The sequence below is a fragment of the Devosia sp. genome (assembly GCF_024707125.1).
Taxonomy (GTDB): domain Bacteria; phylum Pseudomonadota; class Alphaproteobacteria; order Rhizobiales; family Devosiaceae; genus Devosia.
The window spans coordinates 801,507-915,299 of record NZ_JANQAH010000011.1 but is presented as its reverse complement, the minus strand read 5'-3'; the positions used below and the strand labels follow the sequence as shown (position 1 = coordinate 915,299).

Annotated in this window: 101 protein-coding genes, 2 tRNA genes and 4 pseudogenes (2 of these 107 running past the window's edge); 50 read left to right on the top strand and 57 right to left on the bottom strand. The window is 62.5% G+C overall.

What is annotated here, in order from left to right; all coding sequences use genetic code 11:
* Nucleotides 1-1,041 carry the 5' portion of a putative zinc-binding peptidase gene (locus NVV77_RS19185; protein WP_295415608.1) on the bottom strand. It extends 51 nt beyond the left edge of the window, so the window shows 1,041 of its 1,092 coding nt (coding positions 1-1,041); its start codon is at nucleotides 1,039-1,041; the stop codon falls past the left edge of the window.
* Nucleotides 1,042-1,137: 96 nt separating this feature from the next.
* Between NVV77_RS19185 and NVV77_RS19180 the strand changes: the two genes are divergently transcribed.
* Together NVV77_RS19180 and NVV77_RS19175 are read left to right on the top strand one after the other, a co-directional pair.
* Complete coding sequence (locus NVV77_RS19180) at nucleotides 1,138-1,749, top strand: LysE family translocator (RefSeq protein WP_295415606.1); 612 nt, start codon at nucleotides 1,138-1,140, stop codon at nucleotides 1,747-1,749.
* An 80-nt stretch (nucleotides 1,750-1,829) separates the two neighbouring features.
* The gene (locus NVV77_RS19175) at nucleotides 1,830-2,027 is read left to right on the top strand and encodes a DUF2934 domain-containing protein (protein ID WP_295415604.1); all 198 of its coding nucleotides are present in this window, start codon (nucleotides 1,830-1,832) and stop codon (nucleotides 2,025-2,027) included.
* 61 nt (nucleotides 2,028-2,088) lie between these two features.
* On the opposite strand, the gene flhA is transcribed toward NVV77_RS19175, so the two are convergent.
* From flhA to fliF, 6 genes are all read right to left on the bottom strand, one after another.
* Entirely contained in the window at nucleotides 2,089-4,242 is a 2,154-nt protein-coding gene (gene flhA / locus NVV77_RS19170; RefSeq protein ID WP_295415601.1) for a flagellar biosynthesis protein FlhA, read from the bottom strand.
* Between the two features lie 92 nt (nucleotides 4,243-4,334).
* Nucleotides 4,335-5,702, bottom strand: coding sequence for a sigma-54-dependent Fis family transcriptional regulator (locus NVV77_RS19165; protein ID WP_295415599.1), 1,368 nt, complete (start codon nucleotides 5,700-5,702; stop codon nucleotides 4,335-4,337).
* A gap of 20 nt (nucleotides 5,703-5,722) precedes the next feature.
* On the bottom strand, nucleotides 5,723-6,013 hold the full coding sequence (gene fliN, locus NVV77_RS19160; RefSeq protein WP_295416240.1) for a flagellar motor switch protein FliN: 291 nt from the start codon (nucleotides 6,011-6,013) through the stop codon (nucleotides 5,723-5,725).
* A gap of 56 nt (nucleotides 6,014-6,069) precedes the next feature.
* Nucleotides 6,070-6,753 carry a hypothetical protein gene (locus NVV77_RS19155; protein WP_295415597.1) on the bottom strand — a complete coding sequence of 228 codons (684 nt, stop codon included), beginning with the start codon at nucleotides 6,751-6,753 and terminating at the stop codon, nucleotides 6,070-6,072.
* A 4-nt stretch (nucleotides 6,754-6,757) separates the two neighbouring features.
* Complete coding sequence (fliG, locus tag NVV77_RS19150; RefSeq protein WP_295415596.1) at nucleotides 6,758-7,837, bottom strand: flagellar motor switch protein FliG; 1,080 nt, start codon at nucleotides 7,835-7,837, stop codon at nucleotides 6,758-6,760.
* Nucleotides 7,838-7,843: 6 nt separating this feature from the next.
* Nucleotides 7,844-9,496 (bottom strand): flagellar basal-body MS-ring/collar protein FliF, encoded by a 1,653-nt coding sequence (fliF, locus tag NVV77_RS19145; RefSeq protein WP_295415594.1) that lies wholly within the window; start codon nucleotides 9,494-9,496, stop codon nucleotides 7,844-7,846.
* A gap of 151 nt (nucleotides 9,497-9,647) precedes the next feature.
* Here fliF and NVV77_RS19140 point away from each other — a divergent pair, with 151 nt between their 5' ends.
* Nucleotides 9,648-10,268 (top strand): glutathione S-transferase family protein, encoded by a 621-nt coding sequence (locus NVV77_RS19140; RefSeq protein WP_295415592.1) that lies wholly within the window; start codon nucleotides 9,648-9,650, stop codon nucleotides 10,266-10,268.
* Nucleotides 10,269-10,352: 84 nt separating this feature from the next.
* On the opposite strand, the gene NVV77_RS19135 is transcribed toward NVV77_RS19140, so the two are convergent.
* From NVV77_RS19135 to NVV77_RS19125, 3 genes are all read right to left on the bottom strand, one after another.
* Nucleotides 10,353-10,631 (bottom strand): DUF1153 domain-containing protein, encoded by a 279-nt coding sequence (locus NVV77_RS19135; protein WP_035085775.1) that lies wholly within the window; start codon nucleotides 10,629-10,631, stop codon nucleotides 10,353-10,355.
* A 187-nt stretch (nucleotides 10,632-10,818) separates the two neighbouring features.
* Complete coding sequence (locus NVV77_RS19130; protein ID WP_295415586.1) at nucleotides 10,819-11,514, bottom strand: flagellar hook assembly protein FlgD; 696 nt, start codon at nucleotides 11,512-11,514, stop codon at nucleotides 10,819-10,821.
* A 12-nt stretch (nucleotides 11,515-11,526) separates the two neighbouring features.
* Entirely contained in the window at nucleotides 11,527-12,945 is a 1,419-nt protein-coding gene (locus NVV77_RS19125) for a flagellar hook-length control protein FliK (protein ID WP_295415584.1), read from the bottom strand.
* Between the two features lie 282 nt (nucleotides 12,946-13,227).
* Here NVV77_RS19125 and mnmA point away from each other — a divergent pair, with 282 nt between their 5' ends.
* Entirely contained in the window at nucleotides 13,228-14,379 is a 1,152-nt protein-coding gene (gene mnmA, locus NVV77_RS19120; RefSeq protein WP_295415582.1) for a tRNA 2-thiouridine(34) synthase MnmA, read from the top strand.
* 94 nt (nucleotides 14,380-14,473) lie between these two features.
* On the opposite strand, the gene NVV77_RS19115 is transcribed toward mnmA, so the two are convergent.
* Complete coding sequence (locus NVV77_RS19115; protein ID WP_295415580.1) at nucleotides 14,474-14,647, bottom strand: hypothetical protein; 174 nt, start codon at nucleotides 14,645-14,647, stop codon at nucleotides 14,474-14,476.
* Between the two features lie 140 nt (nucleotides 14,648-14,787).
* Between NVV77_RS19115 and NVV77_RS19110 the strand changes: the two genes are divergently transcribed.
* Entirely contained in the window at nucleotides 14,788-15,309 is a 522-nt protein-coding gene (locus tag NVV77_RS19110) for an RNA polymerase sigma factor (protein ID WP_295416238.1), read from the top strand.
* Nucleotides 15,306-17,357 (top strand): VWA domain-containing protein, encoded by a 2,052-nt coding sequence (locus NVV77_RS19105; protein ID WP_295415578.1) that lies wholly within the window; start codon nucleotides 15,306-15,308, stop codon nucleotides 17,355-17,357. The genes NVV77_RS19110 and NVV77_RS19105 overlap by 4 nt, the downstream gene beginning before the upstream one ends.
* A 48-nt stretch (nucleotides 17,358-17,405) precedes the next feature.
* Here the strand turns inward: NVV77_RS19105 and NVV77_RS19100 are convergent, their stop codons facing one another.
* A complete protein-coding gene (locus tag NVV77_RS19100) occupies nucleotides 17,406-18,356 on the bottom strand; it encodes a ring-cleaving dioxygenase (RefSeq protein ID WP_295415576.1) in 951 nt (316 codons plus the stop codon).
* Between the two features lie 203 nt (nucleotides 18,357-18,559).
* Here NVV77_RS19100 and NVV77_RS19095 point away from each other — a divergent pair, with 203 nt between their 5' ends.
* Nucleotides 18,560-18,685, top strand: coding sequence for a hypothetical protein (locus tag NVV77_RS19095; protein ID WP_295415574.1), 126 nt, complete (start codon nucleotides 18,560-18,562; stop codon nucleotides 18,683-18,685).
* A gap of 188 nt (nucleotides 18,686-18,873) precedes the next feature.
* Here NVV77_RS19095 and NVV77_RS19090 read toward each other — a convergent pair whose 3' ends face one another.
* Nucleotides 18,874-19,194, bottom strand: a complete 321-nt coding sequence (locus NVV77_RS19090; protein WP_295415572.1) for a putative quinol monooxygenase — start codon at nucleotides 19,192-19,194, stop codon at nucleotides 18,874-18,876.
* Nucleotides 19,195-19,422: 228 nt separating this feature from the next.
* On the opposite strand from NVV77_RS19090, the gene NVV77_RS19085 reads away from it, so the two are divergent.
* Nucleotides 19,423-19,499: transfer RNA gene (locus NVV77_RS19085), tRNA-Met, on the top strand.
* A gap of 185 nt (nucleotides 19,500-19,684) precedes the next feature.
* A tRNA-Gln gene (locus NVV77_RS19080) sits at nucleotides 19,685-19,759 on the top strand.
* Nucleotides 19,760-19,872: 113 nt separating this feature from the next.
* On the opposite strand, the gene NVV77_RS19075 is transcribed toward NVV77_RS19080, so the two are convergent.
* The 7 genes from NVV77_RS19075 to NVV77_RS19045 all read right to left on the bottom strand — a co-directional run bounded on the left by NVV77_RS19075 (nucleotide 19,873) and on the right by NVV77_RS19045 (nucleotide 26,195).
* Nucleotides 19,873-20,667, bottom strand: a complete 795-nt coding sequence (locus tag NVV77_RS19075; protein ID WP_035086038.1) for a sugar isomerase domain-containing protein — start codon at nucleotides 20,665-20,667, stop codon at nucleotides 19,873-19,875.
* A gap of 19 nt (nucleotides 20,668-20,686) precedes the next feature.
* Nucleotides 20,687-21,436, bottom strand: a complete 750-nt coding sequence (locus tag NVV77_RS19070) for a GntR family transcriptional regulator (RefSeq protein ID WP_295415569.1) — start codon at nucleotides 21,434-21,436, stop codon at nucleotides 20,687-20,689.
* On the bottom strand, nucleotides 21,436-22,308 hold the full coding sequence (locus NVV77_RS19065) for an ROK family protein (RefSeq protein WP_295415568.1): 873 nt from the start codon (nucleotides 22,306-22,308) through the stop codon (nucleotides 21,436-21,438). The genes NVV77_RS19070 and NVV77_RS19065 overlap by 1 nt, the downstream gene beginning before the upstream one ends.
* Nucleotides 22,305-23,153: a carbohydrate ABC transporter permease gene (locus NVV77_RS19060; RefSeq protein ID WP_295416235.1), complete on the bottom strand. Its 849-nt coding sequence runs from the start codon at nucleotides 23,151-23,153 to the stop codon at nucleotides 22,305-22,307. The genes NVV77_RS19065 and NVV77_RS19060 overlap by 4 nt, the downstream gene beginning before the upstream one ends.
* 5 nt (nucleotides 23,154-23,158) lie before the next feature.
* Nucleotides 23,159-24,052 carry a carbohydrate ABC transporter permease gene (locus tag NVV77_RS19055; RefSeq protein WP_295415566.1) on the bottom strand — a complete coding sequence of 298 codons (894 nt, stop codon included), beginning with the start codon at nucleotides 24,050-24,052 and terminating at the stop codon, nucleotides 23,159-23,161.
* A gap of 67 nt (nucleotides 24,053-24,119) precedes the next feature.
* Entirely contained in the window at nucleotides 24,120-25,127 is a 1,008-nt protein-coding gene (locus NVV77_RS19050) for an extracellular solute-binding protein (protein WP_295415564.1), read from the bottom strand.
* A gap of 441 nt (nucleotides 25,128-25,568) precedes the next feature.
* On the bottom strand, nucleotides 25,569-26,195 hold the full coding sequence (locus NVV77_RS19045) for a TetR/AcrR family transcriptional regulator (protein ID WP_295415562.1): 627 nt from the start codon (nucleotides 26,193-26,195) through the stop codon (nucleotides 25,569-25,571).
* Nucleotides 26,196-26,310: 115 nt separating this feature from the next.
* Here NVV77_RS19045 and NVV77_RS19040 point away from each other — a divergent pair, with 115 nt between their 5' ends.
* Entirely contained in the window at nucleotides 26,311-27,537 is a 1,227-nt protein-coding gene (locus tag NVV77_RS19040; RefSeq protein WP_295415560.1) for an MFS transporter, read from the top strand.
* 97 nt (nucleotides 27,538-27,634) lie between these two features.
* Here the strand turns inward: NVV77_RS19040 and NVV77_RS19035 are convergent, their stop codons facing one another.
* The 3 genes from NVV77_RS19035 to NVV77_RS19025 form a co-directional block, all read right to left on the bottom strand.
* On the bottom strand, nucleotides 27,635-27,997 hold the full coding sequence (locus NVV77_RS19035; RefSeq protein WP_295415558.1) for a cytochrome c: 363 nt from the start codon (nucleotides 27,995-27,997) through the stop codon (nucleotides 27,635-27,637).
* A 65-nt stretch (nucleotides 27,998-28,062) separates the two neighbouring features.
* On the bottom strand, nucleotides 28,063-29,505 hold the full coding sequence (locus NVV77_RS19030; protein WP_295415556.1) for a hypothetical protein: 1,443 nt from the start codon (nucleotides 29,503-29,505) through the stop codon (nucleotides 28,063-28,065).
* A 97-nt stretch (nucleotides 29,506-29,602) separates the two neighbouring features.
* Nucleotides 29,603-30,889, bottom strand: coding sequence for an imelysin family protein (locus tag NVV77_RS19025; RefSeq protein ID WP_295415554.1), 1,287 nt, complete (start codon nucleotides 30,887-30,889; stop codon nucleotides 29,603-29,605).
* A 129-nt stretch (nucleotides 30,890-31,018) separates the two neighbouring features.
* Between NVV77_RS19025 and NVV77_RS19020 the strand changes: the two genes are divergently transcribed.
* The 4 genes from NVV77_RS19020 to NVV77_RS19005 all read left to right on the top strand — a co-directional run bounded on the left by NVV77_RS19020 (nucleotide 31,019) and on the right by NVV77_RS19005 (nucleotide 35,316).
* Nucleotides 31,019-31,684 carry a Fe2+-dependent dioxygenase gene (locus NVV77_RS19020; RefSeq protein WP_295415552.1) on the top strand — a complete coding sequence of 222 codons (666 nt, stop codon included), beginning with the start codon at nucleotides 31,019-31,021 and terminating at the stop codon, nucleotides 31,682-31,684.
* 12 nt (nucleotides 31,685-31,696) lie between these two features.
* The gene (locus NVV77_RS19015; RefSeq protein ID WP_295415550.1) at nucleotides 31,697-32,692 is read left to right on the top strand and encodes an iron ABC transporter substrate-binding protein; all 996 of its coding nucleotides are present in this window, start codon (nucleotides 31,697-31,699) and stop codon (nucleotides 32,690-32,692) included.
* A gap of 90 nt (nucleotides 32,693-32,782) precedes the next feature.
* Complete coding sequence (locus NVV77_RS19010; RefSeq protein WP_295415548.1) at nucleotides 32,783-34,282, top strand: iron ABC transporter permease; 1,500 nt, start codon at nucleotides 32,783-32,785, stop codon at nucleotides 34,280-34,282.
* Nucleotides 34,279-35,316 (top strand): ABC transporter ATP-binding protein, encoded by a 1,038-nt coding sequence (locus tag NVV77_RS19005; protein ID WP_295415546.1) that lies wholly within the window; start codon nucleotides 34,279-34,281, stop codon nucleotides 35,314-35,316. The genes NVV77_RS19010 and NVV77_RS19005 overlap by 4 nt, the downstream gene beginning before the upstream one ends.
* Here the strand turns inward: NVV77_RS19005 and NVV77_RS19000 are convergent.
* The 5 genes from NVV77_RS19000 to NVV77_RS18980 form a co-directional block, all read right to left on the bottom strand.
* Nucleotides 35,305-35,952, bottom strand: coding sequence for a hypothetical protein (locus tag NVV77_RS19000; protein WP_295415544.1), 648 nt, complete (start codon nucleotides 35,950-35,952; stop codon nucleotides 35,305-35,307). The genes NVV77_RS19005 and NVV77_RS19000 overlap by 12 nt on opposite strands.
* Before the next feature lie 91 nt (nucleotides 35,953-36,043).
* Nucleotides 36,044-36,829, bottom strand: coding sequence for an SDR family NAD(P)-dependent oxidoreductase (locus tag NVV77_RS18995; RefSeq protein ID WP_295415542.1), 786 nt, complete (start codon nucleotides 36,827-36,829; stop codon nucleotides 36,044-36,046).
* Nucleotides 36,830-36,838: 9 nt separating this feature from the next.
* Nucleotides 36,839-37,606 carry an ATP-binding cassette domain-containing protein gene (locus tag NVV77_RS18990; RefSeq protein ID WP_295415540.1) on the bottom strand — a complete coding sequence of 256 codons (768 nt, stop codon included), beginning with the start codon at nucleotides 37,604-37,606 and terminating at the stop codon, nucleotides 36,839-36,841.
* A complete protein-coding gene (locus NVV77_RS18985) occupies nucleotides 37,603-38,679 on the bottom strand; it encodes an ABC transporter permease (RefSeq protein WP_295415538.1) in 1,077 nt (358 codons plus the stop codon). Before NVV77_RS18985 ends, NVV77_RS18990 begins: the two co-directional genes overlap by 4 nt.
* Before the next feature lie 72 nt (nucleotides 38,680-38,751).
* A complete protein-coding gene (locus tag NVV77_RS18980) occupies nucleotides 38,752-39,771 on the bottom strand; it encodes a sugar ABC transporter substrate-binding protein (RefSeq protein WP_295415536.1) in 1,020 nt (339 codons plus the stop codon).
* A gap of 247 nt (nucleotides 39,772-40,018) precedes the next feature.
* Between NVV77_RS18980 and NVV77_RS18975 the strand changes: the two genes are divergently transcribed.
* Nucleotides 40,019-41,260 (top strand): ROK family transcriptional regulator, encoded by a 1,242-nt coding sequence (locus NVV77_RS18975; RefSeq protein WP_295415534.1) that lies wholly within the window; start codon nucleotides 40,019-40,021, stop codon nucleotides 41,258-41,260.
* 47 nt (nucleotides 41,261-41,307) lie between these two features.
* On the opposite strand, the gene NVV77_RS18970 is transcribed toward NVV77_RS18975, so the two are convergent.
* Genes NVV77_RS18970 through NVV77_RS18960 form a run of 3 tightly spaced genes read right to left on the bottom strand, consistent with a single transcriptional unit; the run spans nucleotide 41,308 to nucleotide 41,976 of the window.
* Complete coding sequence (locus tag NVV77_RS18970) at nucleotides 41,308-41,574, bottom strand: hypothetical protein (RefSeq protein WP_295415532.1); 267 nt, start codon at nucleotides 41,572-41,574, stop codon at nucleotides 41,308-41,310.
* Nucleotides 41,555-41,725, bottom strand: a complete 171-nt coding sequence (locus tag NVV77_RS18965) for a hypothetical protein (RefSeq protein ID WP_295415530.1) — start codon at nucleotides 41,723-41,725, stop codon at nucleotides 41,555-41,557. The genes NVV77_RS18970 and NVV77_RS18965 overlap by 20 nt, the downstream gene beginning before the upstream one ends.
* Nucleotides 41,722-41,976, bottom strand: a complete 255-nt coding sequence (locus tag NVV77_RS18960) for a hypothetical protein (protein ID WP_295415528.1) — start codon at nucleotides 41,974-41,976, stop codon at nucleotides 41,722-41,724. Before NVV77_RS18960 ends, NVV77_RS18965 begins: the two co-directional genes overlap by 4 nt.
* Before the next feature lie 301 nt (nucleotides 41,977-42,277).
* Between NVV77_RS18960 and NVV77_RS18955 the strand changes: the two genes are divergently transcribed.
* The 3 genes from NVV77_RS18955 (at nucleotide 42,278) to NVV77_RS18945 (ending at nucleotide 44,757) form a co-directional block, all read left to right on the top strand.
* Nucleotides 42,278-42,520, top strand: a complete 243-nt coding sequence (locus NVV77_RS18955; protein ID WP_295415526.1) for a hypothetical protein — start codon at nucleotides 42,278-42,280, stop codon at nucleotides 42,518-42,520.
* Nucleotides 42,521-42,752: 232 nt separating this feature from the next.
* The gene (locus tag NVV77_RS18950; RefSeq protein WP_295415525.1) at nucleotides 42,753-43,673 is read left to right on the top strand and encodes a LysR family transcriptional regulator; all 921 of its coding nucleotides are present in this window, start codon (nucleotides 42,753-42,755) and stop codon (nucleotides 43,671-43,673) included.
* Nucleotides 43,674-43,875: 202 nt separating this feature from the next.
* A complete protein-coding gene (locus NVV77_RS18945; RefSeq protein ID WP_295415523.1) occupies nucleotides 43,876-44,757 on the top strand; it encodes an aldo/keto reductase in 882 nt (293 codons plus the stop codon).
* A gap of 74 nt (nucleotides 44,758-44,831) precedes the next feature.
* On the opposite strand, the gene panC is transcribed toward NVV77_RS18945, so the two are convergent.
* From panC to NVV77_RS18905, 8 genes and pseudogenes are all read right to left on the bottom strand, one after another.
* The gene (gene panC, locus NVV77_RS18940; protein WP_295415521.1) at nucleotides 44,832-45,680 is read right to left on the bottom strand and encodes a pantoate--beta-alanine ligase; all 849 of its coding nucleotides are present in this window, start codon (nucleotides 45,678-45,680) and stop codon (nucleotides 44,832-44,834) included.
* 35 nt (nucleotides 45,681-45,715) lie between these two features.
* Entirely contained in the window at nucleotides 45,716-46,528 is an 813-nt protein-coding gene (gene panB / locus NVV77_RS18935) for a 3-methyl-2-oxobutanoate hydroxymethyltransferase (RefSeq protein ID WP_295415519.1), read from the bottom strand.
* 99 nt (nucleotides 46,529-46,627) lie between these two features.
* On the bottom strand, nucleotides 46,628-47,497 hold the full coding sequence (gene nadC, locus NVV77_RS18930; protein WP_295415517.1) for a carboxylating nicotinate-nucleotide diphosphorylase: 870 nt from the start codon (nucleotides 47,495-47,497) through the stop codon (nucleotides 46,628-46,630).
* On the bottom strand, nucleotides 47,494-49,062 hold the full coding sequence (locus tag NVV77_RS18925) for an L-aspartate oxidase (RefSeq protein WP_295415515.1): 1,569 nt from the start codon (nucleotides 49,060-49,062) through the stop codon (nucleotides 47,494-47,496). Before NVV77_RS18925 ends, nadC begins: the two co-directional genes overlap by 4 nt.
* 10 nt (nucleotides 49,063-49,072) lie before the next feature.
* Nucleotides 49,073-50,038: a quinolinate synthase NadA gene (gene nadA / locus NVV77_RS18920; protein ID WP_295416234.1), complete on the bottom strand. Its 966-nt coding sequence runs from the start codon at nucleotides 50,036-50,038 to the stop codon at nucleotides 49,073-49,075.
* A 138-nt stretch (nucleotides 50,039-50,176) separates the two neighbouring features.
* A pseudogene (locus NVV77_RS18915) lies at nucleotides 50,177-51,048 on the bottom strand (hypothetical protein).
* Between the two features lie 166 nt (nucleotides 51,049-51,214).
* Entirely contained in the window at nucleotides 51,215-51,670 is a 456-nt protein-coding gene (locus tag NVV77_RS18910) for an AraC family transcriptional regulator (RefSeq protein WP_295415513.1), read from the bottom strand.
* An 83-nt stretch (nucleotides 51,671-51,753) separates the two neighbouring features.
* A pseudogene (locus NVV77_RS18905) lies at nucleotides 51,754-52,212 on the bottom strand (cupin domain-containing protein); the annotation flags it as partial.
* A gap of 181 nt (nucleotides 52,213-52,393) precedes the next feature.
* Between NVV77_RS18905 and NVV77_RS18900 the strand changes: the two are divergent.
* Nucleotides 52,394-53,770 (top strand): FAD-binding oxidoreductase, encoded by a 1,377-nt coding sequence (locus tag NVV77_RS18900; RefSeq protein WP_295415511.1) that lies wholly within the window; start codon nucleotides 52,394-52,396, stop codon nucleotides 53,768-53,770.
* A gap of 40 nt (nucleotides 53,771-53,810) precedes the next feature.
* Here NVV77_RS18900 and arsK read toward each other — a convergent pair whose 3' ends face one another.
* From arsK to NVV77_RS18880, 4 genes are read right to left on the bottom strand one after another with little or no spacing between them, the layout of a single operon-like run.
* A complete protein-coding gene (gene arsK / locus NVV77_RS18895; RefSeq protein WP_295415508.1) occupies nucleotides 53,811-55,028 on the bottom strand; it encodes an arsenite efflux MFS transporter ArsK in 1,218 nt (405 codons plus the stop codon).
* Nucleotides 55,029-55,034: 6 nt separating this feature from the next.
* Nucleotides 55,035-55,463 carry an arsenate reductase (glutaredoxin) gene (arsC, locus tag NVV77_RS18890; RefSeq protein ID WP_295415506.1) on the bottom strand — a complete coding sequence of 143 codons (429 nt, stop codon included), beginning with the start codon at nucleotides 55,461-55,463 and terminating at the stop codon, nucleotides 55,035-55,037.
* Entirely contained in the window at nucleotides 55,460-56,155 is a 696-nt protein-coding gene (locus NVV77_RS18885; protein WP_295415504.1) for an MIP/aquaporin family protein, read from the bottom strand. The genes arsC and NVV77_RS18885 overlap by 4 nt, the downstream gene beginning before the upstream one ends.
* 21 nt (nucleotides 56,156-56,176) lie before the next feature.
* Entirely contained in the window at nucleotides 56,177-56,548 is a 372-nt protein-coding gene (locus NVV77_RS18880; RefSeq protein WP_295415502.1) for a helix-turn-helix transcriptional regulator, read from the bottom strand.
* 41 nt (nucleotides 56,549-56,589) lie between these two features.
* Between NVV77_RS18880 and NVV77_RS18875 the strand changes: the two genes are divergently transcribed.
* Nucleotides 56,590-57,108, top strand: a complete 519-nt coding sequence (locus NVV77_RS18875; protein ID WP_295415499.1) for a DUF6428 family protein — start codon at nucleotides 56,590-56,592, stop codon at nucleotides 57,106-57,108.
* Here NVV77_RS18875 and NVV77_RS18870 read toward each other — a convergent pair.
* Complete coding sequence (locus NVV77_RS18870) at nucleotides 57,105-57,797, bottom strand: response regulator transcription factor (protein WP_295415497.1); 693 nt, start codon at nucleotides 57,795-57,797, stop codon at nucleotides 57,105-57,107. The two genes, NVV77_RS18875 and NVV77_RS18870, sit on opposite strands and share 4 nt — an antisense overlap.
* 367 nt (nucleotides 57,798-58,164) lie before the next feature.
* Between NVV77_RS18870 and NVV77_RS18865 the strand changes: the two genes are divergently transcribed.
* The 4 genes from NVV77_RS18865 (at nucleotide 58,165) to NVV77_RS18850 (ending at nucleotide 70,949) form a co-directional block, all read left to right on the top strand.
* Entirely contained in the window at nucleotides 58,165-63,420 is a 5,256-nt protein-coding gene (locus NVV77_RS18865; RefSeq protein WP_295415495.1) for a peroxidase family protein, read from the top strand.
* Nucleotides 63,421-63,502: 82 nt separating this feature from the next.
* Nucleotides 63,503-67,828, top strand: coding sequence for a peroxidase family protein (locus NVV77_RS18860; RefSeq protein ID WP_295415493.1), 4,326 nt, complete (start codon nucleotides 63,503-63,505; stop codon nucleotides 67,826-67,828).
* A 65-nt stretch (nucleotides 67,829-67,893) separates the two neighbouring features.
* Nucleotides 67,894-69,651, top strand: a complete 1,758-nt coding sequence (locus tag NVV77_RS18855; protein WP_295415491.1) for a type I secretion system permease/ATPase — start codon at nucleotides 67,894-67,896, stop codon at nucleotides 69,649-69,651.
* On the top strand, nucleotides 69,648-70,949 hold the full coding sequence (locus tag NVV77_RS18850; protein WP_295415489.1) for an HlyD family type I secretion periplasmic adaptor subunit: 1,302 nt from the start codon (nucleotides 69,648-69,650) through the stop codon (nucleotides 70,947-70,949). The genes NVV77_RS18855 and NVV77_RS18850 overlap by 4 nt, the downstream gene beginning before the upstream one ends.
* 56 nt (nucleotides 70,950-71,005) lie before the next feature.
* On the opposite strand, the gene NVV77_RS18845 is transcribed toward NVV77_RS18850, so the two are convergent.
* Nucleotides 71,006-71,656 (bottom strand): hypothetical protein, encoded by a 651-nt coding sequence (locus NVV77_RS18845; RefSeq protein ID WP_295415487.1) that lies wholly within the window; start codon nucleotides 71,654-71,656, stop codon nucleotides 71,006-71,008.
* A 391-nt stretch (nucleotides 71,657-72,047) separates the two neighbouring features.
* On the bottom strand, nucleotides 72,048-72,794 hold the full coding sequence (locus NVV77_RS18840) for an SDR family NAD(P)-dependent oxidoreductase (protein WP_295415484.1): 747 nt from the start codon (nucleotides 72,792-72,794) through the stop codon (nucleotides 72,048-72,050).
* A gap of 478 nt (nucleotides 72,795-73,272) precedes the next feature.
* On the opposite strand from NVV77_RS18840, the gene NVV77_RS18835 reads away from it, so the two are divergent.
* The 8 genes from NVV77_RS18835 (at nucleotide 73,273) to NVV77_RS18800 (ending at nucleotide 81,338) form a co-directional block, all read left to right on the top strand.
* The gene (locus NVV77_RS18835) at nucleotides 73,273-74,850 is read left to right on the top strand and encodes an ABC transporter substrate-binding protein (protein ID WP_295415482.1); all 1,578 of its coding nucleotides are present in this window, start codon (nucleotides 73,273-73,275) and stop codon (nucleotides 74,848-74,850) included.
* Nucleotides 74,851-74,920: 70 nt separating this feature from the next.
* Nucleotides 74,921-75,901: an ABC transporter permease gene (locus tag NVV77_RS18830; RefSeq protein WP_295415480.1), complete on the top strand. Its 981-nt coding sequence runs from the start codon at nucleotides 74,921-74,923 to the stop codon at nucleotides 75,899-75,901.
* 85 nt (nucleotides 75,902-75,986) lie between these two features.
* Nucleotides 75,987-76,865, top strand: a complete 879-nt coding sequence (locus tag NVV77_RS18825) for an ABC transporter permease (protein WP_295416232.1) — start codon at nucleotides 75,987-75,989, stop codon at nucleotides 76,863-76,865.
* A complete protein-coding gene (locus NVV77_RS18820) occupies nucleotides 76,865-78,505 on the top strand; it encodes an ABC transporter ATP-binding protein (RefSeq protein WP_295415478.1) in 1,641 nt (546 codons plus the stop codon). The genes NVV77_RS18825 and NVV77_RS18820 overlap by 1 nt, the downstream gene beginning before the upstream one ends.
* A 17-nt stretch (nucleotides 78,506-78,522) precedes the next feature.
* Nucleotides 78,523-79,134, top strand: a complete 612-nt coding sequence (locus tag NVV77_RS18815) for a TetR/AcrR family transcriptional regulator (protein WP_295415476.1) — start codon at nucleotides 78,523-78,525, stop codon at nucleotides 79,132-79,134.
* 189 nt (nucleotides 79,135-79,323) lie between these two features.
* On the top strand, nucleotides 79,324-79,842 hold the full coding sequence (locus tag NVV77_RS18810) for a sigma-70 family RNA polymerase sigma factor (protein ID WP_295415474.1): 519 nt from the start codon (nucleotides 79,324-79,326) through the stop codon (nucleotides 79,840-79,842).
* Nucleotides 79,842-80,603 (top strand): anti-sigma factor, encoded by a 762-nt coding sequence (locus NVV77_RS18805; protein WP_295415472.1) that lies wholly within the window; start codon nucleotides 79,842-79,844, stop codon nucleotides 80,601-80,603. The genes NVV77_RS18810 and NVV77_RS18805 overlap by 1 nt, the downstream gene beginning before the upstream one ends.
* A gap of 12 nt (nucleotides 80,604-80,615) precedes the next feature.
* A complete protein-coding gene (locus NVV77_RS18800) occupies nucleotides 80,616-81,338 on the top strand; it encodes a Bax inhibitor-1/YccA family protein (RefSeq protein WP_295415470.1) in 723 nt (240 codons plus the stop codon).
* Nucleotides 81,339-81,407: 69 nt separating this feature from the next.
* On the opposite strand, the gene NVV77_RS18795 is transcribed toward NVV77_RS18800, so the two are convergent.
* Nucleotides 81,408-82,574: a hypothetical protein gene (locus NVV77_RS18795; protein WP_295415468.1), complete on the bottom strand. Its 1,167-nt coding sequence runs from the start codon at nucleotides 82,572-82,574 to the stop codon at nucleotides 81,408-81,410.
* A gap of 11 nt (nucleotides 82,575-82,585) precedes the next feature.
* Entirely contained in the window at nucleotides 82,586-83,557 is a 972-nt protein-coding gene (locus NVV77_RS18790) for an aldo/keto reductase (RefSeq protein ID WP_295415467.1), read from the bottom strand.
* Nucleotides 83,558-83,750: 193 nt separating this feature from the next.
* Between NVV77_RS18790 and NVV77_RS18785 the strand changes: the two genes are divergently transcribed.
* The 9 genes from NVV77_RS18785 to NVV77_RS18745 all read left to right on the top strand — a co-directional run bounded on the left by NVV77_RS18785 (nucleotide 83,751) and on the right by NVV77_RS18745 (nucleotide 93,658).
* Complete coding sequence (locus tag NVV77_RS18785; protein WP_295415466.1) at nucleotides 83,751-84,755, top strand: GntR family transcriptional regulator; 1,005 nt, start codon at nucleotides 83,751-83,753, stop codon at nucleotides 84,753-84,755.
* Between the two features lie 24 nt (nucleotides 84,756-84,779).
* Nucleotides 84,780-86,321 (top strand): ABC transporter substrate-binding protein, encoded by a 1,542-nt coding sequence (locus tag NVV77_RS18780; RefSeq protein WP_295415465.1) that lies wholly within the window; start codon nucleotides 84,780-84,782, stop codon nucleotides 86,319-86,321.
* 66 nt (nucleotides 86,322-86,387) lie between these two features.
* Nucleotides 86,388-87,560 (top strand): Xaa-Pro peptidase family protein, encoded by a 1,173-nt coding sequence (locus NVV77_RS18775; protein ID WP_295415464.1) that lies wholly within the window; start codon nucleotides 86,388-86,390, stop codon nucleotides 87,558-87,560.
* Between the two features lie 30 nt (nucleotides 87,561-87,590).
* Nucleotides 87,591-88,571, top strand: coding sequence for an ABC transporter permease (locus NVV77_RS18770; RefSeq protein WP_295415463.1), 981 nt, complete (start codon nucleotides 87,591-87,593; stop codon nucleotides 88,569-88,571).
* 5 nt (nucleotides 88,572-88,576) lie between these two features.
* Nucleotides 88,577-89,431 (top strand): ABC transporter permease, encoded by an 855-nt coding sequence (locus NVV77_RS18765; RefSeq protein ID WP_295415462.1) that lies wholly within the window; start codon nucleotides 88,577-88,579, stop codon nucleotides 89,429-89,431.
* Between the two features lie 16 nt (nucleotides 89,432-89,447).
* Entirely contained in the window at nucleotides 89,448-90,392 is a 945-nt protein-coding gene (locus tag NVV77_RS18760) for a succinylglutamate desuccinylase/aspartoacylase family protein (protein ID WP_295415461.1), read from the top strand.
* A 62-nt stretch (nucleotides 90,393-90,454) separates the two neighbouring features.
* Nucleotides 90,455-91,450: an ABC transporter ATP-binding protein gene (locus NVV77_RS18755; RefSeq protein WP_295416229.1), complete on the top strand. Its 996-nt coding sequence runs from the start codon at nucleotides 90,455-90,457 to the stop codon at nucleotides 91,448-91,450.
* Nucleotides 91,440-92,426 (top strand): ABC transporter ATP-binding protein, encoded by a 987-nt coding sequence (locus tag NVV77_RS18750; RefSeq protein WP_295415460.1) that lies wholly within the window; start codon nucleotides 91,440-91,442, stop codon nucleotides 92,424-92,426. Before NVV77_RS18755 ends, NVV77_RS18750 begins: the two co-directional genes overlap by 11 nt.
* Nucleotides 92,423-93,658, top strand: coding sequence for an amidohydrolase family protein (locus tag NVV77_RS18745; RefSeq protein WP_295415459.1), 1,236 nt, complete (start codon nucleotides 92,423-92,425; stop codon nucleotides 93,656-93,658). The genes NVV77_RS18750 and NVV77_RS18745 overlap by 4 nt, the downstream gene beginning before the upstream one ends.
* Here NVV77_RS18745 and NVV77_RS18740 read toward each other — a convergent pair.
* Complete coding sequence (locus NVV77_RS18740) at nucleotides 93,655-94,638, bottom strand: LacI family DNA-binding transcriptional regulator (protein WP_367178652.1); 984 nt, start codon at nucleotides 94,636-94,638, stop codon at nucleotides 93,655-93,657. The two genes, NVV77_RS18745 and NVV77_RS18740, sit on opposite strands and share 4 nt — an antisense overlap.
* Before the next feature lie 214 nt (nucleotides 94,639-94,852).
* Between NVV77_RS18740 and NVV77_RS18735 the strand changes: the two genes are divergently transcribed.
* The 9 genes and pseudogenes from NVV77_RS18735 (at nucleotide 94,853) to NVV77_RS18695 (ending at nucleotide 106,734) form a co-directional block, all read left to right on the top strand.
* On the top strand, nucleotides 94,853-96,781 hold the full coding sequence (locus NVV77_RS18735) for an ABC transporter substrate-binding protein (RefSeq protein WP_295415457.1): 1,929 nt from the start codon (nucleotides 94,853-94,855) through the stop codon (nucleotides 96,779-96,781).
* Between the two features lie 76 nt (nucleotides 96,782-96,857).
* Entirely contained in the window at nucleotides 96,858-98,969 is a 2,112-nt protein-coding gene (locus NVV77_RS18730) for a family 10 glycosylhydrolase (protein ID WP_295415456.1), read from the top strand.
* Nucleotides 98,970-99,235: 266 nt separating this feature from the next.
* Nucleotides 99,236-100,222 (top strand): ABC transporter permease, encoded by a 987-nt coding sequence (locus NVV77_RS18725; RefSeq protein ID WP_295415455.1) that lies wholly within the window; start codon nucleotides 99,236-99,238, stop codon nucleotides 100,220-100,222.
* Nucleotides 100,223-100,231: 9 nt separating this feature from the next.
* On the top strand, nucleotides 100,232-101,398 hold the full coding sequence (locus NVV77_RS18720; RefSeq protein WP_295415454.1) for an ABC transporter permease: 1,167 nt from the start codon (nucleotides 100,232-100,234) through the stop codon (nucleotides 101,396-101,398).
* A gap of 10 nt (nucleotides 101,399-101,408) precedes the next feature.
* A pseudogene (locus NVV77_RS18715) lies at nucleotides 101,409-103,105 on the top strand (ABC transporter ATP-binding protein).
* Nucleotides 103,106-103,121: 16 nt separating this feature from the next.
* Nucleotides 103,122-104,153 carry a Gfo/Idh/MocA family oxidoreductase gene (locus tag NVV77_RS18710; protein WP_295415453.1) on the top strand — a complete coding sequence of 344 codons (1,032 nt, stop codon included), beginning with the start codon at nucleotides 103,122-103,124 and terminating at the stop codon, nucleotides 104,151-104,153.
* 11 nt (nucleotides 104,154-104,164) lie between these two features.
* A complete protein-coding gene (locus tag NVV77_RS18705) occupies nucleotides 104,165-105,079 on the top strand; it encodes a sugar phosphate isomerase/epimerase (RefSeq protein WP_295415452.1) in 915 nt (304 codons plus the stop codon).
* A gap of 3 nt (nucleotides 105,080-105,082) precedes the next feature.
* Complete coding sequence (gene otnI, locus NVV77_RS18700; RefSeq protein WP_295415451.1) at nucleotides 105,083-105,868, top strand: 2-oxo-tetronate isomerase; 786 nt, start codon at nucleotides 105,083-105,085, stop codon at nucleotides 105,866-105,868.
* Nucleotides 105,865-106,734 carry a 2-hydroxy-3-oxopropionate reductase gene (locus tag NVV77_RS18695; protein WP_295415450.1) on the top strand — a complete coding sequence of 290 codons (870 nt, stop codon included), beginning with the start codon at nucleotides 105,865-105,867 and terminating at the stop codon, nucleotides 106,732-106,734. Before otnI ends, NVV77_RS18695 begins: the two co-directional genes overlap by 4 nt.
* Before the next feature lie 87 nt (nucleotides 106,735-106,821).
* On the opposite strand, the gene gmd is transcribed toward NVV77_RS18695, so the two are convergent.
* From gmd to ccoS, 8 genes and pseudogenes are all read right to left on the bottom strand, one after another.
* Entirely contained in the window at nucleotides 106,822-107,916 is a 1,095-nt protein-coding gene (gmd, locus tag NVV77_RS18690; RefSeq protein WP_295415449.1) for a GDP-mannose 4,6-dehydratase, read from the bottom strand.
* Nucleotides 107,917-107,954: 38 nt separating this feature from the next.
* Nucleotides 107,955-109,295 carry a UDP-glucose/GDP-mannose dehydrogenase family protein gene (locus NVV77_RS18685; protein ID WP_295415448.1) on the bottom strand — a complete coding sequence of 447 codons (1,341 nt, stop codon included), beginning with the start codon at nucleotides 109,293-109,295 and terminating at the stop codon, nucleotides 107,955-107,957.
* A 141-nt stretch (nucleotides 109,296-109,436) separates the two neighbouring features.
* The gene (locus tag NVV77_RS18680; RefSeq protein ID WP_295415447.1) at nucleotides 109,437-111,632 is read right to left on the bottom strand and encodes a bifunctional diguanylate cyclase/phosphodiesterase; all 2,196 of its coding nucleotides are present in this window, start codon (nucleotides 111,630-111,632) and stop codon (nucleotides 109,437-109,439) included.
* A gap of 260 nt (nucleotides 111,633-111,892) precedes the next feature.
* The gene (locus NVV77_RS18675) at nucleotides 111,893-112,324 is read right to left on the bottom strand and encodes a pseudoazurin (protein WP_295416227.1); all 432 of its coding nucleotides are present in this window, start codon (nucleotides 112,322-112,324) and stop codon (nucleotides 111,893-111,895) included.
* A gap of 134 nt (nucleotides 112,325-112,458) precedes the next feature.
* Nucleotides 112,459-113,128 (bottom strand): annotated as a pseudogene (locus NVV77_RS18670) (NnrU family protein).
* Nucleotides 113,125-113,349, bottom strand: a complete 225-nt coding sequence (locus NVV77_RS18665) for a hypothetical protein (protein ID WP_295416225.1) — start codon at nucleotides 113,347-113,349, stop codon at nucleotides 113,125-113,127. Before NVV77_RS18665 ends, NVV77_RS18670 begins: the two are co-directional and overlap by 4 nt.
* The gene (locus NVV77_RS18660; protein WP_295415446.1) at nucleotides 113,301-113,570 is read right to left on the bottom strand and encodes a hypothetical protein; all 270 of its coding nucleotides are present in this window, start codon (nucleotides 113,568-113,570) and stop codon (nucleotides 113,301-113,303) included. Before NVV77_RS18660 ends, NVV77_RS18665 begins: the two co-directional genes overlap by 49 nt.
* 68 nt (nucleotides 113,571-113,638) lie before the next feature.
* A protein-coding gene (ccoS, locus tag NVV77_RS18655; RefSeq protein ID WP_295415445.1) for a cbb3-type cytochrome oxidase assembly protein CcoS crosses the window boundary here: on the bottom strand, nucleotides 113,639-113,793 show its 3' portion. 10 nt of this gene lie beyond the right edge of the window; the window shows 155 of its 165 coding nt (coding positions 11-165); the start codon falls outside the window, past its right edge; it ends in the stop codon at nucleotides 113,639-113,641.

Genomic DNA, 113,793 nt, shown 5'->3' with positions numbered 1-113,793 from the left:
CACGAGATCATTCACAAAACCCAGCTTTTCGATCACCGCCGGCGTCAGCACGAAGGGATAGGCGTCGGCCTGTCCCATGGCGCGATTGAGATTGTTGAGTAGCGAAGCGAGCGGAATCCAGTTGTCGATGATCCCTGCCATGTCCGGCGCCATATAGGGATCGAAGTGCACTGGCGGCATGGTCAGGCTCCCGTCGCCAGTCCGGGGCCTTGCCCTGATGCCGAAGGCGGCTGCCATCTCCACCGTGTCGATGATGTGGAGGTAGTGCGCAAACGTTTCGGCAAAATCCTCCCAGGGGTGGGCGGTGGCATAGGCCGATATATGGGTTTGCGGCCAGCCCGCGGGCGTGCCACTAGCGTAATAGGCCTCTAGCGCCGCGCCATAATCGGCCCGTTCGTCGCCGAAAAGCGCGCGAAACTGCTGTTCCGGCGGCTGCCCAGCCACCAGCAGATCCCAATAGTGGTGCCCGACCTCGTGCCGGAAATGACCGAGCAGGGTGCGATAGGGTTCGCCCATGCCGGCGCGGCGGCGCTCCCGCTCGGCGTCATCGGCCTCCGCCAGCGCGATGGTGATGACGCCACTTTCATGCCCTGTCATCACATGCGGTGCGCTGCCGGCATCGGCGAGAAAGCGGAAGGCGAGGCCGTGCTCGGGGTCCTCGTCCCGTGTTTTCAGCGGCAAGCCCAGGCGCAATAGCGAATAGACCAGGCGCTTCTTGGCCCGTTCGACCACCTGCCAGCGCAGCAGATTGTCGGGATTGTCGAGCGCAGGAATGGTCTCGTTGTGAATGCAGGCCGCGCAGAGCACTGGTCCGCCTTGCTCGGCCGGTATCAGCCAGTTGCAGGCTCCATGCCGGGCATTGTCGCAATAGATATAGGCCTTTCCCGGAAAGGCCGGCGCCAGCCAGCCCCCCGCCGCCTCATCGAGCGAAATCAGCGCATTGTCCTCGGGCAGATAGCCCAGCGCGTGGCCGCAATGCTCGCAGCGGCTGTTCTCGAAATAGACGGTATTGCCGCAATGATCGCAGACGAAGAGGCGCATGCCGGTCCCCTGTTGGTGACGGGGATAATGTCACGCAGGACTTGCCGTTCCGCACGAAAAGAGAAACTGTCCGTCAAAACCGCCCGGAGGACCGCCATGAGCGTCGAATTTCTCATCACGACCCTGATCGTCGTCGTCTCCCCGGGCGCCGGGGCGCTCTACACCATCGCCGCCGGCCTCGGCCGCGGCGGCAAGGCCAGCATATGGGCGGCCTTCTTCTGCACCATCGGCATCGTGCCGCACATGATCGCCGCCATCACCGGTCTTGCCGCCATTCTCCATGCCAGCGCGCTTGCCTTCGAAATCATCAAATATCTCGGCGTCGCCTATCTCCTCTACATGGCCTGGGCGACACTGCGCGAAACCGGCTCGCTCTCGGTTTCGGCCAATGCCGAACCCAAGAGTCTCAAAGACATGGCCGTCGAGGTCGTTCTCATCAACCTCCTCAATCCAAAGCTCTCGATCTTCTTCTTCGCCTTCCTGCCGCAATTCGTGCCGGCGGACGCGCCGGGTGCGGTACCGCAGATGCTGCAGCTGAGCCTTGTTTTCATGCTCATGACCTTCGTGGTCTTCGCGCTTTACGGGCTCTTTGCCGCCGCCATTCGCGGCCATGTCATCTCAAAGCCGACGATCATGACCTGGATGCGCCGCTCCTTTGCGGCCGCTTTCGTGGCCCTAGGCGCCAAGTTGGCCCTGACCAGTCGGTAAAATCTCTCGTCACGGCCGCGTCGTCGGCAACTGCTAGGTCAGGCTCGCGTTCTGCATTCATGCGTAACGAGGAGAGCACCATGCCGCATGTCGAGGAATACAAGGTTCGGGATCGCGCCTACCAGCTTTGGGACGAGGCCGGCCAGCCTGAGGATCGCGAACAGGAATTCTGGTACCAGGCCGAGCGAGAGCTGGCCGAAGAGGAAGAGGTCGATACCTCCCGCGAAGCCTCGGTGATCAACCTGCCGCCGCTGACCGCTGGCAATCTCGCGAACTAACCAAATAGAAAGGGCGAACCGCTGGTTCGCCCTTTCGCTGTTCTGATCCTGCGGCAGGAGCCTAGATGGCACCCACCGTCTTGAGGCGGACGCGTGGGTGAACCTCGTTCTGGCTCATCACCACCGTCTGCGGGCGGAAACGCTCGATGATGGCGCGAACATGCGGGCGGATCGAGGGCGAGGTGATCATCACCGGCAGTTCGCCCTGCTGAGCGGCCTTTTCGAAGGCTTGGCCCACCGAGACGATGAACTGCTGCAAACGGCTCGGCGCCATTGCCAGGTGCCGGTGTTCGCCTTCGCCCACCATGGCTTCGGCGAAGTCGCGTTCCCATTGCGGGGAGAGCGTAAGCAGCGGCAGGTTGCCGTCCTGGCCGAGATTGGCGGCGCAGATCTGGCGGGCAAGACGGCTGCGCACATGCTCGGTGATCGCCTGGATCGAGCGGCCGGGCGCTGCCACTTCGGCGATGCCTTCGAGGATCGTCGAGAGGTCGCGAATCGAGATGCGCTCGGTGAGCAGAGCCTGCAGCACGCGCTGGACGCCCGAGACCGAAATCTGGCTCGGGATGATGTCTTCCACCAGCTTCTGCTGATCCTTGGGCAGGCCCGAAAGCAGGGTCTGCACATTGGCGTAGCTCAGAAGCTCGGCGACGTTGGCCTTGAGCACTTCGGTCAGGTGGGTCGAGATCACGGTCGACGGATCGATGATCGAAAGGCCGCGCAGTTCGGCTTCGTCGCGCAGCGCCGGGTCGATCCAGGTTGCCGGCAGGCCAAAGGTCGGCTCGGTTGTCTGGTGGCCCGGCAGGTCGATCGGATTGCCGTAGGGGTCCATGACCATCAGCAGGTTAGCGTGGATCTGGCCGTGGGCGGCCTCCACTTCCTTGATGCGAACCTTGTAGTCATTGGGTTCGAGCTGCATGTTGTCGAGAATGCGGACCGGCGGCATGACAAAGCCCAGTTCCAGCGCCAGCTGGCGGCGCAGGGCCTTGATCTGCTCGGTGAGGCGATCGGTGCCCGTTTCGTCTTCCTTGACGAGGCCGAGCAGGCCATAGCCGAGTTCGAGCTTGAGATCGTCGATCTTGAGGCTGTCGCTGATCGGCGGTTCGCCGGCAGGCGCGGCACCGGGCTGGCCGGGTGCACCCGGAGCCTTGGCTGCGGCTTCCGCCACGGTCTTGGCACGCTCGACCACTTCACGGGCGGCCTTGCCGCGCGAGGCGCGGAAGGCGGCGTAGCCGACGCCACCGGACAGCGCAAGGAAGGGAAGCAGCGGCATGCCGGGCAGCAGGGCAAGAGCGGCCATCACGGCCGATGCCATGCCCAGGGCCTTGGGGTAACCACCAAACTGGGCGGTCAGGGCCTTGTCGGCGGCGCCGGCAACGCCCGACTTGGAAACGAGGATACCGGCTGCGGTCGACACGATCAGCGCCGGGATCTGGCTGACAAGGCCGTCGCCGATGGTCAGGAGCGTATAGACGTTGCCTGCTTCCTGGATCGTCAGGCCTTCCTGCATCACGCCGATGGCGATGCCGGCCGAGACGTTGATGAAGGTGATGATCAGGCCGGCAATGGCGTCGCCGCGCACGAATTTGGAGGCACCGTCCATGTTACCGAAGAAGGCGCTTTCGCCTTCCAGTTCCGCACGGCGCTTCTTGGCGGTGTCTTCGTCGATCAGGCCCGCCGAAAGGTCGGCGTCGATGGCCATCTGCTTGCCGGGCATTGCGTCCAAGCTGAAGCGTGCCGCGACTTCGGCGATACGGCCGGAACCCTTGGTGATGACGATGAAGTTCACGATCACGAGGATGATGAAGATCACGATACCGATGATGAAGTTGCCGCGCGTCACGAAATTGCCAAAGGCCTCGATGACGTGGCCGGCAGCGTGCGTGCCGTTATGGCCTTCCGAGAGGATGAGACGGGTGGTCGCCAAGTTGAGGCCAAGCCGCAGCATTGTGGCGATCAGCAACACGGTGGGGAAGGACGAGAATTCCAGCGGCTTCTGAATGAACAGCGCCGTCATCAGGATCATCACCGAAAAGACGATCGAGATGGCGAGGAGGCCGTCGACCAGCAGTGCCGGCAGTGGCACGATCAGGATGACGATCAGCCCCATCACACCGGTGGCGAGTGCGATGTCGCCCGAGCGCAGCAGGTCCATCACCGATTTGGGCGTGGGCAGCTTGAACGCGAAGCGGGAAGGCGAAGAAGAAATATCGGTCATCGTGCCGGTCCTATGGCCTCAGGCCAAAGTCGAAAACCCCTCTCCCAGGATGGGAGAAGGGGAAGAGAGGTCGCGGGGATCGAGGTGGGCGCTCAAGCCACGTTCCGCCGTTCGCCGGGCTCGGGAATGGCGAGCCCTTCGTCGGAATATTGATTGAGCTTGTTGCGCAGCGTGCGGATCGAAATGCCCAGGATATTGGCCGCATGGGTGCGGTTGCCCCAGGTGTGGTCGAGCGTATCGAGGATCAGCTCGCGCTCGACATCGGCCACGGTCCGGCCGACAAGGGCACGGGACATGGCTTCGGCGGTTTCGGCCAGCAGATGAGCCGGCGAATTTGCGCGGGCGGCTTCGTTGAGGCCCATGCCATCGGGCAGCACGATGGCTTCCGAACCGATCATGGTGCCGGTGGCGAGAAGCACCGCGCGATGCAGCGTGTTTTCAAGCTCGCGGACGTTGCCCGGCCAGGGCGCGTGGAGCAGCGCCGTGCGGGCATCCTCGGAAAGCTCGCGCTTGGGCAGGCCATTGGCCTTGGCATATTTGGCAACGAAGTGATCGGCCAAAGCCACGATGTCGCCGGGGCGCTCGCGCAGGGCCGGGAGCTTGAGGTTGACGACATTGAGGCGGAACAGCAGGTCTTCGCGGAACGAGCCTTCGCGCACCGCTTCCGTCAGGTTGCGGTTCGAGGTGGCGAGAATGCGGATATCGACCGGCACGGGCTTGGTGCCGCCAACACGGTCGATGACGCGCTCCTGGATGGCGCGCAGCAGCTTTGCCTGCAGGCGCACATCCATTTCCGAAATTTCGTCGAGCAGCAGGGTGCCGCCGGTGGCTTCCTCGAATTTTCCCACCCGGCGGGCGATGGCGCCGGTGAAGGCACCCTTTTCGTGGCCGAAGAGTTCCGATTCCAGCAGCGCTTCGGGAATGGCGGCGCAGTTGACCGAGATGAAGGGCTTGTTGGCGCGCTTGGAGCGCGAGTGGACGAAACGGGCGACGACTTCCTTGCCGGTGCCGCTTTCGCCGGTGATCAGGATGGAGGCTTCGGAGGCCGCAACCTGCTCGGCCATCTTGACGACGCGCTGCATGGCCGGATCGCGGAACAGAAAGTCTTCGCTGTCGCGCGAGACCGCCTGGATGACGGCGGCGATCAGCGTCGCGTCGGGGGGCAGCGGGATATATTCCTTGGCGCCGGCGCGGATGGCGTTGACGGCGGCGGCAGCATTGGTCTCGACGCCGCAGGCGACGACGGGAATGGCGATGCGTTCGGCTTCGAGCGCGGCGATGAGGCCGGCAATGTCCATCATCACGTCGACCAGCAGCAGGTCGGCGCCGCGGCCCGTACGAAGTGCGGCCATGGCGATATCGATACCGGGGGCATGAGCGACCTTGGCGCCGCCATCCATGGCCATTTTGGTGGCCTGGCTCAGTTGACCTTCGAGGGCTCCGACGATGAGGAGACGCATAGCAGTCACTCCCGTTCTTATTATTGGGGCTTGATGATCTCGGTCATGGTGACGCCGAGGCGGTTTTCCACCAGCACGATTTCGCCACGCGCTACGAGGCGGTCATTGACGTAGATTTCGACGGCTTCACCGACCTGGCGGTCGAGTTCGACCACGGTGCCGGTATTGAGCTTCAAGAGGCTCGCGACCGGCATCTTGGTGCGGCCGAGCACGACCGATACCCGCACGGGCACGTCGAACACGGCCTCGAGGTCGTCAGCGGTACGCTCGACATAGGCCTCGGCGCGGTTATCGGACCCGGGGCTGGGCATGTCGCCCGCGCCAAAGTCTTCCATTTCAGCGGCGTCGGTCTGAGGATCGGTCGGGTTCATTCACCGCTCTCCTTGGCTAAGTGTGATCCGGCCTTGTTCGCCTTGGCGGCGAGGTAGGCGGCAATTGTCTCATCGATCTCGGCGTCGAGCCCGTCGGCGTCTCTGATAAGGCCGCCATCGACCCATTCGAGCCGACCGTCGCCAAGGCGGATGTCGGGTTCGCCCATGACCACCAGGCGGCCGGCATAGCCGGAGGTGGCGATCTGGGCAGTCGCGATGTCGCGGATCTGGTCAGCCAGGTCTTCGTGGCAGCGGATCACCAGATGCGGCACGCCGGAAAGGCTGGGCATGCATTCGGCGATCAACGCTTCGAGTTCCGCAGTCGGCTCGCGGCCGACGAGATGGAAAGCGAGTTTCCGGCCGACGCTGACGGCAAGACCCACAGCTTCCTTGTGGCTTTCGGCGCGTGCCTCATCGAGCGCTGCGGTCATGCTTGCGGCATGGGCTGCCAGGGTTCCTGCCGCGGCAGCGATGGTCTGGCTCGACATCGAGGTGGCGTTGCTTTCGCCTGCCACAAGACCCTCGGCATAGCCTTCTTCGCGCGCTTCGCGCACCAGACGCTCGACGACCTCCTCGGCGATGCCGACAGGCTCGGGCGGCAGTTCGGGCATGATGCTCTGGGGCAGGACCGGGTGGTCGGCCAGATCGAGATCGAAGGTGAAACGGGCAAGGGCGGCCATGGCGTCAACCGATCATCTGGTCGTCGCCCTTGGACTTGACGATGAGGATTTCCCCCTTCGCCGCCAAGTCCTTGGCAACCGACACCATGCGGGCCTGCGCTTCGTCCACGTCCTTGAGACGGACGGGGCCCATGGCCATCATGTCGTCCTGCATCAGCTTGGCTGCGCGGCTCGACATGTTCTTGAGGAAGAAGTCCTTGATCTCGTCGTTGGCGCCCTTGAGGCAGAGCGCCAGTTCGCGCTTGTCCACGCGGCTGAGCAGGGTCTGGATTGCCGACATGTCGAGCTTGGCCAGATCCTCGAAGGTGAACATGAGCGACTTGATGCGCTCGGCATCTTCGCGGCTCTTTTCTTCAAGGCTCGTGATGAAGCGCGCTTCGGTCTGGCGATCGAAGGTGTTGAAGATTTCGGCCATCAGTTCATGGCTGTCGCGGCGCTTGGAAGTGTTGAGCGTCGAGATGAATTCGGTGCGCAGGGTCTGCTCGACCTTTTCGAGAATATCCTTCTGCACCACGTCGAGGCCCAGCATGCGCTGCACCACTTCCATGGCCAGCTCCTCGGGCAGCGAGGCGAGCACGTCGGAGGCATGTTCCGGCGCGATCTTGGAGAGGATCACGGCGACGGTCTGCGGATATTCGTTCTTGAGGTAAGCCGCGAGAACGTCGGCCTGCACGTTGGAGAGCTTCTCCCACATGTTGCGGCCGGCCGGGCCGCGGATTTCTTCCATGATCGCATCGACGCGGTCCTGGGGCAGGAAGCTCAAGAGCAGACGTTCGGTCGAGTCCGAATTGCCCGCCACATTACCGTTCGAGGCAATGTTGGTGACAAATTCTGCCATCAGTTCGTCGAGCATGGCCGGGGTGATCGGGCCGAGCTTGACCATGGCGCGTGACAGCGTCTTGATCTCATGCTCGTCGAGCTCTTCAAAGATCGGCTTGCCGTGATCGGGGCCGAGCGCCAGCATCAGGGCAGCGGCCTTCTCGTCGCCCTTGAGGGCGCGGTAGTTCGAAGCACCACCGATTTTGAGCTGGGGGCCGCCGGAGCGGACTTCCGGGGTCTCGATGGCTTGAGCAACTAGGGCCATGTCAGATCACGCTGCGTTGGAGAGCCAGCCGCGCACGATCAGCGCTGCCTGCTTGGGGTTTTCTTCGACGAGCGAACCGACCGACTTGAGCTGCTGAAGCTGCTGCTCGCCGAGGGCCTTGGCGTCTTCGATCCAGTCGTGGTTGGCAAGCGCCGCCCGGGCCGCGTCGCTCATCGGTTCGCCAGTGATCGAGGTGATGACATTGCCTTCGGCGTCGAGCGTCGTGCCCTGGCCCAGTTCCACGGCGGCCGGCAGGGCTAGCGGCTCGGGTTCGGGGCTGATGACCTTCTTGAGCAGCGGGCGCAGCACGAAGAACAGGAGAGCCAGCGCGATCAGCAGGGTCACGGCCATTTCCGCGCCATTCATCAGGTCGTCGCGGGTAAAGTCGAGAAGGCCACCCTGCTGGTCGGTACCGGGCGGAGCCAGTTCCGGACGTTCGGCGAACTGCATATTGACGACTTCAACATTGTCGCCGCGTTCGGCCGAGTAACCGACGGCCGAGCGGACCAGGGTCAGGATCTGGGCGATCTCGTCGGCCGAGCGCGGGGCATAGGTCATGTTGCCGGCGCCGTCATCGGTATAGGTGCCGTCGACGACCACGGCCACGGACAGGCGCTTGAGGGCACCCGCTTCGGTGACGGCCGTCTGGGTCTTCTTGGAAATCTCGTAGTTGACGACTTCCTCGGTCGAATTGCCCTGTTCGGTGTTGCCGTTGGTCGCGCCGTCGCCGCTGGCTCCAGGCAGTTCGTTGGCCACGGTCACCTGACCGGCAGCCGCGCCGGACTGGTTCTGGGCTTCACGGGTCTGGGTCGAGCGGACAACCTGGCCTTCAGGGTCGAAGGTTTCTTCGGTCACGGTCGAGCGGTTGAAATCCATCTCGGCCGAGATTTCGACGCGGGCCCGGCCGGCGCCGACCACATTGGCCAGCATGTCTTCGACGCGGGTACGGATGCGATTTTCGAAGGCCAGCGAGCGCTCTTCGGCCTGGCCCGACATGGCGCCGAGGCCGTCATCCTCGGTACCCGAAGCCAGCAGGTTGCCTGCATCATCGACGATCGACACGCGCTGGGGGCTCAGGCCTTCGATGGCGGAGGCCACGAGGTGCTGGATGGCGCGGATTTCGCCGTTGGAGAGGGCGCCGCGCACGGACAGCACGATCGAGGCCGACGGGTCCTTGCGTTCGCGGCGGAAGAGTTCGCGTTCGGGCAGGACAAGGTGAACGCGGGCGCCCTTGATGCGCGAGAGCGAAGAAATGGTGCGGGCCAGTTCGCCTTCGAGGGCGCGGACGTTGTTGATGTTCTGGACAAAGCTCGTCGCGCCGAGCGTCGACTGCTGGTCGAAAATTTCGTAGCCGACCTGCCCCTTGCTCGGCAGGCCTTCACCCGCAAGGTTCATGCGGAGCGTCGTGATCTGGTCGCGTGGCACGAGAATGGTGTCGCCGTCGCCGCGCAGTTCGAAGGGCACGTTGGCCGTTTCGAGTTCGGTGATGATCGCCGAGGAGTCTTCGAGGCTCAGGCCACTATAGAGCGGGGACATGTTCGGCGTCTGGGCCCGCATCATCAGGAAGACGAAGAAGCCCATGATCAGAACCGCCACGGTCGCCATGGCGGCGATGCGCGGCATGCCGATGCGGTTGATGAGAGTAGTTAGACTTTCCACGCTGCCACTCGAGTTTGGTCAAGTGCAATCGTCGGAGCCCCCGTCGACCGCTGGGCAAAAATTACCCATCAGATGGTAAACAATCTCTTAACCACTCGATGCAAATCGAAAAATCAGGCAAAAAGTGCCTAGTTCGAATATGAGGTAGAAGATGGTTCGGGTACTCGGTCGCGTGACCTCGATCAATGTGCGTAAGGTCCTGTGGACGCTCGACGAATTGGGGATTTCCTATGAGCGGGAGGACTGGGGCCTGCCGCTGCGCGACCCCAAAGTGCCGGAATATCTGGCGCTCAACCCCAATGGCAGCGTGCCGGTCTTTGTCGAAGACGATGGGTTCGTCCTCTGGGAGAGCAATGCGGTCGCGGCATACCTCGCGCATACGCGCGGCGCGCTGCTGCCGAGCGAGAACCACGCGCTCGCCCGGGCGCTGCAGTGGCTGAGCTGGCAGGCAACCGAACTCAATCCGCCCTGGATGTATGCGCTTCATGCACTGGTGCGCAAAACGCCCGGTTACGACGACCCGGCAAAAATTGCCGAATCAATCGCGCGCTGGACGGGAAAGATGGACATTCTCGAAGCCGAACTGGCGCGGGGCAGGCCCTTCATCGCCGGCGAGGATTTTTCCATTGCCGACATCGTTCTCGGGCTGTCCATCCACCGCTGGTTTGTCGTTCCCTTCGACCACAAGCCCATGCCGCATGCGCAGGCCTATTACGAGCGCCTGAAGCAGCGCCCCGCCGGCGCACGCTGGATGCCGGACGATATGGTCTAGTCTTCGCAAAGCCGACCCCAAAACGCGCAAAACCCCCAGGGCCTTGGGCCGTGGGGGCTACGCTATAGTCTTGAACCGAAGATTTCAGCCCTCTCGGTAGTGCTGAATCCAGGTGGTCCGCAAACCGGCAAGGCCATGCTTGTCGATGGCAGCCTGCCAGTTAAGAAATTCATCGACGCTAAGCGTATAGCGCTCGCAAGCCTCTTCGAGGCTCAGGAGACCACCACGCACGGCGGCAACGACTTCCGCCTTGCGGCGAATTACCCAACGACGGGTATTGGCGGGAGGCAGATCCGCAATGGTGAGCGGGCTACCGTCCGGACCGATAACGTACTTTACGCGAGGACGCATCTGTACGGTCATTTTACTCTCTACTCAACCTGACCATATGACCAAGAGAGTAGGACGGTGACCTTAAGATACCGCTAAAAGGAAACTTACAACCGGTTAAGAATACGACGGAAAATCAATCAATTGATCCGTCATGGGGACTTCATGTGGTGACGGGCGGAGGCAGTTGCCGCGCCGTCACCCGCCGCGCATTTCCCTACTATGCGTCGGTATCGCCGTCGCCGGTCGATGGCGCTTCGGGAATGCGGACTTCCGAAACATCGCTCAGCGGTACCTTTGCGGCGCCGACGGTGACCATGGGCTGGCCGCTCGAGAAGTCGACGGCGCTGACAATGCCGATGGCGGAAGTCGTGACCTTGACCGCCTTGCCCGACAGGTTCGTGCCTTCGATAGTCATTGTATAGAGGCCATCAGGCTGCGGCTGGCCGTCGGTAGAGATGCCATCCCAGGTGAAGACGCCGTCGCCCATGTTGAGCGAGCCGTTTTGCGTATAGACCACGTCGCCCGAAGCGTTCTTGATCGTGATATTGGCATTGGCGACGTTCGCCTCGGCCTTATAACCCCACATGGCATGGGTGCCGCTCAGCTGCGTGGTCTTGCCGGTGATCGTCACCTGCTTGCCGATATAGCCCACCGCGTCCATGCGGCCGGCCGTCTGGGTCGAAGCGAGCAGGCTTTCAAGGAAAGTATTGGTCTTGAGCTGCTGCTCGACGCCGGTGAACTGCACGAGTTGCTGGGTGAACTGATTGGTATCCAGCGGGTCGAGCGGGTTCTGGTTCTTGAGCTGCGTGGTCAGGATCGACAGGAAAGTGTCGAAATTCTGCGCGATCGTCTGGCGGGAGCCGGCGAGCGAGCTGTTATTTGCTGAGGACGAACCGGAAACGCCGTCGACCATGGTGAAACGTCCTTATGCCAGGATATTGAGGCCGCTCGCCTGGAGCGCGCCGCGATAAAGGGTGATGGCGGGGGCGGAGACTTCTGTCTCCTCTTGGCTATCCTGGCCCTGGCCCGACCCGCTTCGCTCATCGCCCGAACGCTGGTTCTGATCACCGGCAAACGGGTTTTGCTTGAGCGAGAATTCGAGATTGGTTTTGCTCTGATCGAGACCGGCCTGCTGCAGCGCTTTTTCCAGCGCGCGCTGGTCGCGCTGCATCAGGTCGAGCGTTTCGGCCTTTTCGACTGTCAGCCGCGCATGCACCTGGCCATTGCTGTCGATGTCGAGCTTGACGTCGATACGCCCCAGTTCTGCCGGATCGAGCCGGATCTGGAAGCGGGTATTGCCATCCGTCACCTGGCGCGACAGCTCGAAGGCGATCTGCGGCAGGTTCAATTGCTGCTGGCTCGTCTGGTAGCCGGTCTGCACCACGCGCGGCGTCGTTGCAGCATCGAGCTGCTGGGGGGCATCGGCCTGCGCCGCGGCGGGCGCGGTCGGGGTCAGATTGAGATTATTGTCCTGGCCGCCATTGGGGCGGGCCGCCTGGGCCTGGTTGTTCGGGCCCTTGTTCTGGTTGGTTTCCGCCGGCTCGGCCGATTTGGTCTCGGCCTTGCGCTCGAGGCTTTCCGGCTCGACCTTGAGCTCGGGTTCGCTCACTTCCAGCTTCGGCTCGGTGGCTGCGGTCTTTGCCGCCAGTACCGGCTCGGGCATCTTGAGCTGGGCCGAAGCCAGCTCCGGTTCCGCCGGAATGGCCTTGGCGAAGTCGCCGAGCCCGTCCATCAGCTTGGCAAGGCTTGCCTCGGCATTGGCGTCAAGCGTCAGCCCGGCCGCGCGGAGGCGCTCGCCCAGCCAGCCATTGAGCTTGGCCGTCAGTTCGGCCTCCCCGCCGCCCTCGGCAGCAACATTCTTGGCGAGCGCGGCCAACTGCTGCATGAGCGTTGCGACGTCCATGCCCAACAATTGCGAAAGTTCGCCGATCGCGTCCTTGATATCTTCAAGTGCAGCCGGGTCGACAAGATCGCCTTCGCCCGCTTCGCCATCCGTCGCGCCTTCGGTCGTCAGGCCGAGCGCGGCAAGCGCCGCCAGCAGCGAGTCGGCCAGCGATGTGGTGCTGGTTTCGTCGCCGGCTTCCTTGTCGGTGTTTTCGTCGGCCGGCGCAGCCGCTGCAGCGGCTTCCGTGGTCTCGGGCTTATCGGCGGGCGCAGCCTCGGCCGGTGCCGGCTGGGCATCACTGCTTGGCGCTGCCGGCGCATCATTGCGCTTGGGCGGGGTCGCCGGAGCGTCGAGAAGGCGCGCGAACTGGTCGTCATTGTTGGATTTGACGGGCGGCTGCATCGGCTTTGCGGCGGAGCCGATAGCCGAGACCAAAAGATTTGCCAGTTGTGAAGCCACGATTGCGCCTCTTCGAACACGAAAGAACTCCTGACGGACAAAGCAAGAGCCTTGCCAACTCGCCTCCACTCTTTGAAATGCCTTTGTTTTCAGTCTTCTAAGGAGCCACTCGCCCTGCCTGCCTCCACGCCGTCCGTCTGATCGCCAATGCTCTTTGGGTCAGTTTCGCCCTCAACCCGGCAATTCCTGCCGGGCGGGGCAATTGCCAGAATTGCGCAATGGCGGTATGACGCGGCCTCACACTTATCCGTTGGCCCTTGAACCCATCCGGATTGGAAAGACATGTTGAATTCGCTTGATATCGCCAAGCGTCCCGAGGACACGCGCGTTGTTGTCGCCATGTCCGGGGGCGTCGACTCCTCCGTCGTTGCCGGTGTACTCGCCCGAGAGGGCTATGAAGTCATTGGCGTCACCCTGCAGCTTTACGATCACGGTGAAGCCACGCATCGGAAGGGCGCATGCTGCGCCGGCCAGGACATTCACGACGCCCGCCGCGTCGCTGCCAAGCTCGGTATTCCCCATTATGTGCTCGACTATGAAGAGCGCTTCAAAGCCTCGGTGATCGAGCCTTTCGCCAATGCCTATCAGCAGGGCGAAACCCCGGTGCCCTGCATTGCCTGCAACCAGTCGGTAAAATTCGTCGACCTGATGACCGTCGCCCGCGACCTCGGCGCCGACGTCCTTGCCACTGGCCATTATGTGCAGACGCGCCTCCTCGAAGACGGTCGCCGCCAGCTTTTCCGCCCCGTCGACAGCGACAGGGACCAGACCTATTTTCTCTTCGCGACCACCCAGCAGCAGCTCGATTTTCTGCGCTTCCCGCTTGGCGGTCTGAGCAAACCCGCCGTTCGTGAGCTTGCCCGCGAATTCGGCCTGGAAATCGCCGAAAAGCACGACAGCCAGGACATCTGCTTCGTGCCGCAGGGCAAGTATGCCGACATCATCCGCAAGATGCATCCCGAGGCGCTGGCCCAGGGCGAGATCGTGCATCTCGACGGGCGCGTGCTCGGCACGCATGAAGGCATCGTCAATTACACCATCGGCCAGCGCAAGGGCCTCGGCGTCGCCGCCGGCGAACCGCTCTATGTGGTCAAGCTCGACCATCGCGCCGGTCGCGTCATCGTCGGCCCGCGCGAAGCGCTCAAGACGCACACGGTCAGGCTCCGCGACGTCAATTGGCTTGGTGCAATCCCGCTCGCCGAAGCCAGCGCCGGCAATGGCGCTCCGGTTGAAGTAAAAGTCCGCTCCACCCGCGGCCCGCAGCCCGCCGTCATCCAGATGCAGGGTGGCGAGGTCTTTGTGACTCTTGTCACCGGCGAATACGGCATCTCGCCCGGCCAGGCGTGTGTGTTCTACGCCGACGACAGCCAGACGGCCGAAGTGCTGGGCGGTGGCTTTATCGCCGAAGCCGTGCCTCAGGCTTTGGTGGCTTAGTCTGTCTTATTCCTCTCCCCTTGGGGAGAGGTGGCTCGGCGCAGCCGAGTCGGTGAGGGGGTGCTCTCAGCTCGCGCCGCCCTCATCCGGCGTGTTACTGCCCCACCTGCTCCGTAGTCGGCTCCTTCGCCGCATTGGCCGCTTCCCGCAGCGCCTGATACTGCCCCAGCCCGCCCATCATCATCGATATGGCAATCAGCACCACGACCGCGCCCATGGCGAGGATGAAGATGCGCGTGCGGTTCAGCTTGAAGGGGCTTTCGGACATGCTCGTCTCCATACAGAAAAATTTCGGCGACGACCAAAGGAATGCAGCGACACTGGCGTCCTATAGCTAAACTAGCTGCAAAGAGGCTTTCTGTGCAGGCACGATTGGTGGGACTGACTGCCGCATCCATACCCGATCCAATGGCCGCCTTCACCGAGGCGCTGGTTCGGCGCGCCCAGAATGGCGATGCCGAGGCCTTTGCCGAATTGATCGAGGATCAATACGACCGCATCTACCGCACTGCCTGGCGCTGGTGCGGCAATGGTCATGACGCCGAAGATATAGCCCAGGATGTCTGCGTACGCCTCGGGGCGGCGCTGCAATCTTTCGATGGGCGCAGCGCTTTTTCGAGCTGGGTCTATCGCATCACACTCAATATGGTGCGCGACTGGCAGCGCGCCGGCCGCCGCCGCGGCGCCCATGTGGACGCCTATGCCGAGATCGCCCCGACCGAAGAGGCGCCAAACCAGGAAGACGCAACCACCAGCAGCCAGCTTTGGGCGGCTGTCCGCAACCTTCCCGAAAAGCAGCGCGATGCCGTGCTGCTCGTTTATGCCGAAGAGATGAGCCACGCCCAGGCCGCCGAGATCATGGGGATCAAGGAGGCCACCGTTTCTTTCCACGTTCACGAAGCCCGCAAGACATTGAGGGGGCTCCTATGACCGATCACCGCCCCGATCCGTTCGAAAATTTGGGCCAGTCGCCCGTGCCGCCGCCGCGTGCCTCTGCCAAGGCCGCAGCGCTTGCCGCCGCACGCGCCGCTTACGCCGAAGCCGAAACCAAAAAAAACGCGCGCCTGACCCAAGGATCGGATCGCCGCCGCCGTCACATGTCCATCAAAGAAATCCTGAAGGGACTTTCGATCATGGACATCCGCATTCCGCTCGGCACGACCGCCGTGGCCCTGCTGCTCCTGCCGCTCGGTTACCAGCTCTATTCCACGACCGCGATGACCTCGGTCGAGGCGCCACCGCGCCCGCAGATCACGGCGCCCGCCGCCGAGCCGGTGCCCCCGCCCGCCCGCGAAGAGGTGGCCGACATTGCCGTGCAGCAAGGCCCCGCCGACGCCGCAGCCGATAGCGATGCCCTGGCGGCGCCCGAACCCATGTTGCTCGAAAGCGAAGCCGCTCCGGACATGCGCATGGTTGCTCCGCAGAGTATGCCCGCGCCCGCTCCGGCGATCACGCCCTCGCTGTCGGCCGTCCAGACCGAAGCTTATGGCGGCGCGCCTGTCGGTGGCCTCGCCAAGCAGAGCGTCTTTGCCGACGAAGCCGGCCGCATGGCGCCGCTCCCGAGCGGCGATGAATTCACCAGCTTTGACGAACAGCCCCTGAAGGTGGCCGCACAAGAACCGGTCTCGACCTTTTCCATCGATGTCGATACGGCCAGCTATTCCTATGCCCGCCGCATGCTCGAAGACGGCTATGTCCCCGAGCCCGATGCCGTGCGCATCGAGGAGCTGATCAACTATTTCACCTATGACTACCCCGCCGCCCCCAGCGCCGAGGTGCCGTTCCAGCCGACGCTAAAGGTCTTCCCGACGCCGTGGAACGACAAGACCCAGATCCTTTCCATCGGCATCCGTGGCTATGAATCGCCCGCCGAAGCCATTGCGCCGAGCAATCTGGTCTTCCTCATCGACACCTCCGGTTCGATGGACGAGCCCGACAAGCTGCCCTTGCTAAAACGCTCCTTCGCGCTGCTGCTCGACCAGCTTTCGGAAAAGGACACGGTCTCCATCGTCGCCTATGCCGGTTCCGCCGGCGTAGTGCTCGAACCGACCGCCGCCAGCGAAAAGGCAAAGATCCTTTCGGCTCTGGACGAACTCGGGGCAGGGGGCTCGACGGCCGGCGCCGACGGCATCGAACTAGCCTATCGCCTCGCCGAAGAGGGCAAGACGAACGGTACCAATCGCGTCATCCTCGCCACCGATGGTGACTTCAATGTCGGTATCGATGATCCCGATGCGCTCAAGCAGTTCATCGCCAAGAAGCGCCAGTCCGGCATCAGCCTCTCGGTGCTCGGCTTTGGCCGCGGCAATCTCGACGATGCGACCATGCAGGCGCTGGCCCAGAACGGCAATGGCAATGCCAGCTACATTTCCAACTTCGCCGAAGCCAAGAAGGTGCTGGTCGAGGAAGTGGGCGGCACGCTCCACACCATTGCCCAGGACGTCAAAATCCAGGTTGAATTCAACCCGGCCATGGTCTCGGAATATCGCCTCATTGGCTACGAAACCCGCCACCTCGAACGCGAGGATTTCAACAATGACGCGGTGGATGCCGGCGATGTCGGCGCAGGCCACACGGTCACCGCGCTTTATGAAATCACCCCGGTCGGCGCCGGTCAGGTCGATCCCCTGCGCTATGGCACCGACGCGGCGAGCACTGGCGGCAACAATGAAATCGCCTTCCTCAAGATGCGCTACAAGCTGCCTGGCGAAAGCGTCAGCCAGTTGATCGAACAGCCCGTCACCCCCGAGATTGTCTACGATGACATCACTCTCGCCGGCACTGACGCCCAGTTCGCCACCGCCGTCGCCGCCTTCGGCCAGAAGCTGAAAGACAGCGTCTATGGCACAGACATGACCTGGGCCGAGATCGAAGCCCTCGCCAAAGCCGGCCGCGGCGAAGACGAAGGCGGCTACCGTGCCGAGTTCATCCGCCTCGTTCAGGACGCTGCCCTGCTCGAACCCGACGCTACCCGCTGAATCAAAGAAGGCCGCCCGGCGATACCGGGCGGCCTTCTGAGTTCGACTTTAGACCAGAGGCTTCAAACCTGCCTCGATCTGCGCGCGCTGGCTTTCGAGGAACGGCGGCAGCGACAGGCTTTCGCCCAGCGTTTCCATCGGCTCGTCGGCGGCAAAGCCGGGAACGTCGGTAGCGATTTCGAACAGAACCCCATTCGGCTCCCTGAAGTAGAGCGAGGTGAAGTAGAACCGTTCCACCTCTCCCGAGGAGCGAATGCCAAAACTGTTCACCCGTTCGATCCATTCGCGCAGGCTATTCTCGTCCGACGTGCGGAAGGCGACGTGGTGGACGCCACCGGCACCGGGGCGAGCCCGCGGCAGGCTCGGATCGACCGAGACATGCAGTTCCGCGGCCGGGCCGCCCGGACCCATTTCATAGACGAAGGTTTCGGCGCCGCGTTCACGGGCCGGATAGTGCCGCACCTGCCGCATGTTCATCACGCGGGTCAGCATGGCGTCGGTCGGCTCGAGCTTGGGCACAGACAGGGTGATCGGGCCAAGACCGACAATCTGCTTGTCTGCCGGCACCGGCGACTTGGCCCAGGGGATCACCTTGTTGCGGCCGTCGACGACAAACCGGAAGCGCTGGCCTTCAAAATCCTCAAAGTCCATCGAGACATGCCCGAAGCGTTCCTTAATGCCGCTGGTTGAAACCTTGTTGGCCTCGAGATGCTCCTTCCACCACTGCAGCGTTTCCTCGCTATCGACGCGCAGACCCGTGCGGCCAACCGTGTGATTGCCGCGCTGTTCGCGCATGGTGGGGAAATCGAAGAAGGTCAGATCGGCACCGGGCGAAGCGACGCCGTCGCCGTAAAAGAGGTGATAGGCCGACGTGTCGTCCTGGTTCACCGTCTTCTTGATGAGGCGCATGCCCAAGGTTTCGGTGTAGAATTTGAGATTGCGCGGTGCATCTGCAGTCACGGCCGTCAGATGGTGGATGCCGCCAAGTTCCAGGGTCATTTCCAAAACTCCCAATATCGCGGCGTCTTCCGCCGTGTTCGAGTAGGAATGTAAGCGACGCTGCCAGTCGTTCATAGCGATACAATTGCAACGTACTGGTGTCGATTATTGAACGGTCTCTCCGAAATGTCCTGGTACTTCTACGGGGCCCGCAACTCGTTCTCGGCCGTCGCGTTCTATGAGTAAAGAGGAGGAGTGTTTTCATGTACGAGCATGACAAAACCGGTCTTGAATTCATCGAAGGCTTTTCGCTGCTCGCCCTGGCATTGTGGATAGGTGGCGCTGCCATACTTTTCGCCGTGGTGATGCTGGGCGTCGCACGGGTGTGACCTCGATGAAATCCGACCCGAAAAGCCACCAGAACCAACCCATGACCAGGCGGGGACCAGATGGTCGCCCGCACGAAACGGTTGAAATGGAAGAGCGGGCTCGCGACGCCGAAAAGGCCAAGAGCGAAAGGCCGCGCCCGAATCTCTTCCGTCAGCGGCCCGCGCCTGACTAGAAGCCGTTTGATGTCTCAGCTTGCGCCGAGCGGTGTAAGGAAGGTCAGAATGGAGTTGGGTTCGACGATCAGCTCTCCCAGCTTGGCGTTGAACTCGGCTCCATAGCTGGCTGCGATATGAACTTCGAACGCTGCCTTGTCTCGGTAGATTTCGTAGACCACGAATTTCGCGGGGTTTTCCAATCGTCGATAGCAGTCGAAGACGACATTGCCCGCCTCGGCGCGCACCTTTACCGCAAGGCCAGCCAAGAGCTCGGCAACTGCGTCTTCGCGGTTTGGCAGGGCGGTAAATTCGGCAATCAGGGAAACCGGCGTTCCTGGGAGCAAATCGCTCAATATTTTCATCGCGTATGACTCCCAATCCGGCCTTTGGCGGGAAGGTACATCATTGCAGATGGATCGTCCTCGGACCCGGCGCGACGACCCCAAGTTTAATGCAGAACATGTTCCGATCTGCGGTTACACGGAGTAGTTGGAAAAATCATAAGTGAAAGGTCTCGGTGCTTGACAGACCGGGCCCCTCGATCTTAGTAAGGCGCCATCGACGCAGGTCGAGCCCCTTGGGGCGGAGTAGCTCAGTTGGTTAGAGCAACGGAATCATAATCCGTGTGTCCCCAGTTCGAATCTGGGCTTCGCTACCAAACTTTCTCAGCAAAATTAGCAACCTGAACGGCGCCTTGCGCAGCCAAAGCTCTTGCTGTCCGTGTGCTGGTCGGCTGCGCAGAGACGCATTTGGCTTGCCTCCGGCGACTTTCCCAAGCCTATTTTAGTGCCTCGACAAGCCGTGTTGCACGGCCTTGGCAAACGGTGTAGGAACCGCGCCAGTTGGGGTGTCGCCAAGTGGTAAGGCACCGGTTTTTGGTACCGGCATTCCTAGGTTCGAATCCTAGCACCCCAGCCACAGCTCCCCGAAATTTTGATTTTTCTGTATCTGCCTTTTCTGGCCTGCTTTGACGCACGATCGGCACGAGCAGTGGGCTCGTGCCGATCTTTTCTATGCGACTAAGGCGTCGGTCAGCCCTCGTTGGCCATGGTCTTCTTGAACTGTGCCAGATGCTTGGACTGCGCGTCGATCATCTTTTCGCGGTACTGGCCATAGATGATGTCGGTATCGTGCAGGGTCACGCCCGGAATGGTGGGCGAGGCGAAGACCGGCAGTTCAATGCCCTTGTCGGCCAGCTTTTGTGCCGTGCGCGACACCAGTTCGTGCATCATGATCATGGCGAGGACAGTCGAAGAACCCGAAACCGGGCGGCTCCAGCCCTTGATGTCGACGATGGCGTCTTCCACCGGCGCGCCGGTGTCGATGACGATGTCGGATGCATGCGGCAAGCGCTTGCCCGAGCTATGGGTGGCCGGCTTGCTGGCATTGGATTTTGCCGTGATGGCGATGACGGTGAGGCCACGCTCCTTGGCGTAAAGGGCGGTGTCGATGCCTGAGGCATTGCTGCCCGAATGGCCGAAGATGACGATCGTGTCGCCGGGATTGAGCGGCTGATGATCGAGGAATTTTTCGGCATACTTTTCGGTGCGTTCGAGCCAGAGCAGTTCGCGCACGCCGCCGGCGCCCAGAATATTGTGCCACATGACGCGCGGGTCGGTCAGCGGGTTGAAGCCGAGATAGGAGCCGTAGCGCGGATAGGTTTCCTGCACGGGCAGCACGGAGTGGCCCGAGCCATAGAGATGCACGAGGCCGCCATTGGCGAGGGTGTCGCTCATGGCCTTGGAGGCAGCTTCGAATGCGGCTTCGTTCTCGCCGGCAGTCTTTTCGGCGATGGCCGCAAGCTTGGAAATGAAGAGAGTGGACATGGGGTCTGGCCTTTCAAAACTAGACATAAAGGGTTGAGCGGATTTCGTAGCGGTCGGCCCGCATGGTGGAGACCGCAAATTCAAAGGGACTGCGCTGGTCGAAAGTGATGCGCTCGACCTCGAAGGCCGGAGTGCCGACCGGCAGTTCGAGATCATCGGCATCGCCGGCAGCGACGGCGCCGACGCGATAGACTTCCTTGGCCTTGACCGGGACAATGCCGGCATTGTCCTTGAGCCAGCGATAGAGCGAGGTCACGTCCGAAGCGGCTTCAAAGAGGCCGGGTACGCGGGCGGACGGCAGGTGCGTTGTCTGGATGCCGATGGGCTGGCCATTGCCGAGGCGGAGGCGGCGGAGTTGCACGACACTGTCGCCCTCGGCAATTTCGAGGGCTTCGGCAATTTCGCGGGTCGCGGAAATGACCTGCGCCAGGAGGAGGCGCGTACCCGGCGAAACGGCAAGGGTCTGCATTTCATCGGTAAAGCTGGTGAGGCCGCGGACGCCGGCCACCATGGTGGCCGAGCGCACGAACGTGCCGCGGCCATGCTCACGACGGAGCATGCCGGCCTCTTCGAGATTGCGCAGGGCGTGGCGCAGAGTGATGCGGGAAATGCCGAGCATTTCGCAGAGGCGATCCTCATTGGGGATTTGCAGCCCCGGTGCCCATTCGCCCTGGTCGATGAGGTCGCGTAGCGCCATTTCCGCCTGGTGCCACAGCGGTTCCGGACGGCGCCGGTCGGGGCGCACCAGGCCCGCAGGTTCGTCGCTCATTATGTCCTCCTCCAGTTCGGGCCGAGTGCCCCGGCACAGGCAGCGCCGACCAGCCCGGCTTTGGCGCCGTGCTGTGCCGGCAGCAGGGCAACACCCCGCAGATGCGGCGGCAAACGCCGGTCGACGGCCTTGCGCAGCATTGGTTCGATGACGTCAAAGGCCTCGGCGACGCCGCCCGCGATGATGATTGCCGAGGGATCGAGCAGGGCAACGGCTGAGCCAATTGCAGTGCCCAGCGCGTCCATGGGGCGGGCCAGCAGCGCCAGCGCCGCTGGATCGCCGGAGCGGGCGGCGCCGATGAGGTCGTGGCCTTTGCCCAGGCCGATTGTTTGTGCCAGCTGATCGAGCGCCCGGCCGGCCGATTGGCGTTCGAGCCAGCCGCTGACGTCTTCGCCTGGGTCAGCGAGATCGGCGGTGGCCCAGCCGAAGGAACAGGCGCCGCCGGCGTGGCCGGCAATGATCGTGCCCGAGGCGAGCACGGCCGAGCCTATGCCTGTGCCGATGGCGAGGAGCACGGCATCGGAAAGCCCTTTCGCAGCGCCGGCACGGACTTCGGCGAGGAGGCTTAGCTGCGCGTCATTGCCGAGACCGATGGAGATGCCGGGCAGAGCTTGAGCGAGATCGAGCCCGTCGAGATAAGGCAGGTTCGGCACCCACCGGCAGACCGTGCTCTGGGCAAGGCCGGGAATGCCGAGGCCAAGGGCGTAGGCATTGTGCTTCGTCAGAAGGGCGCGAACGAGATCGAGGAAATCGGCGCGCGATTGCGGGGCGGCGACGTCTTCGACCAGCCTCACTCCGGCCGGGTCGGTACTATCGGCAAGACCGATGCGGCAACGCGTGCCGCCGAGATCGATGGCAAGAACCGCGCTCATCCCTTCACCCCCGTAGCGACGATGGAATCGACGAAAAAGCGCTGGAGGAAGACGAAGAGGATGACCGGCGGCAGCACGGCGAGCGTCGCCCCGGCCATGACAAGGCCGGTATTCATGGCGCCGCGATTGTAGCTCAGGAGCCGGCTGAGCGAGATGACGATGGGATATTGATCGGTATTGCCCTGCAACACGGTCAGCGGCCAGAGATAGCTGTTCCAGTGATAGACGAAGGCAAAAAGGGTTAGTGCCGCGATGGCCGGCAGGACCGAGGGGGCAACGATCTTGAAGAGGATCAGGAACTCCGATGCCCCATCCACCCGCGCCGCATCAATGAGATCATCGGGCACGCCCTTGATATATTGGCGCATGAGGAAAATGCCAAAGGCATTGGCGAGATTGGGCACGACCACACCAAGCAGATTGGCATTGAGCCCGAGATAGCCGGTGAGCCGATAGAGCGGGATTAGCGTCACGATGGGCGGGAGGAACATGGTGGCGATCAGGATTGCGAACAGCCAGTCGCGCCCCTTGAAGCGATACTTGGCAAATGCATAGCCGGCCATCAGGCTGGTGACCACGATGGCGACGGTGGTCACGAGGGCAATGAAAGCCGAATTGATGAAGGAGCGGCCAAGGTTGACTACGCCGGCAACCTCGGTAAAGGCGTTGAGATTGGGCGAGCCAGGCCACCAGACGGGCGGCACCTGCATGCTTTCTTCGGGAGTCTTGAGGCTCGACAGCACCATCCAGACAAGCGGGAAGGCGGCCGCCACGGCAATGGCGAGGATGACGAGGGTCAAGGCGCCGCGCCGCCAGGTCCGGGGATGGCGTCGATAGGGTCGCATGGTGCTCATCGTTGTTCTCCCCGGTCACGGAGCAGGGTAAACAGCAGGACGATGACCACGATCAGCGACAGCATGAGCGTGACAGCCATGGCCGAGCCCAACCCGCCCTGCGCGCGCTCGATGCCGACGCGGCGGATATGATAGGTCATGACATTGGTGGAATTGACTGGCCCGCCCTGGGTGATCAGCGCCACGGGCTCAAACACCTGCACGGCATTGATGACGGCGATGACGGCCGAGAACAGCAAGGTATTGCGCAGCAGCGGCAGCGTTATCCTCCAGAACTGCATCCAGGCCGAGGCGCCATCGACAAGCGCGGCTTCATAAAGCGAGCGCGGAATTTGCGTCAGGCCGGCGACGGCGAGCACGGTGAAATAGCCCACCTGCTGCCAGACATTGAGAATGACGATGGAGACCAGTGCGGTTCTTGGCGAGGAGAGCCAGGTCTGCGGCGGAATGCCGACCCAGCCGAGCATCTGGTTGATCGGCCCTTCGGTCGGGGAATAGAGCTTGGACCAGACGAGCGCCACGGCGATCATCGGCACCATATAGGTGGAAAAGAGTACGGTGCGCAGCAGGATGCCGCCGGGAGCAAAGGTCTGGTGCACGAGAAGGCCGAGCATTACGGACAGCGGCAGGATCAGCGCCACCGACAGCGCGGTATAGATCGCGGTATTCCCGAAGGCGGCGCGGAAGTCGCGGCCGATGGATGTCGGTCCCAGGAGGTCGGCAAAGTTGGCCAGACCCACAAAGCTGGCAGTTTCAAAACCCGTCTGCGTCGACCACTGCGTGAATGAGAGGCCAATGGTCAGCACCATGGGCACAAGGACGAAAATGGCAATGAGCCCCGTGGCGGGCGCGAGCATGCCGATGGTCGAGCGGGTCTGGCGGCCTGTCATCCGGAAAATCTGCCTGGGGTAGGAAATGCGGGCGGGGGTAAGCAGCCCCGCCCGCTCAAATGGATGACTACTTGGCGTTGCGTTCGAGGATTTCCGTAGCGTCAGCCTGGGCATTGGCCTGGGCATCGGCGGCGGTCACCTGGCCGAACTGCAGTGCTTCAAGCGTCTGCTGCAGGGATTCGGAGAATTCCTGACCACCCAAAACCACCGGGAAGGGTTTTGCGTCGGACAGGGTTTCCGTATAGCCGAGCAGGAACGGATCGCTCGAAAGACGGTCGCCAAAGGTAGCAACGTCGGACGTGCGCGAGGGCAGGATGCCCATGGACATCAGGATATCGCCCATGGCCGAAGCGCCGTTTTCACCGGAATCCGGCCCATTGAGCCAGGAGAGGAATTTCCAGGCTGCTTCCTGTTCTTCGGGCGCTGCCTGGGCGTTGACCACGGTCATCCAGGAATAGGAAATCGAGCGCGCCGTGTCGCCCGAGGGGCCGACTGGAATGGGCGCGGTAGCAATATCGGCAAAGGCATCGCCCATGCCGGCCTTGAGGGCGGATTCCCACCAATTGGCCATGATGATCATGCCGGTCTTGCCCGAGACGAAATTGTCGAGGAAAGGCCCGGTTGTATTGGCGTCGGCGGTTGCCATGGCGGGGTCGGAAAAGCCCGAGGTGATGAGCTTTTCATAAAGCTCAAAAGTTTCCTTGGCCGCCTGGCTATCGAGCACCGGCTTGCCATCGACGATCAGGTCGCCGCCATTGGACACGAGCAGCGAGGCAAAGGGATGCAGCACGCCGGCAGCCCAGGAATTGATGAGCCCAAAACCCTGCTGGCCCTTCGACGCATCGGTCAGCTTTTCGGCCGCGGCCAAAAATTCGTCCCAGGTTTTCGGTGGCTCGGCAATGCCGGCTTCCTCGAAGAGGCGCTTGTTATAGTTGAGCGCATAGACGTCGATTTCATTGGGAATGCCATAGAGCGAACCGCCGACGGAGGCGGCGCTGACAACGCCAGCGGGCCAATTGGCCATGGTATCGCCGGCAACGGCTTCCGGCGCGGCACTGACGAGGCTGTCGCGCACCAGATCCGGCAGCCAGGCATCATAAATGCCGGCAATGGTCGCACCCCCGCGCCGCCACCCGAGGTGCGGAGCGTCGTCAGCAGGTCGCCAAAGGGCACGGCGCGAACGGTGACGGTGTCGCCTGCATTGGCGGCTTCATATTTGTCGATGGCGGCGTCGAGCAGCGCCACCGTATCCGGACCCCAATGCGTCAGAAACGAAATCTCGGCTGCCTGCGTCCCCACGCTCGTCGCCATCATCAGCGCGCCGATTGTGGCCAGGTGCCATCCCTTGCATGCTTTCATTGTCGTTCTCCCATCCTCATGTCAGCGGCTTCTCCAAACCGCTGCACAGAATAGTGTTATGACGTTATAACGACTATGGCAAGATGCTGTCTATCGAGGGCGGTGCAGACCTCTCCGACGCGGTAGAACGCCGATCCTGCTGCCGAAGGGCCGGCGGCTATCGCCTGGCTTTCGCTGCCCCTTCCAGGTCGGTCGCTGATACCCGCAGGCTTTCGAGCAGCGCCCGGAACCCGGCTACTGCGCGCCTCGAGGTTTCCTCGGGATCGTCGGCACCGGCAATCCAGGTCGCTGCGTGGGTGCTCGCGCCATTGATCAGGCGGGCGGCGACCTCAGTGTCGAGGTCAATCAATTGCCCTTCGGCCTTGACGGCATCCAGATTGCTCTTGAGTGCCATGATGCAGGCATTGGCATTGGGCCATTGTGAGAGGTCGCCGAGCACGGCGGGGCCGTCTCGGAACATGATGCGTTGAATCTCGGGCTCGAGCGCCATCTCGATATAGGCGATCCATTCGTCGACCAGCCCCTGCCATCGGGTCGGTGCCTTGACCGAGATGGCGAGGAGGCGCTCCGACATTTCGCTGTCGATCTCCTCGATCACAGCGCGGAGCAATCCCTCCTTGTCACCAAAATGGTGATAGAGCGCGCCGCGGGTGAGCCCGGCCTCCGCTGTGAAGTCGTCCATGGAGGAGGCTGCATAGCCAATAGTGCCAAAAGCCTTTCGTCCCGCAGCCAGGAGCTTTTGGCGGGTCTCGGCCATGGTTTCCTTCCGCGATTTTCCGGCCATGTCACTCCATTCGCATACGCAACGCATTTGGATTGACATACGAGATGTATGCCAATATCCATTTCACATACGTAACGTATATAAGCGTTGCGAGAGTTCATCAAGGATGGGTGAAATGTCCAACCCCTATGCTCAGATCTTCCGGGCGCCCGGCGCCAAGGGCTTTGCCGCCGCCGCCTTTGTCGCGCGCATGCCCATGGCCATGGCGCCGATCGGGATCGTCGCCATGCTGTCCCAGACCCACGGGGAATATTGGCTCGCCGGCGCCGTTTCGGCGACCTTCGCGATCGCCAATGCCTTTGCCTCGCCGCAGATATCGCGTCTGGTCGACCGCTACGGACAATCCGCCGTGGTGGCCCCGGCCATGCTGGTTTCGGTCCTCGCCTTCGTCGCGCTGATCTTGGCGGCAAACCAGAACTGGCCGATCTGGACGCTCTTTGTATCGGCACTTCTCGCGGCCAGCATGCCCAGCATTTCCGCCATGGTCCGCGCCCGCTGGAGCGAACTCTTCCGTGACCGTCCCGAACTCAACACCGCCTTTGCCTTCGAATCTTCCGCCGATGAACTCGTCTACATCGCCGGTGCTTCTGTTTCCGTGGCCTTGTCCGTGTCGGTCTTTCCGGAAGCGGGTATGATTGCCGGCACGGCGTTTCTTGCCTTGGGCACAGTGGCCTTCCTGCTGCAGCGCGGCAGCGAACCAAAGGTGCGGGCGCATGATGGCGGAAGAGCGCGGGGCTCGGCCATCAGTCTGCGCCCGGTCCAGATCATCACTCTGGCCTTGATCTTTGTCGGTGCCATGTTCGCCACTGCCGAGGTCAGCGCAGTGGCGATCACCGAGGACCTGGGACAGGCCGGCGCTGCTAGCCTCGTCATCGGCGTCTATGCAGTGGGGTCATTCGTGGTTGGCCTTGTGCTGGGTGCGATCAACCCAAAGATGGCTCTGCATCGCCAGTTGATGATCGCCGTCGGGGTGCTGGCGGTGACCTCGATCCCGCTGTTGTTTTCCACGAGCTCGGTGGCAGCGCTTGCGGTTGCCGTGTTCATCAGCGGCGTCGCGATTTCGCCAACCTTCATCACCGCGTTCGGCCTGATCGAGCGGCGCGTTCCGGAGTCCATGCTCACCGAAGGCGTCACCTGGGTGATGACCGGCATCGGTATCGGCATGGCATTGGGATCATTCACCGCCGGCTGGCTCGTCGACGCCTATGGCCCGCAGCATGGCTTCTGGGTCTCGGTAGTGGCGGGCGCAGCTAGTGCCATCATCGTAGCGCTGGGGCAGGGCGCGCTCGGGGAGGGCAAGCCCAGAAACGCCGATCACCTTCGGACTCAGCCGGCGGAATAACAAGCGAGTATCAGGTAGGGGGCGCCCCCGAAGCGCCCCTCGCCACGGGCGAAGAGGGATTGACGTAACCGCAATGGTGAGCGGGCCCAATCCACCTTCACTCCGCAAAAGCACCGTAGCTATTGTCCCAGGAATTGCGGACATAGGTGCCAACGGCCAGCAGTTCCTCGGGAGTCAGACGCTTGCCAAAGGCGGGCATGTCGGCGCTGCCATTGGTGATCTGGCGAATGACGAATTCAGCATTGGCGAGGCGCTGATTGCCGGAGAGTTTTGGGCCGACAAAGCCGCCACCCTTCGCGCCGTGGCATTCCTGGCAGCGACGCATATAGATCGGCTCGCCAAGGGCGATGGTGTCGGCCAGCAATGCCGGAGCGGGCGAGGCTGCGTCCTGCGCATGGCTCGGCAATGCGGAGGCCAAGAAGGCTGCGACGATCAGGGCCGTGCGCTGAACTATCTTCATTTCTCTCGTCCAAATACGAAATGGGCGGCCGTTACGGCCGCCCATTCCATCAGATTTGTATCGGTCTATTCCTGCAGGTCGAGGATCACGAGGCGCGCGCCACCGGCATTGTTGTTGGTGGTGAGAGCCACTTGCTTGCCATCGGGCGACACGGCCGCGCCGAAGAACTGGGCGGACACAGTGTCGTTCGGCAAAGCAAGAATGCCGTCTTCGCTCACAGTGGTATCGAGCTTGCCGGTGCTGTCGAGCGCGACGGCAGACGGGATGCCACCAAAGTAGCCGACATGGAGGGTACGGTCATTGGGCAGACCCACGAGGAGGCGGCCGCGTTCTTCGGCCGACTTAAGGCCCGTCAGGCCCTCGGACTGCACTACGGCCGAGCCATTGCTGCCCCAGGTGGTGTCGAGTTCCTTGCCCTTGACGCGGAACGCGACGAGATCAGGCGCTTCGGTGGTCTTGAAGCCCAGGGTCGAGGGCGTTGCTTCGGCAGTTGCGCCGCCATAGCCGGTCGTCACCCAGCTGCCATCGGAAAGCTGCACCGCGGCATAGCCTTCGGCAAAGCCGCCATCGGCCACCAACGGGTTGAAGATCGCAATGCCGGGGGTCGCGGCAAGGCCCACGGCTTCAGCCGAGGACTGCGGGGAGACGAAGCCGCCAAAATTCTCGTCGAGCGAGCCATCGGGATTGAGATGGATCAGGATGACGTGGTTGCGCAGTGCTTCGCCGAGGTTGGTGTAGCCGGCGCTCATGATCGAACCGTCCGCACCCAGGGTCACGCGGCGGCCGCCTTCGTTAAAAGTCTGGGCCGACTGGTAGGTGAAGGGCTTGCCGCCATTGAAGGAGGCGTCAACCGAGCCGTCGGCTGCCAGGAGCCGAACTACATAGCGGTCGGCATCCGTGCGGCCCGAGCCTTCGGCGGCCGAACCGTGGCCGGCGACGATGAGCTTTTCTTCGCCGCTCGAATTGTCGACCTTGAGATCCCAGGCGGTATCCTGCGGCGGGTTTTCGACGCCGGGGAAGGCGTCATTGTTCGCGTTGGCCCAGCCGAAGACGACTTCGAGGGCGCCAGTCTCGCCGCCCCATGCGTCGCCGGTCACCTGCTTGCCCGTGGCGTCGAAGCGCACGAGATAGACGGAAATGCCGCCATCTTCCTCGGTGGCATTGATCGCAGCAACCACATCGCCATTGGCGAGCGGAGCCACGGCAAGCGATTGCTCGATCGTGCCGCCCGGCAGGTCGACTTCGGCAAAACCATCTTCGCTGAAACCGGTATCCGGGGTGCCATCGGCATTGAAGCGGCCGACGATCACGTGCGAGGCCGGATTGGTTTCGGCGCTGGGATTGCCGATGTGGCCCGAGACGTAAATCTTGCCGTCGGCGCCATAGGCGAGACCGCGGAAGTCATTGGCCTTGTCGGTGGTGAAATCGACCGAAGAGGTGATGTCCTGCGCCATGGCGGTGCTGGCCATCAGCGCGGTGCCGAGGATGATGAGGCTACGGGTAAGCATAAAAGTCCTCCAGTTGGGCCGGGACGGCGGATCGGTGGCATCCGGGCCTGCGTTTTCTCCGGCGGACCACTGCCCGACGGTCGAAATCTGTTGCCGGCTACATGCCGGGTACGACGACGAGCACGCCAAGCTGGTTGGCAGCCTGGCGCAGGTCGCGTGCCAGATCGGTCAGAGCGCGGGCAGCGTCCTCGCCTGCAGCGCGTTCGGGACTGCCGGAAGCGGGGGCGAGGAACCGGGCATAGGGTGCGTTCATCGCGCCGAGGGTTTTGATCGCGCGGTCAAAGCCTGCTTCGATCTTGCCCGCCAGTTCGGCATTGCTCGCCTTGACCAGCGCATCGAGCCCACTATCGAAATAGACCGCCCGCGCTCCGGCGAAGGAGGCGGCGTTGTCCACCTCGGAAGTCCCGCTGAATGGCGAGGGCTGAAAGTTCTTGTTGGCCGGAAAGAGTGCGGCGCCGATGCGGCGCAACGGGATTTCGTAGCCGATCAGCACTGTCATGCCGTTGAAGGCGCGGCCCAGCGCATTGCGCTGATCCATGCTTTCGACCGAAGCGCGATAATTGTTGCTGACATCGGGTGCCCAGGCGGCAACAAGTGCGCCTGTGTCATTGACGAAAAGCCGGGCTACTGAGGCAAGGTATTCACCACGACGCGCGCCTTGGTCTCCTTCGAAGACCGAGGCCGGCAGCGCGCCGTCAACACCCCAGAGCAGATACTCGGCGACATGCAGGCCTGTGGTGATGTTCACCGTCGGCTCGACGGTATTGAGCCGGGCAATGGCGCGGAAATTGAGCGATTGGGCCGCGTCCACCAGGATGGCGTCGATAGTAGCGGGGTTAACCGGCCAGCCATTGAGGCGCGGCAGCGGGCCGCCGGGTGCATCGGCCGATATGGCGGGAATGTCTACCGGCCCGGCATAGAACTGATAGGCCTCGGTTTTGAGATAGGCTTCGCGCGCCTTAAGCCAGGCGGTGCGGGCGGCGGCCAGGGTCTCGTCGGTTGGGGAAGCCTGCAGGGCCGCTACGGCATCATTGAGCGCCTGGGCCGCTGCATTGGTGGCGGCGTAGGTGTCGTAGACCAGCGCGGCATAGGCCGAAACCTGGCTCTTGGCATCGTAAGCAAAGGCGCTGGGATCATTGGTCGAAAGGCGGAACTCGGTGATCGTGCCCAGCACGGCCCCGCCACCTTCGCCAGGGCCGCCTTCACCGGCCGCCTCAGCCTGGGCGACCAGCACGCGCGGACGCGTCGGCTGCAAGGGGGAGGGCTGCTGGACTTCGGATTCAAGACCGGGATTTTGCCGGGCAATAGCAGGCGAATTTGCACCCACGCCGCCCACCAGCAAGGCCGTGCCCAGACCCATCCAAATCCGCGTGCGACGCTCCACGAGAAACCCTCCAGGCCTGTTCTTCGCGGCTTGCGGACCGCCGAGCCAAGGGGTAGATAAACTGACAGTTAGTGTCAACTATGTAACTGACACTGAGTGTCAACTTTTGCCTGCGAGGGGAACAGCCACATGATCCTGTGTATCGGCGACGTGCTTGATCGCGACGCTCTGGCGGATCTGCGCGGCACCATTGGGTCGGGCGTTTTCGTCGATGGTGTGCTCAGCTCGGGCTGGGCATCGCGGCTGGTTAAAAACAACGAGCAGCTTGGGGCCGGGCCAGCGCTCGCCGCTGCGCAGGACAAGGTCATTGCCGCCTTGAAGGCCAATCCGGTCTTTGCGGGGGCTGTGTTGCCGCGCCGCTTCGCGCCGCCGCTTTTTGCGCGCTACGAGCCGGGCATGGAATTCGGCACCCATATGGACAATCCCCTGATGGGGCCGGACCACATGCGGGCCGATATCTCGGTGACGATTTTTCTTGTTGAACCCGACACCTATGACGGGGGCGAACTGGTTATGGAAACGACTGGCGGGGAGGCTGCCTATAAGCTCGCGGCCGGTTCGGCGATTGTCTATCCGACCACGGTCCTCCATCGCGTCGAACCGGTCACGCGCGGTCGCCGCGAAGTGGCGGTGACCTGGGCGCAGAGCCTCGTGCGGCGTGCCGATGAACGGGAAATCCTCTTCGATCTCGATCGCGTCGCCCGCTCCATTTTCGAGCGCGAGGGCAAGTCCGAAGAATTCGAACTGATCAATAAAAGCAGCGCCAATCTCAAGCGCCTGTGGGTGGAATCGTAAGGGAACAATCGCATGACCAGGACTTTTCTCACCACGCTCGCATTGACGCTGACCCTCGCCACTTCAGTGCTGGCGCAGGACAATGGGCTGACCGTCTATACCTCGCAGCACCAGGCCCTGACGCAGGAATGGGCCGATGCCTTTACCGCCAAGACCGGCATTCCGGTGGCGATCCGCAAGGGCACCGACGTGTTGATGGCCAATCAGATCGTGCAGGAAGGGCTCAATTCGCCGGCCGATATTTTCCTCACCGAGAATTCGCCGGCGATGACGATGGTGGAAGAGGTAGGCTTGTTCTTGCCGGTTGCCCCGGAAACCCTCGCCAATACGCCCGAACAGTTCCGGCCGCAGAGCGGCATGTGGACCGGCATTGCCGCCCGCACGACCATGCTGGTCTACAACACCGAGATGATCAGCGAAGATGAGCTGCCCGTCTCCATGCTCGACCTCGCCAATCCCGAATGGCAGGGCCGTTGGGGCGCAGCGCCGGCCGGTGCCGATTTCCAGGCGATCGTCTCCGCCCTCTTGGAACTTCGCGGGACCGAGGAAACCGCCAACTGGCTCGTCGGGCTCAAGCAGAATGCGCTGCCCTATCGCGGCAATTTCGAAGCCATGCGCGGCGCCAATGTCGGGGAAGTGGCAGCGGCCCTGATTTACAACTACTATTATTTCGGCGATCAGGCCGGCACGGGCGAAAGCTCGAACAAGCTAAAAGTGCACTACTTCGCCAACAAGGACCCCGGCGCATTCATCTCGGTTTCGGGTGGCGGCGTGTTGAAGGCTTCGGACAATCCGGAAGCCGCGCAGCAGTTTCTTGCTTTCGTCACCGGGCCCGAGGGCCAGGCGATCCTGCGCGATGGGCATAGCTACGAATATGCCATTGCCAGCGGTATTGAGCCCAACCCGGCGCTGCCCCCGCTTTCGACCATCGACAGCCCCGAAATCGATCCGTCGCTGCTCAATGCGCAGGAAGTGGTGCAGTTGATGACCGCTGCAGGGGTGATCTGACCGCCCATGCACCAGGCATTGCCGAATAAGGGCCGCGTTGGCGTGCCAATGCGCCTTTATCGGCATCGCCGCCGTGGAGCGTCGCCCCTTGTGCTTGCTGCCGCGATAGCCGTCGCGGCGCTGTCCCTGCTTCCCGTTGGCTTCGTTCTGGTCGTCCTGGTCCAATCCGGCTGGGACACGGCGAGCGCGCTGCTGTTTCGCCCCCGCATCGGCGAATTGCTCATCAATACCATGCTGCTCGAAGTCCTCGCCGTGCCGCTCAGCATTGCGCTGGCGCTGGCCCTGGCCTGGCTGACCGAGCGCAGCGATCTCAAATGGCGCGCGCTCTGGCGCTGGCTTGCAGTGGCGCCCTTGGCCATTCCCGCCTTTGTTCAGGCCTATGCCTGGGACAGTGCCATTCCGGTGCTCCGCGGCCTGTGGCCGGCCGTGCTCGTCTCTGTCCTCGCCTATTTCCCCCTGGTCTACCTGCCTGTTATCGCCCAATTGCGCCGGCTTGATCCCGCCATGGAAGACGTGGCAGCAACGCTCGGCACCAGGCCGCTCGCCGTTTTCCTGCGCGTCGTGCTGCCGCAATTGCGGCTCGCCATTTCGGGCGGTGCGCTGTTGATCGCGCTGCATCTTCTTTCCGAATACGGGCTCTATGTGCTGATTCGCTATGACACGCTGACCGTCGCCATCGTCAGCCAGTTTCAGGCTGTCTATGACGGTCCGGCGGCCAATCTGATGGGGATCGTGCTCGTCCTTCTCGCCGTACTGTTCCTTGCTGCCGAAGCCTGGCTGCGTGGCGAAAGGCGCTATGCCCGTGTCGGTGGCGGCGCGGCACGCCAGGTCGCTCTCGTCAAGCTGGGTACCTGGTGGCCTCTCTTCATGGCGCTTCCCCTTCTGGTCACCGTGTTGGCTATCGGGCTGCCCGTCGTGACGCTGCTCCGCTGGCTTCTTGTCGGTGGCATCGAGTCCTGGCATCTGCCCCAGCTTGCCACCGCGACCTGGCAAACGGCCGGCTATGCCTTGGCCGGTGCCGTCACCGTTTGCATCATGGCCTTGCCCATTGCCTGGCTTGCCGCCCGCGCGCCCGGACCCGTGCAGAAGGCGCTCGAAAACATTCACTTTCAGGTGGGCGCGCTTCCGGGTGTCATCGTCGCCCTGGCGCTGGTCGCCGTCACGGTGCGGGTGGCGCTGCCGCTCTACCAGACCGTCGCGACGCTGCTGCTCGCCTATGTTCTGCTCTATTTGCCGCGCGCCATCGTTTCCGTGCGCGCCAGCCTCGCGCAGGTGCCGGTAGAGCTCGAACGCGCTGCCACGGCGCTCGGCCGTCCGCCACTCGCGGCCGTCGTCGGCGTCACCCTGCGCCTCGCCTTTCCCGGCATTGCCGCCGGCATGGCGCTGGTCGCCATGGGCATCACCACCGAACTCACCGCGACGTTGATGCTGAGCCCTATCGGGACTGAAACGCTGGCCACCCAGTTCTGGGCCCGCACCGGCGAATTCGACCATGTCGGAGCCGCCCCCTTTGCCCTCGCCATGGTTGTGCTCTCTTTGCCGCTCTGCATCATCCTTCATAGCCAGGCCACCGGAGCCCGTTTGTCTTGACCGTTCTTCACATCGCTAATCTCGGCAAGACCTACGGCACGACGACCGCATTGGCCGATGTCAGCCTCGATGTCGCCATGGGCTCTCGCACGGTGATCGTCGGCCCATCCGGCTCGGGCAAGACCACGCTTCTGCGCCTGATCGCGGGCTTCGAAACTCCGGACGCTGGTAAGATCGAGCTCAATGGCGAATTGATCGCGGACCCAGCGGTCGGCGTCCCAGCTCATCGGCGCAATATCGGCCTTGTCATGCAGGAAGGCGCGCTCTTTCCGCATCTGAGCGTGCTCGACAATATCTGTTTCGGAATTCGCTCCGAGGCTGATGCCTCGGCGCGGGCGCTGGCCCTGATGGATATGACCGAGCTCGACCGTTCCATGGCGCAGCGCCAGCCGCACCAATTGTCGGGCGGGCAGCAACAACGCGTGGCGCTGGCCCGGGCCTTGGCGCGCCAACCCCGCCTCATGCTGCTCGACGAGCCATTTTCTGCACTCGATGCGGGCCTCCGCGAACAGATGCGCGACGCGACAGCGAACATCCTGGCGCATGCAGGCGTCGCCACTGTGCTCGTGACGCATGACCGCGACGAAGCCATGGGTTTTGCGGATCAACTGGTGATCCTGCGTGAGGGACGGCTCATCCAGGCCGGCAGCCCCAAAACCCTCTATCGTCGGCCCGCCGACGCCACGACCGCCGCCTTTCTCGGCGCAGCAATCATCCTGCCCGCTGATTTCACCGGGGCCGCAGCCGAATGTGCGCTGGGCAGGCTCCCTTTGCCCGATGACGATCAGGCGGAGGGTGCCGGACAAGTGCTTGTGCGCCCCGAACAGTTGACCATTGGCGCCGCGCCAACTTCGGTCGAATGGCGGGTCGCATCAGTTCTCGATCGGGGAAACAAAAGCGCTGTGACGATCGAACGGCTCTATCGCGGCGACCGGGTAAAGGTCAGCTTCGACCACGTGTCGGCGCATGTGCTGGAGATCGGTCAAACGGTGCAGGTTTCGGTCACCGGCACCGTGCACCCCTTAAGAGGCTGAGACGGAAGCCGTCTGCGTGCCTTGCTTGGCCTGCAGCATGCGATCGAAGGCATTGCGGACCGCCAGCGACAGGTTGAAGAAAACCAGGCTGACCGGATCGGTCTTTTCCTGCACGCCGTGCTGATGCGGCGGAAAGCCAAGCCCATCAAGACTCAGCACGACGCCACGATCGAAATAGGCGCGCGCCTCAAAATCCAGCAGACCGGTTGAAAGGGTCTGGCCGTTTTCGATTTCGATCAGGATGTCACCCTGGCGCGACCTGCCGGGTGAATAAAGATCGGGCCGGGCAAAGAGATAGGCATGCGCCTCGTAAAGGCTCGAAGCCTCTTCGACATTGGGAAAATTGGCGAGATTGCCGTTCTGGCCAAGGTTGTAGTGTTCAACCAACATTGCCGCCAGCCGTGCCGCTACCAGAAGCTCAAGTCCAGCATGATGAATGCCGCTGATCACGGCCGCATGGCTCAGGCCATCGCTGCAAAACAGCCGATGCCCGCCGCGTCCCGGCACTTCCTTGAGCGGCTCGGGCGCGACGCCCCTTGCCAGCAACAGGGAAAACTCGCGCGGCGACAATGCCGCAGCGAGTGCAACATCGCGCGTCGTGAACAGGCCGGGGGGCGGAATGCTGGGGCGAGCCAATCTTGGACCCTAATATGATCGAGCGCTTTTAGCGCATCCGTCAGCGTCACAAAACCCCCAAGGATTCGCCGAAGCAGGCAACCACAACAGGTTAAGTGGTCCTGAGCCAACCGCCATCGACGAAATAGGTTGATCCCGTCGAATAGCTTGCCTTGTCAGAGCACAGGAAGACGAAGAAATTTGCCAGTTCTTCGGGGCTGGCAAAGCGCCGCATGCCACCGGCTTCGTCGGCGACCGATTGCAGGTGCTGCTGGTAGCCGTCTTCGCCGGCGATCTGCTTGGCAGTCTTTACCCAGTCGGGCGTTAGCACGAGACCAGGATTGATGGTGTTGACGCGGATATTGTCCTTGACCACTTCATTGGCCAGCGTCTTTGAAAACATCATCAACGCGGCTTTGGTCGTGTTGTAGATCGGCTCGTACCAGAGGGGCTGTACCGCGCAGATAGAGGCATTGTGCAACACTACGCCGCCGCCGCGCTCGCGCATGGTGGGAACGAGGCCCCGTGCCAGCCGCACCGCCGCCATCACATGCAGGTCCCAATAGAACTGCCACTTGGCGTCGTCGGCCTCTTGAATGGTTTCATTCGAGCCGGTGCCTGCATTGTTGATGAGAATATCCACGCCTCCGAAGGCCCGTTTCGCACCGGCAATAACGGCGTCGCAGCCTTCCGCGGTGGCGATATCTGCCGGGACTGCGATGGCACTGACACCATGCACCCCAGCGACCCGGTCCGCTTCACGCCTGGCGCGCTCACCGTCCCGCCCCACCAGAATCACATTGGTACCCTCGGCCGCCAGACCCTCGGCGACGGCGAGGCCGATGCCGACCGTGCCTCCGGTGATGATGGCGACCTTGCCGCGCAGACCCAGATCCATATCAGCCCCCTAGTTTGCCGGCGGCTTCATCGCGCCGGTCATGATGGCCACCGCATCGGACATGGAAAAATCCTTGGGGTTGATGACAGCAATGCGCTTCCCCAGGCGGTGGATATGGATGCGGTCGGCCACCTCAAAGACATGCGGCATATTGTGCGAGATGAGAACGATAGGCAGGCCTCGGCGTTTGACGTCGAGCATCAGTTCAAGCACGCGCCGGCTTTCCTTGACGCCAAGGGCCGCGGTCGGTTCGTCCATGATGATGACCCGGCTGCCGAAAGCCGCGGCGCGGGCCACGGCGACGCCCTGCCTCTGGCCACCGGAGAGCGTTTCGACCGCCTGATTGATGTTCTGGATGGTCATGAGCCCGAGTTCCGAGAGCTTGTCGCGGGCGATTTTCTGCATGCGGGTGCGGTCAAGCCGGCGGAACACCGACCCCATGAAACCCGGCTTCCGCAATTCCCGGCCGAGAAACATGTTGTCGGCAATCGAGAGGGCAGGGGAGAGCGCCAGGTCCTGATAGACGGTTTCTATGCCGGCGAGCCGGGCTTCGAGCGGGGAGCGGAAGGAAACGACCTTGCCGCCGAGGCGAATTTCGCCGCCATCGGGGATGATGGCGCCGCACAGGGCCTTGATCAGGGTGGATTTGCCAGCGCCATTGTCGCCGATGACGCCAAGTATCTCATTTTCCTGCAGGTCGAAATCGGCATTGTCGAGCGCCACGACACGGCCATAGCGCTTGTTGAGGCCACGAGCCTCGAGCACGGGCTCGGTCATGCCGAAATCCTCCTGATCCACTGGTCGATAGCGACGGCGATGATGATGAGGGCACCGACAGTCAGCTGCCGCCAGAGCGGATCGACGCCGGTCAGCGAGAGCCCCGAGTCAAAGACCCCAACGATAAGTGCGCCGAACAAGGTGCCGACGATCGAGCCGCGACCGCCAAAGAGCGATGTCCCGCCGATGACGACGGCGGTGATGGCATCAAGATTGGCGGTCTGATTGCCAAGCGGGGAGACCGCGCCGACCCGGCCGATCAGCACCCAGCCGGCAATGCCGCAGAGCAGGCCTGCCAGCGCATAGACGCCGACAAGCGTTCGATTGACCTGAATGCCCGAAAGGCGCGCCGCTTGGGGATCATCGCCGATGGCATAGACATGCCGGCCAAAAGCGGTGCGGCTCAGCATGTACCAGATGACCACGGCGACAAGGATCATCAGGATCGAGCCAAGCATGAGGAAAGCGCCGCCCCCTAAGGGAATGCGCGCGCCCATGGACTTGAGGAAAGGCGCAAACTGGTCGAGCGCCTGCGAGCGGATCGTCGCGGCATTGGAAACGAGGGTAATCAGCGCCCCGTAAATGCTCCAGGTGCCGAGCGTAACAATGAAAGGCGGCAATTTCAGCGCCGTCACCAGGATACCATTGATCAGGCCGCAGACGAGGCCGGTCAGAAGTCCGATCGGAAAGGCGATCGCCACGGGCACCTGATAGTCGACCGCCAGCTTGCCCATGATGATCGAGGACAGAACCATGATGGCGCCGACGGATAGATCGATGCCGGCGGTGATGATCACCAGGGTCTGGGCGGTACCGAGCAGGGCAATCAGGGTCACCTGAGCCAGGATCAGCGACAGGTTGAGCGTGCCGAAGAAGCGGCCACCGCTGACAAAGGCGAAGACCACGACGGCAATGAGCAGGATGATCGCCGGAATAGCGGTCGGATTCTGGTGGAAGAAATGCTGCACGCGGCGCAGCAGGCTCGGTGCTTCATCCTCGAAGCTGGCAACCCCATGGGTCGCTTGGTCAAGACCGCGCTCCGCCGTGGCCGAACCGGTGGCGTCGTCACTCATACCCTGGCTCTCCGCTCGCAAAGATTGGTGCAGAAATGCCCCTCCGGTCGTCCCGGAGGGGCGTCGGCGGGATCAGCCCCAGCAGAGCTCGGCGCCTTCGGTGGTGTCGATCGATTCGACCCCATCGACCGGCTTGTCGGTCACGAGCCGCGCACCGGTGTCATAAAAGCCCAGTTCAGGGTCCACTTCCGGCTTGCTGCCGTCGGCGGCGAACTTGGCGATGGCTTCGAGAGCGAGCGCCGCCATGTCGAGCGGATATTGTTGCGAGGTCGCTCCGATAATGCCGTCCTTGACGTTCTGGACTCCTGGGCAGCCGCCGTCGACGGCGACGATCAGCACATTCTCGACGCCGGCAGCTTGCAGCGCCTGATAGCCACCGGCAGCGGCCGGTTCATTGATCGCATAGACGACGTTGATATCCGGGCAACGCTGCAGCAGCGTTTCCATGGCCGTGACGCCGCCTTCTTCCGAGCCGGCCGTGACTTCGTGGCCGCAGATGCGCGCGTCATCTTCATCGCCATAGCGGTTGGGATCCTTCACATCGATCCCGAAGCCTTCCATAAACCCTTGGTCGCGCAGGTAGTCGACGGTCGGCTGATTGGTCGCGAGATCGAGGAAGCCGATCTTGGCATTGGCCGCTTCGTCTCCGAGCGTGCCGGCCGCCCATTGGCCGATCAGGCGGCCCGCCTGACGATTGTCGGTGGCAAAGGTCGCATCCGCCGCGTCCATGGGTTCGAGCGGGGTATCGAGCACGATCACCAGAAGACCGGCATCGCGGGCCTGCTGGATGGTCGGCACGATGGCAGAGGAATCCGATGGCACGATGGCAAAGCCCTTGGCGCCTGCCGCGATCAGGCTCTCGATGGCCGCGATCTGGCTTTCATTGTCGCCATCGAACTCGCCGGCATAGGTCCTGAGATCAAGACCCAGTTCCGTCGCCTTGGCCTGGGCGCCCTCTCGCATCTTGACGAAGAAGGGGTTGCCTTCTGTTTTGGTGATCAGGCCCACGATGTCCTGTGCGTAGGCGGCCGATCCGCCAACAAGAGTGCACAGCAAGGCGGCCGCGGTGGCGGCTTTCAAAAACCTATTCATGTGTTCTCCTCCCAAGGGCGCGCCGAATCTCTTCCGGTCGGGCCGTTCCAAGCAGGGCTGCGGTCTCCTCCCGTGCGCTGCTCGATGCGGGGATGATCACCACGACATATCGACACTGTCAATAAGTTAATCCGATGGATTTATTAATTGACAGAGGCACGGCGACGGACGTTTGATGGCGGCAGAGCCGCTGGAAATCTGATCCAACCTGCGATAGGCGAGGGGCAACAGCAGGCGGAGGATGCAATTGGCGGGGGCCGTCAGGACGATAAGGGGGCGGTCGGACGACCTCAGCCGCGGAACCAATCAGAGCGGTGTGCGGCTCTATAATGAGCGGCTGGTGCTCTCGCTGGTGCGCCGTCACGGCAGCCTGCCCAAGGCCGACATCGCGCGCATGACGGGGCTGTCGCCGCAGACGATCTCGATCATAGCCAACCAGCTCGAGCATGATGGTCTCCTGCGCCGCGAGGCCGTGGTGCGGGGCAGGGTCGGGCAACCCTCGGTTCCCTATTCGCTCAATCCCGAGGGCGCCTATTCGGTCGGTCTCAAGATCGGCCGCCGCAGCGTCGATCTCTCGCTCATCAATTTCACGGGCCAGGTGCAGCGCTTCCTGCACCAGACCTATGCCTATCCGACGCCCGCCGGCATCAGGGAATTCACCCAGGCAGGCCTTGCCGAACTGCAATCGGGACTGCCGGCGGAGACACTGCGGCGCGTGACGGGGCTCGGCATCGCATCGCCCTATGAAATGTGGACCTGGCCGGAAGAAATCGGTGCGCCACGCGAGGATATCGATGTCTGGCGCGAGACGGACATAAGGGCAGATCTGGCGCAGATTTGCCCTTGGCCAGTCTATTTTTACAATGACATTACCGCCGCCTGTGCGGCGGAGCTGATGTTCGGACGTGGCGCCGAATATGTCGACTATCTCTATGTCTTCATCGGTTCATTCATCGGCGGCGGCCTCGTTTTCAACGGCCATCTCTTCCCCGGGCGCACCAATAATGCCGGTGCTCTCGGCTCGATGCCGGCCGGCCTCGGACAAGGCGGAAAGGCCCCGCAATTGATGAACGTGGCCTCCATCTACGTGCTGGAGCGCGAGCTCATTCGCCAGGGGCGGCGGGCCGAAGTGCTCTGGCAATCTCCGGACGATTGGGGAGACGATCTCGGACCGGCGCTCGACAACTGGATCGTGCAGGTGGCCGACTATCTCGCCCATGCCATTCTGTCGTCGGTCGCGGTCATCGATGTCGAGACCGTTGTCATCGATGGCGCCTTTCCTGCCTCTGTGCGCAGCCGCATCATCGAGGCGACACGCGCCGCGCTGCTGATGGTCAACCAGCAGGGACTTTCGGCCTTTAGCCTCGTCGAGGGAACGCTCGGCACGAGTGCCCGCGCCCTGGGCGGCGCCGCCATTCCGCTGCTCGCCAATTTCACGCAAGACCGTGAAGTGCTCTTCAAGGACAACCCCTTCAGCGCCAGACGATAGATTTTTCTGCCCGCGACCATGGCAGAGACTGCCCGCCGTGGGCCGAACTAGAATGGCGAGTCGACCTGAGCGGCGGTGTGCCGGTCAAGCAGGATCGAGGCTTCCAGCGCGCCGGCGGTGACCGGCAGGGCTTCCGTACGGCCCAGATAGGGCAGGAGAATGGTCAGCCAGGGGCGGCGGGCTTCCCAAACGACATCAAACTGCTCCTCCTCGACCCGCACCTCGAAGGTCCCGGGGGCATGCGGCTCTTCCATGCCCGGCAATTTGAACGGAAAGCGATAGGTCACCGACCGCCTAGCGGAGTGGTCGCTCATCGTCGGTCTCGGTCGTGTGGAATGCGGGACGCAGCGGCAGGCTGGGGCGCTCTTTCTCGCGGGCAAAGCGCGGAAAGGTCAGCGCAGAAGAGCCCGATTTGACGAGCGACAGACGCCCGGGACGGACGAAGGGCAGCAGGGTGCCCATCATGACATGACCCCCGACCGTTCGAGCGGGTAGCTCTCCGAACTATAGAGCTCAAGGATCTGCTCGCCGGTGAAACGTTGCTCGTCGACTTCCAGCATCGATCCCCTGAGCAGTGTCGCCGGCATATCTTCGATGGCGTAGCGCAGGGCTTCGGCCGCACTGCTGAAGCGTCTATATCCGACCCGCACCGAGCCGCGGCTCCCCCGGCTTGGAAAGAGTTCAGCGTCGGCAGAGTAGTCAAACCCATTGGTCATGGCACGGCCTTCCGATTTGATTGCATTCGGCAGCGGTTACTGCCCAGCGACAACGAGGCTAGGTCCGAACGTTCGCAAAATTCAGTGGATCGCCAAGCAACCCGGCTATGCCGGAATGATCAGGTGGCATTGGACGCTGAAAACGTACTTTCCTAAAGTGCGTACTCAATGCGCCCGATTCAAGGCGCGGCTCAGCGAATGGCCACGAGCAATCACGCCATATGACAGCGCGCCTGCCTTTTTGTCTGGCCTCGCGGACGCCACCTACTCAGGAAGCGACTCTCTTTGACGAGGTGACTTCATGTTTGGTGATCGGAATGCCAACGACCCTCTGGACGACATCGCTCACTTTGAGCGCGAACGCCGCTTGGCCAGGGAGCAGTGGCCCTTCCTGACCCAGCACGATCTGCGCGGCATCAAGACGGTCAAGCAGCTCGCTGCCATGGTGCATGCCAGGACGAATCTGTCCGTTGTGGCCGCCGACGCGGAGGTTGAGGCGTGGCTGGAAGGCCATGACGTACGGGTCGCTCGGGCCAAGGTCTAGCGTCGGCGAGCGGCAGTTTCGCGTAGCCAACAGTTCGAAGTACTGGGAAAATCTCGCGCGCAAGCTCGACATTCACAATGCGGTAGGCCTTGCTGCGTTTGCCGCCCGTACACGTCTCGCCATCAACCAATGCCACCCGGAAGACAGGCTCTCGACAATAACGCGAAAGCGATTTCGTGGCTTATCGTGCTATCGATAAAATGATCGTTGCAGAAATTAGTGGAACTAATGAATGGGCCTGCCAAACTTCAACGACCTGGCGGCCTTTGTGGTGGTCGCGCGCGAACGGAGTTTTACGCGCGCCGCGGCCAGGCTTGGCGTGTCCCAATCATCCCTTAGCCAAACTATCCGTGGGCTCGAGGCCCGGCTCGATATCCGCCTCCTGACCAGAACCACGCGAAGCGTGTCGCCGACCGAAGCGGGGGAACGGCTTCTGCAGAGTCTGGAGCCGCGCTTTGAAGAGATTCAGGGCGAGCTGACGGCTTTGGCCGAGATGAAGCAAACGCCGTCCGGCACCATCCGGATCACCGCTGGCGAACATCCGGCCATTTCGGTCTTGCAGCCCGCGTTACGGAAGTTTCTGTTGGCCAATCCCGACGTTCACGTCGAAATCATCGTCGACTATGGCCTCACCGATATCGTTGCCGAACGCTACGATGCGGGCGTCAGGCTCGGCGCCCAGATCGCCCGGGACATGATCGCGGTGCGGATCAGTCCCGATATCAAGATGGCAGTTGTGGGTACGCCCGGCTATCTCGCGCGATACCCGGCGCCCTCGCGACCGGAGGACCTGACGGCGCACAACTGCATCAATATCCGCCTGCCAACCCATGGAAACCTGTTCCCCTGGGAGTTCGAAAAGGACGGGCAGGAGATCAAGGTTCGGGTCGAGGGACAGGCAGTCTTCAACAATGTTTCGATGCGCCTGTCATCGGTCCTTGATGGTGTCGGCCTCGCCTACATGCCCGAGGACCAGGTGCAACACTACGTAAAGGAAGGCCGGCTACTCCGCGTCCTTGAAGACTGGTGCCCCACTTTCACCGGCTATCATCTCTACTATCCGAACCGTCGGCACCACTCGATCGCGTTCTCGAGCTTCGTCGATGCGGTGCGATACCGCGGTCCGTCTGCGGCAGCTTCACCAGGCGCATAGCCGCAATCAGCAGCTTCCTATCATCTCCCGCCCATTCATTAGCAGTGGTTCTTGGGCCATGCGTCGACGGCTACCTAATCGGCAGCGTCGCCAGGTCTTAGCTTAGGAGGAGCTTCCCTCGGGCATGTCGAGCCCGCCGTGTTGAGAACCGCGCGTGTCCTCGACGAGATCGATATCACGCAATCGAACAGGACATCCAAGCATGACCGTACCAACCCTGATCCTCAACAATGGCGCCGAAATGCCGGCCCTGGGCTTTGGCGTCTTCCAGACCCCGCCCGACGAGACCATGAGCGCCGTGCAAGAGGCGCTTCGTGTCGGCTATCGACACGTCGATACTGCGGCGGCCTATGCCAATGAGCGTGGCGTCGGCGATGCCATCAAGCGGTCGGGCCTGGCTCGCGATCAGATATTTATCGAGACCAAGATCTGGATCAGCGACTATGGCTATGACGAGACGCTGCATGGCTTTGAAAAGAGCGCCAGAAAACTCGGTGTCGACCAGCTTGACCTGTTGATCCTGCACCAGGCCCTGCCATCCGCTTTCGACCGGACGCTGGAAGCCTACCGCGCCCTCGAAACGCTTCTGGCCGACGGCAAGGTGCGGGCGATCGGGGTGAGCAATTTCATGCCTGATCATCTGGAGCGCCTGCTCGGCGTCGCCAAGGTGGTGCCTGCGGTCAACCAGATCGAAGTGCACCCATATTTCCAGCAGCCCGAACTGCAGCGGATGAACCGCCAGCATGGCATCGTTTCGCAAGCCTGGTCGCCCATTGGCGGCATCACCTTCTATCGCGGTGGCGACAAGAGCGCACTTGAGGATCCGGTCATCCTCGGCGTCGCGGAGGCACACGGCAAGTCGGCTGCACAGGTCATGCTGCGCTGGCACCTGCAGGAAGGACGCTCGGTCATTCCGAAATCGGTAAAGCCCGTGCGCATCGCCGAGAATTTTGACGTTTTCGATTTCGAACTGAGCCCGGAAGAAGTCGCCGCCATCGACGGTCTAGAAACCGGCGTCCGCGGCGGCCCGAAGCCCGAAGCCATCACCCTTGAAACTTTTGGCCGCGTTATTCCCGAGGAATGACCGGCGGCGCCTGCCTTCGTCGTTGTCCTAGAGGCCCCAAAAAAAAGGCAGGCGCGATAGGCGTCCCTAGCAGTTCATGTGCCGAGGATAATATTGTCAATCAGGCGCGTCTTGCCCAGATAGGCCGCCAAGGCGATGAGGCATCCGTTGGCGCCTACGGCCTGGAGGGGGGCAAGACTCCGGCGGTCCCGCACTTCCCAATATTGAACATTGATGCCTGGCTCGTCGGCCAATACGGCGCGGCCGATGGCCTCCAGCTTCCCGGCGTCGCGTTCCCCGGCATCGTACGCCGCAGAGGCGGCCAAGAGGCTCTGGTAGAGCAGCGGCGCAATGAGGCGCTGGGCGGGTTCGAGATAGACGTTGCGCGAGCTCATCGCCAGGCCGTCCTCTTCCCGCACAATGGCGCCGCGGACGATCTCGACGGGGACATTGAGGTCGCGCACCATGCGTTCGATCACGGCGCATTGCTGCGCATCCTTCTGCCCGAAAAAGGCAAAGTGCGGCTGGGTCAGGTTGAAAAGCTTCAGCACCACCGTGGCGACGCCGCGGAAATGGCCGGGGCGCAGGGCGCCGCAGAGCGGAAGGGAAACCGCTTCCTCGACCACATAGGTAGAATTGTCCGCGGGGTAGACTTCTCCTGGTTCGGGCAGGAACAGCGCGTCGACGCCAGCCGCCTCGAGCATGGCGATGTCCTTCTCGATCGGTCGCGGATAGCGCGCGAGATCTTCCTGCGGCCCAAACTGCAGCGGATTGACGAAAATGCTGGCAATGACCGTGTCGCAGTGCGTCCGGGCCAATTCCATCAGGCTGATGTGACCGGCATGGAGGGCGCCCATCGTGGGCACAAGGCCAAGCCGGGCACCGGCCGGCAGGCCATTGCGCCAAGCCCGCAATTCGGAAATCGTGCGAAGGACTTTTGTCATAAAGTAGTGTCCCAGATCGGTCGGGGTAGTGGGTTTCAGGCGGCGCCTGCCCGCTTTTGCAGTGTCGTGGTCTTGGTTTCGGCGACATAGTCGGCCACGGCGGCACGCACCAGCCCGGCGGCATCGGCCCGCGGCTTGGCAAAGCTCGGGGCGGGGCGGGTGTTCAGCCCGATGAGGTCGTTGATAACAAGCACCTGGCCGGCGCAGCCGGGGCCGGAACCGATGCCGATGGTCGGGATCGTCAGTTCGGCAGTGATCGCCGTCGCAACCTCGGGAACAATGCATTCGAGCACGATGGCGAAGGCGCCGGCCTCTTCGAGCGCGCGGGCTTCCTGCGACAGTCGTTCGGCAGATTCAGCCGCTTTACCATGGGTGTAGTAGCCGCCGAGCTGATGCACGGCCTGCGGCATGAGCCCGATATGGGCCATGACGGGAATGCCATAATCGGTCAGCCGCTTGATGACAGGCACCATGGCGAGGCCGCCTTCGATCTTGACCGCCTGCACGCCCGATTGCTGGAAAATCTCCACGGCGCTGCGCAGTGCCGTTTCCGGATCGGTTGTCGTGCCAAAGGGCATGTCGCAGACGACGAGGGCGCGTTCGGTGCTGCGCGCAACCGCGGCTGCGTGGCGGATCATGTCCGCCAAAGTGACTTTCAGCGTCGTTTCGTGCCCGAGCACGACATTGCCGAGGCTATCTCCGACGAGGATGATGTCGATTCCGGACTGATCGACGAGAGCGGCCATGACGCTGTCATAGGCGGTCAGCATGGCGATGGGCTCGGCGCGCTGGCGCAGCCGGCCGATATCGCGTGTGGTCAATCGCTTGGTCGCTGACGGGACTGACATCGTGGTCTCCACGGTTCTATGTCGGACTTCAAACCTGCGTCCTCGGACGCGACGCGTTGATACTCGGACATCAACGCTTCTCCCAGCCCTATATAGGTATTAGGGGGCAGCTATGTCCAAGCCGAGGTCCAGAATTGGCGCGCTGTGCGTGAGCCAGCCGGCCGAAATGATATCGACACCCGTCGCAGCGATGGCGGGCGCGGTCTTGGCGGTGACCCGGCCGGACGCTTCCTTGATCGCGCTCGTACCGATGCGGCGCACGGCTTCGGTCAGGGTCGGAATGTCCATATTGTCGAGAAGCACGGCATCGACGCCGATGGAAAGCGCTTCGTCGAGCTGGTCGAGCCGATCGACTTCGACTTCGATCTTGACCAGATGGCCGGCCGCAGCGCGGGCACGCTCGATGGCGGTGCGCACGCCGCCGGCTATGGCGATGTGGTTGTCCTTGATCAGAATGGCATCGTAGAGCCCAAACCGGTGATTGGCCCCGCCACCGGCCCGCACGGCCGCCTTTTCGAGCGCTCGCAGCCCGGGTGTGGTTTTGCGCGTGCAGGCAATCCTGGCATGGCCATGGGGGCGCACGGCTTCAACCAGTTCTGCCGTCGCCGTGGCGATGCCGGACAAGCGGCAGAGGAGATTGAGGGCCACACGTTCGGCCCCGAGAATGGCGCGGGCGGGGCCGGAAACATGGAGGATCGTGTCGCCGGGCGCGACCTTGCTGCCGTCGGGTTGGTGTACCGAAACCGCAATGGAGCGATCCATGAGGCTGAAAGCGAGACAGGCGAGGTCCACGCCGCTGACGACCCCGGGGTCACGCGCGACAATTGCGCATTCCGCCATGGCCTCGATGGGGATGACGGCATCGCTGGTGATATCGCCTGTGCGCCCAAAATCTTCGAGGAGGGCGGCGCGCACAATCGGCTCGGTGATGAGGCGCGGAAGTGTCAGGGACGAAAAAGTCTCATTCATGCAAAGGCTTCCATGGCTTCGGTCCGGCTTTCAGCCAGTTCCCTGGCGCTATTCAGGGCATCGGTCAGCGTTATTTCGGTGTGGCGGGGCGTGCTCGACGTCCGGGGATGATCAGCTCGCTGATGCGCGCCGCGGCTCTCGCATCGGCGTTCGGCGGAAACGGCGATGAGCAGGGCAGCAAGCAGGGCATCCGAACCTTGCGCAGGTCGTGCTTTTGATTGTGTCAGCGCGAACCAGAAGCCCCTTACTGCCCGCTGTAGTCCTGCGGCATCGCGCACCACGCCAACATCGCGATCCATCTGCTTGCGCAGACCGACATCGGCCTGTCCCATCGAAGGTGTCCTCAATGAGGGTTCCAGACCTGCTGCTGCGAGGCTGGTGCTGCCCTTGAAGTCCTCAGCGATCCAGGCAGACTGCGCCACGGCTTCGAGCAGGGAATTGCTCGCGAGCCTATTGGCGCCATGCAGCCCCGTGGAAGCCACTTCGCCGCAGGCCCAGAGGCCGGGCACCGTCGTCTGGCCAGATGCGCCAACCTTGACGCCGCCCATGTGATAGTGCGCGGCCGGTCTGATCGGGATCGGCTGGCGGGCGGGGTCGAGGCCGCCCGATGCGCAGAGGGCGGAAAAGCCCGGGAAGCGCGTGTGGACGGCTTGGCCGAGGGCGGGGCGGGTATCGAGAAAGACCTGTTCGCCAGCAATGATCTGCCGGAAGACCGCATTGGCGACGATATCGCGCGGGGCCAGTTCGGCTCCCGGCACGCCCTCCATAAACCGCTCGCCTCGGGCATTGATGAGAATGGCTCCTTCGCCGCGCAGGGCCTCGGTTGCCAGCGGCATAGGGTCCCGTCCGATCGCAATGGCGGTCGGATGAAACTGCACGAATTCGAGATCGCGCAGCACCGCGCCGGCGCGGGCAGCCAAGGCAAGGCCCGTACCGATGGCGGTCACGGGATTGGTCGTATAGGCATAGAGGCCGCCGATCCCACCGGTCGCCAGCACCACGCCGCGGCCGGACAGAAGCACCGCGTCAGATGCTTGCCGCCCGCCAACGGGTACGTAGACCACCCCACCGACATGGCCATTGGCAGTCATGGCGAGGTCGAGCACTTTGCCTTCGAGAATGGTGATAGATGGCGTGTTTCGCACGGCGCCGATCAGACCGTCGATGACGCGCCGGCCCGTCCGGTCGCCGCCAGCATGCACGATGCGACGGCGTGAATGCGCCGCCTCTAGGCCAAGGGCGACTGCGTCTCCATCACTCGCGCGATCAAATCCAATACCCTGTTCCAGGAGCCAGGCGATGGCCTCTGGGCCGGCTTCGGCAATGCGCTGGGTTATCGCGGGATCGCCGAGCCCGGCGGCAGCGACGAGTGCATCATCGGCGTGGAGATGCGGGCTGTCATCATCGCCAAGCGCAGCGGCAATGCCCCCTTGCGCGAGGGCCGTTGCGGCATTGGTGCCAAGCGGGGAGGCGGTGATCAGGACAACTGGCAGCGGCGCGAGGCGCAGGGCCGTCGTCAGCCCTGCAATACCGCCGCCAATGATGATGACCGGGTTTTGGCGCATATCGATGGCCTCAGGCAACCGCCAGCATGCGCTCGACCGCGGCGCGCGCCCGTTCAGCCAGCAGCGGATCGATATGTACCTCGTGCTGCTCCGCTTCGAGCGCCGCGCGGATATTGCCCAAGGTGATGCGCTTCATGTGCGGGCAGAGATTGCACGGCTTGACGAATTCGACGTCGCGGAACTGCTGGGCCAGGTTGTCGCCCATCGAGCATTCGGTCACGAGCGCCACGCGCTGCGGGCGCCTGTCGGCAACAAAGTCCGCCATCATCGCCGTCGAGCCGGAGAAATCGGCCTCGGCCACCACTTCGGGCGGGCATTCAGGATGGGTCATCACCGTTACGCCGGGATAGCTCTCGCGCACGGCGCGGATATCGTCGGGCGTGAAGAGCTCATGCACTTCGCAATGGCCTGCCCAGGTGATCACCTCGATCTCCGGCGCCTGCGCCGCGATATTGCGAGCCAGGAATTCGTCCGGCAGCATGATCACCCGGTCGACACCCAACGAGCGGATCACTTTGAGCGCATTGCCCGAAGTGCAGCAGATGTCGGACTCAGCCTTCACCGCGGCCGAGGTGTTCACATAGGTGACAATAGGCGCGCCCGGATGACGGCGGCGAAGTTCGCGCACGTCTTCGGCAGTGATCGACTCGGCCAGCGAGCAGCCGGCGCGGCTATCTGGTATGAAGACGCGCTTGTTCGGATTGAGCAGCTTTGAGGTCTCTGCCATGAAGTGCACGCCGGCCATGACGATGATATCGGCATCGGTCGCGGCGGCCTCACGCGCGAGCGCCAGGCTGTCGCCCACGATGTCGGCAACCGTGTGGAAGATTTCCGGTGCCTGGTAATTGTGCGCCAGGATAGTGGCGTTCTTCTCGCGTTTGAGACGCAGTATCGCTTCGACGTCGACGGCCAGAAACGGCCATTCGAAGGCCGGAACATGGTGCCGTACCCGCTCATAGACGCGGGGCAATGGCATGGTGCCAGCCGTGGATTCCGATACCTGCAACGCACTGCCTCCAATTATACTCAATCTGAGTATTAGTGGTCAAAACGAAACCGGCGTCTCTGCGCCGGTACGGTTATGCTAGAACTGAGTATAAGGGTGCGTCAAGACCTAAATTGGCGGACGTTTCGTGCTCGATAGCCGCAAGCCCGGAGAGGGGCGCTCCAACAACACCTCGCGGCGGAAGCGCACCAACCGCGCCGGCCGACCGCCGGTATCGGTCTGGAGTTCGCCCGTTTCCTCGACCAGGCCCTGCGTTTCGACCAGGCGGCGGAAATTCTGCTTGTGCAACCGCACACCAGATAGGCCTTCCACGGTGCGCTGCAGGTCGAGCAGCGTAAAACTCTCGGGCATGAGTTCAAAGATCACCGGACGATACTTGATCTTGCCGCGCAGCCGCCCGAGCGCGGTGGCGAGGATGCGGCGGTGGTCGAGGCCCATCGGGTGGTCGATCACGGGCAAGAGGGGGAGGGTTCCCCATCGCGTCGAGCCTCTCGCACAAAGCCGGCCTCGTAGAGCAGCTCATAGCGGTCGAGCACGAGTTCGTCGCTCCAGCTGTCGGTCCCAAGGCCAAAGGCCAGCGCCGCCCGCTTTTCCCGCAAGGTACCGGTTTCGGTGGGGCCTTTCGCGGCCCAGGCCTTCAAATAGGCTTCGATTGTTTCCAGCACGGCGGGCCGGCCATCGCGCCAGTCTTCCCAGGGGAGGTAGGTATAAACATTCTGCCAGCGGGCGCCGCTTCGCGCCGAAGCGCGCAGGGCTCGTACCAGAGCCAGATAGGCAACAGATAGCGACCGGCTGCCGCGTGCTGGCATATCGATGCGGTCGGCGTCGCCAAACGTATAAAGCTGCTCCACATAGCCCAGGTGCAAGTCCGTCTGCTGCTCGACCCAGGCGCGCAGGCCGGCCTCCAGGGTGCGATGCTCCGATTGCAGGGGGCCAGCGGGCAAGGTGTCCACCGGCGCACCCGGGCGCACGAGAACCATAGGTTCGTCCACGCCCGCGGCGATGATAACAGCGCTCAGTTCCGCAAAGAGGGCCAGGCCCCCGGCATCAGATACGGCGCTGCTTCTATCGGGCTGAGTAGACGGCATTTTTCCAACTTGCACAGTGAAGGTCCACTATCACGAAGAACCCTATACTGGGCAAGTTTCACCAATTTGAACGCGTTCCCGCGCCATTCGTCGTAGGGGGCGCATGGGATCGCCGCCAGGCTCCTGGGGGAACGCCCGCAAATTTCTTGAAGGCACGGTTGAAGGCGGCTTCGGATTCGTAGCCGACTTCGGCTCCCGCCTGGGCAATGCTGCCTGTCGTGTCTTCCAGCCGCTTGGCCGCCAGCTGCATGCGCCAGCGGGCGAGATATTGCATGGGCGTATCGCCGGCATAGTGGGCGAAACGGTCGGCAAAGACCGAACGGGAGAGACCCACCGCGCGCGCCAGCCCCTCAAGCGTCCAGCTCTCGGCGGGTTGCCCATGGATCAGGCGCAGGGCATGACCGATCTGTGGATCGCGCAGGCCCGAAAGCCAGCCGCGGGCTTCCGGCGGCAACTCATTGGCATATTCGCGGAGCACTTCCACGAAGAGCAGTTCGGCAAGCTTGGCGAGCACGATTTCGCCGCCCGGCTGGAGACTCCTGTCTCGGACACGGCGTGGCGCACCAAGTGGGCCAGCCAGCCCTGAGCGGCGGTTCCCCGTCCGAGCAGAATGCGTGGCAGCGAATTTATGAATGGATTGTAGGGCCTGATATCGCAGCCGAGATAACCGCAGATGAAGCGACAGGTGCCGGCGCCCGAACCATCATTGACGACATAGGGAAGCTGCCGGTCTACCGGGCTGTGATAGACGGCCAGATCAGGCTTGGCGCGCATCCCGACTCTCGAGCAGAGGGCATGCGCGTCGTCCATGGGAAAGGCAATGATATCGCCGGCCTCAAGACGCAGCGGTTCGGCCGCGTTCTCGGTCAGCTCCACCCAGCACGATCCTTCGATCAGAGTGTGGAAGAAGAAGACATATTGCGATGCCGGCATGACGGCGGCGGCAATCGCCGACGCCCTCGGCGCCTCTGCTACCCAAGGTTCACGAAAAGTGCTGTCGAAAAAGACCGCGCCGGTCAGCCGCACCGCCGCGAGCACGTCGGAGAGAACGTCCATCGTCTCTGCCTCCGCCGAAGCGCCGCTCCGCGCGGCCCTCATCCCGTGAGGCTACGCCCATGTGCGGCCTGGAACAAGGCAGGACGGCTGAGCAATAGAGCCGGACGATCAAGCATTTTCGCGCCCCCTGGCCGGGTCTAGCATCCCGGCGTCGGCTGGAGCCGGCGGAGGAGAGTTCGCCATGAACGCAGAAACTGTCGGCAAATTTTCAGCGGGGCATCGCGGCCCCGTGCTCGATGCGGGCCACCCCGGTTACGACGAGGCGCGCAAGCTCTACAACGGTATGATCGACAAGCACCCCTTGATGATCGCCCAATGCTCCGATGTGGGCGATGTCATGGATGCGGTGAATTTTGCCCGGGACAACAAGCTCGCCGTGGCTATTCGCGGCGGCGGACACAATGGTCCTGGCTTTGGCAGCGTCGATGATGGTCTTGTCATCGATATGTCGATGATGAAGGGCGTGCGCGTCGATCCCGTTGCCAAAACCGTTCGCGTCGGCCCCGGCTGCACCACAGGCGATGTCGACCACGCCACCCACGCCTTCGGCATGGCCGTACCCTTCGGTATCATCTCGACCACCGGCGTTGCCGGCCTGACGCTGAGCGGTGGCCATGGCTATCTCAGCCGCCAATATGGCCTCGCGGTCGACAGCCTCATGGAGGCCGATGTCGTGCTCGCCGATGGCAGCTTCGTCACGGCCAGCGAGACACAGAATGCCGATCTCCTCTGGGCACTGCGCGGCGGGGGCGGCAATTTCGGCGTGGTGACGAGCTTCCTTTTCCGCGTCCATCCGGCCAAGGAGGTCTATGGCGGGCCAATCGTCTTCGACCTTTCGGACGCCGCGACCGTAATGCGTTGGTACCGGGAATTCCAGGCGAGCGCACCTAGGGATTTCTGTATCTGGCTTGGCCTGCAAAGCGTGCCGATGGGCGAGCCGTTCCCTGCCGAACACCAGGGCAAGAGGATGTGCATTCTCCTCGTGGCGCATAATGGCGGAGGCGCCAAGGAAGCGGTCGATGCCATCCGTCGGGACCTGCCGACCCCGCTCTTCGACTGGGCCGGGCCAATGCCCTATCCGGCACTACAAAGCATGTTCGACGCGCTCTATCCCAAGGGCTTGCAGTGGTATTGGAAGGGCGACTTCGTCAAATCGCTGCCGGATGCAGCAATAGACGCCCATATCGAGCAGGCGAAAAAATCTCCCACCGGCGAATGCCTCATGCACCTCTATCCGATCGACGGCGCGGTGCATGACAAGGCGAGTGGCGACAGCGCCTGGAATTGCCGCGACGCGACCTGGTCGATGGTGATCGCCGCCATCGCGCCCGACGCCAATCGCGCCCCGGAGCTGAAGCAATGGGCGCGCAACTACTGGCAGACCATCCACCCCTATGATCTCGATGGCGCCTATCCGAACTTCATGATGGATGACGAGGCAGATGGGCGGCTGCGTGCAACCTATGGGGATAACTATCCCAAGCTCGCAGCCATCAAGGCGAAGTACGATCCCGACAATCTGTTCCAGGTTAACCAGAACGTTCGTCCGTCACACTAGCTGACGGCTCTCGACCGGCCCAAAGCGTTTCTTGCGCGCTCTAGGCCGGTTGGGACTTGGCGGAGAGGCCTACCTCAGAGCTGAAGCGTCGCCAGATTTCGGCAAACACGGCGACGCAACAAAGACCCGCAACAGCCAAAATCCAGATCGACAGGCGCGGCCCGATCGCGCCGAGCGCAACAGACAAAGCAAAGGGCGCCACGGCGGAAACGCCGAGCCGCCCGAGGCTGACCCATCCTAGCCGCTTTCCAAAGCCTGCCTTTCCAAACAGCGCCAGCGGCAGGGTGCCGGATACGATGCTGAAAAGCCCGCTGCCCAGACCGAAGATGACGGCAAAGGCGATAGCCCCCGCAATCGAGGGCGCCGTCAGGGCCAGCACCGTCAATGCCGTTGGCATCAAGACGGCGGAGATCACCGCCAGGGTCGGAGCCGGCAGCGCCTTGCCGAAGGCCATATTGATCAGCCGGCTGGCGACCTGCGCGGGGCCAAAGAGCGTGGCGACCAGAACGCCGCCTGCGCCGAGCCCGAGCATGCCGAGCATAGGCACGATGTGAAACAGCGTCGCGGCCGAGACGAAACCGGCGAGCGAGAAACCCAGCACGACGAGGACGAAGGTAAACTTGCCCGAAGTGCCCCGTGTGATCTCTGCTGGAGTATTGGGCTCTGCCGGCCGCGCCGATGCGATTTTCGCAAAGCGGGTGAGCCAGAGGTGCAGCGGCAGACAGGCAAGGAGATGCATCGCGGCAAAGGCGAAATACACCTGATGCCAGTCCAGCCCCTGCAGCATCCAGCTGGTCAAGGGCCAAAAAATGGTTGAGGCAAAGCCGGCGATCAGGGTCAGAAAGGTGATGCTGCGCTGTGCCAGCGGACCTGTGGTCTGGGCCAGCAAGGCGAAGGCCGTCGAATAAAGCACGAAGGCAGATGCCAGTTCGACAAGGACCAAACCAGACAGGAACAGGAAGGCACTGTTCGCCAGTCCGCATATGACCAAAGCGAGCGCTGCCGCCACCGACCCGACCGAAAGCACCAGGGCCGCGCCGTGCCTGTCCGCCAGTCCGCCGGCATAGGGCGAAATCAAACCACCAGCGAGAAGGGCGAGCGAGATCGATCCATAGATCCACTCGACCGCCACGCCAAACTCGGCTGCGATCGCGGGCGCAAGAATGCTGAAGCTATAGTAGAGCGTGCCATAGCCGATGATCTGGGTAATGCCGAGCGCCCAGATGGCGGCTGCGTTCGAGTGGGTCTTGGCCGTCATTTCCAGTCAGATCGCCTTGGGCGCCACCCGTTTGCCCGCGGCATCGATGATGACTTCCCCATCTTCTTTGGTGAACGGCCCGATATCGGGATTTTCGAGGATGTCGAGCACGACCTCAGAGGGTCGGCAGAGGCGCGTTCCGATCGGCGTTTCGACGAAGGGCCGATTGAGCAGGATGGGGTATTTTTCTATCGCGTCGAGCAGGACTGCATCGGCGACGTCGGCAAGGCTGAGGTCCCCATAGGGGGTATCCTTCTGCCGGATCGCCTGGCGCAGCGTCATGCCGGCAGCTGGAACCAGTTCCATGATGCGTTCGCGGCTGGGTGGGTTCTTGAGATATTCGATCACGATGGGCTCGACGCCACTTTGCCGGATCATGGCCAGCGTATTGCGCGAGGTGCCGCATTCGGGGTTGTGGTAGATGGTGACGGTCATGATCGGTCTTCCGGATTGATGGGGAGTTCGACGCCGGCTGGCCCACGAAGAAGCCAGGACATCAGCGTCAGCGCGATGAGCGCCCCAGCGACCTGAGCCGCAACAAAACCCGGCAGATCGAGCGGGCGAATGCCGGAAAAAGTGTCGGTGATGGAACGGGCGATGGCGACGGCAGGATTGGCGAAGGATGTGGACGCCGTGAACCAGTAGGCGGCGGTGATGTAGAGGCCGACCAGCAGGGGTACGGCTTTCCGCTCGAAGCGGATGCCGGCCAATATGGTGGCGACGAGCCCGAAGGTCGCGATGCCCTCCGAGAGCCATTGGCCCCCACCAGTGCGTACCCTCGTCGATGCCTGCAACAGAGGCAGGGCGAACATGGCATGCGCCACCATGGCGCCGAGCACGCCACCGATCACCTGCACCAGCGCATAAAAGCCCGCGTCACGCACTGGCAGCTCGCGCCGAAGGGCGAAAACTAGGGACACGGCCGGGTTGAAATGGGCGCCCGAAATCGGCCCAAGTGTGCTGATCAGCACCACAAGGATCGCACCCGTGGCCACGGTGTTCGCCAGGAGCGCCAGGGCAACGTCCTTGGTCAGCGTCTCGGCCATGATGCCGGAGCCGACCACCGTGGCAACGAGGAGCCCGGTGCCAAGTGCCTCCGCGGTCAGGCGACGAGGAAGGTCGATCATGCCGCCCCGCCACGGATGCGATCAGCAGGCACAGGCGCTCTCCTTCGTGGCGGGGGTGCAGCATTCCGCGGCGACCACGGCGGCCGGCATGCACACCTCCGGATGCCCCGAGCAGCAATCGCGCATGAGGAATTCCACAAGGCCTGAGAGGCCTTCAAAATTGGCGCTGTAGATGATCGAACGGCTCTCGCGGCGGGACTGGATCAGGCCGGCGCGTTCGAGATGGGCGAGGTGGAACGAAGCGCTCGAAGACGAAGCATCGACCGCCTCGCCGATGGCGCCTGCCGGCATGCCCTCGGGCCCGGCCTGCACCAGAATGCGCACCATGCGAAGCCTGGTTTCCTGGCTCAGCGCCCCAAACGCGTTGAGGGCTTGCGGTTCTTCGAGTTTCATCTCAATATCTCAATGAATGTTGAAATAATGGATAACCGAACATGAGTGCCCATGCAACCATCCCTTATGCCGAAACGGAATCTTCGCTTGGCGCCGTGCTCGCCCGCCTGGAAGGGCATGACCATCTGCCACTCTCGCTCGAATATGACGATCGCGTGGTGCAGCCCGGCTACCACGTCACCGAAGTGAAGGCAGGATCCTTCGTCACCCTCGATTGCGGCGGCAATCCCGATGCCTGGCAGGAGACCGTGCTGCAGGTGGAGGACATTCCGGCCAGGGACGATCGGCCGATGATGACAGCTGGCAAGTTCCGCTCAATCCTGGCGCAGGTCGATAGAAAAGTGCGTCTTGATCACGACGCAAGGCTCACGATCGAGATCGGTCGGCCCGGCGAGGCCATGCGGGTGTTCGATGTGGCCGAGCTGTCGATCGAGACAGACCGCGCGACATTGACCCTGGGGATACGCCCCGCCATCTGCAAGCCACGACATCGCGCCCAGCAGGCTCAGGAAGCCGCTTCATGCTGCTCTCCGGCATCGAAGGAGACGGGGTGCTGCTAGAGCATCCCATTCGGCACGGAGCCGGGGTCAGCAACCGGGTCCGAGCGGACCATGCTTGATGCGATCAGGGCAACCTCCACCCGATTTCGTGCCCCCAGTTTTCGCAGCAGATGCGTCAGGTGATACTTTATCGTCTTCTCGCTCAGCCCCAGGGTGCGCGCTATCTCCTTGTTGGAGTGCCCTCTGGACAAATACGGAAGAATATCGACTTCCCGCGGCGTCAGGCTCGAGAATGCGTCGGTCGCAGGAACGTCGATGGAGTTGGCGTAGTAGATATTGCTCCCCAGCAGCGTCGCCGCCAGCCCCGGCGCCACATAGGATTCCCCCAGCGCCAATTGACGGACAGCTTCGACGAGATCGTGGCTCGACACGCTCTTTAGCGCATATCCGCGTACCCCGCCTTTGAGCGCCGTGACCACGGAATGAGGGTCGCCCGTCGCGCCCAGAATCAGAATGCCGGTATTGGGGTGAAGCGCTGCCAGCTTCTCGATCAGCTGGAACGACCCCTCGGCCGTGTCCAGCTCGACAATCAGAACGTCGACAGCGGGGGGCGGGCTCACCTGAATGTCGTCTGGCCAGGTTCGCCCATAGGTCAGCACCACGAAATTCTCGGCTGCCGTCAGCACATGGACAATTCCGTCCCGGAGCAGAGGCATGTCGGCGACGATTGCGACGCGAATTTTCCCCATTTTTCCAAGTGCCTATCTCAGCCTGGCGCCAGCACTCCGATGCCTCGAACGCTTTTGAACTCTCGTCGCGGGGGGATGCTCGCCGGCTGTGCGAAAACACCCTAGCTGCTGCGGCCTCAGACATTAGGCGAGCCAATTTGGGCACGCAACTGGACCAATGGACCGAAGCGACTGCGACCATGGACCCGGACCAAGGTCCAATAGGCTCGCCACTGCGGAGCCACATTGGGCCAGGCGAAGCCGAGTTTGAGCCGGTGGGCTAGGGGGCGAGGCTTCGGCGCTTGGGACTTCAGTCCAGATAGGAATGCCCCGCTGCGAGTTTCAACATGCCGCGCCTAACTCAGGGAAAACCGCACAGAGGACGAAAATGGCACAGTACATCCGCTCAGACCTCGATTTTATCCTGGCGCAGATCAAGATCGCAGAAGCGCATGCCTCAGGCACTCCCCTGACCTCGTTAATTGCAGCCCCCACGCTGCCCTTCGGCTTACGGACCGTGGATGGGACCTACAACAACCTCTTGCCGGGGCAGTCCAATTACGGGGCTGCCGGCCAGGAATTCCCGGCGACGGTGGACCCGGTCTACCGGCCTGGCTACGAGCCCTCGAACGTTCCCGGCTCCGTCGTGGTCGATCCGCAGCCGCGCATCATCTCCAATCTCATCGTCGACATGACGAGCAATAATCCGGCGGCGACGCAGGCCTATGAAGACCACATCGAATTCGGCGCCACCTTCGAGCCGGTGCTCGACAGCAATGGCGACCCGGTCATGGGCAATAATGGCGAGCCGCTGGTCCTCTACCACATTCCCAATGTCGCCCCGGACGAGGGCCTGTCAGCGCCGTTCAATTCCTGGATGACCCTGTTCGGCCAGTTCTTCGATCATGGCCTCGACCTCATCAACAAGGGCGGCAGCGGCACGGTATTCGTTCCCCTCCTGCCCGACGACCCGCTCTATGACGCGGACGGCGCGGACGACATTCCCAATAGCGGGGATGAGACCAATTTCATGCTGCTGACCAGGGCGACCGTCGATGCGGGCACAGACGGCATCATGGGCACGGATGATGACATTCGGCCGATCAACACCACCACGCCCGTCGTTGACCAGAACCAGACCTATACCTCGCACTCGTCCCACCAGGTTTTCCTGCGGGCCTATGAGTTCAATGCTGCCGGAGACCCGGTCGCTACAGGCAAATTGATCGAAGGATCGGCCGGTGGCATGGCGACCTGGGCCGATGTCAAGGAACAGGCCCTGACCCTGTTCGGCATCATCCTCGACGACATGGATGCGCTCAATGTGCCGATGGTCGCCGCCGACGCCTATGGCAATTTCATCCCCGGGGCCAATGGCTTCCCGCAACTGGTGCGAGCCTCGGACAATGAACTCATCGAGGGCAATCCGGCCGCACCGATCGATGCGTCGATGGCCGTGCGCACCGGCCACGCTTTCCTCGTCGACATCGCGCACGAAGCGGCCCCGACCAATGCCCAGACCGGCGCACCGCTAGCGGCCGACAGCGACAGCGTCCTCGGCCTCTCCGAGCCCGGCACCTATGACGATGAACTGCTCGATGCCCATTTCATGGCCGGTGACGGCCGGGCTAACGAGAACATCGCGCTCACCGCGGTGCATCATGTCTTCCATTCCGAGCACAATCGGCTGGTCGATCACACCAAGGAGGTGATCCTGGCCGACGCCACTGCCATGCTGGCGGCAGGCGCCACCGAGGCACAGGCCATTGCCTTCCTCAATGAATGGCTGGTCACACCCGTCACCAGCGTGCCCGACACGGTGGGCGAGGTGGACGCTCTGGTCTGGAATGGCGAGCGCCTCTTCCAGGCCGCACGCTTCGGCACGGAAATGCAGTACCAGCATCTGGTGTTCGAGGATTTTGCGCGCAAGATGCAGCCGCAGATCGACGTTTTCGTTGCCCCCGTGGGATATGACGTCACCATCGACCCCGCCATCGTCTCCGAGTTCGCCAACACGGTCTATCGCTTCGGGCATTCCATGCTGACCGAGTCGATCGACCGCCTCGATCCTAACTTCAATGCCGCCGATATGGCGCTCGTCGATGCCTTCCTCAACCCGATCGCGTTCGACAATGGCGGGACCATTCAGGCCGATGTCGCCGCCGGCGCGGTGGTACGCGGCATGACCAGGCAGGTCGGCAACGAGATCGACGAATTCGTCACCGATGCCCTGCGCAACAACCTTTTGGGCCTGCCGCTCGATCTCGCCACGATCAACCTGGCGCGGGGACGCGACACCGGTGTTCCGTCCCTTAACGCGACACGCCGCGAGTTCTACACCATGACCGGGGACAGCCAGCTCACGCCCTATACGAGCTGGTTCGACTTCGCCATGAACCTCAAGAACCAGACTTCGATCATTAATTTCATCGCCGCCTACGGTACTCACGAGACCATCACGGGTGCACTCACGCTCGCTGACAAGCGGGCGGCCGCTACCCTCATCGTGCTGGGCGGAACCGGGGCGCCTGACGACAGGCAAGACTTCCTCGACAGCACCGGCGACTGGGCAAGCGGTCCAAACGGGGTGACCATCACCGGGCTCGACGATGTCGATCTCTGGATCGGCGGGTTGGCGGAAGCCATCATGCCCTTTGGCGGCATGCTCGGCTCGACCTTCAACTTCGTCTTCGAAACCCAGCTCGAAAACCTGCAGAACGGCGATCGCTTCTACTATCTCGCGCGCACCGCCGGCATGAACTTCATCAATGAGCTCGAACAGAACTCGTTCGCCAGCCTCATCATGCAGAACACCAATACGACCCACTTGCCGCTCGACGTGTTCTCGACCCCGACCTACATCCTCGAAGTCGACCGCGTCGCCCGCCAGTTCAATGAGGGCCTCGGCAATGCCGATCCGACCGATCCTGGCAGCCCCCTGGTCCCGCTCGTCATCCGCAACAACCCCGCAACGCCCGGAGCGGACACCAACTATCTGCGCTTCACCGGTGGAGACCATGTGGTGCTCGGTGGCACGAACAATGCTGACATCCTCACGGCCAGCATCGGCGACGACACCATCTGGGGCGACGGCGGCAATGACCGCATCGAAGGTGGCGCGGGCAACGACAATATCGATGGCGGTGCCGGCGACGACATCATCAGCGATAGCGGCGGGGACGATGTCATCAAGGGCGGCGACGGCAATGACGTCATCCATGGCGGCAATGGCCTCAATCTCATCATCGGCGGCGCGGGCAGTGATTTCATCATCACCGGCGAGGATGCCTCCGAAGTTTTCGCCGGCACCGGCAATGACTTCATCCTCGGCTCCACCGTCAACGAGGGCATGCAGGGCAATGAGGGTGACGACTGGATCGAGATAGGCACCCAGGATGGGGCCCCCGGCGACAACTTCGACCCCTTCGGGCGCGATAACATCACCGGCAATGACGTGTTCCTCGGCAATGGCGGCTTTGACGAATTCGTCGGGGAAGGCGGGGACGACATCATGGTCGGCAGCCCCGGACCGAACCGCAACGAAGGCATGTCGGGCTTTGACTGGGCAACCTACAAGGACCTCCCGACCGTCTATGCCGATCTCCTGCTGCCGGCATTCGACGAAGACCCGAACATTCCCTTCCCCGATACCGCCATCGATCGCTACGAGAATGTCGAGGGCGTTTCGGGTGGAGCGGGCAATGACCGCCTGTTCGGCACCAATGTGACCGCCGCTGAAATGCCGCTCGAAGGCGCACGCGGCAGCGTCTTGACCAATATCGCCCTGATCAACGGCCTGCAGGAACTACTCGGGGCCGGGGTGACCTCCTTTGATGGCGGCAATATCATGCTGGGCGGAGATGGCAGCGACCAGATCACCGGCCGCGGCGGCGACGACATCATCGATGGCGACAAATGGCTGAATGTGCGGATCAGCGTCAGGGACATCAATAACCCTGCCTTGGAGATTGCCACCTTCTCCAACCTGACCCAGATTCAGGCGGCCATGATGGCCGGCACCTACAAGCCGCAACAGCTGCAGATCGTGCGCGAAATCCTGACCGCCAATGGCGCCGGCGATATCGACACGGCCATCTTCAGCGGTGCGCTGGCCAATTACACGGTCGAATTCGGACCCAATGACATGGTCACCGTGACCGACAATGTCGGCACCGACGGCACTGACACGCTCTACAATATCGAGCGCTTGCAGTTCGCCGATCAGGTTGTCATCAACAATGATGCGCCGATCGGTCAGCCGAGCATCAGCGATACCAGCCCCACCGAGGGGCAATTGCTGACCGCCACGCGCGGGACCGTGGACGATCCGGATGGAACAGCCTCCTCGGTCTTCACCTTCCGCTGGCAGGCGCTAATTGTCGGCGTCTGGACCGACATTGTCGGCGCGACCGCCGCAAGCTTTACCCCCACGCAGGCCCAGGTGGGCCAGCAGATCCGCGTCGTGACGAGTTTTGTCGATGACGGCGGCAATCCCGAACAGGTCGCTTCCGAGCCGACGACCATTGTCGGCGACCTCGCGACCGGCACCGGCGCAGCCAATGTCTTCAATGGCGGGGATGGCGATGATCACTTCATCGGACTGGGTGGCGCCGATACGCTCAACGGCAATGGCGGCAGCGACATTCTCGATGGCGGTGCCGGGGCTGACGTCCTCAATGGCGGGGCGGGCAATGATACCCTGCTTGGTGGAGCTGCTGCCGACACCATGAATGGTGGGGCCGGTGCCGATGCCATGAGCGGCGGCGCCGCCAATGACACCTATGTCGTTGACGATGTCGGTGACGCCATCACCGAACTGCTCGGCGAAGGAACCGACCTCGTCCAGACCTCGCTCAATGCCTACACGCTGGGCGCCAATGTCGACAATGTCACCTTCAATGGCGTTGGCGACTTCACTGGCACGGGCAATACGCTCAACAACCGCATCCAGGGCAATGGCGGCAATGACGTCATTGATGGCGGCGTCGGCGTCGATACCATGGTGGGCGGTGGCGGCAACGACACCTACTACGTGGACAATGCTGCTGACGTCATCACCGAGGCGGCGGGTGGAGGCATCGATACCGAGTTCGCCTCGGTCACCGATACGCTGCAAGGCAATGTCGACCACCTGACCTTGACCGGCACGGGCAATATTGGCGGTACCGGCAACGGGCTTGCCAATACCATCACCGGCAACAGCGGCAACAATGCACTGTCCGGCGCTGGTGGAGACGACCTGCTGATCGGGGGGCTCGGCACCGATACGCTCAATGGCGGTGCCGGCCTTGACACACTCGAGGGTGGTGATGGCGTCGACACGCTGAACGGCGATGGCGGCAACGACATTCTCGACGGCGGCTTTGGCAACGACATCATGAACGGCGGCGGCGGCAACGACACGTTCCGCTTCAATGATGCCTTCGGCGACGACACCATCTCGGGCTTTGACGCCAATCCCGCGGGGGGTGGGCAAGACCGGCTCGACATTGCGGCTCTCGGCATCACGGCCATCACGTTCGCCTCCGGCGTCGCGATCGTGCAGCAGGGCGCCAATACCCTGGTGACCATCGGCGACGACACCATCACCCTCAATGGCGTCAACGTGGCCGCGGTCACCGAGGCTGACTTCATCCTGGCCTGAAAACGGATGTCAGGGGATCGTCGCCGACCTTCCGGTCGGCACGGTCCCCGCTCCTGCAGACCGGCGGACATGGGAGAACGAAATGAAACTGACTCAATCTGACCTGGAGTTTCTGTTCGAAGAGGTAACGTTCGATCCCGCCAACCTCGTTGGTCTGGAAGACCACCATGGCCTGCGCAATGTCAGTGGTGTCGGCAACAATCTCGTGCCCGGACAGGAGAATTTTGGTGCTGCCGATCAGCCGTTCATTCGGCTTGGCACCGGCAGCCAGCCCTCCGACTACAACGACTACAATAACGGCATGGTCATCGATGGCTCGCCGCGCATGATCTCCAATGTCATTGCCTCCCAGACGACGCCCATCCTCAACGTGGCGGCCGATCCCGCGGACCGCCCGTTCAATGGCTGGATGACCCTCTTCGGTCAGTTCTTCGACCATGGCTTGGATTTTGTGGCCAAGGGCGAACAGGGTTTCGTCATGGTGCCGCTGGACCCGTCCGATCCGCTCCACAATCCGGCCGTTGGCGCGCCCAATTTCATGATCGTCTCGCGCGCCAATGTCACCAATGTTGCCGATGCGGGTGCCGATCGCATTTTTGGCACTACCGATGATGTCGGCTATTCCAATAACGGCACGCCGGGCGATAGCAGCGACGACATTTTCGCGCGTCCCGAGAGCATCAACCACACCTCGCCATTCATCGACCAGAACCAGACCTATGGTTCGAGCCTCTCGGTCCGGGCGGTGTTGATGGAATACGAGACAGTGGGCGGAGTTGCCGTGGCGACCGGCCGGCTGGTCTCGGGGGAGGGCGCCAGTGGCTTGGCGACCTGGGCCGATGTGAAGGCCAATGCGGCCCTGATCGGATTGACGCTCACTGACGCCGACGTCAAGGACGCCCCGCTGCTGCGCACCAATGCCGATGGCACGCTCTTCCGCGATGCCAATGGCCATGTCGAGGTGGTGACCGACGGGGGCGGCAATGTCGTCCGGTCGGGGCACGCCTTCCTCCTCGACATGCATCCGGACGCCAATCCCGACGGGTCCAGCTTCAACCCCGCCTTACTCAATGCCCACTTCATCTCCGGCGATGGCCGTACCAACGAGAACTATGGCCTGACCGCCGTCCATACGGTCTTCCACGACGAGCACAACCTCGTCGCTGCGCAGATCATGGACCTGCTCGCCCAGCCCGGCCAGCCGATCCAGATGACCGGCGAACAGATATTCGAAGCGGCCAAGCTCGTCACGGAGATGGAATATCAGCATATTGTCTTTGACGAATTTGCCCGCCGGATCAGCCCCAATATCGAGGCCTTCCACGGCAGCTCATACGATCCGACGATCAATGCGGCGATCTCGGCCGAATTTGCGCATGCGGTCTATCGCCTCGGCCATTCCATGCTGACCGAGACCGTCGACTCGATCGACCCGGTGACAGGTGTCTCGACCCAGAATTCGCTCATCGATGCCTTCCTCAATCCAACGGCCTTCGAAGCTGCCGGCGGCGCCGCGGGCATAGCCACCGGCATGTCGATGCAGGTTGGCAATGAGATCGATGAATTTGTCACCGACGCGCTGCGCAACAACCTCCTGGGCCTGCCGCTGGATCTGGCGACCATCAACATCACCCGCGGCCGCGACACGGGCCTGCCCAGGCTCAACGAGCTGCGGCAGCAATTGTTTGCCGCCAATGGCGATCCCGCCCTCGCGGCCTATGACAGCTGGGCCGATTTCGGCGCCAATCTCAAGAACCCCTCATCGCTGCTGAACTTCATTGCGGCCTATGCCTTTGGCGATACGGCAATGAGCGACATCGCTGGAGCCAGGGCCCAGGCGCTGGCGGCCATGGGCAATGTTGCCTTCATGAACGGCACGCTGGGGTCGTCCGATCCGCTCTATGCAGCGAGCCAGTCATTCTGGAACATCGATCTGTGGATCGGTGGGCTGGCCGAGGCCAAGGTCGCGGGTGGTCTACTTGGCTCAACCTTCGACTTCGTCTTCGCCTATCACATGCAAAACCTGCAGAATGGCGATCGGCTCTACTACCAGGCCCGCCTGTCCGAGGAAAACATCCTCCATGAGATCGACGGCGAGAACTTCGCCGACATGATCATGCGCACGACCGGCGTGACCAACCTGCACACCGACAGCTTCTCGGCGGCGCAGGTGCGCCTGAACCTGACCAATAGCCCCGACAATTCCGGCGCGGCGCGCGCCACTTTCGCCCAAAGCGAGGTGATTTCCGGTCTTGATGGCAATGACACCATCAATGGTGGTGGCGGCTCGGACTCCATTTATGGCGATGCCGGCAACGACAATCTCCAGGGTGGGGCGGGCAATGACTTCCTCACCGGCGGATTGGGTGACGACACGCTCAACGATTCGGGCGGCGACGACCTCATGCGCGGCAATGAGGGCAATGACATCATCAATTCCGGCGCCGGGGTGGACCTCGTCCATGGCGGGGAAGGCAATGATACCATTTCCTCGGGTGCCGAAGACGACGAGATCTTTGCCGGCATTGGCGACGATATTGCGCATGGCGATGCCGGGCGCGACCAGATCAAGGGCGGCGAGGGAGCGGACACGCTCTATGGCGATGCCGATGACGACCGCCTGTTCGGAGAGTTGGGCAATGATACGCTATTTGGCGGCACCGGAATGGATCGGCTCGATGGCGGCGAGAGCGACGATATTCTGGTGGGCGGCAGCGGCGGCGCGGCCGATGCGCTCTCGCGCGAAGTCATCGACGGCGACAAGGGCTTCGATTTTGCGTCCTATCAGGACGCGACGTCCGGCGTCCTCGCGGACCTCATCAACTTCCTCACCGCCAATACCGGCGATGCCCAGTTCGACAGTTACTTCGATATCGAAGGCCTGATCGGCTCGGGCCTTGCCGATGAACTGCGCGGTAACACAGCGGCCAACGAATTGCGGGGCCTTGCCGGCAACGACACACTGACCGGTCGTGGTGGCAACGACACGATTGCGGGAGGCCTCGGCGTCGACACAGCCGTATTTGCCGGCAATCGCGCCGCCTACACCGTCAGCTTTGCCGGTGGCGTCGTTACCGTGGTGCACAACGCCAATGGCAGCGATGGCACCGACACGCTCAATGGCGTGGAGCGCCTGCAATTTGCCGATCAGCTCGTGGTGATCGGCAATGTGCCGGTCTCCGGCGTGCCCATCATCTCGGACACGACACCCACCGAGGGGCAGGCGCTGACCGCCTCGACCAGCGGCATCGCCGACGCCAATGGCATGACCGGCGCCACGCTCTCCTACCAGTGGCAGCGACAGATTGGCCTCGTCTGGACCAATATCGTCGGCGCGACGGCGGCCAGCTATATACCAACCTTCGTCAACCAGCCGCTGCGCGTGATCGTCAGCTTCGTCGATGACGCGGGCAATGCCGAGCAGGTGGTCTCTGCCTCGACCGACGTCGTGGGCGATGCCTATATCGGCAATGGCGCGGCCAATGTCTTTGACGGCACGGCCGGTCAGGACAATGCCGCCGGTCGCGGCGGCAACGACACCCTCAACGGCAATGCCGGCGACGATCTCCTGAACGGGGAGGGCGGGGCCGACACGCTGAACGGCGGTGCCGGCGCCGATACGCTCATTGGCGGCGCCGCCAATGACATACTGAATGGCGGCGATGGCAGTGACTCTCTCTCCGGGGATGCCGGCGCAGACGCGCTCGATGGCGGAACCGGAGCCGATAACATGACCGGCGGGGCCGGCAACGATACCTATGTCGTCGACAATGCGAGCGACGCTGTGATCGAGGCAAGCGGCGGCGGCACGGACCTTGTGCAAGCTTCGGTCAGCCATACCCTGGCCGCCAATGTCGAAAACCTCACCCTCACAGGTACTGCACCGATCTATGGCACCGGCAATACGCAGGCCAATGTCATCACCGGCAATAGCGGCAACAACGTCCTCAGCGGTCTCGATGGGGCCGACACCCTGATCGGTGGGGCCGGGGCCGATCGCCTCATCGGTGGCGCCGGCCGTGACACCCTGACCGGCGGAACGCAGGCGGACACCTTCGTCTTCACCGGCAGTACGGGCGGACCAACGCAGGTGATCACGACGGGCAACACCGCGGCGACGCGCGACATCATCACCGACTTCACGGTCGGCTCGGACCGCATCGACCTCAGCGGCATCGACGCCAACAGAGTGAATGCGGCCGATGTGACCGATGACGCCTTTACCTTTGTCGGCAGCGGTCCCTTCGGGGCGACCAATGTGGCCGGGCAATTGCGCTATCAGGTGGTCAATATCAGCGGCGTCGACCACACGATCGTCCAGGGAACCACCGACACGACGGCCGGGATCGATTTCCAGATCGACCTCACCGGCAATCATGTGCTGACCGGGGCAAGTTTCCTGCTCTAGACCAGGAGGGGGCGGTATCCGCCCCCAAAAAAATCGACGTGCCGGACCGATGAGGGCGAGCTATCATGTCGACTTCCGCTCAAAGACACGCAGCGCGGGGCGCCTCCGAACTCAATGGCGTTCTCGCCAAGTCGCGAAACGCCTTCCTGGGCGCCTTCGTCTTCAGCATGATCATCAACTTGCTGATGCTGAACGGCTCCATGTTCATGCTGCAGGTTTATGACCGCATCCTGCCCAGCCGCAGCATCGCTACCCTGGTCGGCCTCTCGGCCATCGTGCTGGTCCTCTTCGCCTTCCAGGGGCTGCTCGAAATCATCCGCGGCCGCCTGCTCGGCCGTGTCGGCGCCGCACTCGATGAAACCCTCTCCGAGCGCACCTATGATGCGATGGTGCGCTCAACCATCAGCCGGAGCGCCGCCAATGATGGCGGTCAACCGCTGCGTGACCTCGAGCAGATCCGTTCCTTCCTCTCCGGCGCCGGTCCTGGTGCCCTGTTCGACCTGCCCTGGATGCCGCTCTATGTGCTGGTCTGCTACGCCTTTCACCCCTGGCTCGGGATTGCCGCCCTATGTGGTGCGGCCCTGCTGCTGGTCCTGACAATTCTGGCTGAAGCCCTGGGCCAGAAACCGGCGCGCCTTGCCATGGGGCATGCCGCGCAGCGCAATATCGTCAGCGAATCCAGCCGCCGCAATGCCGAAGTCCTGGTCTCCATGGGCATGCTGCGCCCCCTCACGCGCATCTGGGGCCAAACCAGCGACAAGCTGCTGAGGGCCCAGGAGCGCGCCACCGATCTCACCGGCACGCTCAGCGCCATCACAAGGATGATGCGGATGGTCCTGCAGTCAGGCGTGCTCGCGCTCGGGGCTTATCTCGTCATTGTGGGCGAGGCGTCGCCGGGCGTGATCATCGCCAGTTCGATCCTCGTCGCCCGCGCTCTCGCGCCCGTGGAACTGGCAACCGCCAACTGGAAGAATTTTATCGCCGCCCGGCAAAGCTGGCGGCGGCTCGCAACGCTGTTGAGCGAAGTACCCGCAGAGAGCGATCCCTATCCCCTGCCGCCGCCGACGGGCATGGTCACCGTCAACGCTCTCTCCTTGTCGCCGCCCGGCACGGATGTCCTGGCCCTTCACGGCATCAATTTCACGCTCTCGGCCGGATCAGGCTTGGGCATTATCGGCCGCAGCGGCTCGGGAAAATCGTCGCTGGCACGGGCCCTGGTCGGCGTCTGGCCTGGGCGCCTGGGGAGCATACGGTTTGACGGCGCCACCATTGACCAGTGGTCGCAGGAAACGCTGGGGCGGCATATCGGCTATCTGCCGCAGGATGTGGAGCTTTTCGCCGGAACCGTGGCGCAGAATATTGCCCGTTTCCATCAGGACGCCGATCCACAGGCGACCATTGCCGCCGCAAAGTCCGCCGGCGTTCACAACCTCATCACCCAGCTGCCCGATGGCTATGAAACCCAGATCGGGGAATCGGGCGCCAAACTGTCGGGCGGGCAGCGCCAGCGCATCGCCCTTGCCCGGGCAATATATGGCGACCCGTTCCTCGTGGTCCTCGATGAGCCCAGTTCCAGCCTCGATGCGGAAGGCGAGGAGGCCCTGGCTCAGACACTGCTGGCCATTCGCAAGCGCAATGGTATCGCCATTGTGGTGGCCCATCGCCCGAGCGCGCTGGTGGGCCTCGATCAGGTGCTGGTCCTTGCCGATGGCCGTCAGCGCGCCTTCGGCCCGAAGGAGGAGGTGATCAGGGAAATCCTGCGTCAGGACGTATCCACCCCAATCCACCCCGAACGGCACCATCAGGGAGGGAGCGCAGCATGACAGCTTCCCCCTCTCGCGCCCGCAGGTCGATGCGCCATCTGCTGCTCACGGGCGGCCTCGTCACCCTGCTCCTGGTCCTGGGCGTCGGCGTCTGGGCGGCCATGGTCGAGATATCAGGGGCGATCGTGACGGCCGGCAGCGTGGTCGTCGATTCCAGCGTCAAACGCGTTCAGCATCCAACCGGCGGCATTGTCAGCGAATTGCGGGTGCGCGACGGGCAGCTTGTGGCCAATGGCGATATCCTCGCCCAACTCGACGCGACAGTGCCGCAGGCGAGCCTTGCCATGGTTTCCGACGCCATTTCAGAGCTGACGGTGCGCAGGGCCCGCCTCCTTGCCGAACAGGCCTTCGTCGAAGGGGTCGACTATCCGCCCACCCTTGATCGGACCGATCCCCGGCTTGCCAATATCATGGCGGGGGAAGCCGATCTGATGGAAACGCGGCGCATCGCGCGCGAGGGACAGAAGGCGCAGTTGAGCGAGCAAATTCTGCAATCCGAGCAGGAAGTGGTCGGCAATGAGGCCCAGTTGGCCGCGCTCGGACGGCTCCTCGTGTCATATCGAGCCGAGCTCGAAAACGTTGCGGCGCTGCGCGAGGAAAACCTCGTCACGGCCGCTCGCGTCGCCGAGATCGAACGGCGCCTGGCTGAACTCGAAGGGTCCCAGGGGCAGATGATCGCCACGATTGCCATGATCCGCGGTCGCATCAGCCAGACACGTCTCGAAATCGCCCAGATCGACGACGTGCTGCAAAGCGAAGTCACCAAGGAATTGCGCGAGATCGATGCCCAGCTGAGTGAGCTCGAACAGCGACGCGTCACGGCGCTCGACCAGTTGCAGCGTGTGACCATCAGGGCGCCCCAGGCTGGGTTCATCCACCAATTGGCGGTTCACACGGTCGGAGGCGTCGTCGCGCCGGGCGAAACGCTGATGCTGGTCGTGCCTGACAATGACGATCTGATCATCGAGGCGCGCGTATCGCCTCAGGATATTGACCAATTGACGATCGGGCAGGAGGCGATGGTGCGCCTCTCATCCTTCTCCCTCCGCACGACGCCGGACCTTCACGGGGAGATCACCCAGATTTCGGCGGATCGCATCAGCGACGGACAATCGGGTCAAACCTACTATCTGTCGCGCATTCGTTTGGCGGACACCGAGCTGGCCAAGTTGGGCGAGCTGGAACTGCTGCCCGGCATGCCGACCGAAGTGTTCATCAAAACCCAGGATCGCAGCATCCTCACCTATCTCACCCAGCCCATGGCCGATCAGGTCGCCCGCGCCTTCCGGGAGGAATAGAACAGTCCGGGCGGGAGAACCCGCCCGGACGTTCATTGGCAAAAGTTGGGGCTCGGTCAGGCTGCCGAAGGCCGGTCAGACGCACCGACTTCCTGCCCGCGACCCTGACGCCAACGCATCAGCGCCTCGATGCTGAAGAAGGCGGTAATGGCCAGGGCATTGGTTGTGATCAGCAAGGCGCAGAACAGGGCCCAGAGCTGGTTGGCCGGCAGGCTGTTGTTGAACTGCGGAATGCTGCCCAGTGCCACCGGAACATACCAGCAGGTGGCCGAAGTGGCTCCGCCGATCAGCATCAGCACGCGCTGGCGCAGGCTGAGGCCATCGAACAGCGTGCGCGACACTTGCTGATCGACCAAGGGCAGCACGGCCCGGTGCAGATAGACGGCATTGACCGTGAGGACTGCGACGATGCTCACCTTGGCCCAGATTTTTGGATTGGCCAGTTTTTCCGGATCGAAGGCTCCATAATAGGCCAAAAACCCCAGTCCGCTGATCCACAGCAAGATGAGCCCAACGGTCACTACCCGCGTGCCGAAGTGGAATGCATCTGCCTGAGACTGGCGGATTTTGCTGCGCAGCATGAAGCGGACGATCATCAGATCGAGGAAGGTAGCCGTGCCGAGTCCAAGGGCCAGACCGATGAAGTGTATGATGCGAATACCGCCCTTGATAAAGATCGGCTCGGATAGAATAGAAAGTACCTGCATGATACCCCGTGCGTGCTTTAGCAGTCAGTCTCCTGCACAAGCAGCGCTGACGTTTAAAAGATCGAATGTTACGCAAATGTAACTTGAAGTAGCCGCACAACATCGACCACATTGAACTAGGGTTGTGCAGGCCGCGGGGCAGCGATTACTGATCACTGCATCGTGTAAAAATAGAACTTGAAACGGGGCCGATTTATGAAAATTTGTTTACCGTTCGGTCATGGCGACGAGGGCTGGGCGTAAACTGCTCGCCCCTCCCTAAGAATTTATCGCAATCAGGCGCCATTTCCCGGTGAAATAGGCAGCTCCGAGGCCAGCGGGCGCCGCACTTTCGACCAACCATGGCGAGAATCGGGCAGCTCAAATGCCCGATGTCAGTCCCGACATCACTTCAATAAGTGCACCGTCCGCCCGAGAGGTCGAAGACCGAGGCAGTGGTAAAGCTGTTCTCCCTGGAGACGAGCCAGGCCACCATTGCGGCCGCCTCATCGACTTCAAGAAACCTTCCCCGTGGAATCCGGGTCAGCATGTACTGGATGAATTCGTCCGTCAGGGTGTCCAGAATTCGGGTCTTGGCCGTGGCCGGGGTGATGGCATTGACCGCGATGTCATAGCCCGCCAGTTCCTTGCCCAGCGATTTTGTCAGCCCGATCACGCCCGCCTTGGCCGCCGAATAGGCCGAAAGATTGGGGTTTCCTTCCTTGCCGGCCACCGAGGAGATATTGACGATGCGCCCGTAATTGCGCGCCTTCATCGCGGGAACGACGGCCTTGTTGACGTAGAATGTGCCGTTGAGATTGATCTCGACCACCCGCCGCCATTCGTCCGGATCATATTGATCAAGGCTGGCATTGCTCCCCGCAACACCCGCCGAATTGACCAGGATCGACACTCCGCCGACCTCGGCCTCGACCCGCGCATGCGCCTCGACCAGCCCATCGAGATCAGTGATATCCACCACCTGGCTCGATGCGCCGGTGCCCAGCGCATCTACTGCCCTTGCCAGGGTCTCTTCGTCGCGGTCCCAAAGGCTGACCTTGGCACCGGAATCGAGAATGCGCTTGGCCATGGCAAATCCCAGGCCCTGTGCGCCGCCGGTGATGACGGCCACCTGGCCGTTAAGGTCGATCTGATTCATCTACTCTCTCCTGAACCGCCGGGCCTTGTTCAAGGTCTTTTGGGCGGCCTGCTGCCTAAAGTCCCTGCTTCGGCGTTGTGAGGGTAGCGGGAAGAGCGGGAGAAAAGCCAGACCCAACAGCGCTATGAGCGCTCAAGAGCCGCCCCGGCAGTGGTGGCCCAGGGCCTCTGCCAAACCGCCATGCGGGCCCGCCGGGGAGAATTTTTCTGGGTGCGTGGAAGAAATTCCATCTTCCATCCGTATACATGACGTGCGAACTAGCACGTCATGTATTTTCCGCAACTTTCACCAATAGAAAGCCGAACTGATTTCGTAAAATACGTTCGGCTTGGTGTTTATAACAGCTTTGTGGTGGGGTTGTGACTATTGCGCTCGGGTTTGTGCAATTGCGCTCCTGATAAAATTGGGCTTTCGTGTGGCCCAAGCCTTCCAAACATCTATTTCGAGAAGGCGCTATTCAGGAACGGAGAGAACGCTAATGCACACTTCACTGACTCGCATTGCCGCAGCGCTTGTCGCTTCGACCATGCTCGCCGGTGTGGCCAATGCCGAGACCATCCGCTGGGCCCGCTCATCGGACGCACTCACGCTGGACCCGCATTCGCAAAACCAGGGCAATACGCACACGCTGGCCCACCACATCTATGAGACGCTGGTTGGCCGCGACAATGCCGGCACCCTGACGCCGCGCCTCGCTACCGAATGGGCACTCAAGGAAGGCGATGACACCGTCTGGGTGTTCAAGCTGCGCGAAGGCGTCAAATTCCACAATGGCAGCGATTTTACCGCCGAGGACGTGGTCTATTCGATCACCCGCGCCAAGAGCGAATTCTCGAACATGAAGCAGCTGCATTCCGTGGTGGAAGGCGTGACTGCGGTCGACGACTATACCGTCGAGTTCCAGATGGCCGGCCCCTCGCTCATCTACCCGAACAACCTCACCAATACCTTCATCATGGACAAGACCTGGGCCGACGAGAACGACCTCGCCGTCGTCCAGGATTTTGCCAGCGGCGCCACCAACCACGCCGTGCTCAACACCAATGGCACCGGTCCCTATACGCTGGTGTCGCGTGAAGTCGACGTGAAGACTGTGCTGGCCCTGAACCCGGAATGGTGGGGCGATGCTCCGGCCGTGACCGGCGTCGAATACCTGACCATTGCCGATGCGCAGACCCGTATCTCGGCGCTGCTCTCGGGTGAAGTCGACATCGTTCAGGACGTGCCGCCGCAGGATATCGAGCGCCTTTCCTCCACCGACGGTTTCAAGGTCGAAACGGGCCCGGAAAACCGCTTCATCTACTTTGGTTACAAATTCGGCGATGCGCCGCTGAAGTCGTCCAACATCACCGATAGCAACCCCTTCAACAATCCGCTGGTGCGTGAAGCCATGGAGCTGGTGCTCGATCGCGACGCCATCCAGAAGATTGTGATGCGCGGCCAGTCGATCCCGACCGGTATCCCCAACCCGCCCTTCGTCGCTGGCTGGACCGAAGAGCTCAATGCTTACCCGGCTCCCGATGTCGAAAAGGCCAAGGCCCTGATGGCCGAAGCCGGCTACGCCGATGGTTTTACCGTCACCCTCGACACGCCGAACAACCGCTATGTCAACGACGAGGCGATCTCGACCGCCTATGTCGGCATGCTCGGCCAGATCGGCATCCAGGTGACTCTGGCTTCGCGCCCGGTTGCCGAACACTCCCCGATCATCCTTGCCAACGAGAGCGACTTCTACCTCCTCGGCTGGGGTGTTCCGACCTTCGACAGCGCCTATGTGTTCAACGATCTGGTTCACTCCAAGACCGAAACGCACGGCACCTACAATGTCGGCCTCTATACCAACCCCGAACTCGACGCGAAGATCGTTGCCCTCGGCACCGAGAGCGACCAGGCCAAGCGTGACGCGAGCGTCGCCGAAATCTGGGACACCGTGAAGTCCGACCGCGTGCTGCTGCCGGTGCACAATCAGGTGCTGGCCTATGCAATGCGCTCGGGTGTGACGCTGCCGGTTCAGCCGGAAAACCAGCCGAATATGACCACGGTCACCTTCGAGTAAAGCGCTGAAATACCGGGCCGCCGCGTGGAGTTGTACGCTCTCGCGGCGGCCCGCCTTTTGAGGGGCGCCCATGCTTGCCTTTATCGCCCGACGGCTGCTTCAGTCCGTCATCGTCATGCTTGTCGTGGCGTTTATTGCCTTCCTTGTCTTCCGCTATGTCGGCGATCCCCTGGCCAACCTGCTCAGCCAGGATGCGACCATGGCCGACTATGAAGAGGCGCGCGAACGCCTCGGGCTCAACCAGCCCTTCTACGTCCAGTTCTACCACTTCGTGGTCAACGCCCTGCAGGGCCAGTTCGGCGTGTCCTATCGCCTGCAGCAGCCGGTCAGCCAGCTGATCCTCGAACGCCTGCCGGCAACCATCGAGTTGGCCATCGCCTCCTCGATCATCGCGCTCGTCTTCGGCGTTTTCCTCGGCGTCTATACCGCGCTCAAGCAGCGCGCCTTTTCGACCGGTGTCATCATGACCCTGTCGCTGATCGGTGTGTCGCTACCGACCTTTCTCATCGGCATCGGGCTCATCTATGTCTTCGCCGTCGAGCTGAAATGGCTGCCGTCCTTTGGGCGCGGCGAGGTCATCCAGATCGGCTGGTGGCGCACGGGTCTGCTTACTCAATCAGGCCTTCGTTCGCTGATCCTGCCCGCCATCACCCTCTCGCTCTTCCAGTTGACGCTGATCATGCGTCTCGTGCGCGCGGAAATGATGGAGGTGCTCCGCACCGACTATATCCGCTTCGCCCGGGCCCGCGGTCTCAGCTCGCGGGCGATCAATTTCGGCCATGCGCTGAAAAACACCATGGTGCCGGTGATCACCATTACCGGCCTGCAGCTCGGCTCCGTCATCGCCTTCGCCATCATCACCGAAACGGTGTTCCAGTGGCCGGGAGTCGGTTCGCTCTTCGTCAATTCCGTGGCCGCGGTCGACGTGCCTGTCATGGCCGCCTACCTCGTCTTCGTCGCGCTGGTTTTTGTGATCATCAACCTCATCGTCGACATCCTCTATTTCATCGTCGATCCGCGCCTGCGCGACGGCGCCAAATCCGGGAGGTAGCATCGTGACCGATCTGCCCCATTCCCCCGAGCAGCCGGTTTCCGCTGCCAAGACGTCGCGCTGGAAGACCTTCCTCCGCTCCGACATGGTCTGGTCCTATCGCCGCTCGCCGGTGACAGTGGTCGCCTCCATTGTCGCATTCCTGCTCATTGTCATGGCGGTCTTTGCCCCGCTGCTGGCGCCCTACAATCCGTTCAATCCGGCGACTCTCAACCTCATGGACGGCTTTACGCCGCCCAATTCGACCTCGATGGCGGGCAGCTATTTTGCGCTCGGCACCGACAATCAGGGCCGCGACGTGCTCTCGACCATCATGCATGGTCTTCGCGTTTCGCTCTTCGTCGGGGCCATGGCGACGCTCTTTGCCATGGTCATGGGTGTCGGGCTTGGGCTTGTCGCCGGCTATGTTGGCGGTCTCGTCGACGCCGTGATCATGCGCGTCGCTGATGTGCAGCTCTCGTTCCCCGCCATCCTCATTGCCCTCCTGATCTTCGGTGTTGCCCGCGGCATCATTCCGCCCAACCAGCAGGAAGGCGCGGCCATTTGGGTGCTCATCATCGCCATCGGCCTGGCCAATTGGGCGCAGTTTGCCCGCACGGTTCGCGGCGCAACCATGGTCGAGCGGCAGAAGGATTATGTGGCGGCGGCGCGCATTCTGGGCGTCAATCCGTTCATCATCCTCCTCCGCCATGTGCTGCCCAATGTCGTCGGCCCGGTGCTCGTCATCGGCACCATTGGCCTCGCGCTCGCCATCATCGAGGAAGCAACGCTGAGCTATCTCGGCGTCGGCGTGCCCCCGACCCAGCCCTCATTGGGAACGCTGATCCGTATCGGCCAGCAATTCCTCTTCTCCGGAGAGTGGTGGATCCTGCTCTTCCCCGCGATCACGCTGGTGCTGCTGGCGCTCTCGGTCAACCTGCTGGGTGACTGGCTGCGCGACGCCCTCAATCCGAAGTTGCGCTGATGACCACACCTGTTCTTTCCATTAGAGATCTCGTCGTCGACTTCCCGTTCCACGACGAGGTGTTCCGCGCGGTGGACGGTGTCTCCTTCGACATCATGCCCGGCGAAGTCGTCGGCGTTGTCGGGGAATCGGGCGCCGGCAAGTCGATGACGGGGTCAGCCGTCATCGGCCTTATCGAGCGGCCCGGCCGCATTTCGAGCGGCGAAATCCGCCTCAAGGGCGAGCGCATCGACAATCTCGACGAGCCAGAGAAAGCCAAGTTGCGCGGCAAGCGCATCGGCATGGTGTTTCAGGACCCGCTGACGAGCCTCAACCCGCTCTATACGGTGGGCCAACAGCTGGTCCAGACCATCCGCACGCACCTGCCTCTTGGCGAGGACGAAGCGCGGCAGAAGGCCATCGATCTTCTCACCGAGGCCGGCATTCCCAAGGCCGCCGAGCGTATCGACTCCTACCCGCACCAGTTCTCGGGCGGCATGCGGCAGCGCGTGGTCATCGCCCTCGCCATCGCCGCCGAGCCCGAACTGATCATTGCCGACGAACCGACCTCGGCCCTCGACGTCTCGGTACAGGCCCAGATCATCAAGGTGCTGAAAAAGCTCTGCTCCAATCATGGCGCAGCCGTCATGCTCATCACCCACGATATGGGCGTCATCGCCCAGACGGCCGACCGCTTGGTGGTGATGCATCAGGGCAAGGTGGTCGAGACGGGCACGGTGGGCGACATCATCCGCCGCCCGCGCGAGCCCTATACAGTCAAACTCATCGACTCGATCCCCACAATCGAGCGCAAAGAGGGCCATATCGACACACCGGCGCCAGCCAATGACGATGGCGCCTATGTGCAGGTGAAAAACCTCGTCCGCGATTTCGAACTCGGCCGCGGCAGCTTTACCAAACTGCTTCCCGGCAAGGTCGAAATGTTCCGGGCCGTCAGCGATGTCAGCTTTTCGATTCCCAAGGGCCAGACCTTTGGCCTCGTGGGCGAAAGCGGCTCGGGCAAGTCGACCTGCGCCAAGATGATTGTTGGCCTCGTGCGTCCGTCCTCGGGCCATATCACCGTCGATGGCCACGATATCTGGGCTGGCGGCGTTGGCCATCAGGAACGCCGCAAGCGCGTACAGATGATTTTCCAGGACCCCTATGCCAGCCTCAATCCGCGCTGGCGGGTCAAGGACATCATCGCCGAGCCCATGCGCACGCTCGGGCTCGCGCGCAACAAGACCGAAGTCGAGCATCGGGTCGCCGAATTGCTCAACAAGGTGCGCCTCGATCCCTCCGTCATGCGTAAATTCCCGCATGAGTTCTCGGGCGGTCAGCGCCAGCGCATCGCCATTGCCCGGGCCCTGTCGAGCCGGCCCGAATTCATCGTCTGCGACGAGCCGACCTCGGCGCTCGACGTCTCGGTGCAGGCGCAGGTGCTGGACCTGATGAGCGAATTGCAGTCCGAATTCGGGCTCACCTATCTCCTCATCAGCCACAACCTCGCCGTCGTGCGCCAGATGTCGACCTCGGTGGGCGTGCTCCACAACGGGGTTCTCGTCGAGCGCGGGCCGACAGACGCGATCTTCGACAGTCCACAGGCCGACTATACGAGAATGCTCCTGGACGCTGTTCCAGACATCTCCAAGGTCGCCTGAGCGAGGCCAGGCAAAAGATGAAGTCCCTCGAAGCACAGCGACGCAGGCACATCATCGATTGCACGATCACGGTGCTGGTGCGCGATGGCGTTGCCGGCACCTCGCTCTCGCGGGTGGCGTCCGAGGCCAAAGTCGCCAAGGGCATCATCTGCTACTATTTCGCCAGCAAGGACGGCCTCTTCGATGCCGTCCTTGCCAGCGTCCGGGAGCGCATGGTGGCCGCCGTCATTGCCGATGCCGAAGCGCTCGACGATGAATGGCAGCGCGTCTCCGCCTTCGTCACCGGCCACCTGACCTATGTGCGAAAACACCGCGCCGAAGTGCTGGCCCTGCGCCATCTGGCGTCCACAGGGGCAGGGGGCTCGGAGGTTTCAGACCACCTCGCCGTCTGGCGCGAACAGAAGGATTGGCTCGTTGGCACCCTGACGGCCGGGCAAGATCGGGGCGCCTTCAAGTCCTTCGATCCCGGCGTCGTCGCCACGGCCATTTCCGGCGCACTCGAAAGCGGCCTCCTGCAATGGGCGCATGACGCGACGATCGATCTCGACCTCTATGCCGGCCAGTTGCTTGATCTCTTTGAGCCCGGCGTCTGCGAGCCGACGCCCGAGGCCCAATTGGCCTCGGCTTAGCACGACAGTTTCTCCCCCACCGGCTGTCACCCCGGCGAAGGCCGGGGCCCATCCTGAGATCTCAAGATGGATCCCGGCCTTCGCCGGGATGACAATCGAGGTCGAGGCTGTCCACGCGATGACTAAGACCACGTAAGTTTTTTCTTTGCCGGCATGGAAGCGCCGGGCGGTTTTGTCCGTATATAGCTTATGGTCCCGCCCAAACCCCACAAATCCGAGGTCATGAAGGAGCTTCCGGCTCTGCGCCGCTATGCGCTGAGCCTGACGCGGCATCCGACCGATGCCGAGGATCTCGTGCATGATGCGCTGGTGCGGGCCATGGAGCGCAGCGTCACCTACAATCTTGCGGGGAACCTGCGCGGTTGGCTGATGTCCATCGTGCACAACCTGCACATCGACCGCGTTCGTTCCGGCAAGAGCGCGGCTGCCCGCGATCGGGATTTTGCCGCGCAAACCGCCGAAAGCCTGCCGCCCAACCAGCTCGACAGCGTCCGGCTCAATCAGGTGCGCCGTGCCTTCGATACGCTGCCCGACGAGCAGCGCGAGGCCATGCATCTGGTGACCATCGAAGGCCTCAGCTACGAGGAGGCGGCCGCGGTGCTGGGCGTGCCGGCGGGCACGGTGATGTCGCGTATTTCCCGCGGACGGGAGGCCCTGCGGCGCTGGGAAAGCGGACCGGCACTGAGACTGATCAAAGGAGGCGAATAATGCGGAACATTGAAACAGTCGACCCCCTGGAACTGGCGGCCTATGTCGATGATCAGCTCGACGTCTCGCGCCGTATCGAAATCGAACACTGGCTCTCCCAGCATCCCGATATCGCCGCCCAGGTGATGACGGACCTGCGCATGCGCGACGAACTGCGCCTCGCCCTTGCCGGCGACGAAGTCCCGCCCATGCCAGCCACCAGCGACGTCGCCCGCCGCCTCGAAGGGCGCCTCCATCGTGGCCAGTTTTTCCGCCGCCTCCGTCCGCTCGCCGCTGCGTCCTTCCTCCTCAGCGCCGGCTGGATCGCGCATAGCCAGATTGGCACCTTGCCGGCTCAGGCTTCGAGCAGCGTTCCGGAATATGTCACCGCCGCCGTCGAAGCCCACCACATCACGGCCCTCCGCGCCGGCATGCATTCGCAGCCGCGCGTCACCGATTACGATCCCGCCGAACTCCTCGCCGAAACCGCCATCCGCATGCCCAAGCTCCCGGCCGGCTGGTCGGTGACCGATGTGCAGGTCTATCCCTCCCATTTCGGCCCTAGTGTCGAGCTTGCCGTCAATGCCGGCGATCTCGGTGCCGTGTCGCTCTTTGCGGCGCGTCCGGGCCAGTTCATCGTGGAGCGTCCCTCCACGCGCCATGTCGACGATACGACAACTGCTTATTGGCAGTTCGGCGACATAGCCTATGCGCTCGTTGCGAGCGCTCCGCCCGGCGAGGTATCCCGCGCCGCCGGCTCCCTTTTCGATTCCCTATACTGACGGAGACTGACGATGGCTTTGCAGCCACAATCGCGCTGGAGCAATCCGGCATCCACCATGTCCGGCGCCGCCTTCGATGAAGGCCTGCGCAAGCACATGCTGCGCGTCTACAACTATATGGGCCTCGGCCTCGTCATCACCGGCCTCGTTGCCTTCTTCGTCGGCTCGACCCCGGCGCTCTATGTGCCGATCTTCTCTTCGCCGCTCAAATGGGTGGTGATGTTCGCTCCGCTCGCCTTCGTGATGTTCTTCTCGTTCAAGGTCAATTCGATCTCGGCCGGCGCCGCACAGACCATGTTTTGGGCTTTTTGTGCCGTCATGGGCCTCTCCATGGCCTCGATCTTCCTGGTCTTCACCGGCGCCAGCATTGCCCGCACCTTCTTCATCTCGGCCGCCATGTTCGGCGCGATGAGCCTTTACGGCTATACCACCAAGACGGACCTGACCAAGTTCGGCTCGTTCCTGATCATGGGTCTGATCGGCGTCGTCATCGCCTCGATCGTCAACATCTTCCTCGGCTCGAGCATGCTGCAATTCGCCGTTTCGGTTATCGGCATCCTTGTCTTCCTCGGCCTCACGGCCTGGGATACCCAGACCATCAAGGAACAGTTCGCCGAGAACAATGGCTCTGAAGCCAATCAGAAGCTCGCCGTCATGGGCGCGCTGTCGCTCTATCTGAGCTTCATCAACATCTTCCAGCTTCTCCTCAGCCTCACCGGCCAGACGGAAGAGTAAAGCGCTTCCAGGCGCCTGAAGGGAAAGGCCGGCGAGACTTTTTGGGTCTCGCCGGCCTTTCCTATTCGGTCATGCCTTCCAGTATTTCTTCAGCGTCGTCGGCGTATGCATGTTGTCGTAGAGGAAGCTCCAGAATTCCTTGCGCTCTTCCGGCGCAACCGTCTTCCAGACCTCGTGCACGGCCATGTCGCCCCCGTAATAGGCATAGACGAACGGCGCGCGCAGGTTGTGGCTGAGGAAGGCGAGACGCGAGCGCGCCGTCACCGGGTCCTGCAGCGCCTTGTCGGCCATGATCGGCACGATCTCATCAAGGCTCATCCCTTGCGCGTGCATCATCCAGGCCGCATTGCAGCGCATGGCGCTCCTCAGACGCTGCAGGGCAACGCCCAATTCGTCCTCGGGCCCATCGACCCAATCGAGGAAGAACATGCCATTGTCGGCAATGCCTTCGAACAAAGCGCTGCTGGCCGAACTCGTCACCACCTGCGCCCCATCGAGCGGCATCTTGCCCTCGGCGACATAGCGTTCGCGCAGGTTCATGTGCACCAGGTGCCCCGGAAACACTTCATGCGTCGCGAGGTGTTTTAGCGAAAACCGCGTATAGGGAAAATCGAGGTTCAACAGCACTTTTCGCGTTGGATAGTCGCAATAGGCCGAGAACGGCACGGCCGTAACGCCCTCTGGCTCCATCCATTCATGCGCCATGGGATACATGGTGGCCGTCACCCGCTCGCGGCCCTCAAGGATCAGCGCCTTCAGCTCCGCGAGAACGGCCTCCTTCGGCACCCGCGCCTGCGCTTCCCAGCGATTGAAATCCTCGGTAAGGCTGCCGCCGGCATAGCCAAGCTCATCGAGCTTTTCGCGGATCGTCTGGCGATAGCCTTCCAATTCCCCGTCAGGCACGAGTTGCGTCTCAACCCGAATCTGCCGCGCCACACGGTCAGAAAAGCTGATCGGCTTTTCCTCGAAGGTGGTCACGAGGGCCAACAGCGAGTCGATCATTTCGGCGACATAGTCACGACGCAGCTGCGTTTCCGCCTCGCCCGCATTGCGCACTGCCAGGGCTTCGAGCCGTTCCCGCGCCTCGGCATAGTCGCGCAGCGTGATCGGCTCGACCTCGGCCATGGCGACCGGGATCAGGCCTTCCTTGTCCAAAAAGCCATCGCTGCGCGGCGTGCTGCGATAGAGCGCGTCGATGCCGGCCGTCAGGCCCGCCAGTTCATTGCCAATCAGCATGGCCAAAACTCCTATTGGTGACCGGCAACCGGCTTGGGATGGTAGGGGGCTTCGATCAGTGCCACATCTTCGTCGCTGAGTTTCACCTCGAGCGCCGCCACGGCATCATCAAACTGATGGAGCTTCGAAATACCGACGATGGGCGCAGTAATGCCCGGACGCGTCGCGACCCAGGCATAAGCGATCTGGGCCGGCGGACGGCCATGGCGCTCGGCCACAGTGCGCACTGCAGCAACCACGGCATCGTCCTGTTCGCGAGAACGGTCATAGAGCGCCGAAGCGGTCTTGTCGGTCTGCGAGCGCGTCGTGTCGGCATCGGTGCGAGCCGCCAGGCGCCCGCGGGCGAGGGGGCTCCAGGGAATGACGCCAACACCTTCCGAGCGGCAGAGCGGCAGCATTTCGCGCTCTTCTTCCCGATAGATCAGGTTGTAGTGCGGCTGCATCGAAACGAAGGGCGCCCAGCCATTGGCGCGCTGCATTCCAAGCGCCTTCATGAACTGCCAGGCGTGCATGGAAGAGGCGCCGAGATAGCGCACCTTGCCGGCGCGAACCACGTCGTTGAGCGCATCCAGCGTCTCTTCGAGCGGGGTGCCGTAGTCGAAGCGGTGCAACTGGTAGAGGTCGATATAGTCGGTGCCAAGCCGCTTCAGGCTGCCGTCCACGGCCTCGAAAATATGCTTTCGCGACAGGCCCCTGTCATTGGGGTCGCTGCTCATCGGGTTGTAGAGCTTTGTCGCCAGCACAAGGTTTTGGCGCTTCCGCGTCGAGAGCACCTTGCCCACCACCTCTTCGCTCGCCCCCGCCGAATACATATCCGCCAGGTCGAAGAAGTTGATCCCGAGGTCTACTGCCTTGTCGATGATCGGCCGCGAGGCCGCTTCATCCAGCACCCATGGGGCCCAGTTTGGCGAGCCGAAGGTCATGCAGCCCAATGCCAGCTGCGACACTTTCAGGCCCGTTCGGCCCAGGTTGCTATATTCCATTAGTACACCTCAAGACGCAGAAAAAGACGCGCAAACGACGATGTTCCGGCGCGAAAGCCGGTAAAATTCGCCTGATTTCATGCATTTGTGCACATTCGTCAGGCGAAATCAAACCGTGTGCAAAAAAATTGCATGCCCTATTGCAGTGTTGGGAACTCGTGGTTACGGTCAGTGTATCAACGTGGTAGAACACATGTTCACGATAGACGCGTCCAGCATCGACAAGTCGCTCCCTGTCCCGGTCGGGACGCAATTGCATGGGCTGTTGAGCTACATGCTGGCCTTCAGCGACATGCCCTATGGCACCAAGCTGCAATCGGTCCGGCAGTTGGCGAGCGAGCTCGGCATTGCCCCGATGACGGTCAGCCAGGTCTACCAACAGCTCCGCGACGAGGGTCTGATCGAGATGCGCGCTGGCCTCGGGGCCTTCACGGCGCGCGATCCGCTGGCCGTCGCGGCCTCCGGGCAGCCGATCAATGCGCTGCGCGGCGATATCGAAGCCATCCTCGCCAAGGCCGAAGCGCTCGGCGTCTCGTCCATGGCGCTGGTGTCGATGATCAATGCCGGCGCGCAGATGCGCCGCCCCGCCACCGGGCTCAACATCGTTTTCGTCTGCATCTTCGAAGGTCCGGGTCGCGACTATGTCGACGAGATCCGGCCGACGCTTGCCAGCAATGATCAGATCGAACTGGTGACGCTCGACAGCATTCGCAATGACGGCCCGCAACGGCAGGCCTGCCTTGCCGCCGACATCGTCCTCACCTTCAGCCACAGGGAAGCGGAAGTGCGGGCGTTGGTCGAGGGCAGCGATGTGCTGGGCCTTCGCTTCATTCCGTCGCAGCGCACGCGGCAGAGCCTTGCGGGTCTCGATTCCCGCGCCCGCGTTGCTGCCATTACCCACTTCAAGGAATATATCGCGATCATGCGCCCGAGCGTGCGCGAGTTCGCCCCGCATATTTCCGACATCCGCGTCACCTGGTCGTCCGCCGATGATCTCAGCGAGATCATCGAAGCATCCGACGCAGTGGTCTACGCCTCGGGCGCCGATCACGTGGCCCAGCTCGTGCGGCCGGGCGTCCAGTGTTTCGAATATCGCCACGCGCCCGATACCGGCGCCCTCGACACCATTCTGGCTCCGCGGCTTGCCGATCTCAGGCGCGCCAAGGGTGGTCAGCTAGCGGGCCGACTATCCGCTTAATTAGTCACAGCAAGGGAACAGGGAATGAAGAAGTTTTTGTTGACGACCAGCGCCTTGATAGCGCTGAGCCTCATGCCGGTGCAGACCGGTTTCGCACAGGACAGCAACACGCTCATCGTGGGGATGGACGTGGATGCCGGTACGCTCGATCCGCGCCTGATGCGCGACACGACTGCCTCGCGCGCCGCTGACCTGATCTATTCCGGCCTCGTCCACATCACCCCGAGCCTCGAGCCGGTGCCGGACCTGGCCGAAAGCTGGGAAACGCCCGATCCGCAGACTTTTATCTTCAAGCTCCGCCCGGACCTGAAGTTCTCGGATGGCAGCCCGCTGACCGCCGATGACGTGGTCTACACCTATACGACTCTGGTCAATCCCGACTTCAACGCCCCGAGCCGCGCCCTCTATGCGCCGATCTCGGCCGTCGAAGCCGTCGATCCGCAGACGGTAAAATTCACGCTCTCCGCGCCCTATGCGCCGCTCCTCACCTATCTCGATATCGGCATCGTGCCCAAGGCCCTCGTTGAAGGCGGCACCGACATCGCGCTCAACCCGGTTGGCGCCGGCCCGATGAAGCTCGTGTCGTGGAACCGTGGCAGCGAAATCGTCCTCGCAGCCAACGAAAACTACTGGCGCGGCACCCCGACGATCGAGAACGTCACGCTGAAAATCATCGGCGACAACTCGGCCCGTTCGCAGGCCTTTGAGGCCGGCGATCTCGACGTCATCCAGTCCCCGCTCGCTCCGCAGGATATCGAACGCCTCAAGGCCGATGACCGCTTCGGCAATGTCATCACCGCTGGCCTCGGCGTGAACTACCTCAATTTCAACGTCAAGGATCCGCTGCTGTCCGATCCGAAGATGCGCCAGGCCTTTGCCAAGCTCGTCGATCAGGCAACCATCGTGAACGACATCTATCAGGGCGTCGATCAGGAAGCGCATTCGATCATCCTGCCCTCGTCCTGGGCCTATTCCGATACCATCGCGCAGCCGACCTTCGACATCGAAGCGGCCGTGGCACAGTTCAACGAACTGGGCTGGACCGACAGCAATGCCGATGGCGTGCTCGACAAGGACGGCAAGGATCTCGAAGTGGTTCTCTCGACCCACAGCGAAGATACCAACCGCGTCCAGAGCGTTGAATTCCTGCAGGCTCTCTTTGAAGCTGCCGGCGTCAAGGCAACTGCCCAGATCAGCGATTGGCCGTCCTTCTCGACCAATTATGTGCAGCAGGGCAAGCACCAGATCGCGCTCCTCGGCTGGCTCAACATCGTCGATCCCGATCGCCTGATGTTCGCCCAGCTGTCCACGGGTGGCCCGACCAACTGGGGTGGCTATTCCAATCCCGAAGTCGACACGCTCCTTCAGGAAGGCCGTTCGACCCTTGATCAGGCCGGCCGCGCCGCTGCCTATCAGAAGGCCGCGACGATCCTTGCCGAAGAGCTGCCCTACTACATCATCTCTGCTCAGGGCTATCAGCTGTTCTACGCCAAGGACCTGCCGGTCGAAGAGGTGCAGGCCACGCCGCGCGGCAATCTCCGCGGCCTGATCGGCTTCACCGACTGATTGTGACTATCCCGGCCGGCGCTTCGGTGCCGGCCGGCCTTGTGGCCCCACTCCAAGGACATCGCCATGGCCTTCTCCCAGCGCCTCAGCGCCGACTATTACGCATCCGTCCATCGCGACATTCGTGCGCGCATGGCCGAAGACGGTGTCGACGTGCTGCTGCTCGATTCCAATGACGACGTCATCTACACGACCGGTTTTTCCCACTACACCACCGAGCGCCCCGTCGTTTTCGCGCTGACGCAAACCGACGCCTATCTGCTGGTGCCCGAACTTGAGCGTCACCACGCGCTCGACCAGAAGACCGCGGCGGAGCTCGTCGTCTATTTCGAATTTCCAGGCCGCGACCGGCCCTTTGCCGTGCTCGCCCGCGCTGTCGGCGACATCAAGGGCACCGTGGCGCATTCGCCCGGCATTTCCCTGGCACGTGTCGGCCAGATCGAAACCGCGTTTCCCAATGCCAAGGTGCGCGCCTCCAGCATCGTGGGCAAAATGCGTCTCACCAAGCGCCCGGAAGAACTGGTGCTGCAGCGCGAAGCTGCGCGCATTTCCGACTCCATGGTTGCCGCTGGCGTCGCCGTCATCGGCGAGGCGCTGCGTACCGGCAAGACCATGCCGACCGAAATCGAGATCGAAGCCCACATCATCCGCCATGCGCTCGATACCATGTATCGCGAGCACGAGGACATCATGCTCGTGCAGGGCATTGCCGGTGGGCTTGTCTATTCCGGCCTGCGTTCCGCTGTCCCTCACGGAATGCCGACCGGCCACCGCCCGCAGCGGGGAGAAAGCATGATTCTTTCTCTCGGCTGCCGGGTGGGTGGGCGCGCCGCCGAAAGCGAGCGCACCTTCATTCTGGGTGAGCCGAACAAGGAGCAGGAACGCTTCTACAATCTTGCCCAGCAGGCCCAGGCCATCGGCACGATGGGTCTGATTGCCGGCGCCACTTGTTCCTCCGCCGATGATCGCGCCCTCGGCTTCATTCGCGAACAGGGCGTCAGCGAATTCTGCCTCCATCGCGTCGGCCACGGCATGGGCGTCATGTTCCACGAGCCGCCATGGGTGGAAGGGGGCGACGATACCGTGCTCCTCCCCAACATGGTCTGCTCTTCCGAACCCGCCCTCTACGTGCCGGGCCTCGGCGGCTTCCGCCTTGCCGATACCGTTCTCGTCACCGGACAGGGGCCCGATAGCCTCACCAAGTTCCCCCGCAAGCTCGATGAGGTGATCCTTGGCTGAGCGTAACCCAGTCCCGCAGAGGCAAAGCCAATGGTAGCCTATGTCATCCGCCGGCTCCTGCTGCTCATCCCCATGGCCATCGGCATGGTGGTGGTCACTTTCGGCCTGCTGCTCATCATCCCGGGCGATCCCGCTGCCGTTCTTCTCGGCCAGGATGCGACGCCGGAAGCCATCGAAACCCTGCGCAATACCCTGGGGTTGAACGACCCCTGGTACATTCGCCTCTGGGACTATTTTGCTTCCCTCCTGCAAGGCGACATGGGCCGCTCGATCTTCCAGAACCAGCCGGTCTCCGAGATCATTCTCGGCCGTCTCGGCGCGACCATCGAGCTCGCCGTCGTTGCGCTGATCCTTGCCACCCTCATCGGCCTGACGCTGGGCGTCCTCGCCGCCATTCGCCAAGGCTCCTGGGTCGACACGGTGACGATGCTCTTTGCACAGCTCGGCGTCTCCATGCCGGTCTATTGGCTGGGTCTCCTCCTGATGCTGCTCTTTGCCGTACAGCTCGGCTGGCTCCCCGCCATCGGCCGCGGCGTGCCGCTCCCCGAGGCGTTCCTTGCTGCCATCACCGGCCGACCACAGGTGCTCTGGGATTCCATCGGCCACATCGCCCTGCCAGCCTTGGCGCTGGCGGCCAATTCGGCGGCCATTATCTCGCGCCTCGTCCGCGCCTCCATGCTCGAAGTGCTGCGCGAAGACTTTGTCCGAACCGCCTATGCCAAGGGCCTGCGCAAGGGCCGCGTCGTCATCCGCCACGCGCTCCGCAATGCGCTCCTCCCAGTGCTCAGCGTTATCGGCCTTCGCTTCGGTGCGCTCCTCGGCGGTGCCGTCCTCACCGAGTCCATCTTTGCCTGGCCCGGCCTCGGGCAGCTCACCATCGCCGCGATCTCGCAGCGTGACCTGCCGCTGATCCAGGGCATTGTGCTCACCTTCGCCATCGTCTTCGCGCTCGTGAACCTGGTGGTGGATCTTCTCTACGCAGCGGTCGACCCGCGTATTCGGTTGGGTTGATGACCATGCGTTTGCCAAAAGCCTTCACCAATGTCTCGCTCGTCGTCGGCGCGCTGATCTCGCTGACCATCATTCTCCTCGCCATTTTCGCGCCCTATGTCGCGACCCATGGCATCGAGCAGATGGACATGCGCAATCGCTTCGACGGCCCGACGATGGAGCACATCCTCGGCACCGACAATTTCGGTCGTGATCTCTGGTCCCGCCTCGTCTTCGGCGCCCGCATCTCGCTCACCATCGCCGTCATCGCAGTGGCTGTCTCAGCCGCCATCGGCACGGTGGTCGGTCTCGTCGCCGGCTACTTTGGCGGCTGGGTCGACCAGATCCTGATGCGGATCACCGACATCTTCCTCGGCTTCCCGGCCATCGTGCTGGCCCTCGCCATCGTCGCCGTGCTTGGCCCGGGCATCATGAATGTGGCGCTCGCCATCATCGTTGTCGCCTGGACCGAATATGCCCGCGTCGTGCGCTCGACGACCCTGGTGCTGCGCGAGCAGAACTATGTGCAGGCGGCGAAAGCCCTCGGCGCCAGCCCCGCCCGCATCATCTTCAAGGAAATCCTGCCCAATGCCCTTGGGCCGATCATCGTCCTCGCCTCGCTCGGCCTTGGCACGGCGATCATCTCGGAATCGGCATTGAGCTTCCTCGGCTTCGGCCTCCCGCCGCCGGCCCCGACCTGGGGATGGACCCTCGCCTATGGCACCCGCTTCATGCGTGACGCGCCGTGGCTCTCCATCGTTTCGGGCGCGACCATCATGGTGACGGTGCTCGGCTTCAATCTACTCGGCGACGGTCTGCGCGATGTGCTCGACCCCCGCCAGCTCTCTCGCGGCGGCGGCAAGTCCGCCAAGGCAAAGTAACTAAAGGAATATTCGAATGGTCAAATCCATCAACCAGCTTCGTCCCAAGTTCACGACGCATGCCGATGGCAGCGACGCAGTGCTGTTCATCCACGAGCTGGTCGGCGAAGAGGATGGTCCCACCATCGGCATTTCCGCCTCCATCCATGGCAATGAGAACACCGGCTCCCAGGCCATTCTCGATCTCTACCGTGCGCTCAAGGACCAGCCCCTCAAGGGTCGCATCCTCCTGCTCCCGGTTGCCAATCCCTATGCCTTCGCCGTCAACGAGCGCTTTGCCACCATCGACAAGGTCGACCTTAACCGCCAGTTCCCAGGCAATCCCAAGGGCACCTATTCCCAGCAGCTCGCCCATGCGATGACCAATGAGTTCCTCAATGTCATCGACGTGCATATCGACCTCCATTCGGGCACCGATCGCCCGACCGTCGACTATGTCTACATCTGGAACGACGAGCGCCTGTCGCGCGCCTTTGGCTCGAAGCTTCTCTACCGTCCGGTCGAGAACAAGCAGGGCACGGTCTTTGGCGGCACCACCAAGTCGGTGACCATCGACACCCGCAATATCCCGGTTGCCGTGATCGAGCTCGGCGGCGGTATCGTCGACCAGACCCCCTACGTGAAGCAGACCGTCGACGGCGTGCTCAACATGCTGAAAACCATCGGCGCCATTCCGGGCGATCCGTGGACCAATCCCAAGCAGATCGTCGTCAATGAACTGGCCGGCATTCGTCCGAGCCAGGGCGGTTGGCTCGAACCGCTGGCCCCGGCCAATGGCGAAGTCATCAAGGGCGGCCAACTGCTCGGTCGCGTCGTCAGCCCCTACACGTTCGAAGTGCTCGAAGAGATCCCGACGCCCTTCGCCAATGGCGTGATGATCATGCAGCACCTCACCCGTAACCTCGTCCATAGCGGCGACTACGGTTTCATGGTCGGCAACCTCGAAGGCGCCACCGACTAAGACCCTCAACATGCCGGGCGTGCCCCACTAGCCCGGCATTGGAGACGACGGCAATGAGCGAAATGAACACAGCAACCCATGTCCCGGTTCTGCAAGTCTCCGATCTCGATATCGAGATCAGGGGCGTCAATGGCGCTTTTGCCGTCGTCTCCGACATGAGCTTCTCGGTCAGGGCAGGGGAAACTCTCTGCATCGTCGGGGAAAGCGGCTGCGGCAAATCCATGACCGCCCTGTCTCTCCTCCGGCTCCTGCCTGATGCAGCCACCATTGCCGGCGGCAAGGTTCTCATAGATGGCCAGGATTTTCTCGCCATGAACCAGCGGCAGGTGGAAGACTTTCGTGGTGAAAAGATCGCCATGATCTTCCAGGAACCGCTTTCGGCGCTCAACCCCGTGCTGCGCATCGGCGAGCAGATCGCTGAATCCGTGAGGCAGCACCGCAAGTGCAACCGGCGCGAAGCCGATGCCCGCGCTGTCGACGTCCTGCGCCTCGTGCAGATGCCCGACCCGGAGCGCCGCGCCACCCAGTTTCCGCACGAACTCTCGGGCGGCATGCGCCAGCGCGCCATGATCGCCCTGGCCCTTGCCTGCGATCCAAAGATTATCATCGCCGACGAGCCGACCACGGCGCTCGACGTCACAATTCAGGCGCAGATCCTTGGCCTGATTTCGGACCTGCAAAAGCGCCTCGGCACCGCCCAAATCCTCATCACCCACGATCTCGGCGTCGTCTCGGAAGTGGCCGATCGCGTCATCGTCATGTATGCGGGCCGCAAGGTCGAGGAAGCGAGCATCTACGATCTCTTCGACCGCCCCTTCCACCCCTATACGATCGGCCTGATGGGCGCCGTTCCCGGTGCCGGCGCGTCGAGCGAAGCCGGCGATCGTCTGGCCGATATTCCGGGCACCGTTCCCCCGCTCTGGAACCTGCCCAAGGGCTGTGCCTTCGCCCCGCGCTGCGCCAATGCCTCGGCGCGGTGCCTTGAAGAGCGTCCGCCATTCGAAGAAAAACGCCCCGGACACTGGGCCGCCTGCTGGGAGCACGACGATGCAGCCTGATCGCACCCCCTTGCTCTCGGTCGAAAATCTCGAAGTCCACTTCCCCATCCGCTCCGGCGTCTTCCAGCGCCAGGTTGGCGCCGTAAAGGCCGTCGATGGCGTCAGCTTCTCGCTCCAGCGCGGCGAAACACTCAGCCTCGTGGGCGAAAGCGGCTGCGGCAAGTCGACGACCGGTCTTGCCCTGATGGGCCTCGTCAAGCCGACCGGCGGCCGCGTGCAGTTCGACGGTCAGGAAATCCGCGGCTTCAATCGCGCGGCGCTCAAAAGCTATCGCCGCCGCATGCAGATCGTCTTTCAGGACCCGTTCTCGTCCCTCAATCCGCGCCAGCGGGTAAAGGACATCATTCGCGCCCCGCTCGACATTCATAAGGTCGGCACCCCGGCCGAGCGCGAAACGCGCGTCGCCGAGCTCATGGAGCGCGTCGGCCTCCGTCCCGATCAGGCCGACAACTTCGCCCATCAGTTTTCCGGCGGTCAGCGCCAGCGTATCGGCATTGCCCGCGCCCTGGCCCTCAACCCCGACGTCATCGTCTGCGACGAGCCGGTTTCGGCGCTCGACGTGTCGGTGCAGGCGCAGATCCTCAATCTCCTCAGCGATCTGCAGCGCGACCTCGGCGTCTCCTACCTGTCGATTTCGCACGACCTCGGCGTCGTCGAATTCATCTCCCATCGCGTCGCCGTCATGTATCTGGGCAAGATCGTCGAGATCGCCCCCAAAACGCGCATCTTTGCCGAGCCGGGCCACCCCTATACCGAACTTCTGATGCGCTCGGCGCCCTCGCGCGATCCGCGCAAACGCCACAGCTTTAGCGCCACCAATGACGATATCCCCAGCGCGACGAAGAAGCCGAGCGGCTGCCCCTTCCATACGCGCTGCCCCCTCGTCACCGCCGTCTGCAAGACCACCGAACCTGCCCTGACCGCCCGCGAGGGGGCCAGATGGTTGCCTGTCACAACCGCTGAGTTGCTTTCATGACCACGTCTTATCTTTTCACTGGCGGCAATGTCCTCGATGCCGAAGCTGGCATCCTGCGGCAGGGGCTCGAGGTGCTGGTCACCGACCAGCGCATCGCCGCCATCGGCACCGGCCTTGCGCGCCCGGACGGCGTGGAAGTGATCGACCTCGCCGGCAAAACCATCATGCCTGGCCTCGTGGATTGCCATGTCCATGTCGTTGCCGAAACGCTCGACCTCTGGGCCAACATGATCGCCCCGGCCTCACTCGCCGCCCTGCGCTCTGCGCGCGTGATGGAAGAAGCCCTGCAGCGCGGTTTTACCACCCTGCGCGATCTCGGCGGCGCCGATTACGGCCTCGTCCGCGCGGTCAATGAAGGCCTCATCGCCGGCCCCCGCCTCATCATCTGCGGCAAGGGCCTTACCACCACCGGCGGCCATGCCGACCTGCGCCAACGCACCGACGATCGTCCGGGTCTCTTCTCCGATCGCCTGGGCTCCATGGGCCTCATCGTCGACGGCGTCGACAATGTCCGCGCCGCCTGCCGGACGATGATCAAGGAGGGTGTCAACTTCATCAAGGTCATGGCCAATGGCGGCGTCTCCTCGCCCAATGACCCGATCCACTCGATCCAGTATTCGCGCGACGAAATCCTCGCCATGGTCGAAGAGGCCGAAAACGCGGGCATGTACGTCGCCGCCCACGTCTATACTGACAAGTCCATCGCCCGCTGCGTCGAACTCGGTGTCCATTCGCTCGAACACTGCAACCTGATCGAGCCCGACACCGCCAAAAAAGCCGCCGAAAAGGGCTGCATCGCCGTCCCCACCCTCGTCGCCTACGACGCGCTCGCCCTTGAAGGCGAAGCGCTCGGCCTCGGCGCCGCCGAATTCGCCAAGATCGAGGTGGTTCGCAGCGGGGGCCTCCGCTCGCTCGAAATCATGCGCGATGCCGGCCTCCCCATGGCCTTCGGCTCCGACCTTCTCGGTCAGCTCCGAAAATATCACGGCATGGAATTCGAACTCCTCGCCAAGGTGCTCACCCCGCAGGAGATCATCCGTTCCGCCACCGTGATCGGCGCCAAACTCTGCCGCCTCGAAGGCCAGGTCGGTATCGTCGCGGAAGGCGCCTTTGCCGACCTCCTGGTGGTCGATGGTGATCCGCTCTCGGACATTTCTCTCTTGCAGAACGATGGCGCCCACATGCCTATCATCATGGCCAATGGGCGGATCGTGAAGAACGCGCTGAACTAGTCCAGCGACCTTACGGAGCCGCGCTCCACCAGGGTTGGCACCAGCATCAGTCGCTGCGGTGGCAGCGGGTGCCGATTGCTGTTCATCCGTTCGAGCAGCAGGCGGAATGCGGCAATGCCCATGTCGGCACCCGGCAGGCGCACTGTCGTCAGCGGCGGCGAAATCTGCGTCGCGGCAGCAAAGTCGCCATAGCCGACAACCGAAATGTCGTCGGGTACGCGTAGCCCCATCCGGTGCAGTTCGGACACCACATGCACCCCAAGGCTGTCATGCGCGCAGAACAGCGCCGTGGGCAGTTCCCCTTCGGTCTTGAGCGCGAGGAAGGCATTGGCAAAGCCCTCTTCGCCAAACTGCACTTCCACGACACTCGCCTGATCCGACGTCAGCAAAGCCTCCCGCAGGCCGAACAGGCGCTCCATGCGGCCCCGCAGCACCCGGCTGCCGTGCACGAAGCCAATCCGCTTATGACCGCGCGCAATCAGGTACTGCCCAATGGCATTGCCCGCCTCGTGGTCGGCGCCCGTCACCTGGTCGACCTGTTCCAGTGGCAGCACCCAGCCCAGCCGCACCACCGGCCGCCCGACCGCTTTCAGCGCCGCCAGTGTCTTCACGTCATGCTGGCCCACCAGCACGATGCCGGCGCTCGCTCGCGCGATGTTTTCGACCCGCTCCGGCTCGACCGTCCAGTGGATCTGCACCTGGTATCCAGAGCTGTCCGCCTCGCGCTGGATGCCGTTCTGCATCTGCATCCAGAGCTCGCTGTTCACCGGATCATGGTCGTTGAAGATGATATGGATGGCCGGCCGCATCGCCGCCACATCGGCCGCGCGCAGATAGCCCAGTTCCAGCGCCTTGGCCGTCACCCGTTCGCGCGTCTCCCCGCTGACGCCATCCTTGCCGGACAGCGCGCGCGACACGGCGAATTTGGATACCCCCAACTGATCGGCAATCTCTTGCAGCGTGATTTTCTTCAAGCGCACACCTTCGTGTTTTGTTAGGTTCTAGCACGCCAATATTTATGCGCAAGTTTTGTCTGTTGTGGCGCCAATAGCGCATATAAAACAATGATATGTGCCGCGAAAAATTTTCGTTGTAACGATTTCAGTATGCCTATTGACCTAACAATTAGGTCTTGGTTGGCTAGTGTTAGCTTGAAGAGCGACGCGTTAGGTCGCCCGAGCTGAGGAGGGATCGATGACCAATATTTCTCGGAGAACATTCCTGGCTGCGACCGGCGCCGCTCTCGTGCTGCCGGCCATCCCAGCCTTCGCACAGGCACCGCTCAAGGAAGCGCCGGCGCTCGCCGAGGCCGTTGCCGCCGGCACCATTCCGCCGCTGGCCGAACGCCTGCCGCTCAACCCCATGGTGGTCCAGCCGTTCGAAAGCGTCGGCAAATATGGTGGCGATCTGCGCGCGGCGCTTGTCGGCGGCGGCTCTCTCAACATGATGCACCGCTATCAGGGCTATGAGCCGCTGGTGCGCTACACTCCGGACTTTGGTGGCGTCATCCCCAATGTGGCCGAAAGCTTTGAGGCCAACGAAGACGCGACGGCCTATACCTTCAAGCTGCGCGAAGGCCACAAGTGGTCCGATGGCACGCCCTTCACCACTGACGACGTGATGTTCTTCTACGAGGACATTCTCCTAAACGAAGAGCTGGCCCAGTCCCCGCCGACCCCGCTCCGCTCGGTCGATGGCAGCACGGCAAAATTCGAGAAGGTTGACGCGCTCACCTTCCGCATCGTCTTCAACCAGCCCAATGGCCTCCTGCCGCTGCGCCTCGCCTGGGCCAATGACGACCGCACCACCCGCACCCCGCGCCACTACCTCGAGCAGTTCCACATCAAGTACAATCCCGATGCGAACAAGCTCGCGACCGACCAGGGCCTGACCGGCTGGGTCCAGCTCTTCCAGATCAAGAGCGGCATCGCGGTCGATGGCGAAATCTTCAAGAACAAGGACATGCCGACGCTTTTCGGCTGGACCGTGACCCAGCCCATTGGCGAGTCTGCCGAGTTCTCGATTTCCGAGCGCAATCCCTACTATTTCAAGGTCGATACCGACGGCAACCAGCTCCCCTATATCGACCGCATCAGCTACGCCGTGGCAGCCGACAACGAAGTGCTGTTGCTCAAAGCCCTGCAGGGCGAGATCGACCTTCTCGACCAGTGGATCTGCACCCCGGCCAATCGCGCCGTGCTCTATGACGGGCAGGAAACCGGTCAGTACGGGTTCTACACCACCACCTCGACCGAACCGAACGAGATGGTGTTCCAGCTCAACCTGACCCATCCCGATCCGATCAAGCGCGCCCTTTATCAGAACAAGGATTTCCGCGCGGCCCTCAGCCACTCGATCGACCGCCAGGCCGTCATCGACACCATCTTCATCGGCCAGGGCGCTCCGGCCCAGCCCGCCGTTCGTCCCGAAGACCCGCTCTACAACGAGCAGCTCGCGACCCAGTTCACGGCTTACGATGTCGCCAAGGCCAATGAACTGCTCGACACCATCATCCCCAACAAGGATGGCGAGGGCATTCGCCTCTATGAAAACGGCCAGCGCGTCTCGATCATTTTCGAGATCGACCAGGTCCGCCAGACATTCGTTGACTCGTTCCAGCTCGTCCTGCCCATGCTCCGCGCCGTCGGCATCGATGCGCAGATGCGCACCATGGACCGCTCGCTCTGGGAAGTTCGCGTCCGCCAGGGCGGCGAATATGACGCCACCGTGCACAAGTTCGGCGGCAATGGCGGCATCGTCGCCATTCTCGATCCGCGCTACTTCTTCCCCAACACCACCGAGGCCATGTACGCCAAGGGTTGGCAGATCTGGTACAACGACAAGAATTCCGTCGATGCCGTCGAGCCGCCGGAAGCCACCAAGCGTCAGTTCGAAGCCTATAACGAACTGCGCCAGTCGAGCGACCCGGCCAAGCAGAACGAGCTGATGGCCGAAATCCTGCAGATCGCGGCCGACGAGTTCTACGTCTTCGGCATCACCCTGCCGCTCGATGGCTATGGCATTCTCGCCAATCGCCTCAAGAACGTGCAGCCCGTCATGCCCAATTCCTGGGGCTATCCGACGCCTGCGCCGACCAATCCCGAGCAATATTACATTAGCTGACCCCTCCCAACGTCAGCTCGGCACCGGCGGTTGACCGCCGCCGGTGCACTCCTCTCTCAAAACACCGGATCGTCCGATGCTAAAAATCGAAGACAGCCCAGCCACGTCCAGTCTGCGCACGCCCGACTGGTACAAGACCGCCACGCGCTGGACCCAGCTCACTTTCGTTGAGGACGACCCGCAGCGCTACGATCCCGCCTTCTGGGTCGACGTGTTCAAGCGCACCAAGTCCAACGCCATCTGCCTCTCGGCCGGCGGCTATATCGCTTACTATCCGAGCGAAATCCCGCTCCACTACGTCTCGAAATTCATCGGCGACACCGACCCGTTCGGCACGCTGGTGGCCGAGGCGCGAAAACTCGACATGCACGTCATGGCCCGCGTCGATCCGCACGCCATCCACGCCGATGCCGCCGAGGCGCATCCCGAATGGGTGTCGCTGACTGTCGACCGTAAGCCGCGCGAACACTGGGCCATGCCCGGCATCTACGTCACCTGCGCCTATTCGAGCTACAATTTCGATTTCATGACCAAGGTCATCGTCGAGATCGCCGAGAAATACGACATCGACGCGCTCTTCGGCAATCGCTGGCAGGGCCACGGGGTCTGCTACTGCAAAGCCTGCGAAGACAATTTTAGAGCCGCCAGCGGTTTTGAGCTGCCTGAAACCAGCACCGCCTCCGACCCCGTCTGGCAGGCCTGGGCCGCCTGGCGCCGCACGACGCTGACAAAACTCGTCGCACATTGGGACACCGAGGTCAAAAAGGTAAAACCGCACGCCAGCTTCATTCCCAATATGAGCGGTTCCTCGCTCATGGAATTCGACCTCTCGGTCATCAAGAAGCATTGCCCCATTCTGTTCGTCGATCATCAGGGCCGCCGCAATGTCGAGCCCGCCTGGTCGGCCGGCCGCAATGGCAAGCGCATCCGCGCCACTTTTCGCGACCGGCCAGTGGGCCTCATCACCTCCATTGGTCCCGAGGAAATCCCGCGCTGGAAGGATTCGGTGCAGACAGGCCCCGAAATCGAACAGTGGATTCACGCCGGTATCACCCAGGGTCTGTTCCCCTGGTTCACCAAGTTCAATGCCTGCATTCCCGATGACCGCTGGGTCCAGCCCACGGCCAATGCGTTCAACCTGCACGCCAAGGTCGAGCCGGTCATCGGCTCCATGCTGCCCAAGGCCGAGATCGCGATCATCGACCCGGCAACGACTCTGCGCCATTGGGATCCCGACAAGCGGCACCTCGCGGAACTCAACGACATGGGCTTTTACCACGCCCTCGTCGAAGCCCGTCTGCCCTTCGAGTTCCTCTCCGACCAGATCATGACCATCGAGGAGCTGCGCCGCTACAAGCTCGTCATTCTCGCCAACGCCACCTATCTCTCCGACGCCCAGTGCCAGGCTCTTCGCGATTTCGTCGCCGAAGGCGGTTCTGTCGTCGCGGCGCACCAAACCTCGCTCTACGACGAAAAGGGCGCTGCCCGATCCGACTTCGGCCTCGCCGACGTCTTCGGCGTCAAGATGACCGCGGCCCCGCGCGCTGGCGTTCGTAATTCCTATGTTTCGATCAACGGCAACCACCCCATAAACACCGGTTTCGGCAGCGCCCAGCGCATCATCGGCGGCACCGAGGATGTCGGCGTCGAGCCGACCACCACGCTCGAACAGCCGTTCCTAAAAGTCCCGGACTTCCCGGACCTGCCGATGGAAGAAGTCTATCCCCGCCTGCCGCCCCAGGGTGTCGGCGTCTCGGCCCGCACCACCGAAGCCGGCGGCCGTGTCGTCTACATTCCCTGGAATATCGGCGAAGTCTTCTGGACCTACATGGCTGAGGATCAGGGGCGCCTCATCGCCAATGCTGTCAAATGGGCACTCGGCAAGGAGCCCGAGATCGAAGTCACCGGCCGCGGCGTCTTCGATGTGGGCCTCCACGAGGACGAAAAGGGCAGGGCGCTGTGCCTCCTGAACCTCACCAATCCGATGATGATGAAGGGCCCGTTGCGCGACACATGGCCGGTCGGCCCGCTCACCGCCACGCTCGAAATTCCCAAGGGCAAGACGGTGAAATCAGCCAGTCTCCTGGTCGCCGGCAAGGACGTCCCATTCCGAATCTCGGGCGACCGTGCAACGGTCGACATCACAGAGATCGAGACCATGGAGGTGGTCCATCTCGCTTGGGAGTGAGGAACCCCACGACACGGATTTTGTCCCAGTCACGGCGTCATTCCCGCGAAAGCGGGAATCCCTCTCCGAAATGGAGATCCCCGCTTTCGCGGGGATGACACCGAGAAAATAGCGGGGCCACTAAGCGCCCCAAAATCACCGGCCGATACCTCCCCCTTGATGGGGGAGGCTAGGAGGGGGTGACGGGAGCCCCAAAGCTCTCAACAGACCACCCGGCCCGACGCTTACCCGCCGAGCCACCCCGCAAAGCCGAAAGAGGAGCGGCAATGCTGAACTATATCTTGAAGCGACTGGTCTACATGATCCCGACCCTGATCGGCATGTCGATCATCTCGTTCGCCATCATCCAGTTGCCGCCGGGCGACTATCTGACTTCGCTGCTTTCGACGCTCGCCGATGGCGGTTCGCCCATCGATCCCGCGACCGTCGAGCGCCTGCGGTCCCAGTACGGCTTGGATCAGCCCATCTGGATCCAATACGGCAAGTGGATGCTGGGCATAATCACCCGCGGCGATTTCGGCTTTTCCTTCGAGTGGAACCAGCCGGTTTCCGAGGTCATCTGGTCGCGCATGGGCTCGACCCTCGCCATTTCCTTTGCCGCGCTCATCCTCGTCTGGGCCGTCTCCCTGCCCATCGGCATCTATTCCGCCGTGCGCCGCAATTCCATCGGCGACCACGTCTTCACCTTCTTCGGCTTCATCGGCCTTGCGGTGCCAAACTTCATCCTGGCCCTGACGCTGATGTACGTGTCCTTCCGCGTCTTCGGCCAGTCGGTCGGCGGTCTCTTCTCGCCCGAATATGTCGATGCGCCCTGGAGCATGGGGAAACTCTGGGACCTCATTCTCCACCTCTGGATTCCCATCCTCGTCATCGGCATGTCCGGCACCGCGGCAATGATCCGCATCCTCCGCGCCAATCTCACCGACGAGCTCTCAAAGCCCTATGTGACGACCGCCCGCGCCAAGGGCCTGCCGGAATACAAGGTCATCGTGAAATACCCGGTGCGGATTGCGCTCAATCCCTTCGTTTCGGCCATCGGCTGGGTGCTGCCCGAACTCGTTTCCGGCGTCACCATCACTGCCATCGTGCTCAATCTGCCCACGGCCGGCCCGCTGCTCCTCCGGGCGCTTGTTGCGCAGGACATGTATCTCGCCGGCAGCTTCATCCTGCTTTTGAGCGTGCTGACCCTGGTGGGGATGCTCATTTCCGACATCCTGCTCGCGCTGCTCGATACGCGCATCCGATATAACTGAGGTGATGCGATGACTGTAACGCCCGCCCTCGATGCCAAACTTGCCGAAGACGGCCCCGCCATTTCCGGCCTCAAGCCCGGCATCGACCCGATCTCCGATGCCGCCGCCGGCCAGTGGACCCTCATCTGGCGCAAATTCCTCAACCAGAAAGTCGCCCTCTTCTGCGGCGGCGTCATTTTGGTCCTTTATCTGATCGGCGCCTTCGCCGAATTCCTGGCGCCTGGCCTGCCTGACACCAGCCGCGCGCAATACACTTACGCGCCGCCCCAATCCCTCGGCCTCTTCACCCCGAGCGGCGAATTCCAACTGCACGTAAAGGGCTACAAGGTCGAGATCGACAAGGCCGCACTCCGCCGCACCTTCGTCGTGGACGACTCCGTGGTGATCCCCGTTGGCCTGTTCGTTGAAGGCCCCACCTACAAGTTCTGGAACCTCTTCGAGAGCAATCGCCACCTGATCGGCCCGCTTGATCCCAGCCAGACCATGTACCTGCTCGGCGCCGATCGCCTTGGCCGCGATCTCCTCAGCCGGCTGATCTATGGCACCCGCATTTCCATGTCGATCGGCCTGATCGGCGTCTGCATGTCGCTGTTCCTCGGCGTCGTCCTCGGCTCCATTTCCGGCTATTTTGGTGGCTGGGTGGATACGATCATCCAGCGCGTTATCGAAGTCGTCAGCGCCATGCCCACCATTCCGCTCTGGCTCGGTCTTGCCGCCGCCATCCCGCTCACTTGGTCGCCAATCCACGTCTATTTCGTCATCACCATAATCGTCTCGCTCCTCGGCTGGACGGGTCTGGCCCGTGAAGTCCGCGGCCGCTTCTTCTCGCTGCGGAACGAGGATTTTGTCACCGCCGCCAAGCTCGACGGCTCCTCCGAGCGCCGCGTCATCTTCCGCCATATCCTGCCCTCGCTGACGAGCCACATTCTCGCCGTGACGACCCTTGCCGTCCCTTCGATGATTATCGCGGAAACCTCGCTTTCCTTCCTCGGCGTCGGCCTCAAGGCTCCCGTCGTCTCCTGGGGCGTGCTGCTGCAGGATGCGCAGAACATTCGCTCCATCTCGACCGCGCCCTGGCTCCTCATCTGGCCAAGCCTTGCCGTCGTGATCGCCGTCCTCTCCTTCAACTTCTTCGGCGATGGCCTCCGCGATGCCGCCGACCCCTATGAGACCTGAGGAGCAAAATATGGAAAAGCCCGTCCTCAGCGTCGAAAATCTCTCCCTCGATTTTCACCTCCGCACCCACATTCTCCACGCCGTTCGCGATGTGAGCTTTGAGCTGCACCGCGGCCGCACCCTTGCGCTGGTCGGCGAGAGCGGCTCCGGCAAATCCGTCACTGCCCGCTCGCTCATGCGCATCGTCGACAAGCCCGGCCTCATGGTGGGTGGCCGGATCATCCTTCGCGCCGAGGGTAACGAGACCGACCTCGCCCAGCTCGCCTCCAACAGCGCCGAAGTCCGCGCCGTCCGCGGCGCCCGCATCGGTCTCATCTTCCAGGAGCCGATGTCGTCGCTCTCGCCGGTCCACACCATCGGCAGCCAGATCGACGAAGTCGTGCGCCTCCACTCAAAGCTCGACAAACGCGCCGCCCGTGCCCGTACCGTTGAACTGCTCGGCCAGGTTGAAATCCCCAACCCCGCCGAAATGGCCGATCGCTACACGTTCGAGTTCTCCGGTGGCATGCGCCAGCGCGCCATGATCGCCATGGCGCTGGCCTGCAATCCCGACATCCTCATCGCCGATGAACCAACCACGGCGCTCGACGTCACCACCCAGGCCGAAATCCTCGACCTCATCAAGCGCCTCCAGACCGAACGCGGCATGGCCATGCTGCTCATCACCCACGATATGGGCGTCGTCGCCGAAGTCGCCGATGATGTCGCCGTCATGCGTTTTGGCCGCATCGTCGAAACCGGCACCGTGGACGAAATCTTCCATGCCCCGCAGCACGCCTACACCCAGCGCCTTCTTGCCTCGACGCTGAAACTCGAGCAACCCGCCGACGCCCGCGCCGAGGCCGTCGTCACGCCGCAGCCGATCCTGACGCTAAAGGATCTCACCAAGGTCTATGGCGGCGCAAAGGGATTTTTGGGCACAAAGAAATTCGCCCTCAAGGCAGTGGACGATGTCAGTCTCGTCCTCCACGCCGGTGAAAACCTCGGCGTCGTTGGCGATCTGGTTCTGGCAAGACCACGCTAGGCCGCCTCATCCTCCGCACCGTCGAGCCAACCGCGGGGAAGGTTCTCTACCGTCAAAAGGACGGCAAGGAGATCGACGTCACCGCGCTCTCCAAAGCCGACCTCAGAAAATTCCACGCCGACGTCCGCCTGATCTTCCAGGACCCCTTCGCCTCGCTCAATCCGCGCATGACCATCCGCCAGATCATCGGCGATCCCCTGGTCGTCGAAGGCAAGCTTTCGGCAAAGCAGATCGAGGAAAAAGTCGCCGAACTTCTCCGCCTTGTCGGTCTCTCGCCCGACGTCATGGAGCGCTACCCCCACGCCTTCTCCGGCGGCCAGCGCCAGCGCATCGGCATCGCCCGGGCCCTGGCGCTCGACCCGCGCATCATCATCGCCGACGAAGCGACCTCCGCGCTCGATGTTTCCATCCGCAGCCAGATCCTCGACCTGCTGCTCGAAATTCAGAGCCGCCTCGATCTCTCCTTCATCTTCATCTCCCACGACATCTCCGTCGTTCGCTATTTCTGCGATCGCGTCGCCGTCATGCATCGCGGCAAGCTGGTCGAAGTCGGTCCCGCCGAAAAGATCTGCACCGCCCCTGACGCCGATTACACCCGCGCCCTGATTTCGGCCGTTCCCAATCCCGATCCCAGAAACAAGCGCATGCTTCATCGCACCCGCCTCTCCGCCCTCTCAACGTGAACAGTCTGCTAGCCAAATGACCACCAATCAGCGTGCCGTGTTGACCGGCGCCGGCGCCATGAGCCGCAAGTGGCTCGAAGCCGTCAAAACCGTGGGCGGCGTCGATATTGTCGGCATCGTCGACATCAATCCCGCCAATGCCGAAGCCCGCGCCACCGAGCAGAATATCAATCCCGAGATCGGCACCGATCTCAAATCCATGCTCGCCAAACTGACGCCCGAGATCGTCTTCGACGTCGCCATCCCCGCTGTCCGCCACGACATCGTTTCGACCGCCCTGAGCGCGGGCGCCCATGTGCTGTCGGAAAAGCCCATGGCCGAAACCCTTGATCAGGCTCGCGATTTAGTCGCCCGTGCCGAAGCCGCGGGTCGCCTCCACGTCGTCATCCAGAACCGCCGCTACCTCGCCCAGCTCCGCCGCATCCGCCGCCTCGTGGCGTCCGGCGCCATCGGCGAAATCACCGGCGTTCACTGCGATTTCTTCCTCGATCCTCACTTCGGCGGCTTCCGCGAGCAGATGCCCCACGTCCTCCTTCTGGACATGGCGGTCCACACTTTCGACGCCGCCCGCTTCGTCATCGACGATGCCGCAACGTCGGTCTATGCCGAGGAGTGGAACCCCGCCGGTTCCTGGTACGAGCGTGATGCCTCGGCCTTTGCCAGCTTCCGTTTTTCGCAAGGCGCCGTAATGACTTACCGCGGTTCCTGGGCGGCTCCGGGCTTCCGCACCTCCTGGGAAAGCACCTGGCGCATCACCGGCACCGAAGGCTCCATCCTCTGGGACGGCGCCGACGACATTCGCGCCGAGCGCTCGCTCCCCCACGTCGCGGGAAAACTCCTCCCCGACACGCAAGCCATTGAAATTCCAGCACTAGACCCCGCCGACCGCATCGGCGGCCATCTTGGCGTCATCACGGATTTCATTGCCGCCACCCGCGGCGGGCCGACGCCCGAAACCGTCAGCCGTGAAAACATCAAAAGCCTCGCCATGGTCCTCGGAGCCATCGACAGCTCCACATCGGGCCGTCGCGTCGAAATCATCATTTAAGGGAAGTACTTATGGCCATTGACCCAAAAGCCATCCGCATCGGCACCATGATCCGTGGCCACGAGCCCGATCCAGTTGGCTATCTCGAAAAAATCCTGCCGCACGGCTTTGAAAGCATCGAGCCCTATTTCTGGCAGACGGTGAACAAGGACCTCCCCGAACTCGCCAAGCGTCTCAAGGACGTCATCGGCGATCGCGACGTCACCATCTCGACCCTCGGCATGTTCGGTAACCCCTTGGAAGAGCAGCCCAAAGACATCGAGACCCTGCGCGGCTGGGAAGCGCTGATCGACAATGCCCACCATTTTGGTGCCACCTGCGTCGCCGGCTTTACCGGTCGCATCCGCAATCGGCCGCTCCCCGAAAGCCTGCCGCAATTCAAGAAAGTCTGGTCCGAGCTCTCAAAGCGTGCTGCCGACAAAGGCGTAAAAATCGCCTTCGAAAACTGCTCCATGCGCGGCAATTGGGAAACCGGCGACTGGAACATCGCTCACAATCCCGACGCCTGGGAAATGATGTTCAACGAGGTGCCGGAAGACAATCTCGGGCTCGAATGGGAGCCCTGCCATCAGATGGTCTATCTGATTGATCCCATTCTCCAAATCCGGAAGTGGGCGCACAAGTTCTTCCACGTCCACGGCAAGGACGCGACCATTCGCTGGGATGTCATCAAGTCCCAAGGCTATGGCGGCAAGGAAAAGGCCGTCTGGATGCGCACGCCCGGCTTTGGCGATACCAACTGGTTCGACGTCATTTCCGAACTGCGCCTTGCCGGCTGGTCCGGCTCCATCGATATCGAAGGCTGGCATGATCCGGTCTATCGCGAAGAGCTGGAAATGGTTGGCCAGGTCCACGCGCTGAATTATCTCAAAGCTGCCCGTGGTGGCGATTTCATCGCCTATCCCGGCCCGCTCAAGGGAGCCTGACCCGTGCCGCGCTTTTCCGCCAATCTTTCAATGCTCTATCCCGAACTGCCTTTCATGGAACGGTTCGCTGCCGCCGCTGCCGATGGCTTCAAGGCTGTCGAATATGTCGGCGCCTATGATCAGGAGCCGTCCGCACTGAAGGCTCTGCTCGACCAGCACGGCCTCACCCAAGCGCTGTTCAACCTGCCGGCCGGCAATTGGGCCGCGGGCGAGCGCGGCATTGCCTGTCATCCCGACCGGATCGTCGAGTTTCGTCAAGGCATTGAGAAAGCCATAGAATATGCGAAGGCAACCGGTTGCTGCCAGGTCAATTGCCTCGCCGGCATTGCCCCGGAAGGCTACGATCGCTCGGCCCTCGAATTGGTTCTGATCGACAACCTGCGCTACGCCGCGCCGCGCTTTGCCGATGCCGGCATCAAGCTCCTCGTCGAGCCGATCAATACCCGCGACATCCCCGGTTTCCTGATCAACTCTACCGACGACTACGAGCGCATCGCCGCGGCGGTGAAGCACGAAAACCTCTACCTGCAGTATGATTTCTACCACATGCAGGTGGTGCAGGGGGACCTGATCCCTGCCTTCCTGCGCCTGCAGTCGCGCATCGCCCATGTGCAGATCGCCGACAATCCCGGCCGCCACGAGCCGGGCACGGGCGAAGTCAACTATCCCAATATCTTCAAGGCACTGGATGAGTCTGGCTACTCCGGCTGGGTCGGCGCCGAATACAAGCCAAAGGCAGGCACCAGCGCCGGACTCGGCTGGTTCGAACCTTGGAGGACGCAGGCATGAAGATCGGTTTCATTGGCCTCGGCGTCATGGGCCGTCCCATGGCCGGCCATCTCATCGCAGCCGGCCACGAAGTCTTCCTGCACCGGGTAAAGGATGTCTCACAGCATCTGGTCGAAGCCGGCGGCAAGGCGCTCGACAGCGCCAAAGCCGTCGCCGAGGCCGCTGACATTGTCATCCTGATGGTCCCCGACACCCCTGACGTCGAAAATGCGCTCTTCAGCGAAGCGGGCGTAGCAGAGGGCCTCTCCTCCGGTAAGCTCGTCATCGACATGAGCTCCATCTCTCCTGTGGCCACGCGTGAATTTGCGAAACGCATCGCCGAAAAGGGCGTCGGATACCTCGACGCCCCAGTCTCCGGCGGCGAAGTCGGCGCCAAGGCGGCTACGCTCACCATCATGGTCGGCGGCTCCGAAGCGGACTTCGCCCGCGCCAAGCCGCTCTTCGAACTCATGGGCAAGAACATCAACCGTATTGGCGAAGTCGGTGATGGCCAGGTTGCAAAGGTCGCCAATCAGATCATCGTCGGCCTGACCATCGAGGCCGTCGCCGAAGGCCTCGCCTTCGCTCAGGCGGCTGGCGCCGATCCCGCCAAGGTCCGCAGCGCCCTGATGGGCGGCTTCGCCTCCTCGCGCATTCTCGAAGTGCATGGCGAGCGCATGATCAAAGGCACCTTCGACCCAGGCTTCCGCATTCGCCTGCACCTGAAAGACATCGGCCTTGCCACGGAAGCGGCGAAAACCCTCGACCTCTCCTTACCGCATGCATCGAACCTGCTGCAGATCATGCAGCAGGCGCTGGCGGAGGGCTTGGGAGACAGGGATCATTCGGCCCTGTTCGAGTTGTTGATACCTCAGACAACTGTTTGAGAACAGCGAGGGCTGGCAGCCGCCAAGTATCCATTGGCGACCATGCCGGGCCGTCTACGGGTTCCAAATTCTTGCTGCGCCAGGAAGTTATGTGCCCTGGGCCAACAAGACTTGGCGTTGCGCTGCCTTGTAGTCGGCCTCGACCATTTCGCGGCACATGTCGCGGGCGCTGATCTCGGGGACCCAACCAAGCTTTTCCCTTGCCTTGGCCGGGTCTCCGAGCAGGGCATCAGCCTCGGTTGGGCGGAAATATTTCGGATCTATGCGGAGGATGACGTCGCCCACGCGCAGATGGGGCGCTAGGTCGTGTTCGAGGCGGGCGACGGTTCCGATCTCATCGGCGCCCGAGCCGGAAAACTCCAGCGTGATACCCAGGTCCGATGCCGCCCAACGGATGAATTCGCGCACCGAATACTGCTTGCCGGTGGCAATCACGAAGTCTTCGGGAATGTCCTGTTGCAGCATCAGCCATTGCATGCGGACATAGTCCTTCGCATGGCCCCAGTCGCGCAGGGCGTCGACATTGCCCATGTAGAGGCAGCGCTCCAGCCCCAGCGCGATATTGCATAGACCTCGCGTGATCTTGCGCGTTGCGAACGTTTCGCCGCGGCGGGGGCTCTCGTGGTTGAAGAGAATGCCGTTGCAGGCATAGATGCCATAGGCCTCGCGATAGTTGATTGTGGTGCAGTGTGCGAAGAGCTTTGCCACGGCATAGGGCGAGCGCGGATAAAAGGGCGTCGTTTCCCGCTGCGGCGTCTCCTGGGCCAGGCCGTAGAGTTCTGACGTCGAGGCCTGGTAAAAGCGGGTCTTTTCCTCGAGCCCGAGCAGGCGAATGGCTTCCAGCAGGCGCAAGGCGCCGAGGCCGTCGACATCGGCCGTATATTCGGGGGCTTCGAACGAGACCTGGACGTCGGACTGGGCGCCCAGATTGTAGATTTCGTCCGGGACAATGTCGCGGACGAGACGCGTCAGGCCGGAACCGTCGGAGAGGTCACCATAGTGCAGGGTAACCCCGGAATTGGAGTTTTCCTCCACCAGATGGCCAATACGCTGGTCGTTCGGGAGAGATGACCGCCGCCTAATTCCGTGTACCCGGTATCCCTTCTCCAGCAGGAATTCGGCGAGATAAGAACCGTCCTGCCCCGTAATGCCGGTGATCAGAGCAACCTTGCCCGAATTCATACTGCCCCCACAGTCTATGAAATGCGGTTATGCTTGGTCTATTCCGCCGCTTGTGCCGTCGTGTCTGCTGCGCCCTGCGGTCGGCCGATGCTGACATAGTTTAGACCCGCCGTCTCCACTTCCTTGCGGCGATAGACATTGCGCAGGTCGATGAACACCTTGCCCGCCATGGCGTCTCCGATCCGCTTCAGGTCGAGCGAACGGAAGGCGTTCCATTCGGTGATCAGCACCAGCGCGTCGGCTTTTGAAGCCGCGTCATAGACGTCCGAGGCGTAGTCCACATCCTTGAGGAACGTCTTTGCGGCTTCCATGCCCTCCGGGTCATAGGCGCGGATTTTCGCGCCGGCATCCTGCAATGACTGGATGATGGCGATCGAGGGGGCGTCGCGCATGTCGTCGGTGTTGGGCTTGAAGGTCAGGCCCAGGATGCCGATGGTCTTGCCGCGCACACTGCCGCCCATAGCGGCGATCACCTTGCGACCCATGGCGCGCTTGCGGCGGTCGTTGACATCGATGGTGGTTTCGACGAGCCGCAGGGGCGTGTCAAAATCCTGGCCGGTCTTAACCAGGGCCAGTGTGTCCTTGGGAAAGCACGAGCCGCCATAGCCGGGGCCGGCGTTGAGGAATTTGCCGCCAATGCGGTTGTCCATGCCGATGCCGCGGGCGACGTCCTGCACATTGGCGCCGGTGCGTTCGCAGAGGTCAGCGATCTCGTTGATGAAGGTGATCTTCATGGCGAGAAATGCATTGCCGGCATATTTGATCAATTCGGCCGTGCGACGACCGGTGAACATGAGCGGCGCCTGATTAAGGTAGAGCGGTCGATATACATCCGTCATCACCTGTCGGGCACGCTCGTCTTCGAGGCCGACGACGATGCGATCTGGACGTTTGAAATCCTCGATAGCCGAGCCCTCACGCAAAAACTCTGGATTGGTCACGACGACCACATCGGCCGCGGGATTGGTTTCGCGGATGATGCGTTCGACCTCGTCCCCGGTGCCGACCGGGGCTGTGGATTTGGTGACGACGACCGTAAAGCCCTTGATCGCGCGCGCGATGTCGGCGGCTGCGGCGTAGACGTAGGACAGGTCGGCATGTCCATCGCCGCGACGTGAAGGCGTGCCGACGGCGATGAACACCACGTCGGAGTTGGCGACGGCAGGCGCGAGGTTCGTCGTAAAGGTCAATCTGCCGGCTTTGACATTGTCGGCGACAAGCACTTCGAGACCGGGTTCGAAGATCGGAATCTTGCCTGCATTGAGGGCGGCGATCTTCTGCTCGTTGAGGTCAACGCAAGTGACGTCATGGCCGAAATCGGCGAAACAGGCGCCGCTGACAAGGCCAACATAGCCGCTGCCTATCATGGTGATGCGCATAGCAATGCTCCCCGACCCCTGCTGCGTCTATACGTAATGCATAGGCGAAGGAACTCAATCCGGCTCGCCGGCCGCATGATGTGCTTGGGAGAAGCGCTTATGCGTTGTGCGTGACCTTTGCGTGAAGCCCTGTCACGGGCCTCAACCGAACTTCTGGTCCGTGCCGTCCCGCGAATCCCGGGAGAGGGCGTCTCGCATATCGTCGGGTACAAGCGGGCGGGCAAAGAGATAGCCCTGCAGGTAGGTGCAGCCCATGGAGGTTAACTTGCGGCGTTGGCCCCGGTTCTCGACGCCCTCTGCGGTGACGGACATGCCGAGCGCGCGCGCCGTTTCGACGATCAGGCGAACGATGTGGCCCACGACTGGGTCGGCGTCGACGAGTTGGGAATAGGACTTGTCGATCTTGAGCTTGTCGACGGCATAGCTGCGCAGATAGCTGATCGACGCATAGCCCGTGCCGAAATCGTCAAGCGCGACGCTGACACCGGCTTGCCGCAGCGTGCCGAGAGTTTCCTGGGTCTGGGAGGAGTTCTGCAGCAGGACGCCTTCGGTGATTTCCACTTCCAGGCGATCCGGCGTCAGGCCCGTTTCGGCCAGAATTGCCAGGATGCGTTCGGCAAGCCGGGCATTTTGAAACTGGATCGGTGAGACATTCACCGCGATCCGGGGCAGATCAGAGGATACGGCGAAGCGACAGGCCTCGCGCAGAACCCATTCGCCGAGAGTATCGATGATGTCGCATTCTTCGGCGAGAGCGATGAAATGGTCAGGGGAGAGCAGGCCGCGAGTGGGGTGCATCCAGCGGATGAGCGCTTCGGCGCCCGCTATCCTGCCATTCTGGCTCGCATAGATGGGCTGGTAAACAAGGTGCAGACCGTCGCCGGTCAGGAGCGCATTGCGCAGTTCGACTTCGAGCGTCCGCCGCTCGCGCTTTTCGCGGTCCATTTCCGGGTTATAGAGCGCGAAACCGTCGCGCCCGGCAAGTTTTGCTGCATAAAGAGCAACGTCAGCGCGCCGCAAGATTTCCTCCGGCGTCACCTCGTTTCCTTTTTCGAGAGCGGCACCGAGGCTCAGCGTCACATCGACCCGATCGCTGCCGACGGTCAGGGGCGTCCTGATGGATTGAATGAGCCGCTGGCAAATCCATCGTGCCTGGCCTTCGCTCAGAATGCCGGGATGGATGATGGCGAATTCATCGCCGCCGAGGCGGGCAACGGTTGCTTCTTCCGGCATTTCGATCATCAGGCGCTTGGCCACTTCGCGCAGCAACTGGTCGCCTGCAGCGTGTCCCCATGAATCATTGATTTCCTTGAAGCGGTCGATGTCCACCGAGATCAGCAGCACCTTGGTTTCGGCCAGGAACTCGTAGTCCTTCGCCTCCTTGAGGCGCGTTTCAAAGAGCGCTCGGTTGGCCAATCCGGTCAGGGGATCGTGCAAGGCGAAGTAGGTGGCGTGGGCGCGGCTTGCTTCCATCGTAAGGGATGTTCGGCGGAGCCACACCAGTAGCGCAGCCATGGCCAAGCCTACCATCAGCAACAGGACGGCAAGCGCAGGCGCAGCCTCGCCCAGCAATGCTTGCGCCGGCTTGGACGGTGTCCAGGCCAGATAGGTCAGGATATCGCCTTCCCGGTTGAGTATCGGGAGCCAGACGGCGGAGTTGGGATGGGCGACGCGACGTATATTGGCGATGCCAAATTGCTTTCCAATGTCCTGCAGCATCGTCTGGTCGATCAGCTTGATCGAGATGAGCAGGTGGTCATCGGTGGGGTTGCTAGTGCTGCCGTCGCCAAGTGAATCCATGGGACGAATGCTGACGAAGCCTTGTCCGCTATCGGCGAAGCCCACCGTTCGCAGCGCCAGGATACCCGCGGCATCGGCGGAGCGCAGGCTTGGGTCATCGAAGGCTGCCCTGGCGATCCGCAGGCGTAGGCGATCGATGATCGGTTGCAGGACGAAGGAGTCGGCCAGGGTGAATATCTTGCCGGCGTAGCGGCCATCGACAGAGGCACGCAGCACCTTGCCATCGGGCGCAAGGATATAGGCGCGGTCGTGTCCAAGCGCGGTCGTCAGGCGACGGTCGAGCTCGTCCGTTTCTATGGCTACTTCGCCAGGGGTGACCGTGGTGGCGGCCTGGTCGGCTGCCAGGCGTGCCCTTGCTTCGAAGAGTGCAGCCTCGATGGTCTGTCTCTGCTCGCCAAGGGCGCGATCATCGATGCGTCCCATGGCCCAGGAGACCGAGAAGATGGCCACGGCAGCGAGGCAGATCGCCAGAACCACCGCGGCCCAGACGATTTGTGCAGAAACGGAATGGCCCTCTTTGGAAGGCGAAAGCGTCATGGTGCTGCCTCTGATTCATTCAGATATGCACCACCGAGGTGACGAATTGGTTTATCCAACCTCGTCATTCTGGGTTGATGTCAGAGGTGTTTGTTAATGGGGAGATATTTTGCCCCTGCCGCAAAACGGTGATGAGTAATTTTTGCGGCTGTGGTCAACAAGGTTGCGACTGGATGCAATAGAAAAACCCCGCCAGTGGCGGGGTTCTTACTAATTTGAGCATTGGTCGCGCCGAACTTGGCGCGAAATTTGTCAGACAACTACTTGCCAATGCCTTCGAGTGCTGCGGTGAAGCGTTCGGCGGCCTTGGTGGGGAGTTTGACGGCCTTTGCGGCGTCGAGGTTGGTTGGTGCACCGACGACAACGGCGGCAACCATGCCCATGCCCAGATGGGGGGCACATTTGATGCCGTAAACGCCTTCCACGGTGAAAGTCACCACGACTTCCTTGCCCAGGGCCCCCTTGAACGCCTCGGCGCCTTCGGGCAGGACGTCCTTGATGGTTTCGGCATTATGGCCCTTGTCGGTGGGGACAAAGGTCACGGTGTCGCCGACGGCGACCTGGGTGAGGGCGGGCTCGAAAACCATGGTGCCGGCTTCGCCCTTGTTCAGCATATGCACTTCGAAATTGGCGGCGAAGGCGGGTGTTACAACGAATGCGAGAAGAGCCATGGCCGCTGCGATCTTGGGCATGTTCATTTTGGTCTCCTGAACCTGGGAGCGATCTCTTCGTTCCCGTTGATGCCCTTTTCGCCACTATTGCTGGTTGCTTCCTTGATCCTGGTCAAAGAGGTGCGAATATGTTTGTCGTCGTGATCTCGCTTCGCCTAAGTACTTGTCATTGCTAGTGGATCAGCGCCGAATAGTGCTGCGTGTCCGCCGAGTAGCAGCCATGCACTGAGGGCAGCGGTGAGAGCCAGGGCAAGGATCATCGCCGGATCGATGCCGAAACGTGCTCTGCCTTGCGCGATGGCGGCAAAGGGGATGATCGAGGTCGAAGCGTTGAGCGGGTTGGACCCGTTCCGGCGCTCCGCCATGACCATGCCGAAGAGAGCAAAAAGCGCAAAACACCCGAACAGCATGAGGCTGCGCAGGTCGCCATTGGCCACGATGTGTCCCGCGGCCCAGAGCAGGAAGCCCCAGAGGACGGGATGGCGGGTGATCGAGACCACGGCGCCGGGTTTTGTGTCGCCGCGCCGGAACGTCACCGAAACCGGGTTGGCGCTGAATAGTCCCGAGATTAGCAGGAAAAAAAGCCACCGGGGATAAAGTCAGAGGAAACCAGGCCTGCCAGGCACTTGGCGGCCAGAGTTCGACATAGTCGAGTTGGAAAGCGGCGTGAAAAACCCAGGCAAGCGCGGCCAGGGAAGCAAGGGAGTAGAGCACCAGATAGGGGCGCCGGCCCAGGATGCGGATAAAGCGCTGGCGAATGGCAGGGATGGCCGGAACTGAGTGAAGAGCCAGAAAAACCGCAAGCGAAACAATGAACTGGGTCAATTGAGCGTTCCGCCCGGTGGCGTGAGATCGGTGAAAATGGCGAGAAGATCCTGCTCGGCTCGGACGTGGCGCCTGAGGCTTTCAAAGAAGGAGCGCAGCAGGTAGCCGGTCGCGTCTGCCGATTGGAGCGGATGCCGCGCGGCGAGGGCGAGGAGGGCTTCACGGACTTCGATCACGGCGTCGTCGTCATAGTCGTGTTCTTCGCGGAGCCGCCGGGCCAGGTGGCGCAGTTCGGGGCGGGGGAGGACGCGAGAAAGGGAAGCAGGACGGCTTCTTCTTCGCGGTGGGTGAGAGCCAAAAGGTCAACGATTTCAGTGGCTAGCTCTGTGCACTGCGTCGCCGAGACATTGTTGGGCAGGCCATCGGCTACCGCTTCGAGGGCGTCGCAAATGCCGAGCAGGTCGGTGTAGCAGCGGTTCAAGGCGTGGATCGGCAAGCTCATGACTTTGCCCCTCGGGAAAATGTTGGCCGCACTCTAACCGATTGGGATTGCGTCGCTTTTGAGCAGGATCAAAGCGGGCGATCGGAGCGCGGGCGGTCTTCGTCATAGAGGATGCGCTCGGAGGCGCCGTCGAGGTCTTCGTATTGGCCGTCGCGCAGGGTCCAGAGGAAGATGACGAGGCCGGCGAAACCCAAAATGATAGAAATTGGAATGAGATAGAAGA

What these genes read in the sequence shown, in the direction of transcription:
- fliN (WP_295416240.1), bottom strand. Translation starts at nt 6,013, where the DNA reads ATGCCCAGCCCCGGGTCCGATAACCGCGCCGAGGCCTATGTCGAGCGT.
- NVV77_RS18730 (WP_295415456.1), top strand. Translation starts at nt 96,858, where the DNA reads ATGCTAAAAATCGAAGACAGCCCAGCCACGTCCAGTCTGCGCACGCCC.
- arsC (WP_295415506.1), bottom strand. Translation starts at nt 55,463, where the DNA reads ATGACCGTCACCATCTACCACAACCCCGAATGCGGCACCTCGCGCAAT.
- NVV77_RS19110 (WP_295416238.1), top strand. Translation starts at nt 14,788, where the DNA reads ATGGCCGCCTTCACCGAGGCGCTGGTTCGGCGCGCCCAGAATGGCGAT.
- nadC (WP_295415517.1), bottom strand. Translation starts at nt 47,497, where the DNA reads ATGAATGAGACTTTTTCGTCCCTGACACTTCCGCGCCTCATCACCGAG.
- panC (WP_295415521.1), bottom strand. Translation starts at nt 45,680, where the DNA reads ATGACAAAAGTCCTTCGCACGATTTCCGAATTGCGGGCTTGGCGCAAT.
- NVV77_RS18760 (WP_295415461.1), top strand. Translation starts at nt 89,448, where the DNA reads ATGGTCAAATCCATCAACCAGCTTCGTCCCAAGTTCACGACGCATGCC.
- NVV77_RS19045 (WP_295415562.1), bottom strand. Translation starts at nt 26,195, where the DNA reads ATGGCCGGAAAATCGCGGAAGGAAACCATGGCCGAGACCCGCCAAAAG.
- NVV77_RS18900 (WP_295415511.1), top strand. Translation starts at nt 52,394, where the DNA reads ATGAACGCAGAAACTGTCGGCAAATTTTCAGCGGGGCATCGCGGCCCC.
- fliG (WP_295415596.1), bottom strand. Translation starts at nt 7,837, where the DNA reads ATGGCCCTAGTTGCTCAAGCCATCGAGACCCCGGAAGTCCGCTCCGGC.
- NVV77_RS19155 (WP_295415597.1), bottom strand. Translation starts at nt 6,753, where the DNA reads ATGGCCGCCCTTGCCCGTTTCACCTTCGATCTCGATCTGGCCGACCAC.
- NVV77_RS18835 (WP_295415482.1), top strand. Translation starts at nt 73,273, where the DNA reads ATGCACACTTCACTGACTCGCATTGCCGCAGCGCTTGTCGCTTCGACC.
- NVV77_RS19065 (WP_295415568.1), bottom strand. Translation starts at nt 22,308, where the DNA reads ATGAGCGCGGTTCTTGCCATCGATCTCGGCGGCACGCGTTGCCGCATC.
- NVV77_RS19040 (WP_295415560.1), top strand. Translation starts at nt 26,311, where the DNA reads ATGTCCAACCCCTATGCTCAGATCTTCCGGGCGCCCGGCGCCAAGGGC.
- NVV77_RS18805 (WP_295415472.1), top strand. Translation starts at nt 79,842, where the DNA reads ATGCGGAACATTGAAACAGTCGACCCCCTGGAACTGGCGGCCTATGTC.
- NVV77_RS18780 (WP_295415465.1), top strand. Translation starts at nt 84,780, where the DNA reads ATGAAGAAGTTTTTGTTGACGACCAGCGCCTTGATAGCGCTGAGCCTC.
- nadA (WP_295416234.1), bottom strand. Translation starts at nt 50,038, where the DNA reads ATGCCATTGCCCCGCGTCTATGAGCGGGTACGGCACCATGTTCCGGCC.
- flhA (WP_295415601.1), bottom strand. Translation starts at nt 4,242, where the DNA reads ATGACCGATATTTCTTCTTCGCCTTCCCGCTTCGCGTTCAAGCTGCCC.
- NVV77_RS18925 (WP_295415515.1), bottom strand. Translation starts at nt 49,062, where the DNA reads ATGCGCCAAAACCCGGTCATCATCATTGGCGGCGGTATTGCAGGGCTG.
- NVV77_RS19095 (WP_295415574.1), top strand. Translation starts at nt 18,560, where the DNA reads ATGTACGAGCATGACAAAACCGGTCTTGAATTCATCGAAGGCTTTTCG.
- NVV77_RS18755 (WP_295416229.1), top strand. Translation starts at nt 90,455, where the DNA reads ATGAACACAGCAACCCATGTCCCGGTTCTGCAAGTCTCCGATCTCGAT.
- NVV77_RS19030 (WP_295415556.1), bottom strand. Translation starts at nt 29,505, where the DNA reads ATGCTTACCCGTAGCCTCATCATCCTCGGCACCGCGCTGATGGCCAGC.
- NVV77_RS18765 (WP_295415462.1), top strand. Translation starts at nt 88,577, where the DNA reads ATGCGTTTGCCAAAAGCCTTCACCAATGTCTCGCTCGTCGTCGGCGCG.
- NVV77_RS18830 (WP_295415480.1), top strand. Translation starts at nt 74,921, where the DNA reads ATGCTTGCCTTTATCGCCCGACGGCTGCTTCAGTCCGTCATCGTCATG.
- NVV77_RS18870 (WP_295415497.1), bottom strand. Translation starts at nt 57,797, where the DNA reads ATGGGGAAAATTCGCGTCGCAATCGTCGCCGACATGCCTCTGCTCCGG.
- NVV77_RS18995 (WP_295415542.1), bottom strand. Translation starts at nt 36,829, where the DNA reads ATGGATCTGGGTCTGCGCGGCAAGGTCGCCATCATCACCGGAGGCACG.
- NVV77_RS18820 (WP_295415478.1), top strand. Translation starts at nt 76,865, where the DNA reads ATGACCACACCTGTTCTTTCCATTAGAGATCTCGTCGTCGACTTCCCG.
- NVV77_RS19075 (WP_035086038.1), bottom strand. Translation starts at nt 20,667, where the DNA reads ATGTCCACTCTCTTCATTTCCAAGCTTGCGGCCATCGCCGAAAAGACT.
- NVV77_RS18985 (WP_295415538.1), bottom strand. Translation starts at nt 38,679, where the DNA reads ATGAGTGACGACGCCACCGGTTCGGCCACGGCGGAGCGCGGTCTTGAC.
- NVV77_RS18825 (WP_295416232.1), top strand. Translation starts at nt 75,987, where the DNA reads ATGGTCTGGTCCTATCGCCGCTCGCCGGTGACAGTGGTCGCCTCCATT.
- NVV77_RS19175 (WP_295415604.1), top strand. Translation starts at nt 1,830, where the DNA reads ATGCCGCATGTCGAGGAATACAAGGTTCGGGATCGCGCCTACCAGCTT.
- NVV77_RS18705 (WP_295415452.1), top strand. Translation starts at nt 104,165, where the DNA reads ATGGCCATTGACCCAAAAGCCATCCGCATCGGCACCATGATCCGTGGC.
- mnmA (WP_295415582.1), top strand. Translation starts at nt 13,228, where the DNA reads ATGTTGAATTCGCTTGATATCGCCAAGCGTCCCGAGGACACGCGCGTT.
- NVV77_RS18965 (WP_295415530.1), bottom strand. Translation starts at nt 41,725, where the DNA reads ATGATGGGCACCCTGCTGCCCTTCGTCCGTCCCGGGCGTCTGTCGCTC.
- NVV77_RS19180 (WP_295415606.1), top strand. Translation starts at nt 1,138, where the DNA reads ATGAGCGTCGAATTTCTCATCACGACCCTGATCGTCGTCGTCTCCCCG.
- NVV77_RS18725 (WP_295415455.1), top strand. Translation starts at nt 99,236, where the DNA reads ATGCTGAACTATATCTTGAAGCGACTGGTCTACATGATCCCGACCCTG.
- NVV77_RS18770 (WP_295415463.1), top strand. Translation starts at nt 87,591, where the DNA reads ATGGTAGCCTATGTCATCCGCCGGCTCCTGCTGCTCATCCCCATGGCC.
- NVV77_RS18680 (WP_295415447.1), bottom strand. Translation starts at nt 111,632, where the DNA reads ATGACGCTTTCGCCTTCCAAAGAGGGCCATTCCGTTTCTGCACAAATC.
- NVV77_RS18960 (WP_295415528.1), bottom strand. Translation starts at nt 41,976, where the DNA reads ATGACCAATGGGTTTGACTACTCTGCCGACGCTGAACTCTTTCCAAGC.
- gmd (WP_295415449.1), bottom strand. Translation starts at nt 107,916, where the DNA reads ATGAATTCGGGCAAGGTTGCTCTGATCACCGGCATTACGGGGCAGGAC.
- NVV77_RS18955 (WP_295415526.1), top strand. Translation starts at nt 42,278, where the DNA reads ATGTTTGGTGATCGGAATGCCAACGACCCTCTGGACGACATCGCTCAC.
- NVV77_RS18845 (WP_295415487.1), bottom strand. Translation starts at nt 71,656, where the DNA reads ATGCAGGTACTTTCTATTCTATCCGAGCCGATCTTTATCAAGGGCGGT.
- NVV77_RS19035 (WP_295415558.1), bottom strand. Translation starts at nt 27,997, where the DNA reads ATGAAGATAGTTCAGCGCACGGCCCTGATCGTCGCAGCCTTCTTGGCC.
- NVV77_RS18720 (WP_295415454.1), top strand. Translation starts at nt 100,232, where the DNA reads ATGACTGTAACGCCCGCCCTCGATGCCAAACTTGCCGAAGACGGCCCC.
- NVV77_RS19100 (WP_295415576.1), bottom strand. Translation starts at nt 18,356, where the DNA reads ATGACCCTGGAACTTGGCGGCATCCACCATCTGACGGCCGTGACTGCA.
- NVV77_RS19060 (WP_295416235.1), bottom strand. Translation starts at nt 23,153, where the DNA reads ATGCGACCCTATCGACGCCATCCCCGGACCTGGCGGCGCGGCGCCTTG.
- NVV77_RS18990 (WP_295415540.1), bottom strand. Translation starts at nt 37,606, where the DNA reads ATGACCGAGCCCGTGCTCGAGGCTCGTGGCCTCAACAAGCGCTATGGC.
- NVV77_RS18880 (WP_295415502.1), bottom strand. Translation starts at nt 56,548, where the DNA reads ATGAAACTCGAAGAACCGCAAGCCCTCAACGCGTTTGGGGCGCTGAGC.
- NVV77_RS18970 (WP_295415532.1), bottom strand. Translation starts at nt 41,574, where the DNA reads ATGAGCGACCACTCCGCTAGGCGGTCGGTGACCTATCGCTTTCCGTTC.
- NVV77_RS18855 (WP_295415491.1), top strand. Translation starts at nt 67,894, where the DNA reads ATGTCGACTTCCGCTCAAAGACACGCAGCGCGGGGCGCCTCCGAACTC.
- NVV77_RS19130 (WP_295415586.1), bottom strand. Translation starts at nt 11,514, where the DNA reads ATGGTCGACGGCGTTTCCGGTTCGTCCTCAGCAAATAACAGCTCGCTC.
- NVV77_RS18945 (WP_295415523.1), top strand. Translation starts at nt 43,876, where the DNA reads ATGACCGTACCAACCCTGATCCTCAACAATGGCGCCGAAATGCCGGCC.
- NVV77_RS18860 (WP_295415493.1), top strand. Translation starts at nt 63,503, where the DNA reads ATGAAACTGACTCAATCTGACCTGGAGTTTCTGTTCGAAGAGGTAACG.
- NVV77_RS18885 (WP_295415504.1), bottom strand. Translation starts at nt 56,155, where the DNA reads ATGATCGACCTTCCTCGTCGCCTGACCGCGGAGGCACTTGGCACCGGG.
- NVV77_RS18785 (WP_295415466.1), top strand. Translation starts at nt 83,751, where the DNA reads ATGTTCACGATAGACGCGTCCAGCATCGACAAGTCGCTCCCTGTCCCG.
- NVV77_RS19135 (WP_035085775.1), bottom strand. Translation starts at nt 10,631, where the DNA reads ATGACCGTACAGATGCGTCCTCGCGTAAAGTACGTTATCGGTCCGGAC.
- NVV77_RS18865 (WP_295415495.1), top strand. Translation starts at nt 58,165, where the DNA reads ATGGCACAGTACATCCGCTCAGACCTCGATTTTATCCTGGCGCAGATC.
- NVV77_RS18875 (WP_295415499.1), top strand. Translation starts at nt 56,590, where the DNA reads ATGAGTGCCCATGCAACCATCCCTTATGCCGAAACGGAATCTTCGCTT.
- NVV77_RS19055 (WP_295415566.1), bottom strand. Translation starts at nt 24,052, where the DNA reads ATGACAGGCCGCCAGACCCGCTCGACCATCGGCATGCTCGCGCCCGCC.
- arsK (WP_295415508.1), bottom strand. Translation starts at nt 55,028, where the DNA reads ATGACGGCCAAGACCCACTCGAACGCAGCCGCCATCTGGGCGCTCGGC.
- NVV77_RS18815 (WP_295415476.1), top strand. Translation starts at nt 78,523, where the DNA reads ATGAAGTCCCTCGAAGCACAGCGACGCAGGCACATCATCGATTGCACG.
- NVV77_RS18745 (WP_295415459.1), top strand. Translation starts at nt 92,423, where the DNA reads ATGACCACGTCTTATCTTTTCACTGGCGGCAATGTCCTCGATGCCGAA.
- NVV77_RS19070 (WP_295415569.1), bottom strand. Translation starts at nt 21,436, where the DNA reads ATGAGCGACGAACCTGCGGGCCTGGTGCGCCCCGACCGGCGCCGTCCG.
- NVV77_RS18800 (WP_295415470.1), top strand. Translation starts at nt 80,616, where the DNA reads ATGGCTTTGCAGCCACAATCGCGCTGGAGCAATCCGGCATCCACCATG.
- NVV77_RS18840 (WP_295415484.1), bottom strand. Translation starts at nt 72,794, where the DNA reads ATGAATCAGATCGACCTTAACGGCCAGGTGGCCGTCATCACCGGCGGC.
- NVV77_RS19105 (WP_295415578.1), top strand. Translation starts at nt 15,306, where the DNA reads ATGACCGATCACCGCCCCGATCCGTTCGAAAATTTGGGCCAGTCGCCC.
- NVV77_RS18710 (WP_295415453.1), top strand. Translation starts at nt 103,122, where the DNA reads ATGACCACCAATCAGCGTGCCGTGTTGACCGGCGCCGGCGCCATGAGC.
- NVV77_RS18750 (WP_295415460.1), top strand. Translation starts at nt 91,440, where the DNA reads ATGCAGCCTGATCGCACCCCCTTGCTCTCGGTCGAAAATCTCGAAGTC.
- NVV77_RS19140 (WP_295415592.1), top strand. Translation starts at nt 9,648, where the DNA reads ATGGTTCGGGTACTCGGTCGCGTGACCTCGATCAATGTGCGTAAGGTC.
- NVV77_RS18810 (WP_295415474.1), top strand. Translation starts at nt 79,324, where the DNA reads ATGGTCCCGCCCAAACCCCACAAATCCGAGGTCATGAAGGAGCTTCCG.
- NVV77_RS18695 (WP_295415450.1), top strand. Translation starts at nt 105,865, where the DNA reads ATGAAGATCGGTTTCATTGGCCTCGGCGTCATGGGCCGTCCCATGGCC.
- NVV77_RS19015 (WP_295415550.1), top strand. Translation starts at nt 31,697, where the DNA reads ATGACCAGGACTTTTCTCACCACGCTCGCATTGACGCTGACCCTCGCC.
- NVV77_RS19115 (WP_295415580.1), bottom strand. Translation starts at nt 14,647, where the DNA reads ATGTCCGAAAGCCCCTTCAAGCTGAACCGCACGCGCATCTTCATCCTC.
- NVV77_RS18660 (WP_295415446.1), bottom strand. Translation starts at nt 113,570, where the DNA reads ATGAGCTTGCCGATCCACGCCTTGAACCGCTGCTACACCGACCTGCTC.
- NVV77_RS18850 (WP_295415489.1), top strand. Translation starts at nt 69,648, where the DNA reads ATGACAGCTTCCCCCTCTCGCGCCCGCAGGTCGATGCGCCATCTGCTG.
- NVV77_RS19020 (WP_295415552.1), top strand. Translation starts at nt 31,019, where the DNA reads ATGATCCTGTGTATCGGCGACGTGCTTGATCGCGACGCTCTGGCGGAT.
- NVV77_RS18795 (WP_295415468.1), bottom strand. Translation starts at nt 82,574, where the DNA reads ATGCTGATTGGCAATGAACTGGCGGGCCTGACGGCCGGCATCGACGCG.
- NVV77_RS19165 (WP_295415599.1), bottom strand. Translation starts at nt 5,702, where the DNA reads ATGCGTCTCCTCATCGTCGGAGCCCTCGAAGGTCAACTGAGCCAGGCC.
- NVV77_RS18685 (WP_295415448.1), bottom strand. Translation starts at nt 109,295, where the DNA reads ATGCGCATCACCATGATAGGCAGCGGCTATGTTGGCCTTGTCAGCGGC.
- panB (WP_295415519.1), bottom strand. Translation starts at nt 46,528, where the DNA reads ATGTCAGTCCCGTCAGCGACCAAGCGATTGACCACACGCGATATCGGC.
- NVV77_RS18775 (WP_295415464.1), top strand. Translation starts at nt 86,388, where the DNA reads ATGGCCTTCTCCCAGCGCCTCAGCGCCGACTATTACGCATCCGTCCAT.
- NVV77_RS18790 (WP_295415467.1), bottom strand. Translation starts at nt 83,557, where the DNA reads ATGGAATATAGCAACCTGGGCCGAACGGGCCTGAAAGTGTCGCAGCTG.
- NVV77_RS18675 (WP_295416227.1), bottom strand. Translation starts at nt 112,324, where the DNA reads ATGCCCAAGATCGCAGCGGCCATGGCTCTTCTCGCATTCGTTGTAACA.
- NVV77_RS18735 (WP_295415457.1), top strand. Translation starts at nt 94,853, where the DNA reads ATGACCAATATTTCTCGGAGAACATTCCTGGCTGCGACCGGCGCCGCT.
- NVV77_RS18950 (WP_295415525.1), top strand. Translation starts at nt 42,753, where the DNA reads ATGGGCCTGCCAAACTTCAACGACCTGGCGGCCTTTGTGGTGGTCGCG.
- NVV77_RS18980 (WP_295415536.1), bottom strand. Translation starts at nt 39,771, where the DNA reads ATGAATAGGTTTTTGAAAGCCGCCACCGCGGCCGCCTTGCTGTGCACT.